Source organism: Microbacterium sp. CH12i (genome assembly GCF_000685355.1).
In the GTDB taxonomy this organism is placed as follows: domain Bacteria; phylum Actinomycetota; class Actinomycetes; order Actinomycetales; family Microbacteriaceae; genus Microbacterium.
In genome coordinates, this window is the sequence record NZ_JHET01000003.1 from 284,179 (window position 1) to 399,521 (window position 115,343).

At 63.0% G+C, this 115,343-nt stretch carries 93 protein-coding genes, 1 tRNA gene and 9 pseudogenes (2 of these 103 only partly in view); 58 read left to right on the forward strand and 45 right to left on the reverse strand.

Annotation, left to right across the window (positions count from 1 at the left end; translation table 11 throughout):
* Positions 1-101 carry the 3' portion of a PD-(D/E)XK nuclease family protein gene (locus tag DC31_RS19155; protein ID WP_235201336.1) on the forward strand. The gene continues 523 nt to the left of window position 1, outside the view, so the window shows 101 of its 624 coding nt (coding positions 524-624); the start codon falls outside the window, past its left edge; it ends in the stop codon at positions 99-101.
* On the opposite strand, the gene DC31_RS04490 is transcribed toward DC31_RS19155, so the two are convergent.
* Positions 47-1,306 carry a phosphotransferase gene (locus tag DC31_RS04490; protein WP_036277389.1) on the reverse strand — a complete coding sequence of 420 codons (1,260 nt, stop codon included), beginning with the start codon at positions 1,304-1,306 and terminating at the stop codon, positions 47-49. The two genes, DC31_RS19155 and DC31_RS04490, sit on opposite strands and share 55 nt — an antisense overlap.
* A gap of 64 nt (positions 1,307-1,370) precedes the next feature.
* On the opposite strand from DC31_RS04490, the pseudogene nudC reads away from it, so the two are divergent.
* Together nudC and DC31_RS04500 are read left to right on the forward strand one after the other, a co-directional pair.
* Positions 1,371-2,114, forward strand: a pseudogene (nudC, locus tag DC31_RS17460) (NAD(+) diphosphatase); the annotation flags it as partial.
* A 133-nt stretch (positions 2,115-2,247) separates the two neighbouring features.
* A complete protein-coding gene (locus tag DC31_RS04500; protein ID WP_036277394.1) occupies positions 2,248-3,969 on the forward strand; it encodes an ATP-dependent helicase in 1,722 nt (573 codons plus the stop codon).
* Between the two features lie 819 nt (positions 3,970-4,788).
* On the opposite strand, the gene DC31_RS04515 is transcribed toward DC31_RS04500, so the two are convergent.
* Complete coding sequence (locus tag DC31_RS04515) at positions 4,789-6,192, reverse strand: zinc-dependent metalloprotease (RefSeq protein ID WP_036277399.1); 1,404 nt, start codon at positions 6,190-6,192, stop codon at positions 4,789-4,791.
* Positions 6,193-6,309: 117 nt separating this feature from the next.
* Between DC31_RS04515 and DC31_RS04520 the strand changes: the two genes are divergently transcribed.
* A complete protein-coding gene (locus DC31_RS04520) occupies positions 6,310-7,395 on the forward strand; it encodes a YlbL family protein (protein ID WP_152545335.1) in 1,086 nt (361 codons plus the stop codon).
* A 79-nt stretch (positions 7,396-7,474) separates the two neighbouring features.
* Complete coding sequence (locus tag DC31_RS04525) at positions 7,475-10,402, forward strand: UPF0182 family membrane protein (protein ID WP_036277402.1); 2,928 nt, start codon at positions 7,475-7,477, stop codon at positions 10,400-10,402.
* Positions 10,403-10,464: 62 nt separating this feature from the next.
* Here the strand turns inward: DC31_RS04525 and DC31_RS04530 are convergent, their stop codons facing one another.
* Entirely contained in the window at positions 10,465-11,529 is a 1,065-nt protein-coding gene (locus DC31_RS04530) for a PIG-L family deacetylase (protein ID WP_036277405.1), read from the reverse strand.
* Between the two features lie 134 nt (positions 11,530-11,663).
* A tRNA-Met gene (locus DC31_RS04535) sits at positions 11,664-11,737 on the reverse strand.
* Positions 11,738-11,806: 69 nt separating this feature from the next.
* Between DC31_RS04535 and DC31_RS04540 the strand changes: the two genes are divergently transcribed.
* Complete coding sequence (locus DC31_RS04540; protein WP_036277677.1) at positions 11,807-12,610, forward strand: carbon-nitrogen hydrolase family protein; 804 nt, start codon at positions 11,807-11,809, stop codon at positions 12,608-12,610.
* 19 nt (positions 12,611-12,629) lie between these two features.
* On the opposite strand, the pseudogene DC31_RS04545 reads toward DC31_RS04540, so the two are convergent.
* Positions 12,630-13,830, reverse strand: a pseudogene (locus DC31_RS04545) (aminotransferase class I/II-fold pyridoxal phosphate-dependent enzyme).
* 537 nt (positions 13,831-14,367) lie between these two features.
* Between DC31_RS04545 and DC31_RS04550 the strand changes: the two are divergent.
* The 3 genes and pseudogenes from DC31_RS04550 to DC31_RS04560 all read left to right on the forward strand — a co-directional run bounded on the left by DC31_RS04550 (position 14,368) and on the right by DC31_RS04560 (position 18,107).
* Complete coding sequence (locus DC31_RS04550) at positions 14,368-15,351, forward strand: S1C family serine protease (RefSeq protein ID WP_442921856.1); 984 nt, start codon at positions 14,368-14,370, stop codon at positions 15,349-15,351.
* Positions 15,352-15,422: 71 nt separating this feature from the next.
* Positions 15,423-16,675 (forward strand): annotated as a pseudogene (locus tag DC31_RS04555) (CDP-glycerol glycerophosphotransferase family protein).
* A 391-nt stretch (positions 16,676-17,066) separates the two neighbouring features.
* Positions 17,067-18,107: a CDP-glycerol glycerophosphotransferase family protein gene (locus DC31_RS04560; protein WP_327036808.1), complete on the forward strand. Its 1,041-nt coding sequence runs from the start codon at positions 17,067-17,069 to the stop codon at positions 18,105-18,107.
* A gap of 10 nt (positions 18,108-18,117) precedes the next feature.
* On the opposite strand, the pseudogene DC31_RS04565 reads toward DC31_RS04560, so the two are convergent.
* Positions 18,118-19,144, reverse strand: a pseudogene (locus DC31_RS04565) (glycosyltransferase family 2 protein).
* A gap of 98 nt (positions 19,145-19,242) precedes the next feature.
* Between DC31_RS04565 and DC31_RS04570 the strand changes: the two are divergent.
* The 6 genes from DC31_RS04570 to DC31_RS04595 all read left to right on the forward strand — a co-directional run bounded on the left by DC31_RS04570 (position 19,243) and on the right by DC31_RS04595 (position 25,158).
* A complete protein-coding gene (locus DC31_RS04570; RefSeq protein ID WP_036277408.1) occupies positions 19,243-20,532 on the forward strand; it encodes a CDP-glycerol glycerophosphotransferase family protein in 1,290 nt (429 codons plus the stop codon).
* A complete protein-coding gene (locus tag DC31_RS04575; protein ID WP_036277412.1) occupies positions 20,529-21,305 on the forward strand; it encodes a biotin--[acetyl-CoA-carboxylase] ligase in 777 nt (258 codons plus the stop codon). Before DC31_RS04570 ends, DC31_RS04575 begins: the two co-directional genes overlap by 4 nt.
* 65 nt (positions 21,306-21,370) lie before the next feature.
* A complete protein-coding gene (locus tag DC31_RS04580; RefSeq protein ID WP_081813728.1) occupies positions 21,371-21,889 on the forward strand; it encodes a PH domain-containing protein in 519 nt (172 codons plus the stop codon).
* Positions 21,890-22,000: 111 nt separating this feature from the next.
* Positions 22,001-23,119: a 5-(carboxyamino)imidazole ribonucleotide synthase gene (locus DC31_RS04585; RefSeq protein WP_036277419.1), complete on the forward strand. Its 1,119-nt coding sequence runs from the start codon at positions 22,001-22,003 to the stop codon at positions 23,117-23,119.
* Between the two features lie 123 nt (positions 23,120-23,242).
* A complete protein-coding gene (gene purE, locus DC31_RS04590; protein WP_036277680.1) occupies positions 23,243-23,710 on the forward strand; it encodes a 5-(carboxyamino)imidazole ribonucleotide mutase in 468 nt (155 codons plus the stop codon).
* On the forward strand, positions 23,707-25,158 hold the full coding sequence (locus DC31_RS04595; RefSeq protein WP_051606405.1) for an LCP family protein: 1,452 nt from the start codon (positions 23,707-23,709) through the stop codon (positions 25,156-25,158). Before purE ends, DC31_RS04595 begins: the two co-directional genes overlap by 4 nt.
* Positions 25,159-25,315: 157 nt before the next feature.
* On the opposite strand, the gene DC31_RS04600 is transcribed toward DC31_RS04595, so the two are convergent.
* Together DC31_RS04600 and DC31_RS04605 are read right to left on the reverse strand one after the other, a co-directional pair.
* Positions 25,316-25,885: a hypothetical protein gene (locus DC31_RS04600; protein ID WP_036277422.1), complete on the reverse strand. Its 570-nt coding sequence runs from the start codon at positions 25,883-25,885 to the stop codon at positions 25,316-25,318.
* Positions 25,886-26,033: 148 nt separating this feature from the next.
* Positions 26,034-27,794, reverse strand: coding sequence for a DUF4012 domain-containing protein (locus DC31_RS04605; protein WP_036277686.1), 1,761 nt, complete (start codon positions 27,792-27,794; stop codon positions 26,034-26,036).
* A 104-nt stretch (positions 27,795-27,898) separates the two neighbouring features.
* Between DC31_RS04605 and DC31_RS04610 the strand changes: the two genes are divergently transcribed.
* From DC31_RS04610 to DC31_RS04630, 6 genes are all read left to right on the forward strand, one after another.
* The gene (locus DC31_RS04610) at positions 27,899-29,959 is read left to right on the forward strand and encodes a bifunctional lysylphosphatidylglycerol flippase/synthetase MprF (protein WP_036277426.1); all 2,061 of its coding nucleotides are present in this window, start codon (positions 27,899-27,901) and stop codon (positions 29,957-29,959) included.
* 35 nt (positions 29,960-29,994) lie between these two features.
* A complete protein-coding gene (locus DC31_RS04615; RefSeq protein ID WP_036277689.1) occupies positions 29,995-31,404 on the forward strand; it encodes a glycosyltransferase in 1,410 nt (469 codons plus the stop codon).
* 54 nt (positions 31,405-31,458) lie between these two features.
* Positions 31,459-31,731: a hypothetical protein gene (locus DC31_RS19160; protein ID WP_235201337.1), complete on the forward strand. Its 273-nt coding sequence runs from the start codon at positions 31,459-31,461 to the stop codon at positions 31,729-31,731.
* A gap of 11 nt (positions 31,732-31,742) precedes the next feature.
* Positions 31,743-32,531, forward strand: coding sequence for a glycosyltransferase (locus DC31_RS04620; RefSeq protein WP_235201338.1), 789 nt, complete (start codon positions 31,743-31,745; stop codon positions 32,529-32,531).
* 169 nt (positions 32,532-32,700) lie between these two features.
* On the forward strand, positions 32,701-33,870 hold the full coding sequence (locus DC31_RS04625; protein ID WP_051606406.1) for a hypothetical protein: 1,170 nt from the start codon (positions 32,701-32,703) through the stop codon (positions 33,868-33,870).
* Positions 33,867-34,838: a hypothetical protein gene (locus DC31_RS04630; protein ID WP_152545336.1), complete on the forward strand. Its 972-nt coding sequence runs from the start codon at positions 33,867-33,869 to the stop codon at positions 34,836-34,838. The genes DC31_RS04625 and DC31_RS04630 overlap by 4 nt, the downstream gene beginning before the upstream one ends.
* A gap of 36 nt (positions 34,839-34,874) precedes the next feature.
* Here the strand turns inward: DC31_RS04630 and DC31_RS04635 are convergent.
* Positions 34,875-36,280: pseudogene (locus DC31_RS04635) on the reverse strand (sugar nucleotide-binding protein).
* The gene (gene rfbB / locus DC31_RS04640; RefSeq protein ID WP_036277430.1) at positions 36,280-37,278 is read right to left on the reverse strand and encodes a dTDP-glucose 4,6-dehydratase; all 999 of its coding nucleotides are present in this window, start codon (positions 37,276-37,278) and stop codon (positions 36,280-36,282) included. The pseudogene DC31_RS04635 and the gene rfbB overlap by 1 nt, the downstream one beginning before the upstream one ends.
* Before the next feature lie 78 nt (positions 37,279-37,356).
* Between rfbB and rfbA the strand changes: the two genes are divergently transcribed.
* The 6 genes from rfbA to DC31_RS04670 all read left to right on the forward strand — a co-directional run bounded on the left by rfbA (position 37,357) and on the right by DC31_RS04670 (position 45,251).
* Complete coding sequence (rfbA, locus tag DC31_RS04645; RefSeq protein ID WP_036277434.1) at positions 37,357-38,229, forward strand: glucose-1-phosphate thymidylyltransferase RfbA; 873 nt, start codon at positions 37,357-37,359, stop codon at positions 38,227-38,229.
* A gap of 132 nt (positions 38,230-38,361) precedes the next feature.
* Positions 38,362-40,146, forward strand: a complete 1,785-nt coding sequence (locus DC31_RS04650; RefSeq protein WP_036277437.1) for a rhamnan synthesis F family protein — start codon at positions 38,362-38,364, stop codon at positions 40,144-40,146.
* On the forward strand, positions 40,146-42,113 hold the full coding sequence (locus tag DC31_RS04655) for a rhamnan synthesis F family protein (RefSeq protein ID WP_051606407.1): 1,968 nt from the start codon (positions 40,146-40,148) through the stop codon (positions 42,111-42,113). The genes DC31_RS04650 and DC31_RS04655 overlap by 1 nt, the downstream gene beginning before the upstream one ends.
* Positions 42,113-43,033, forward strand: a complete 921-nt coding sequence (locus tag DC31_RS04660; RefSeq protein WP_036277441.1) for an ABC transporter permease — start codon at positions 42,113-42,115, stop codon at positions 43,031-43,033. Before DC31_RS04655 ends, DC31_RS04660 begins: the two co-directional genes overlap by 1 nt.
* Positions 43,034-43,035: 2 nt before the next feature.
* Positions 43,036-44,241: an ABC transporter ATP-binding protein gene (locus tag DC31_RS04665; RefSeq protein WP_152545337.1), complete on the forward strand. Its 1,206-nt coding sequence runs from the start codon at positions 43,036-43,038 to the stop codon at positions 44,239-44,241.
* Entirely contained in the window at positions 44,238-45,251 is a 1,014-nt protein-coding gene (locus tag DC31_RS04670; protein WP_036277443.1) for a glycosyltransferase family 2 protein, read from the forward strand. The genes DC31_RS04665 and DC31_RS04670 overlap by 4 nt, the downstream gene beginning before the upstream one ends.
* On the opposite strand, the gene DC31_RS04675 is transcribed toward DC31_RS04670, so the two are convergent.
* A complete protein-coding gene (locus DC31_RS04675) occupies positions 45,248-45,481 on the reverse strand; it encodes a hypothetical protein (RefSeq protein ID WP_152545338.1) in 234 nt (77 codons plus the stop codon). The two genes, DC31_RS04670 and DC31_RS04675, sit on opposite strands and share 4 nt — an antisense overlap.
* 38 nt (positions 45,482-45,519) lie before the next feature.
* Complete coding sequence (locus DC31_RS04680) at positions 45,520-46,479, reverse strand: DUF2142 domain-containing protein (protein WP_152545339.1); 960 nt, start codon at positions 46,477-46,479, stop codon at positions 45,520-45,522.
* A gap of 408 nt (positions 46,480-46,887) precedes the next feature.
* Here DC31_RS04680 and DC31_RS04685 point away from each other — a divergent pair, with 408 nt between their 5' ends.
* From DC31_RS04685 to DC31_RS17465, 4 genes are all read left to right on the forward strand, one after another.
* Complete coding sequence (locus tag DC31_RS04685; RefSeq protein WP_036277451.1) at positions 46,888-47,778, forward strand: glycosyltransferase; 891 nt, start codon at positions 46,888-46,890, stop codon at positions 47,776-47,778.
* Positions 47,779-47,828: 50 nt separating this feature from the next.
* On the forward strand, positions 47,829-48,965 hold the full coding sequence (locus DC31_RS04690; protein ID WP_036277456.1) for an NAD-dependent epimerase/dehydratase family protein: 1,137 nt from the start codon (positions 47,829-47,831) through the stop codon (positions 48,963-48,965).
* On the forward strand, positions 48,962-50,050 hold the full coding sequence (locus tag DC31_RS04695; protein WP_051606409.1) for an acyltransferase family protein: 1,089 nt from the start codon (positions 48,962-48,964) through the stop codon (positions 50,048-50,050). Before DC31_RS04690 ends, DC31_RS04695 begins: the two co-directional genes overlap by 4 nt.
* Positions 50,051-50,470: 420 nt before the next feature.
* A complete protein-coding gene (locus tag DC31_RS17465; RefSeq protein ID WP_081813716.1) occupies positions 50,471-51,181 on the forward strand; it encodes a glycosyltransferase family 4 protein in 711 nt (236 codons plus the stop codon).
* 85 nt (positions 51,182-51,266) lie between these two features.
* On the opposite strand, the gene DC31_RS04710 is transcribed toward DC31_RS17465, so the two are convergent.
* The 6 genes from DC31_RS04710 to DC31_RS04735 all read right to left on the reverse strand — a co-directional run bounded on the left by DC31_RS04710 (position 51,267) and on the right by DC31_RS04735 (position 56,763).
* Positions 51,267-52,283: a DegT/DnrJ/EryC1/StrS family aminotransferase gene (locus DC31_RS04710; protein ID WP_235201340.1), complete on the reverse strand. Its 1,017-nt coding sequence runs from the start codon at positions 52,281-52,283 to the stop codon at positions 51,267-51,269.
* 81 nt (positions 52,284-52,364) lie between these two features.
* Positions 52,365-53,303 carry an NAD-dependent epimerase/dehydratase family protein gene (locus DC31_RS04715; protein ID WP_036277460.1) on the reverse strand — a complete coding sequence of 313 codons (939 nt, stop codon included), beginning with the start codon at positions 53,301-53,303 and terminating at the stop codon, positions 52,365-52,367.
* A gap of 6 nt (positions 53,304-53,309) precedes the next feature.
* The gene (gene gmd, locus DC31_RS04720; protein ID WP_036277463.1) at positions 53,310-54,338 is read right to left on the reverse strand and encodes a GDP-mannose 4,6-dehydratase; all 1,029 of its coding nucleotides are present in this window, start codon (positions 54,336-54,338) and stop codon (positions 53,310-53,312) included.
* 43 nt (positions 54,339-54,381) lie between these two features.
* A complete protein-coding gene (locus DC31_RS04725; RefSeq protein ID WP_036277465.1) occupies positions 54,382-55,653 on the reverse strand; it encodes a hypothetical protein in 1,272 nt (423 codons plus the stop codon).
* Entirely contained in the window at positions 55,640-56,038 is a 399-nt protein-coding gene (locus tag DC31_RS04730; RefSeq protein ID WP_051606412.1) for a DUF2304 domain-containing protein, read from the reverse strand. Before DC31_RS04730 ends, DC31_RS04725 begins: the two co-directional genes overlap by 14 nt.
* Positions 56,035-56,763, reverse strand: a complete 729-nt coding sequence (locus DC31_RS04735) for a glycosyltransferase family 2 protein (RefSeq protein ID WP_036277466.1) — start codon at positions 56,761-56,763, stop codon at positions 56,035-56,037. Before DC31_RS04735 ends, DC31_RS04730 begins: the two co-directional genes overlap by 4 nt.
* Before the next feature lie 113 nt (positions 56,764-56,876).
* Here DC31_RS04735 and glf point away from each other — a divergent pair, with 113 nt between their 5' ends.
* From glf to DC31_RS04750, 3 genes are all read left to right on the forward strand, one after another.
* Positions 56,877-58,013: a UDP-galactopyranose mutase gene (gene glf / locus DC31_RS04740; protein ID WP_036277467.1), complete on the forward strand. Its 1,137-nt coding sequence runs from the start codon at positions 56,877-56,879 to the stop codon at positions 58,011-58,013.
* A gap of 72 nt (positions 58,014-58,085) precedes the next feature.
* Positions 58,086-58,841, forward strand: coding sequence for an ABC transporter permease (locus DC31_RS04745; RefSeq protein WP_327036814.1), 756 nt, complete (start codon positions 58,086-58,088; stop codon positions 58,839-58,841).
* A complete protein-coding gene (locus DC31_RS04750; protein ID WP_036277468.1) occupies positions 58,841-59,578 on the forward strand; it encodes an ABC transporter ATP-binding protein in 738 nt (245 codons plus the stop codon). The genes DC31_RS04745 and DC31_RS04750 overlap by 1 nt, the downstream gene beginning before the upstream one ends.
* Positions 59,579-59,758: 180 nt before the next feature.
* Here DC31_RS04750 and DC31_RS04755 read toward each other — a convergent pair whose 3' ends face one another.
* The 5 genes from DC31_RS04755 to DC31_RS04775 all read right to left on the reverse strand — a co-directional run bounded on the left by DC31_RS04755 (position 59,759) and on the right by DC31_RS04775 (position 65,530).
* Positions 59,759-61,129, reverse strand: coding sequence for a hypothetical protein (locus tag DC31_RS04755; protein WP_036277469.1), 1,371 nt, complete (start codon positions 61,127-61,129; stop codon positions 59,759-59,761).
* A gap of 1 nt (position 61,130) precedes the next feature.
* A complete protein-coding gene (locus DC31_RS04760; protein ID WP_235201341.1) occupies positions 61,131-61,730 on the reverse strand; it encodes a hypothetical protein in 600 nt (199 codons plus the stop codon).
* 2 nt (positions 61,731-61,732) lie between these two features.
* Positions 61,733-62,698 carry a glycosyltransferase gene (locus DC31_RS04765; RefSeq protein WP_036277710.1) on the reverse strand — a complete coding sequence of 322 codons (966 nt, stop codon included), beginning with the start codon at positions 62,696-62,698 and terminating at the stop codon, positions 61,733-61,735.
* 113 nt (positions 62,699-62,811) lie between these two features.
* A complete protein-coding gene (locus tag DC31_RS04770) occupies positions 62,812-64,038 on the reverse strand; it encodes an O-antigen ligase family protein (protein ID WP_235201342.1) in 1,227 nt (408 codons plus the stop codon).
* Positions 64,039-64,108: 70 nt separating this feature from the next.
* Complete coding sequence (locus tag DC31_RS04775; protein WP_036277473.1) at positions 64,109-65,530, reverse strand: O-antigen ligase family protein; 1,422 nt, start codon at positions 65,528-65,530, stop codon at positions 64,109-64,111.
* 169 nt (positions 65,531-65,699) lie between these two features.
* Here DC31_RS04775 and manA point away from each other — a divergent pair, with 169 nt between their 5' ends.
* The 6 genes from manA (at position 65,700) to DC31_RS04800 (ending at position 73,342) form a co-directional block, all read left to right on the forward strand.
* A complete protein-coding gene (gene manA, locus DC31_RS04780) occupies positions 65,700-66,827 on the forward strand; it encodes a mannose-6-phosphate isomerase, class I (protein WP_036277476.1) in 1,128 nt (375 codons plus the stop codon).
* Positions 66,828-66,902: 75 nt separating this feature from the next.
* On the forward strand, positions 66,903-67,715 hold the full coding sequence (locus DC31_RS16850; protein ID WP_081813717.1) for a DUF222 domain-containing protein: 813 nt from the start codon (positions 66,903-66,905) through the stop codon (positions 67,713-67,715).
* The gene (locus DC31_RS16855; protein ID WP_051606415.1) at positions 67,712-68,260 is read left to right on the forward strand and encodes an HNH endonuclease signature motif containing protein; all 549 of its coding nucleotides are present in this window, start codon (positions 67,712-67,714) and stop codon (positions 68,258-68,260) included. The genes DC31_RS16850 and DC31_RS16855 overlap by 4 nt, the downstream gene beginning before the upstream one ends.
* A gap of 200 nt (positions 68,261-68,460) precedes the next feature.
* Positions 68,461-68,778, forward strand: coding sequence for a WhiB family transcriptional regulator (locus DC31_RS04790; RefSeq protein ID WP_081813718.1), 318 nt, complete (start codon positions 68,461-68,463; stop codon positions 68,776-68,778).
* 74 nt (positions 68,779-68,852) lie between these two features.
* Complete coding sequence (locus DC31_RS04795) at positions 68,853-71,963, forward strand: glycosyltransferase (protein ID WP_200872863.1); 3,111 nt, start codon at positions 68,853-68,855, stop codon at positions 71,961-71,963.
* Positions 71,960-73,342 (forward strand): DUF5719 family protein, encoded by a 1,383-nt coding sequence (locus DC31_RS04800; RefSeq protein WP_036277479.1) that lies wholly within the window; start codon positions 71,960-71,962, stop codon positions 73,340-73,342. Before DC31_RS04795 ends, DC31_RS04800 begins: the two co-directional genes overlap by 4 nt.
* 8 nt (positions 73,343-73,350) lie before the next feature.
* On the opposite strand, the gene DC31_RS04805 is transcribed toward DC31_RS04800, so the two are convergent.
* Positions 73,351-73,782, reverse strand: coding sequence for a hypothetical protein (locus DC31_RS04805; RefSeq protein ID WP_235201343.1), 432 nt, complete (start codon positions 73,780-73,782; stop codon positions 73,351-73,353).
* A 67-nt stretch (positions 73,783-73,849) separates the two neighbouring features.
* Between DC31_RS04805 and DC31_RS04810 the strand changes: the two genes are divergently transcribed.
* A complete protein-coding gene (locus DC31_RS04810) occupies positions 73,850-74,056 on the forward strand; it encodes a DUF3499 family protein (RefSeq protein WP_036277482.1) in 207 nt (68 codons plus the stop codon).
* A 27-nt stretch (positions 74,057-74,083) separates the two neighbouring features.
* Here DC31_RS04810 and DC31_RS04815 read toward each other — a convergent pair whose 3' ends face one another.
* On the reverse strand, positions 74,084-74,893 hold the full coding sequence (locus DC31_RS04815; RefSeq protein WP_036277487.1) for an RDD family protein: 810 nt from the start codon (positions 74,891-74,893) through the stop codon (positions 74,084-74,086).
* 16 nt (positions 74,894-74,909) lie between these two features.
* Between DC31_RS04815 and DC31_RS04820 the strand changes: the two genes are divergently transcribed.
* Complete coding sequence (locus DC31_RS04820) at positions 74,910-75,902, forward strand: stage II sporulation protein M (RefSeq protein ID WP_036277489.1); 993 nt, start codon at positions 74,910-74,912, stop codon at positions 75,900-75,902.
* A gap of 73 nt (positions 75,903-75,975) precedes the next feature.
* On the opposite strand, the gene aqpZ is transcribed toward DC31_RS04820, so the two are convergent.
* The 9 genes and pseudogenes from aqpZ to DC31_RS18395 all read right to left on the reverse strand — a co-directional run bounded on the left by aqpZ (position 75,976) and on the right by DC31_RS18395 (position 85,644).
* A complete protein-coding gene (gene aqpZ / locus DC31_RS04825; RefSeq protein WP_036277491.1) occupies positions 75,976-76,728 on the reverse strand; it encodes an aquaporin Z in 753 nt (250 codons plus the stop codon).
* A gap of 143 nt (positions 76,729-76,871) precedes the next feature.
* A pseudogene (locus DC31_RS04830) lies at positions 76,872-78,367 on the reverse strand (catalase).
* Positions 78,368-78,805, reverse strand: coding sequence for a Fur family transcriptional regulator (locus DC31_RS04835; RefSeq protein ID WP_235201344.1), 438 nt, complete (start codon positions 78,803-78,805; stop codon positions 78,368-78,370). It abuts the pseudogene before it with no gap.
* 198 nt (positions 78,806-79,003) lie between these two features.
* A complete protein-coding gene (locus tag DC31_RS18390) occupies positions 79,004-79,972 on the reverse strand; it encodes a DUF559 domain-containing protein (protein ID WP_160173202.1) in 969 nt (322 codons plus the stop codon).
* Between the two features lie 193 nt (positions 79,973-80,165).
* Complete coding sequence (locus tag DC31_RS04845; protein ID WP_036277499.1) at positions 80,166-81,473, reverse strand: DUF58 domain-containing protein; 1,308 nt, start codon at positions 81,471-81,473, stop codon at positions 80,166-80,168.
* Position 81,474: 1 nt separating this feature from the next.
* Positions 81,475-82,482: an AAA family ATPase gene (locus DC31_RS04850; protein ID WP_081813719.1), complete on the reverse strand. Its 1,008-nt coding sequence runs from the start codon at positions 82,480-82,482 to the stop codon at positions 81,475-81,477.
* Positions 82,479-83,687, reverse strand: a complete 1,209-nt coding sequence (locus tag DC31_RS04855) for a DUF4350 domain-containing protein (protein ID WP_051606416.1) — start codon at positions 83,685-83,687, stop codon at positions 82,479-82,481. Before DC31_RS04855 ends, DC31_RS04850 begins: the two co-directional genes overlap by 4 nt.
* Positions 83,687-84,358 (reverse strand): DUF4129 domain-containing protein, encoded by a 672-nt coding sequence (locus DC31_RS04860; RefSeq protein ID WP_036277502.1) that lies wholly within the window; start codon positions 84,356-84,358, stop codon positions 83,687-83,689. The genes DC31_RS04855 and DC31_RS04860 overlap by 1 nt, the downstream gene beginning before the upstream one ends.
* A complete protein-coding gene (locus tag DC31_RS18395) occupies positions 84,355-85,644 on the reverse strand; it encodes a hypothetical protein (protein ID WP_160173203.1) in 1,290 nt (429 codons plus the stop codon). The genes DC31_RS04860 and DC31_RS18395 overlap by 4 nt, the downstream gene beginning before the upstream one ends.
* Before the next feature lie 174 nt (positions 85,645-85,818).
* On the opposite strand from DC31_RS18395, the gene mtrA reads away from it, so the two are divergent.
* The 5 genes from mtrA (at position 85,819) to hpf (ending at position 91,430) form a co-directional block, all read left to right on the forward strand.
* Positions 85,819-86,499, forward strand: coding sequence for an MtrAB system response regulator MtrA (gene mtrA / locus DC31_RS04870; RefSeq protein ID WP_036277505.1), 681 nt, complete (start codon positions 85,819-85,821; stop codon positions 86,497-86,499).
* 10 nt (positions 86,500-86,509) lie between these two features.
* Positions 86,510-88,213 carry an MtrAB system histidine kinase MtrB gene (mtrB, locus tag DC31_RS04875; RefSeq protein WP_051606418.1) on the forward strand — a complete coding sequence of 568 codons (1,704 nt, stop codon included), beginning with the start codon at positions 86,510-86,512 and terminating at the stop codon, positions 88,211-88,213.
* Complete coding sequence (locus DC31_RS04880) at positions 88,210-89,922, forward strand: LpqB family beta-propeller domain-containing protein (protein WP_036277508.1); 1,713 nt, start codon at positions 88,210-88,212, stop codon at positions 89,920-89,922. Before mtrB ends, DC31_RS04880 begins: the two co-directional genes overlap by 4 nt.
* Before the next feature lie 87 nt (positions 89,923-90,009).
* Entirely contained in the window at positions 90,010-90,675 is a 666-nt protein-coding gene (locus tag DC31_RS04885; RefSeq protein WP_036277510.1) for a ComF family protein, read from the forward strand.
* Between the two features lie 98 nt (positions 90,676-90,773).
* Entirely contained in the window at positions 90,774-91,430 is a 657-nt protein-coding gene (gene hpf / locus DC31_RS04890; protein WP_036277513.1) for a ribosome hibernation-promoting factor, HPF/YfiA family, read from the forward strand.
* A gap of 69 nt (positions 91,431-91,499) precedes the next feature.
* Here the strand turns inward: hpf and DC31_RS04895 are convergent, their stop codons facing one another.
* A complete protein-coding gene (locus tag DC31_RS04895) occupies positions 91,500-92,819 on the reverse strand; it encodes a hypothetical protein (RefSeq protein WP_036277515.1) in 1,320 nt (439 codons plus the stop codon).
* Positions 92,800-93,447, reverse strand: coding sequence for a PadR family transcriptional regulator (locus DC31_RS04900; RefSeq protein ID WP_051606419.1), 648 nt, complete (start codon positions 93,445-93,447; stop codon positions 92,800-92,802). The genes DC31_RS04895 and DC31_RS04900 overlap by 20 nt, the downstream gene beginning before the upstream one ends.
* Before the next feature lie 169 nt (positions 93,448-93,616).
* On the opposite strand from DC31_RS04900, the gene secA reads away from it, so the two are divergent.
* Positions 93,617-96,454 carry a preprotein translocase subunit SecA gene (gene secA / locus DC31_RS04905; protein WP_036277518.1) on the forward strand — a complete coding sequence of 946 codons (2,838 nt, stop codon included), beginning with the start codon at positions 93,617-93,619 and terminating at the stop codon, positions 96,452-96,454.
* A 51-nt stretch (positions 96,455-96,505) separates the two neighbouring features.
* The gene (locus tag DC31_RS04910) at positions 96,506-97,732 is read left to right on the forward strand and encodes a pyridoxal phosphate-dependent aminotransferase (RefSeq protein WP_036277519.1); all 1,227 of its coding nucleotides are present in this window, start codon (positions 96,506-96,508) and stop codon (positions 97,730-97,732) included.
* On the opposite strand, the gene DC31_RS04915 is transcribed toward DC31_RS04910, so the two are convergent.
* From DC31_RS04915 to DC31_RS04920, 3 genes are all read right to left on the reverse strand, one after another.
* On the reverse strand, positions 97,623-98,774 hold the full coding sequence (locus tag DC31_RS04915; protein ID WP_051606420.1) for an AAA family ATPase: 1,152 nt from the start codon (positions 98,772-98,774) through the stop codon (positions 97,623-97,625). The two genes, DC31_RS04910 and DC31_RS04915, sit on opposite strands and share 110 nt — an antisense overlap.
* A complete protein-coding gene (locus DC31_RS18400; protein ID WP_160173204.1) occupies positions 98,771-98,911 on the reverse strand; it encodes a hypothetical protein in 141 nt (46 codons plus the stop codon). The genes DC31_RS04915 and DC31_RS18400 overlap by 4 nt, the downstream gene beginning before the upstream one ends.
* 82 nt (positions 98,912-98,993) lie before the next feature.
* On the reverse strand, positions 98,994-99,527 hold the full coding sequence (locus DC31_RS04920; protein ID WP_235201345.1) for an SAF domain-containing protein: 534 nt from the start codon (positions 99,525-99,527) through the stop codon (positions 98,994-98,996).
* Positions 99,528-99,625: 98 nt separating this feature from the next.
* Between DC31_RS04920 and DC31_RS04925 the strand changes: the two genes are divergently transcribed.
* Positions 99,626-99,901 (forward strand): helix-turn-helix domain-containing protein, encoded by a 276-nt coding sequence (locus tag DC31_RS04925; protein WP_036277520.1) that lies wholly within the window; start codon positions 99,626-99,628, stop codon positions 99,899-99,901.
* Positions 99,902-99,914: 13 nt separating this feature from the next.
* Here the strand turns inward: DC31_RS04925 and DC31_RS04930 are convergent, their stop codons facing one another.
* Entirely contained in the window at positions 99,915-100,505 is a 591-nt protein-coding gene (locus DC31_RS04930) for a hypothetical protein (protein WP_036277521.1), read from the reverse strand.
* 122 nt (positions 100,506-100,627) lie between these two features.
* On the opposite strand from DC31_RS04930, the gene DC31_RS04935 reads away from it, so the two are divergent.
* Together DC31_RS04935 and DC31_RS04940 are read left to right on the forward strand one after the other, a co-directional pair.
* The gene (locus DC31_RS04935) at positions 100,628-101,014 is read left to right on the forward strand and encodes an Rv3235 family protein (RefSeq protein WP_200872865.1); all 387 of its coding nucleotides are present in this window, start codon (positions 100,628-100,630) and stop codon (positions 101,012-101,014) included.
* Positions 101,015-101,067: 53 nt separating this feature from the next.
* Positions 101,068-102,551 (forward strand): annotated as a pseudogene (locus tag DC31_RS04940) (sensor histidine kinase).
* Between the two features lie 50 nt (positions 102,552-102,601).
* Here DC31_RS04940 and DC31_RS04945 read toward each other — a convergent pair.
* Positions 102,602-102,850, reverse strand: coding sequence for a WhiB family transcriptional regulator (locus DC31_RS04945; protein WP_036277523.1), 249 nt, complete (start codon positions 102,848-102,850; stop codon positions 102,602-102,604).
* Between the two features lie 206 nt (positions 102,851-103,056).
* On the opposite strand from DC31_RS04945, the gene DC31_RS04950 reads away from it, so the two are divergent.
* Positions 103,057-103,461, forward strand: coding sequence for a hypothetical protein (locus DC31_RS04950; RefSeq protein ID WP_036277524.1), 405 nt, complete (start codon positions 103,057-103,059; stop codon positions 103,459-103,461).
* A gap of 55 nt (positions 103,462-103,516) precedes the next feature.
* Here the strand turns inward: DC31_RS04950 and bcp are convergent, their stop codons facing one another.
* From bcp to aroA, 3 genes are read right to left on the reverse strand one after another with little or no spacing between them, the layout of a single operon-like run.
* Positions 103,517-103,990: a thioredoxin-dependent thiol peroxidase gene (gene bcp / locus DC31_RS04955; protein ID WP_036277528.1), complete on the reverse strand. Its 474-nt coding sequence runs from the start codon at positions 103,988-103,990 to the stop codon at positions 103,517-103,519.
* A 9-nt stretch (positions 103,991-103,999) separates the two neighbouring features.
* Complete coding sequence (gene rsgA, locus DC31_RS04960; protein ID WP_036277755.1) at positions 104,000-105,082, reverse strand: ribosome small subunit-dependent GTPase A; 1,083 nt, start codon at positions 105,080-105,082, stop codon at positions 104,000-104,002.
* Positions 105,079-106,404, reverse strand: a complete 1,326-nt coding sequence (aroA, locus tag DC31_RS04965; RefSeq protein WP_036277529.1) for a 3-phosphoshikimate 1-carboxyvinyltransferase — start codon at positions 106,402-106,404, stop codon at positions 105,079-105,081. Before aroA ends, rsgA begins: the two co-directional genes overlap by 4 nt.
* A 49-nt stretch (positions 106,405-106,453) precedes the next feature.
* Here aroA and DC31_RS04970 point away from each other — a divergent pair, with 49 nt between their 5' ends.
* From DC31_RS04970 to DC31_RS04980, 3 genes are read left to right on the forward strand one after another with little or no spacing between them, the layout of a single operon-like run.
* Positions 106,454-107,116 (forward strand): sigma-70 family RNA polymerase sigma factor, encoded by a 663-nt coding sequence (locus DC31_RS04970; RefSeq protein WP_036277531.1) that lies wholly within the window; start codon positions 106,454-106,456, stop codon positions 107,114-107,116.
* Entirely contained in the window at positions 107,113-107,358 is a 246-nt protein-coding gene (locus tag DC31_RS04975) for a zf-HC2 domain-containing protein (RefSeq protein ID WP_036277534.1), read from the forward strand. Before DC31_RS04970 ends, DC31_RS04975 begins: the two co-directional genes overlap by 4 nt.
* Positions 107,359-107,404: 46 nt before the next feature.
* Positions 107,405-108,697, forward strand: coding sequence for a GNAT family N-acetyltransferase (locus DC31_RS04980; protein WP_036277536.1), 1,293 nt, complete (start codon positions 107,405-107,407; stop codon positions 108,695-108,697).
* A gap of 66 nt (positions 108,698-108,763) precedes the next feature.
* Here DC31_RS04980 and DC31_RS04985 read toward each other — a convergent pair.
* Positions 108,764-112,466 (reverse strand): annotated as a pseudogene (locus tag DC31_RS04985) (multifunctional oxoglutarate decarboxylase/oxoglutarate dehydrogenase thiamine pyrophosphate-binding subunit/dihydrolipoyllysine-residue succinyltransferase subunit).
* Between the two features lie 160 nt (positions 112,467-112,626).
* On the opposite strand from DC31_RS04985, the pseudogene DC31_RS04990 reads away from it, so the two are divergent.
* Positions 112,627-114,086, forward strand: a pseudogene (locus tag DC31_RS04990) (GuaB1 family IMP dehydrogenase-related protein).
* Positions 114,087-114,229: 143 nt separating this feature from the next.
* Positions 114,230-115,343, forward strand: the 5' portion of a protein-coding gene (locus DC31_RS04995; protein ID WP_036277538.1) for a hemolysin family protein. Its footprint extends 206 nt past the window's final position; only the first 1,114 of its 1,320 coding nucleotides appear in the window; the start codon lies at positions 114,230-114,232; the stop codon falls past the right edge of the window.

Genomic DNA, 115,343 nt, shown 5'->3' on the forward strand with positions numbered 1-115,343 from the left:
CGCTGTACTACGTCGCCGACGACCTTGTCATTCGCGGCGACCGGGTCTACTCGGAGGAGGAGCTCGTCCAGCGCTGGAGTGCGGCTCGCGCCGCGCGCTGAGCTTCGTCTGCAGAGTCAGTGCCGTCCCCGAAGTCCGATTTCGGCCCGTCGACCGAGTCAATGTCCCTGGGCAGGAGGTCTGACTCGGCGATTTCGCGCAGATCTTCCGTTGCATCCCCGATGTTCTCGTCGGGGAGATCCTCGCCCGGCAACAGATCGGCGGGGTTGTACGCGTCAGTCTGCATGGAAGTGTTGACGCGCGCGGCGGCCGTCGCGGGGACGCGATCCAGTGCGTCCAGCGCCGAATCGACGCCCTCACCACGAGCCTGAATCACGGATAGATCGTTTTCGCGCAGCCCCTCAGCCAGCGACTCGAGCAGGGCGGCCGCGTCATCCATGATGTCGGTGCGGTGCAGCGAGTCCCCGTGTACGAGCCAGCGGGCGAAGTCGAGTTCGGCCAGCAACCGTCCGCGCACAGCGAGTGCGGCATCCGGCGCACGGTCAGATGCCTGTGCGTATGACGCGTGCACAGCCCCCGCGGCGTCCGGAGCGGACGAGAGCCACGCGAGATCGACGGCAGGGTCACCCAGAGACAAGCCGTGCCAGTGCAGCACTCCGACGACCTCAGGTCCCTGATCGGGGTCATCGTCGAAGAGGAAAGATGTCGACTGGACGCCGCCGAGAGTCACTGCGGATTCGAAACGCCACAGGTCATCGTCTTCGACTGCTTCGCGCCAGCGCACCGTCAGCCGGGCGGGAACCCGACCGGTGGCAGCTGCGCGGTCGACGAGTTGTCGGACTTCTTCGCGTACCTCTTCAGCACCGCGCGCGGTGAGACCCGCATTGCGTACGACGGATGCGGGCAACGCATGCACTGCGGCGATGGACGCTCCCATCGACTCCGCGGCGCCTCGTCCGCCAGGTACATGTGAAGCTTCGATCTGGAATCCGGGGAGAAGCTCGGTCACGAGCGCCCGGCCATCGCCAAGCCGCGTCTCACCGATGTACTCCGGCACGCGGAAGGGCAGCATGGCGCGAGCCCCTGCGGTCAGCGCGCGCAGCGCCAGAGACTCGCTCGCGAGCTCGCGCGCTGTTTCATCGTCGTCACCTACGCGGATCGTGAGCTCGCGACCGTCAGCGAGCGTCGCGACCGCGGAGTCGTAACGACCGTCGCCGCCAGCGGTCAGAGTTCGCGCGCCGACGACCTCAGCACCGGGCAGTGCAGCCGTTACCGCCGCCGCTAGAGTAAAGGGAGACCGTGCCATGCCCCCAGGGTAGGTCGGCACAGGTGCGGTTCCGCCTACGCCACGCCTGTGAGAGAGGGAGTCGATGACTGTGCGACGTGCTTTGTTGGATCGCGCAGGACACCTCCGCGATGAACCCGGGATCATTGAGGCACTGCGATCATCCGCCGATGCTCGTGTGATTGTCGTCCGTGAAGGACGTGTTCGCATTGAGAACGCCGCCCTGGTCACCGCGAAACCTTCCGAGGTCGGGGACGCAGAGTGGGCACTGCTCGGGCGGCACAGCGACGGCAGTACGCTGCTGCTCGCAGCAGTAGGGCCCCTGCTCGATACCATCGATGCGGCCCCCGCCGAGACCTGGCTCGGGCTACGCGATACCGGTGGCCTCCTCGATGTGGAGAACACTGAGCTGCTCGTAGAGGCGATCGCGCTTGCGTCCTGGTTGCGAAGTGGGCGCTTCTGTCAGAACTGCGGGGCTGAGGCTGAATTGCGCCAGGCCGGTTGGTCACGGCATTGCCCGTCATGCGGCGCGGACATCTTTCCGCGCACAGATCCCGCGGTGATTGTCGCCGTCGAGAGTGATGATGGCGAACGACTGCTGCTGGGCGCGAACGCGAACTGGCACGGCCGGATGTACTCGTGCTTTGCCGGATTCGTCGAAGCTGGCGAATCGCTGGAGTTCACGGTGCACCGTGAGATCGAGGAAGAGGCCGGAGTGCGCCTGGACTCGGTCCGCTACATCAGCTCGCAGGCGTGGCCGTACCCCCGCTCGCTCATGCTGGGCTTCCGTGCGACCGCATCCAATGAACGTCGTGCTCGTCCGGACGGCGAGGAGATCATCGATGTTCGCTGGTTCACTCGTGAAGAGATCGGCAGTGCTCTGAAGGCAATGGTCCCGTGGGGTTGCCGGGACCGGCATCCATCGCCAGAGTCCTCATCGAGGGCTGGTACGAGGAACGGGCGTGAGCGCACTCGACGCTCTCGACGAACGGCAACGGGAAGCGGCATCTGTGCTGCGCGGCCCCGTCGCTGTCCTCGCGGGCGCGGGCACGGGAAAGACCCGGGTCATCACGCATCGCATCGCGCATGGCGTCGACACGGGGGCCTACTCTCCAGGTCGGGTGATGGCGGTGACTTTCACCGCGAAAGCTGCTGGCGAGTTGCGTGGACGCCTGCGCGCATTGGGCGTTGTGGGAGTCGCTGCCCGAACGTTCCATGCCACAGCTCTTGCCCAACTGAACTTCTTCTGGCCGACACTTGCCGGGTCCCCTGCCCCCTCGATCGTCGACAATAAAGTGCGGTTGCTCGGCCAGGCAGCCGAACAGCTGCGGTTGCGTCTTGATACTCCGACGCTGCGTGACATCGCCAGCCAGATCGAGTGGCGGAAAGTCTCGATGCTTTCGATCGAGCAACATGCCACGCTCGGTCGTTCGGTGGGGCGGGTGAACACCGATCAGCTCGCCGAGGTGCAGCAGGCCTACGAGATGTTGAAAGACGATCGTCGCCAGCTCGATTTCGAAGACGTGCTGCTGGCATGTGCGGGGATGCTGGAGGCTGAGCCGCGGGTGGCGGCATCCGTTCACGAGCAGTACCGGCACTTCACTGTGGATGAGTTCCAGGACGTATCGCCGTTGCAGAACCGGCTGCTGGAGCTTTGGTTGGGCGATCGACGTGACATTTGCGTCGTCGGAGACGCGAGTCAGACGATTTACTCCTTCGCGGGGGCGGAACAGAAGTACCTGCTCGAGTTCGGGCGGACCTACCCGGATGCGACAGTCGTCCGGCTGGAAACGAACTATCGCTCACAGCCTCCGATTCTCGCCGCCGCCAACGCGCTCATGAAGGGGCGCCCCGGTGCTCTCCAGCTCGTCGCTGCGCGCGAGGCACCGACCGCCGAGCCGCCTACCGTGAGCGCGTATGACAGCGAGACTGAAGAGGCAGCGGGCATCGCTGCCGCCATCCGTGCCCAGATCGCTGCCGGAGCATCGGCATCCGAGATTGCGGTTTTGTACCGCGCGCACTCGCAGTCCGCTGCCATCCAGCAGGCTTTGGGGGAGGCGGGGATTGCCTCAACCGTGCTCGGCGGTAAACGCTTCTTCGACATGCCGGAGGTGCGCCAGGCCGTTCTCGCGCTGCGCGGCGCGTCGGTGGCGCCGACCGAGCGTGGCTTCCTCGCGAACGTGCAGAAGGTGATGCGCGAACTCGGTCTGAGCGATGAGCCGCCCGCGGCCGGGGGAGCGCAACGTGATGGCTGGGAAGCGCGACGTGCGATCCTGCGGCTGGCGGAGGAAGCTCCGAACGACACCACGCTGCGATCTTTCAGCGAGACGCTGATGGCCCGTGCGAAGGATCAGCATGAGCCGACCATGCACACGGTGACGCTGTCGACGCTCCACGCGGCGAAGGGACTGGAATGGCCGCACGTGCATCTGGCGGGCTGGACAGAGGGCGGTCTACCGATTTCCTATGCGACGGGCTTCGACGCGATCGATGAGGAACGGCGACTGGCGTACGTCGGCATCACGCGCGCAGCGCGGACGCTGACTCTGTCGTGGGCACGCGCCGCGGGACGAGGGGAACGGCAGCCTTCCCGTTTTCTTGCGGAGATCGGAACGACTGCTCGCGGCACTGGCATTCTGCGTGAAACCGCACCGATCGCCAGACGCGGCGGCCGTCGGGGCTGATCCGCACCGTTTTCGTGCTCTTGGGCTTGCCGGGTTCGGCGAGCACGCGCGCAACCAGGGCTGCAGCCTCGGCTGTGCGCGCCGCGGTGATGCGGCCAGACGTTGCGCCTACCAATTGGGCATGCAAGATCGGCCACGCCGCATCTCGGTCACGTTCATGCCCGTCGCGGCAGGACAGACACGGTGTGCGGCCAGGGATGACAAGGGGACCGATCGTGGTCCCACCCGGTTCGAATGCGATCGGCAGGTGCGCGAGGTCGTCTCGCAGATAGCGGGCGAGTTGCTGAGCGGATGCTGCGCCGTGGACGAGCACGATTCCCACGGCGTTCGGGTCGGAGCGATCCGCCGTCACGAACCCTTCATCACACAGGGCGATCTCCGTCCTGGTTTCGACGCGTGAATCGGCCAGGTTGAGACTTTCGATCCACACCCCGGGCAGCGGTGGCGCATCGGTGCGCAGCACAGGCCGCAGCGTCGCGAGCAGCTCGCGGGCAGCATCGCGTGGAGCGCCGGCTCCGTGCGCGATCACATCGAACGCGGTAGAACGAAAGCCGTTTCGCAGCGACTGCAGGAGACGCTCGACCCACGGTTCTGTGGCCGACACCTGCACGATTCCGTCCAAGCCGAACTGCACCGTATCTGCGTCGCGCCACAGCAGCGGATAGGCCGGATCGAGACGGGTCAGCATCGGTGGGGTGATCGGGGACATGTTCCGATTCTGGTCACGGCACGCCTGCGATGGGGCGCCGCGACCAGATCGGTGGACAAATCCTTCCGATCAGCGACCGTGCAGAACGACCGTGCAGAACGACCGTGGACTCAGACCGGAGTCTCGCCGCCCTGATTGGTGCCGGGGTTCTCGCCCTCGTCGCCGGTATCGTCCTTGTCGTCGTCCGAGAAGTCGTCCCCATCGAGCAGCCGCGCGAGAGCTTCATCGAATTCGTCAGCGGCGGGAGCCTCGCCGCGAGCGCGTGCCTGCAGGCGCTCGATCAGCGCCGTCGGGTCGTCGATGTCCTCTGCGGTGGGCTGCAGATCCGGGTAGTCCCAGAGCGAGTCGCGCGCGGTGATGCCGACGGCGTCCGTCACCTTCTGCCACATTGCTGCTGCCTCGCGCATCCGACGCGGACGCAGCTTGAGCCCGACGAGTGCACCGAGGGCATCCTCGGCAGGACCCCCCACTGCGCGACGTCGTCGAGCGGCCTCTGCCAGCCGCACACCTTCGGGAAGACGCGATGTCGCCTCGGCGGTGACGACGTCGACCCATCCGTCGACGATCGCGATGATGTTCTCAAGCCGAGCGAGCGCCTCGCGCTGAGCCTCGGTCTGGGCAGGCAATAGCGCTCCGCCCTCGATCGCGGCCCGCAACTCTTCGGGGTTTGAGGGGTCGAGTCGGCTGGCGACGTCTTCAAGCGCCTCGACGTCGACGGTGACACCACGGGCGAAATCGGTGATCTGCGACATCACGTGCAGGTGCAGCCACTTGGCGTGACGGTACAGCCGCGCATACGCCAACTCGCGGGTCGCGAGGTAGAGCGCGATCTGATCCTCAGGGATCTCGAGGCCCTCTCCGAACGCAGTGATGTTCTGCGGGATGACGGCCGCGGTACCGGCGGGCAGAACCGGGATGCCCACATCGCCACCGGAGACGACCTCGAGCGCAAGGTTGCCGAGCACCTGGCCGAACTGCGCGGCGAACACGGAAGAGCCAAGTCCTCGCATGAGCTTGCCCGCGCCCTGGATCGCTTCGCGCATGTCGTCCGGCACCTGGGTGTCGAGAGCGCTGGTGAGCGCATCTGCGATGCTCGTAGAGACGGGGCCAGCGATCTCTTTCCACACGGGGAGTGTCTTTTCGACCCACTCGCCGCGGGTCATTGCCTGCGGTGCTTCTGCGAGCTCCGAGATTGTGGTCGCTTCGCCCAACCACAGATTCGCCAGCGTGAACGCGTCAGTGAGCGCGGAGCGCGAGCTATCGGTGATGCTCTGACCTTCGCGGTTCGCGATGTGCAGCGCCTGCCGCAGAGTGTTTTCCCATGGGTCGCCTCCGAAGGCACCCTGCAACTGCTGCATGAGCCCGGCCATCATCGCCGGATCGAGTTGGAGGCCGTCCTCGCCGCCGAGGGCGTTCTGGAGCGCGCTCAGGTCGAAGTCACCGCCGCCCGCGCCGGACATCATCCGCCGGATGAACTCCTGGAAGTCTTCAGGGTTTGGTTCGTTGTCTGCCATGTCGCTCGCCTCTCAGCACGTCGCTAGCTGTGGCATCTACGCTAGTTGCAGGTTTCTGCGCGCGACCCCGGTGCGAGCAGATCGCTGTACGCCGGTCGCGAACGACGGAGGATCCACGTGTCACATTCCCGCACCCCCAGGGTCGGGCTCGGTGTTTGGGCGCTGATTGTCGCCCTCATCGCTCTCGTCGTGCTCACGTTCTTGCCAACTCCCTACGTTATCCAGCGGCCGGGGCCGGTATATGACACTCTCGGCACCGCGGCCAGCGCCGACGGCGAGCAGGTTCCGCTGATCGCGATCGACGGCGCCAAGACATTCCAGACCTCCGGCAGCTTGAACCTGACGACCGTGCAGGTCGTCGGCAACCGCGAACGCACGCCATCCTGGTTCGAGCTGGCCCTGGCGTGGACGGACTCCTCGAAAGCGGTCGTACCGATCGACTCGGTGTTTCCCGAGGGTGTGACCAGCGAGCAGCGCGATGAGCAGAACACTGTGCTGATGGTGGATTCGCAGCACGAGGCCACGGCCGCGGCGCTTGACGAGCTCGGCTACGACACCGGCGCGGCCGTCAAAGTCGTCTCTGCCGTGAAGGACTCGCCAGCGGACGGGCTTCTGAAGGCGGATGACGTCGTCGAGGCCATCGACGGCGTCAAGGTGACGAGCGCCAGCGACCTGCGCGCAGCCATCCAAGACGGCAAGGGAAAAGCCGTAGAACTGACCGTGCTCCGCGGTACTGACGAGCAGCAGGTGGCGATCACGCCTGAGCTCAGCACGACAAACGGCACAGACGCCTGGCTCATCGGCATCACATTGACCACCGAGTACGACTTCCCGATCGATGTGAAGATTCAGCTCGACAACGTCGGCGGTCCGAGCGCCGGCATGATGTTCGCGCTCGGGATCGTCGACGAGCTGACACCGGGCAAACTCACCGGCGGCAACGATATCGCCGGCACCGGAACGATTGACGCCACCGGTGCCGTCGGGCCCATCGGTGGCATCCGGCAGAAGCTGTACGGCGCGCGTGATGCGGGCGCGACGTTCTTCCTTGCTCCGGCATCCAACTGCGACGAAGTCGTGGGGCATATCCCTGACGGACTGCGGGTGATTCCCACATCGACGCTCGAGGAATCACTGGACGCTCTCAACGTGATCGCGAAGGACGGCGACGTGGCTGCACTCCCGAAGTGCGCGGCATCTTGAGGTTGCGCTGACAGCGGAAGCCGCTCGCCTTGCCTGGGCACACAGCCAGCACGCATCGATGCGAGCTTAGGATGGACGGGTGACCACGACCTCGGCGCCGACTCCGGCCACGCCCCACACATCGCGAAGAATCCTCACGATCTCGTTGGCGATCATCGCCGCGATCATCGCAGCCTTCTTCGTCTTCGCCTCGCTGTACACAGACTTTCTGTGGTTCGACCAGCTGAACTTCGCGAACGTTCTCACCACGCAATGGCTTGCCGTTGCAGTGATGTTCGTCATCGGATTCCTCGGGATGGCGGTGCCGCTGTTCGTTGTGATTCAGCTGGCCTACCGACTTCGCCCGGTGTACGTGCGGCTGAGCTCGCAGCTCGATCGATACCAGGAGGTCATTGAGCCGCTGCGTCGCCTTGCCATGTGGGGTATGCCGATCTTCTTCGGCGTTTTTGCTGGCTTCGCTGCCGCAGGCAACTGGCAGACCGTGGTGCTGTGGCTCAACGGTGGCGCCACGGGCGTTGCTGACCCGGAGTTCGGTATGGACACCGGCTTCTACCTCTTCGCGATGCCGTTCTACTCGATTCTGCTCGCGTTCGTCTCGGCCGTCATTCTGCTGTCGCTGATCGTGACCGCCCTGGTGTCGTACCTGTACGGCTCGGTGCGCATCGGTCAGGGTGAGCTTCGTATCTCGAAGCCGGCTCGCATCCAGCTGGCAGTCCTCGCCGGCCTCTACCTGCTCGTGCAGGCCGCCAGCCTGTGGCTTGACCGCTACAAAACACTTGTCGCTGAGGAAGACCGCATCACCGGCGCCGCGTACACCGGCGTCAATGCCGTCATCCCCGGCATGGCAATCCTCGCGATTCTCGCCGCTCTCGTCGCAATCCTCTTCTTCGTCACCGCAATCATCGGCCGCTGGCGCTTCCCCCTGATTGCAACCGCCCTGCTGATCGTGGCGTCCCTTGTCGTCGGCCTCGGCTACCCGTGGGTCGTCGACACGTTCCAGGTGGCTCCGAACCAGAACAGCTACCAGGCGAAGTACTACCAGCGAAACATCGACGGCACCAAAGAGGCCTACAACATCGCTGATCTTGAGGTCACGCCGTTCAAGGCCGTCACCGACGCCGCAGCCGGTCAGCTTCGTGCGGATGCCGAGACCACGGCGTCGATCCGCATCCTCGACCCGAGCATCATCGGCCCGACGGTTCAGCAGCTTGAGCAGTTCCGTAACTACTACCAGTTCCAAGACACGCTCGACGTCGACCGCTACCAGATCGATGGCGCAAGCCAAGACACCGTGGTTGCGGTCCGCGAGCTTGATGTCGACCGTCTCGGCGACAGCAACAACTGGAACAACCGCACCGCGGTGTACACGCACGGCTACGGGCTCGTGGTCGCGGCAGGAAACCAGCGCACCAGCGAGGGCGAGCCGGTGTTCCTCGAGCGCGGCATCCCGTCGTCGGGCTTCCTGACCGATGGCGAGAACTTCGAGCCGAGGGTGTACTTCGGCGAGGACTCGCCGCTGTACTCCATCGTCGGCGGGCCGAAGGGCACCGACCCGGTCGAGATCGACTACCCGCGCGGCAAGGACGGCTCCACCGAGACGAAGACGACCTTCGTCGGCGACGGAGGGCCGAAGATCGGCAACACGTTCGAGAAGCTTCTGTTCGCGTTGAAGTTCCAGGAGGCAGAGATCATGTTCTCCGACCTGGTCAACTCTGACTCGCAGATCCTCTACGACCGCGACCCGATTTCCCGAGTGGAGAAGGTCGCTCCGTACCTCGAGCTCGACAGCGACCCGTACCCGAGCGTCGTGGACGGACGCATTGTCTGGATCGTGGATGGTTACACGACCAGTTCGACGTACCCGTACTCGACGAGCGTGAGCCTGTCCGACGCAATTGCCGACTCGAACACGGCAGCGCCGAGCTTCGCGATCGACGACATCAACTACATCCGCAACTCGGTGAAGGCCACGGTTGACGCCTACGACGGCTCAGTGACGCTGTACGCGTGGGATGACACCGACCCGATCCTCAAGGCATGGCAGAACGTCTACCCGTCGACGGTCGAGCCGATCAGCAAGATGTCAGCCGATCTGGTGAGCCACGTGCGCTACCCGACCGACATGTTCAAGGTGCAGCGCAAGATTCTCGGTGTGTATCACGTTGACACGGCAGGATCCTTCGCACAGCAGGACAACCGTTGGCAGACGCCGAACGATCCTCGTAACGACACCCAGCTGCAGCCGCCGTACTACCTGTCGATGCAGATGCCCGGCCAGGATTCACCGCGCTTCTCGATGTTCTCGACGTTCATTCCCGCGTCTGCGCAGGGAACGACCAGTCGTAACGTACTGATGGGGTATCTCGCGGTCGATTCGGATGCCGGTTCCACAGCGGGCCAGAAGGCCGAGGGTTACGGCCAGCTGAGACTTCTTGAGATCGACGCGGACACGACTGTGCCCGGCCCGGGTCAGGTGCAGAACACGTTCGACTCTGACACGACGATCGCAGACAAACTCAACGTGCTGACCCTTGGAAAATCTGAGGTGAAGTACGGCAACCTACTGACGCTGCCTGTCGGTGGTGGCCTGCTTTATGTGCAGCCTGTCTACGTGCAGTCGTCTGAGGGCACCCAGCTTCCGCTGCTGCAGAAGGTGCTGGTCACGTTCGGTGACAGCGTCGCCTTCGAAGACACGCTGACCGAGGCGCTCGATGTGATCTTCGGCGGAGACGCTGGGGCCGGCGGTGGCGATGAAGCGGTTCAGCCCACCGATCCCGCTGAGGGCGCGACTACGCCGCCCGCTGATGGTGGGACGACTCCTGGCGCCACAGATCCGGGTACCTCAACCGACGCGCGTGCAACTGCGCTCGCGTCGGCACAGAAGGCACTGGCAGATCGGGATGCCGCACTCAAGTCGGGCGACCTCACAGCATTCGCCGAGGCCGACGGTCGACTTACGGATGCGGTCACCCAGTTGCTTGCACTGGAAGCCGAAGCTGCGAAGTAGCCTCAGCTTTGAAACGTGAATGGGCGCCCCCGCGGGGGCGCCCATTCACGTTTGTTTCCCGATCACTGGAAGAGTTCGGTCTCCGTCAGCAGGTACTCGCGCGCCAGGGAAGGGCCGAACATGTGAAGGCCGAGGCATTTAGCGCGAGTGTCGCAGAACGACACCGGATCCTGTTGGGCGTAAACCATGAAAGCGTCGATCTTGATGTCAAGGTCGGGGGAGAAGACGTTTTCTGGCTTGTGGGCGGTGTCATAGCCAACCGCATACAAGACGGCCGCCGGATCAAAGCCCATGCCCTGCCACGCACTGCGCACGATGCTGCCGGTCGTTGAGTGGTCGCTGTGATCATGTCCTGACCATCCCGATTCGCCGGGCACCAGCGTGATCAGGGTGTTGGTGCCGTAAGCGGTGATGAGTTCCTGGATCGTGGCGGTGAGTGATGCCAGGGTGACGGATCCGCCGGTGTCGATCTGCGTCATCTCTGAGATCGAGCCGTTGTATAGCTTCGCGAGGGACTGCCATCCGGTTGCGGGAAATCCGCTGGAATTGAGGTTTCCGTCGGGAAGTCGCAGCAGTGTCACGGTCAGGTTGGGGTTGTCCTCGGGAGAGAGCTCGGTGACGTGCACGCCGGTGAGAAGAGTGAGATCTCGGGCGGTCCAGTTCGCGCCTTGCCCTCCGCGCATCACGTTGTAGGCCCGGAAGATACCCGTCTCGCGACCCTTTGCATAACTCAGGCCCCGGCCAGAATCGCCGGCCGTGAGGTAGACAGTGTGCACGCAGTCGCCCTGTGCCAACGCTTGAATGATCGCGGGATTTGCGAACAGAAGATCATCGTCATAGTGCGCGACGAAGACCGTCGTCGCGTGTGTCTCGCAGCTCGTTAGCGCAGGAGAGGCGGGTGGCGGGGATGGCGGGGGAGCGGTGGGAGTGAGCGAGAGCGTCGGTACCGGCTTGGTCGTCGCAGTGGGTGTGGGCGACGGGGTGTCGGCGAAAGCGAAGGGCAGGACTCCTGCGGACGCGGCGATGCCGATCCCAACGCCGGCAAGGGCGACGACGACCACGATGCTGACCAGCCACCAGACGGTTCTGCGTACCCGCTTTCGACGTAGCCTGCTCCGCGTCGTCACTTCTCGTCCCCTCGTAGCTGTCGGCAGTGTGTGCCGCAGCTGCTCTGGAAGTCAGACTAGTGGATGCCTCGAAACGAAAAAGACCCCCTGATCAGATTTCCCTGATCAGGGGGTCTTTCTGTGTCGCATTCTCGTTGCGGGGACAGGATTTGAACCTGCGACCTCCGGGTTATGAGCCCGGCGAGCTACCGAACTGCTCCACCCCGCGGCACGATTTATAGCCTAGCACGGGATTTGAGGCCCGTCACATCGAGGCCGAATGAGCGAAGATGGACAGATGCCTGAATCGTCTGCAACGACCGTCGCCGTCTGCCAATTCAGCCCGACCTCTTCGCGCGCTGACAACCGCGCACGCATCGCCGAACTGACGGCGGAGGCTGCGGGCCGGGGCGCACGTCTGGTGGTGTTCCCGGAGTACTCGAGTTACTTCGTCGATCCGATGGATGCCACGTTCGCTGCGAACTCCGAGACGCTCGACGGTGAGTTCGTGCAGGCGCTGCGGGAGGCGGCATCCGCTCACGGCGTCACGATCATCGCAGGACTCGTTGAAGACGCGGGGGAGCGCGTACGCAACACGCTCGTCGCGGTGGATGCCACGGGCCTGCGAGCCACGTATCGCAAGCAGCATCTCTACGACGCGTTCGGGCAGACCGAGTCCGACTGGATAGAGGCGGGCGCGCTTGACACTCCACAGACACTCAATATCGACGGCCTGCGCATCGCGATGATGACCTGCTACGACTTGCGCTTTCCCGAGGTCGCCCGCACTCTTGTAGACGCCGGTGCCGATGTCATCGTCGTGCCGGCCGAGTGGGTGCGCGGTGCGCTCAAGGAGCACCACTGGACGACGCTGCTTGCCGCACGTGCGATCGAGAACACGGTCTATGTGGTCGCCGCCGACCACCCCACCCCGATCGGAGTGGGCCACTCGCAGATCATCGACCCGCAGGGCGTGGTGATCGCCGGTGTCGGGACAGCAGCCGGTATTGCAATGGCGCAACTGTCGAAGGATGCCCTCACGCGCGTCCGCGAACTGAATCCCGTGCTGCGGCTGCGCCGCTACGCGGTCGTTCCGCGCTGAGTCTGACTCACCGGGATCCTCAGAACTCGGCCGCAGCCAACCGTCGTGAGGCCTCTTCGAGCACGTCTACGCGCTTGCACGCAGCGAACCGCACGAGTCCGGCGTAGTCGCCTGGTGCTCGGGGCTGACGAACGCGCTCAGCGGGATCGCGGCGACTCCGGCAACCTCCGGCAGCGCTCGGCAGAAGGCCGAGGCGTCCGCCCCGCCGAGGGCGGTGGCGTCGGCGACGGTGAAGTAGCCGCCCTGCGGCGCGATCACATCGAACCCGGCGGCATTGAGCCCTGCGCCAAGAATGTCGTGCTTGCGAGCGAGGGTCGCCGCGGCATCCGTGAAGAAAGAATCCGGCATCCGCAGCCCCACGGCGATCGCCGGCTGAAAGGCCGAGCCGTTGACGTACGTGAGGTACTGCTTCACGGTGAGGACCGCGGTGATGAGGTCGGCAGGACCGTGGATCCAGCCGATCTTCCAACCGGTCGTCGAGAACGTTTTGCCGGCCGACGAGATCGTCAGCGTGCGTTCGGCGGCGCCCGGCAGCGTCGCGATCGGAACATGCGGCTGAGTGAACGTGAGGTGTTCGTACACCTCGTCCGTGACGATGATCGCGTCGTGCTCGTGCGCGAGCCGGACGAGCACTGCTTGCACCTCTGGTGTGAAGACCACACCGGTCGGGTTGTGCGGGTCGTTCACGAGGATGATGCGGGTGCGATCGGTGACGGATGCCGCGAGCACCTCAAGATCAGGCTGAAAACCTGGGCGGCGCAGCGGGACGGTGCGAAGGCGCGCACCCGCCAGCGCCACCGCAGCCGCATACGAGTCGTAGTAGGGCTCGAAGACGACGACCTCGTCGTCGGGGGAGTCAATAAGTGCCAGTAGCGTCGCGGTCAGCGCTTCGGTTGCTCCGGCGGTCACGATCACCTCGGTGGCCGGGTCGACATCGAGACCGTAAAACCTCTGCTGGTGCTCGCTGATCGCCAGGAGCAGGTCAGGCACCCCGCGCCCTGGCGGGTACTGATTCATGCCTTGCGAAATCGCTTCGCGAGCCGCCTCGAGCACTTCGATGGGACCATCCTCATCGGGGAAACCCTGACCGAGGTTGATCGCTCCAGTTCTTATCGCAGCCGCAGACATCTCTGCGAAGATGGTGGGCGCGACAGCGCCGTCGGCAGACAGGAGGCCGGCTCCAGCCGCGGTGCGCCGCCAGCGCCGGGAATAGCACTCATGCAAACCAGGCTAAGGCCATAGCAGACACTCACCTTCACCATATTGAACGCACAGCTACGACGGGCACTCTGAAGGAACGTTGTTGAAGGAGCGGACCATGAACGAAGACAACATCCCCAACGGGTCGACCTCGCCCGAGCAGCCTGCACCGCAGCGCCCGCTGGCGCCGGCCACGACATGCCTGCGTCGTTCGCGTCGCATGCTGCCAGCCCACTCACCCCCGCGGCGCCGAGCGGTCAGCCGCAGCACCCGCCGTACGTGCCTCAGGGCGCGGCATTCGGCGTGACGCCAGCTCCGATCGAGACGAAGACCAAAGAGAAGAAGCCGTTTGGGGCCGGTAAGGTCGCAGCCCTCATCGTCGCCGCCTCGCTCGTTGGTGGCGCCGCCGGTCTCGGCACCAGCTACCTCGGCAACACCCTCTGGGCGCAGCCACCAGCTCCACAGCCTCGGGTCCTGAGGCCATCACGGTCAACAACCCAGGCTCGGTCAATGAGACGACGGCTATCGCTACGGCGGTACTTCCTTCGGTCGTCACGATCGAAGTTGCGGGCGACACCGAGTCCGGCAGCGGATCGGGCGTCGTCCTCAGCAAGGACGGCTACGTCCTCACCAACACGCATGTCGTCACGCTGGGCGGTGCCGCAGCGGATCCGAAGATCCGGGTCACGTCGTCTGACGGCCACATCTACGACGCCACCATCGTCGGCACCGACCCGATCTACGACCTTGCAGTCATCAAGCTCGATGGTGCAAAAGATTTGACGCCGATTGACTTCGCAGATTCGTCCAAGCTCAACGTCGGTTCCACGGCGGTGGCTGTGGGGGCCCCGCTGGGGCTGTCGAACTCGGTGACCACAGGCATCGTCAGTGCGCTGAACCGCAGTATCCAGATTGCCTCCTCTGCGCTACCGGATTCGTCGGCACAGGACGCTCCTCCGCAGGATCAGAGCACACCTGGCCAGGAGAGCAGCCCGTTCCAGTTCGACCTCCCGGGAACGCAGACGCAGAGCGCAACGAAGTCGATCTCGATCGCGGTGATCCAGACGGATGCTGCGATCAACCCCGGAAACTCGGGTGGCGCACTGGTAGACAGCGAGGGCAAGCTCATCGGTATCAACGTCGCCATCGCGACGGCGGGTAGTACGGGCGAGTCCGGGTCGATTGGCGTGGGTTTCGCCATTCCGTCGAACATCGCCGAGCGCGTCTCGAAGGAGATCATCGCCGACGGTACGGCCACCCATGGTCTTCTCGGCGCATCCGTGCAGGATGCCTCGAGCGTGGCCGGCGCTCAGGTATCTGGCGCGTACATCGCTGAGGCAACCGCAGGCGGCGGTGCCGAGAAGGCGGGCCTCAAGAACGGCGATGTCGTTACCGAGTTCAACGGCGCGCCGATCTCGAGTGCGAGCGACCTCACCGCGCAGGTGCGTGCGGCCGCGGCCGGCAGCGACGCAAAGCTGACGTATGTTCGCGATGGCAAGTCTCAGAGCGTTGATGTGACGCTCGGTGAGCTCAGCCTCTGATCAGCCGATTCTGCTCGATCTGAAGCATCGGATTCTCAGAGAAGGACGCCACCCCGCGATAGGCTCGCGGGGTGGCGTCCTTCTCGTTCGGCTCCGGCAATGCGGCCAAGTTACTGCGCATTCCGTTGTATGCCGTCGGGCGCATAGGTACCCTTCTCCTGCCGCGCGGGCAGCGATGGGTATTCGGCTGCGGCGCCGGGATCGGCGATGGCGCACTCGCACTCTGGCGCGTCGCGACCCGCGAGGGGCATGACGCCGTCTGGCTCACGTCATCGGACCGCGAGCGAGCGGATGCTGCGGCGCTCGGCATCCCCACAATCGTGAAGTCATCACTGCGAGGCTGGTGGGCGACTGCGCGCGCGGGAGTGCTGGTTGTCACCCACGGGCTCGGAGACGTCAACCGCTACGCGGTCTCTGACGGCTTCGTCGTGCAGCTGTGGCACGGGATTCCCCTCAAGCGGATCGGCCTTGACTCGCCGGCAACCACCCAGGTGCCGAACGTGCCGGGTGCCGCCGCGTTGCGACGTATCGTCGGACTGCTGTACCGAGGCGCCGCGCAGCGCATTCGCGTGCTGCCGGCGGCATCGGATCGCTCACGTGGACGGCTGGAGTCAGCCTTCGCCCTCGGCGACGCACGCGTCGTCGTGACCGGCGAGCCTCGCGCAGACGTGCTGTCGAGCGGTACCAGCGAAGGGCGGCGGCAGGCAGCATCCGCTCTGCTGACTGACATCGTCGGCGCGCTGCCTGAGGGCGCCCGCACGCTGTTGTACGCGCCTACCTGGCGTGACGGTGCGGCGGATCCCTCGGTGCCGACGGCATCCGAATGGGTGCGTCTGATCGCACTGCTCGAATCGCACAACACCGTGCTGCTCGTGCGCTCGCACCCGCTGGGCGCCGGCGAATATCAACCACCGCTGCGAAGCAGACGAGTGCGGATGCTGGGATCCGACGTCCTTGCGGACGTCACACCGGCGCTCCCGGCGATCGACGCGCTGATCACTGACTACTCGTCGCTGGCCTACGACGTCGGGCTGCTGGCCATGCCGGTGCTCTATCTCGCCGCCGATGCCGAGGAATACGCTCGACGCGCGGCTTTTACGGCCGATACGAGGATGTCGCTGGCGATGATGTCGCAGCGGACTGGACGGCGCTTCTCGATCAGCTCGAGTCGACGCTCACCGACGAGCGCGTGTTCACCGATCGGGCCGTGCGTTCCAGTACGCTCAGCGCACAGATGCATGCATATCGGGATGGGCAGAACACCCGCCGTGTGTACCAAGTAATCCGCGCGCGGGGGATCCTCGCGCCGAAGGGAGCACGATGACGACCGTCCGCATCGATGAGCAGGCGGAGACGCTGATCATTGCAGGTACGGGCACGAAGCCCGCCACCGGATCGCTTGCGGGGCCCAGGCGCGCGTCGACGCGACGATCACCGGCGGTGGCAAGACCTGGAAGGCAGCATTTCCACTGCGCGCGCCGCGTTGGGGTGGCGAGGCTCTGCCGCTTCCTTCCGGCGACTATGAGCTTCAACTGGATGGCGTCGAACTCGACGAGCTGGAAATCGGTCCGCAACTGCTTCCCACGCTGCGGATCACTCAGCATGGTGCGCACGTCGACATCGCACCGCCGCTCGCTCCCATCTACGAGACGGCTGAGGGTCAGGCGACCCTTGAGGGGCGCTACGTCGCTCGGGCAGGTGGCACCGAGAACGCCGTGTTCTTCGAGAGCTTCTACGGCCAGAGCGTCGGCTGCAACCCCCGCGCGATCGATCGGGAGCTTGCTCTGCGCGCACCGAACGTGACGCGGTACTGGAGCGTGGTGGATCTGTCCGTCGCGGTGCCTGAGGGAGCAATCGCCGTGGTCGAAGACAGCCCGGAGTGGTGGCGCGCACGAGGCGCCGCACGGCTGCTTGTCGTGAACGACTGGTTGCGCAGGCGCTTCGTCCGAAAATCGGGTCAGAAGGTGCTGCAGACGTGGCACGGGACGCCGCTCAAGCGTCTCGCCCTGCATCGTCCAGGATTCGCGCCGAGGCGGATGGCCGCCGTCATCAAAGAGTCGCGCCGCTGGGACGTGCTGCTTGCGCAGAACACCTACTCCGAGCGGGTGCTGCGGAAGGCTTATGCATTCTTCGGCAAGCCGATCTGGACCGACGGCTACCCGCGCAATGACGTCCTCTCCACCGAAGACGGCTCAGCAACGCGCAAGGCGCTGGGCATCGGGGTGGACGAGCGGGTGCTCCTTTACGCTCCGACATGGCGCGACGACCGCAGTGAGATCGTCGACTTTGTCGACCCGCAGCGACTCGCGGAGCAGACCGACTCTGTGGTGCTGGTTCGTGGGCACTCGCGAACCCTGCGCCCAGGACGCGATCACTCAGGCGCGCGCGTCATTGATGTGACGGGCTACGCCGAGACCGCACAACTGTTGCTCGCCGCTGACGCGCTGATTACGGACTACTCGTCGGTGATGTTCGACTTCAGTGTGACCGGCAAGCCGATGTACTTCTTGGTGCCCGACCTTGACCACTACCGTGGTGAGCTGCGCGGCTTCTACTTCGACCTTGCCGAGCGGGCGCCGGGGCCTTTGCTCACGTCGCAGGACGAACTGGCGGACGCGCTGATGGATGACAGGCTGCCCGGTGCCTTCGCCGAGCGCTATGCCGCTTGGCAGAAGCAGTTCAACACCCGTGATGATGGCCATGCCGCCGAACGGGTGGTCTCCCGGCTGCTGGACCTCGGCTTCGTGAAGGCGTAGACGGACCCCGCTACGGCAGCGGCGTGTTCTGCGTGCCGAGGCGGGACGCGTCGACCGTGTCGCGCGCGCCACGCAGGACGCCGCCGATGAATCCGAGCCCCCACGCGACGTGCATGGTCGGCAGTACGGCGAGAGTCCAGAGCCGCTCGCGCGGAGTTCTTCCGCCACCGGGACGAAGCCCCATCATCACGACAAGCAGTGCGTAGGCCACTAATGGCAGGTAGACGACGGATGCCACGAGCGAAGCGATTCCGGTGAGGACGCGCGTGAGCTGCAGCACCGCGACGACGAGTGCGAGCACGAGGTTCAGCACCAGCGCCGGCGGGGCGAAGAACCGCAGACCGTTGCTTCGTCCGTAACGTCGCACGAGCTCGCCGCGCCAGGCTCCTGTCGCACGGAACTGTCGCGCCAGGCGCCACCAACTCTCGCGCGGCCAGTACGTCACCGACAGCTGCGGGTCCAGCCAGACCTTGTGTCCGGCCTGGCGGATGCGCAGATTCAGTTCCCAGTCTTCGCCGCGACGGATCGACTCGTCAAACAGTCCGACCTCTTCGAGCACGGAACGACGCATGACGCCCAGATAGGCCGACTCTGCCTCACCCTCGTGCGTGGTGCCGTGATAAGCCCCTCCGCCGAGACCAACGGGGGGAGTTATATGCGCGGGCAACTGACTTCTGGAAGGGTGTGCGGCCGTCGGCGCGCATCACACCTCCGACGTTCGCAGCCCCGGTACGCGCCAGCGTCGCGAGCGCACGCTGCGCGTAGCCAGGGGAGAGCTCGGAGTGCGCGTCGACTCGGACTATCGTCTGGTAGCGGCTGGCGCGGATGGCGGCGTTGAGGCCGACCGGGATATGCGCCGCCGGATTGTCGACGAGACGAATGCGGGGATCATCCGAAGCGAGCCGCTGCGCGAGCTCGGTGGTCCCGTCGGTCGATGGCCCCAGGGCGAGCACGAGCTCCGCCGGACCCTCCACTTCCTGGTCCAACACCGAGGCGACGGCGTGCTCAAGGTATCCGCGCTCGTTCAGAACAGGCATGACGAACGAGACTCCGCCGGACGGTGTTGTCGAATCGTTCTCTTGCACCCTCCGATCATGGCATGGGGAGGGGGCCCCTGCCTGGGTAGTCTTGACACGTGGGTGCTGCGTCGGATGTGAAGAAGGCTTATCGGCTTCTGCAGCGCGCCCTGCGCTCGCGCAAGGCGGTGCAGAGCGTCCGACGCACGATCGCTTCGACGCCCCCGCATCCGGAGAACCACTACAAGGTCGCCGTGTACTTCGCCGATGGTGCGGTGAACATGTACCAGATGCGCCAGTGGTATCGTCCGCTCGCCGAGCTCGCGAAGCGGTGGCCGGTCGTGGTCCTCGCGCGCAACGCGGTCGGAGCGCAGACCCTACTCGCCGAGGATGCTCCACCGGTGGCATTCGTGCCGACTGTGCGCGACCTCGAGCACTTCATCCGCACGCAAGACATCCGAGTCGTGCTGTACGTGAACCAGAACACACGCAATTTTCAGATGTTCCGTTACGGGCGTCGCTGGCACGTGTTCATCAACCACGGCGAGTCCGACAAGATGTACATGACAACTAACCAGTACAAGGCGTATGACTACGCGCTCGTGGCTGGCCAAGCTGCCCGTGACCGGCTTGGCCGCACGCTCTGGGACTACGACGTAGATCAACGCACCATCGAGATCGGGCGTCCTCAGGCAGATCACTATTCCGGTGTACTGCCGTACACGCCTGATGAGCGCATCGTCGTGCTGTACGCGCCGACGTGGGAGGGCGATCGCCCCAGCGCCCACTACGGCTCGATTGCGACTCACGGCGAGACGCTCGTCAACGCGCTGTTGGCCACTGGCACGCATCGGGTGATTTATCGCCCGCATCCGCGCAGCGGCGTCGTCGATGATGAGTACGGTGCCGCGCATCGACGGATCATCGCCGCCATCTCAGCGGCCAATGGCGCCGATTGTGGCGCACAGCACATCTATGACAACGGCCCCGAGTTGGGCTGGCAGCTGGTCGCCGCAGACGTTGCCATCGTCGACATCTCGGCCATGGTCTATGACCGGCTCGCCGCCGGGAAGCCTCTCATGATCACGTATCCCGTCGACGAGCAGGCCGCGATCGATGAGGGCGGGTATCTGTCGGACTGCGAATGGCTGACGGAGGATGCTGCGGCCGACATCGTCCGGGAAGTCGAGCGCGTCCACGCCGACGATGACGCCGTCTTGAAGCTGCGCATGTGGGTGCAGCACTACTTCGGCGACACAACGCCAGGGGTTGCGACCGCGAAGTTCCACGCCGCGATTGAACACCTCATGGATCACTGGGAAGAGTGGCGCATGCGCGAGGTCGGCGCCGCCGCCTCGGACGAGGATGACGACGACGAAGAAGAGAAGGACGAGGAGCTGGGCGGATGACCCGCAGTACGAGCGACTACCCCCGGGCTGCAGCCCGAGCCTCCCGTTTTGAACCCGTCGCCGAATCGGCTTCGACGAATGCGGCCTTGCGGGCGCTCGCCGCAGATGCTGAGGCCTGGCCGCACCTTTCGGTGCTGCTGACTGACAATCAGACGGCCGGACGTGGTCGCCTCGATCGCTCATGGGTCGCGCCGGCGGGTGCCGCGCTCGCGATATCCGTGCTGCTGCGCGAGCTTCCGACCATCGAGTCCCGCGGCTGGATCTCGCTCGCCGCGGGCGTCGCGATGGCGGATGCCGTGGCCGCACAGTTACCCGAGCATGAGGTCGGCGTGAAGTGGCCGAACGACGTGTTGGTCGACGGGCGCAAGATCTGCGGCATCCTCGCGGAATCGACTGGCGAGGCCGTCGTCGTGGGCGCGGGCGTGAATACGGCGATGACCGCCGAGCAACTGCCCGTGCCCACCGCCACGTCGTTTGCCGTCCTTGGTGCGGATGTCGACCACGATCGACTCATCGCCGACTACCTCGATCGTCTCGACGCATTGCTCACCGCGCTCTTGGCTGCGGGGGATGCTGAGGCGAGTGGTCTGCGTCACGCAACAACGACGCGCTGTTTGAGCATCGGTCGTCTTGTCGACGTCGCATTGCCAGACGGATCGACCCTCCACGGTCGCGCCACGCGGATCGGGGCTGACGGGCGCCTCGTCGTGGAAGCTGCCGGGAGCGAACACCTCATTGCCGCGGGCGACATCGTGCACGCGCGCCTCACTTGACATCGGTCATACCCAGGCACAATGGAGGGGTGACCCAGCCCGTGACCCTCGGAGGCCGGCCGGTGATGCCGCCACCGGGCGCACCCGCCGAAGAGCTTCTCATCGCGCGTTTCCGCGGCCACGCGCGCGCATTGTTCTGGTCTGCGCTGCTGCTGATCGTCGTTTTCGGCGGCACCGCTTACCTCTACGGCAATCTGCCGGACGGCTTCGAGAACTGGATGCTCCTCACCGCGGCATCCGCGCTCATCCTGTTTGGGGTGCTGATCCCTTACCTCGTCTGGGCATCGCGTAGCTATACGGTGACGACCAGGCGAGTGATCGCCCGCCACGGGCTCGGGTCTCGCCAGCGTCGCGAAATGTCGCACGTGCGCGGCTACACGATCGGCGTGCGTCGCGGCATCGTGCAGCGGATGTGGGGCGCGGGAACCATCAGCCTCTCCAACGGCGTCGACACGCCGCTGCGAATGGCGAACGTGCCGAACGTCACGCTCCTGCATGAAGCGCTGGCCGATCAGATCGAGGTCAACCAGATCCTCGCGCACCGCGACGCCCAGTCCATGTCAGGTTCAGACACCGCACAGTAAACCGTCCGTCGCGCATGCGGGACATTGTGTTTTGCTCCCGCACCTATGCGGGACATTGTGTTTTGCTCCCGCACCTATGCGGGAGAATGGTCAAGACGAACGGAGATCCCAATGGCGTTGCGTGTGGGCGTGATCGGCGGCGGACAGCTGGCCAGAATGATGATTGCTCCGGCGGTTGAGCTGGGGTTAGACATCCGCGTGCTCGCCGAAGCCGAAGGCATGTCGGCGCAGCTGGCGGCGACCGCCGTGGGGGACTACCGCGATTTCGAGACGGTGCGCGCGTTCGCAAAGGAAGTCGACGTCATCACGTTCGACCACGAGCATGTGCCACAGGAAGTGCTCCGCGCACTCGTCGCTGAAGGCGTCGCAGTGCACCCCGGCCCCGATGCCCTGCAGTACGCGCAGGACAAGCTCGTGATGCGCGCGCGACTCGCCGAACTCGGCGTGCCCCAGCCGGATTGGGCCGCCGTCACGAACGGCGACGAGCTACAGGCTTTCCTCGACGACCATGGTGGCAAGGCTGTCGTGAAGACCCCCCGCGGCGGTTACGACGGCAAGGGCGTGCGGGTCGTCCGCGATGCCAGCGACGCGGCTGACTGGTTCGCCGAAGACGGCGATGCGCTACTCGTCGAAGAACTTGTGTCTTTCGTGCGTGAGCTGGCACAGCAGGTCGCTCGGCGCCCGAGCGGTCAGATGGTTACTTACCCGGTAGTCGAAACCGTGCAACGTGATGGCGTGTGCGCCGAGGTCTTCGCGCCGGCACCGGGCACGAGTGAGCGCCTCGTTCAGGTTGCCGAGAGCATCGGCCGGCAGATTGCCGAAGGACTCGGCGTCACCGGGATGCTGGCGGTCGAGCTGTTCGAGACCGACGATGAGCGCATCCTGGTCAATGAACTTGCCATGCGCCCGCACAACAGCGGCCACTGGAGCCAGGACGGTGCCGTCACCGGCCAGTTCGAACAGCACCTCCGTGCGGTTACTGACCTTCCCCTGGGAGATGTGACAGCGCGCTCGCCGTGGTCGGTGATGGTGAACATCCTCGGCGGACCTGCGGAGGGCACCTTCGAGGACCGCTTCGACGCCGCGATGACAGAGCATCCGGAGGCGAAGATTCACACGTACGGCAAGGCGGCCCGCCCCGGCCGTAAGGTCGGCCACGTGAACGTCACCGGAGATACCCTCGACGACGTGGTCTACACGGCGCGTGCCGCGGCCGCACATTTCGCCTGAGACGCTATCTGTTCTGGATCGCGTTTTCGCGCGCCGTTCAGCGGATGCCGGGGGAGCAGACCGTACCCTGGGTGAGTGACTGAGCCTCTGCACTCCTCCGCTGTGCCCGTCGTCGGTGTCGTGATGGGTTCCGACTCTGACTGGCGCGTGATGAGCGACGCCTCTCAGGCGCTCACTGAGTTCGGCATCCCTCATGAAGTTGAGGTCGTTTCAGCACATCGCACGCCAGACAAGCTGATGCAGTACGCGCGCGAAGCGCGCGGCCGCGGCCTCCGCGTCATTATCGCCGGGGCTGGGGGCGCAGCACACCTTCCCGGCATGCTCGCCTCGATGACACCGTTGCCAGTGATTGGCGTACCGGTGCCGCTTGCGTACCTCGATGGGATGGACTCGCTCCTTTCGATCGTGCAGATGCCCGCCGGAATCCCGGTGGCGACTGTGTCGATCGGCGGCGCACGCAACGCGGGTATCCTTGCGGCCCGCATTCTTGGTGCCTCAGATGCCGCGATCGCAGACCGCATCGAGGACTATGCCAAGACTCTTGAGTCGCAGGTCGCGGAGAAGAACGAACGGCTGAAGGACTCGCTGTGACGATCGCCGCGCCGCGGGCGACGAGCCAGCCACGTCGTCCGCTGATCGAGACGCGACCGCTTCGTAATCCCGATGCCACTGACCCGTCGTTCATGGGCCGTCGTGGCTGGTGGCTGGTTGTGATGAACGTGCTCGTTCCCGGTTCCGCCCAGATCCTTGCCGGGCGAAACCGGAAGCTCGGTCGGATCGGGCTGGGCGCGACGTTGCTCAGCTGGGTGCTCGTCATTCTTGCTGTTGTCGCGGCGCTGTTCTGGCGGTCGATGCTCATCTCGATTGCCACGAACTGGTTTGCATTGACGGCGCTGCAGGTGCTCTTCGTTGCCTTCGCCCTGTTGTGGATCGTACTGACGTTCGACACCCTGCGCCTTGTGCGGCTGGTCAAAGTGCCGACTCCGTCGCGGTTCGCGATCCCGGTGGTGGCGCTGATCCTACTCGGTCTTCTCAGTGGCGGCGCCGGTTACGCGGCGACGGTTGCCGGCTCGAGCAGAGGGGTGATCGGTGACATCTTCGGGCAGAGCGGGCCGAGTGTGCCGCCCGACGACGGCTATTACAACATCCTCCTGCTGGGTGCAGACAGCGGCGATGGCCGCGACTCTATGCGCTTCGACAGCATCTCGGTGGTGTCGGTCAACGCCACTACGGGCGCGGTCACGATCACCGGCATCCCACGGGAACTCCCGCATGCGCCGTTCAGCGAGGGCAGCCCTATGCAGGCGCTGTATCCGGACGGCTTCGATGGGCATTCGTCGTCGTCGTGTGGCTGGAACCCCTGGATGAATCACATCCGCTACGCGGCCGAGGTCTGCCGCGACGATAAGGGTGCGGCACTGTATCCGGATGCTGTCGCTGCCGGATCTGCGCCAGGCATCGAGGCGACCAAAGACGCGGCGGAGGGAATCCTCGGGATCAAGATCCCGTACTACGTCTTCGTTGATATGAATGGCTTCGCTGCGATGATCGATGCCCTTGGCGGCGTCGACATCAACGTCACCGAGCGACTGCCGAAGGGTGGCCCGCCGGAGGGGTGGACCGGTTCGGACGTCAACGAGTGGGCGATCGGCTGGATTGAGCCGGGCCAGCAGCACATGGACGGCGATACCGCCCAGTGGTACGCGCGTTCGCGGTACACCACGAGCGACTGGGACCGGATGGAGCGCCAGCGCGAGTTGCAGGTAGCGATCCTCGACCAGTTCACGCCGCAGACCATTCTGACCCGCTTCAACGAGATCGCCGCGGCGGGAACGGTATTGATCGACACCGACCTGCCGAAGGACAAGCTGTCAGAGTTCTTTGACCTGATGCTGCTGGCGAAGGAGCAGCCAGTCACGCCGATCGAGCTCGTTCCGGAAAACGGCGTTGATGAGCACAACCCCGACTACGCCTATATCCAGGCGATGATTCAGCAGGCGCTGCATCCGCCGACGGCGACGCCGACACCCACCCCCTGAGCGCGCGAAAGGGCCCTCTGTCCACCACCACGACCGTGGTGATGAGCAGAGGGCCATCCGGTATGCACCGGACGACACCGAACGACGGCAAGTCGGAGGGGGAGGGACTGCCGCCGCTCGGCGAGTGATCACCGCGATGTGCGGTGACCGGACCCCGCTAGGCGCGCTTGCGACGCGTGATTCCTGCGGCGACGAGTACACCGCCGGCCACGAGAGCGGCAGCACCGCCTCCGAGTACCCACGGTGAGAATCCACCTCCCGTGAGCGCGAGCTCAAACCCGTCAGAACCGGCGGCTGCAACGGCCGGGTCGTGATCGCAACTAACCGTGGCGTCGTGCCCACGCGACACCGTGATCGTTGCAGTGTACGAAGCCGACCCCGTGAATGCGACCGCGTATGTGCCGCTGCCGTTGGCTGGCGGGCGGAACGAGAGCACCAGTCCGCCATCGGCATTTGCAACATTGCCCGAGTACGAAGCGTTCGCGGCGTTGTTGCCCGAGATGCCGACGGATACGTTCTCGCCCGGCAGGAAGAAGCCGGAGCCGAACACGATCGTCGACGCCTCGCAGAGATCCACAGTGGAATTCTCAACGGTCGCCTGCGGTGGTTTCGCGTACGAGTCGTCAGAGAACGACGCGAGGTCAGACGGCGCAGCAGACGCGACAGCAGGTGCAACGAGCACCAGTGCGCCAGCGGTCAGGCTGATGACAGCCAGTTTCTTCAGCATGATTCTCCCCCAGAGAGATACACGCGGAATCACACTCGAATACACCCCTGCATTCGACTGTGTGGATCCTTCCTGCCCCCACGGCAGAATGGTAGAACCCAATATTCCCCAGTGGTGATCACACTAGTCCACGCAACTGCGATTGTCACTAGTCGCAGACGAACTCGGCGCGTGTCGTTTCCGGGGTGTCGATCATCGGTGTGTGCTGCACACGGGTGAGACGATCGCCGGCACCGGTCCCTATGAATGAGACGGTGATCGTGGTCTTTTCGCCGGGTTCGAGCAGCACGTCGTGCTGTATGACGCTGCGGGTGCCGAGAATTGTGGTCTGTACGCCTTCTTTGCTGCCGTCACGGTCAAAAGTGCGAATCGTCGCGCCCTCCGGTCCGTAGATGGCGATCAGCGTGCGTACATTCCCCGCGACGACTCCGAAAATCCCATTGCCGGTCACATAGGCGGGGAGCGTGTCGGCGGCATCCGCTGGCGCGTTGTTCGTCCAGGTCACCTTCACCTGCGTCGTTGGTTCTCCGCGACAGGTGCCGATCGCGGTGCTGATGGCCGCCTCGGTGTAGAAGTTCATCTTGCCGCCGGTGGTGTCGTTGAAGAGCACCCCCACGTAAGCACCTCGTGCGCCATCCGTCGGCAGCGTGCCACCGAGAGTCGACGCGGCGAGGAGCGTCTCTTCCTCGGGGTGCGCACTCCAGATGCGGATCCGATCCTCATCCGCGGCAGCGGCGAATGCGCCGATCAGCTGCTGGGGTGACCCGCTGCTGAGCGCGGCAGCGAACAGGCCGTTGGCGGCCTGTGCGAACACGGCATCCTGTTGGACGGGGTCAGGGAAGGTCGCGTAGATCTCGGAAAGCAGGATCGACAGGATCGTCTTGGAATCCGCAGTGAACGGTCCGAACGCCAGTGGGCCGGTCGCTTCGATGAGATGTTGTGCCACGACGGCGTCGACCGCGATGACGCCGTCGACAGGCTGCCCGAAGCGCTGTTCCCAGCGCAGGGCAATCGTTGCTCCTGCTTCGGTGAAATCGGGGATGCTGGTGATGTTTTGGATGTGGCGTCCAGGCCCGTCCTCGAACAGGGCGACGGTCGAATCGCTCAGCGGGAGCGGCGTATCCAACGCGGGGAAGTCTGCGGTAGACGCCTGGCTCACGATGCTGAGCGAGCCGTGATCTGCGCGGATGAGGGCGAGCGAGCCGACGATACCTCCGTCAGAGCGCAGCTCGGCATTGTTCTGCATCGCGATGACGTAGGTGCGTGGCCCATCGGCGCCGAGCATTGGCGGGAGCAGAACCGACGCACCGTGCACTGCGCCGATAACTGTCGCAGCCTCAGTGACGACATCACGCATCTCCTCCACCGCATCGGCGAGCGGCGGAAGCGTGCTGTCGGTATTGATCCGCTGCGCTTGGGTTTCGGCTGCGGAGAGTACCGCGCTGGCATCGGCCAGCGGCGCCTCAACTTCCGCGAACGGCGCGAGGTCGATTGTTGAGCCGGTGAAGCCGAGGCTGGCGAGGTCGATGCCAGCTGCGACGTCGAGTACGGGGGTTACGGCATCCGCTGCAATGCTGTCGGCGACTTCGGCGACCTCACGCATCGCGGTGAAGTTCGCGCCGAGCCACGGGACGAACTCGAATCCGCGCCAGATCGGGTCAGATGTCAGGCTCCGAGCGGATGCTGCGTGCTCGGCGATACGAGATGCAATCTGCGGTGCCCGCTCGAGGTTGCCCTCGGCGATGGTGCTGCGCAGTTGAGAGGTGGTCTTCTGCACCTGCTTCAGCTCGTTGACGGCGCCGATCCCGCGGATCATCACCCATCCGATTGCGAGAATCAGTAGCGTCACAATGGTGCCGATGACCCACCTGGCCCACCGGCGTCGTACCGGGATTCGGCCATCGCTCACGACAGCATTCAAGCACGTTCCACCGCAGTTGTGCTCTTTCCTGCGGGAGTCGACATCACACCGATACGCTGTTCGGGATGCCGCGGCTTGAGAGGACTCCGACCATGACTGACGAGGGCACCCCGCGCCGCTCCGTCCTATCGATCGTCACCCGGATCCCGGCGACGCTGACGTTTGTCGCGTTGATTCTGATCGTCGGCGTCATCGGCCAGGGGCTGTGGCGTCCCACCGCAGACCAGGACTGGTTCGACGCGGTGGCGTATGGTTTGCCTTCTTTCGAGCAGGGTCGCTTCTGGACACCGATCACGGGAACATTCTTCGTCGTACAGCCGTGGGTCTACATACCGACGCTGCTGGGGTTCTGGGGAATGGCGTATTTGGAGTATCGACGCGGCTGGCGCGTGGCAGTCGCCTACTACTGGATCGGCCAGCTCTTCGCGATCTCGGGTTCGGCCCTGTTCCTGGTTCTCGCCCGCACGCTGCCATGGCCATGGGCGCATGATCTCGCAGCTACCGTCGATGTCGGCGCCTCCGGCGGCACTATGGCCTGCATTGCGGCGGCGATCGGCCTGTTCGCGGCGCCGTGGCGGCAGCGAGCCTGGATTCTGCTGTTCGGTTTCGCTGCCGTGAGTTTGCTCTACCTCGGGCAGCTGGCAGATGTCGAGCACGCTCTTGCCGTGCTTCTCGTTCTCTCTGTCGACCGCTCGTTCCGCGTTCAGCGCACGACGGTGCATGAGCAGCGACTGCTCGCGTTCGGAACGATCCTCGTCCTCGGGGTGGTGCAGATCATCGTGGCGCTCGCGCCGACGAATGGCCCCTTCGGACAGACGTCGCTCTCCGCGCAGACATCGGTTCCCGATGTGCTTTTCGACACAGTGGTGCTCATTATTGCCGCGGTGGGCCTGCGACGAGGTCGACGGTGGGCGTGGATTCTCGCGCTCGTGCTCGCCGCACTCAACGTCTTCATCGGCGCGCTGGCGCTGTTCGTGCACCTGGTGTTCCCCAGCGATGTCACAGATATCGCCGGTGACCTCGACGTGACCGTGTCTGCAGGGTTCCTCTGGCTCGCATTCGCTGTGCTGCTGCTTGTGGCGCGGCATGCGTTCCGCGTGTGGCGACAGGCACGCACCCTCACGACCGGCCCGGTGGCTGTCGATGAGGTGAAGGACCTCATTCGCGAGCAGGGTGCCGGAACGCTGTCGTGGATGACGACCTGGGACCGCATGGAGTTCTTTCGCACCTCGACCGGAATCGTGCCCTTCCAAGTGCACGCCGGCGTGGCGATCGTGCTCGCCGATCCGTTGGGAACCTCTGAGGGTCGCGCGACATCCGTGCGGGAGTTCATCGCGGCAGCCGAGGCGAAGGCACTGACGCCGTGCTTCTTCAGCTCCTCGAGTGCGACGAAGGAAGCTGTGCCCGCGGATTGGCAGTCGCTCACTGTTGCCGACGACACGATCGTCGACCTCGCCGACCTCTCGTTCCAGGGCAAAGCGTGGGCACGAGTGCGCCAGTCTTTCAGCCGGGCGGAGCGGGAAGACATCGCCTTCCGTCTCACGACGCTTGCCGATATCACGTGGGGGATACGCCAGCAGCTGCGGGCGATCTCCGAGTCGTGGGTTGACGACAAGGGGCTGCCAGAGATGCGCTTCACTCTGGGCACACTGCAAGAGGCCGAAGACCCCGAAGTCCGGTTGGCGCTCGCCATCTCGCCGGATGGCGATATCGACGGAATGCTCAGCTGGTTGCCGGTCTACGGCGGCGATGGTCGAGTGCGAGGCTGGACGCTCGATCTGATGCGGCGCCGCGACGGCGGTTTCGGGGCCGTGATGGAGTTTCTGATCGGTTCGTCCGCGAAGGCGTTCTCTGAGGAGGGCGCCGAGATCCTGTCGCTGTCAGGGGCTCCGCTCGCGCATGAGTCGACGCCTGATGAGGGCGTGATCGGCACGATGCTCGCGCGGATGGGCGGGATGCTGGAGCCGGTCTACGGGTTCCGCTCGCTGCACCAGTTCAAGAAGAAGTTCAATCCGCGCTATGAACCGATCTTCCTGCTCTATCGAGATGAGGGAGATCTTGCCCGCATCGGTACTGGTCTCACTCGCGCATTCCTGCCGGACGCCACGCTGAAGCAGTTCAGCGCTGCCGGGATGGAGCTGATCCGACGGTGAGCACGTTGCCTTCTCCAGACATGCCTTCTCCAGACATGCCTTCTCCAGACATGCCGTTTCCTGATGCCGACTACGTGATCCTGTCGAGCCGGCTCATCCCCGATCTCGACGGTGGTTACACGATTGCGGCGCTTGCTCGCGCTCGCCAAATGGCGACAGCCGGTGTTCACGCGGGGAGGGGGCCGCTGCTGCTCACCGTTGACCCTGGAACACCAGCCGCTCACGAGCAGCACCGAAAGACGCTCGACGAGCGGGGGCTGATTACCGCCAGGGAGCGGATGCGAAATCTGTTCGACGAAGCGGGTGATGTGGCGGGTGGTGCCGCAACGTGGCTTCGCGCCGCTGCCGAGGACGGCACTATCGACCCGAGCCTTGAGTATCGACGCGTTGCTGATGAGTCGGATGCTCCGATCGTCAGCTTGCCCGTCATCACGGGCGACCCGGATTGGCATCTCACCGAGGCTCCGATTGCTATTCACGGCGCGGATGGCGAGATTGTCGGTGTTATCCGTGGGTTCGGCCGGCTGTACCGCGTGTGGCTTGAGCACGTCGTCGAAGAGCTGCGAGCTGCCGGGGGAGCGCGCCCGATCGTGGTGATTTGCGAGTCACGTCAGCTGGGCGAGATGCTCGTCGATTGGGATGATCCTGATGTTCGACTCGTGCACGCGATCCATACCGTGCACGTCGAGCCGCCGTTCACGTCGGACGCACCGATGAACGCGCTGTGGACGCGGTGGTTCGCCGCTGCCGACCGGTTCGATGCGATCATGTGGCCCACACAGGCGCAGCGCGCCGACGTAGAGTCCCGCTTCGGACCCTCCGAGATCAACCGGGTGGTGTCGAACGCCGTCGAGGTGAGTGGCCGCGCGATCACCCCGACTGATCGGGTCGCTGGACGAGTGGTCATGCTGAACCGCCTGGCACCGGGCAAGCGGGTAGATCACGCCATCAATGCCTTCCTCGGTGTCGTGCGGCGCGCGCCAGAGGCGACCCTGGACATCTACGGCGACGGACCGGAGCTGGCGCAACTGCAGACGCTCATCGACGGCCTGGGACTCGGTGGGCACGTCTCTCTTCGCGGCTCGACCGATGATCCCGTGTGGGCAGTGAGCACGGCATCCGCTCTGCTCTCGACTTCGGCCTACGAGGGGCAGGGTCTGGCGATTCTCGAGGCACTCCTCGTGGGGCGTCCTGTCGTCTCTTATGACGTGCCGTACGGACCGCGCGAGCTGCTCAGCGGAGGTGGCGGACTTCTCGTTGCGGATGGCGACGTGCAGGGGCTGAGCGATGCGATCGTTCGGGTTTTGACTGAGCCGGACCTGTATGACCGCTTGAGCGCCGAGACGCAGCAGGCGTCACGTGCCGCTGATCCCGAGCATGCGATGGCTGCGCTGGCTGATGAGGTGCGCCGTGTGGTTGAGCGTCCGAGCAGGCGTCTCTCCTAGCCACAGCACGCGTCGCTCACGAGAATTCATGTTCGTCGTCAGTATCCTTACGAGATGGGTGTTCAGCTGCGTGTCGTTCTCGACCAGCTCGTGCGCGTCGTCGATCCTGATCAGGCTGCGGCATCGAAGGCTCTGACGGCCGGGCTCGTTGCGACCGCCCCGTCAGGGTGCGGGGTAGACGCGATTGTGCCCGCGGGCGCTGAAGTAGATATCCCCGGTGTTGGCGAGGTGCGCAGGTTAGGTCTTGCGCGCCGCGAGCTGGCCGGATCATGGCATTTGGGTTTGCGCCCGGTGTCGGCGGCGGGCTCATCCACGCGCCGACTCTGATGGCGCCCCTCGTGAAACACGACCGTCTGCACGATCACGACCAGGTCGCGGTCACCATCTGGGACTTGCTCGCCTGGGAGGCGCCAGAGACGCTTCCTAAGTCGACGGTCGCCTGGCAGCGCGGGATGCTGCGCAGGGCGGTCCGGTACGCAGATGCCGTCGTCGTTCCCTCGCACGCGATCGCTCATCGGCTTGGTGAGATCGCGAAGGTGGGTAACCGGGTGCGAGTGATCGCTGGGGCGGCTCCTGAGGGCTTCGCGGTGCCGACGGATGCTGCCGGGCGGCGTGCAGATCTTACGATTCCTGAGAAATACGTTGTTCTCGTCGGCACGCTGGCCTCCCTCGAGCATGGATTCCGTGCAGCCGCGGCCGCAGGGGTCGACGCTGTGGTGCTGGATGCTCCAGAAGGCTCGGAGCCACAACTGGCCGAAGTTGCGTCAGCGGCCGGCCTGCCGGAACGGCGTGCACACATCCGCGGCGCGCTGTCGGTAGAAGATCGCAGCGCCGTGCTCGCTGGGGCTTCGGCCTTCGTGGCGACCAGCAGCCTCGGGGCATGGCCGTGGCGCGCGATGGAGGCGATGACGCTCAGCGTTCCGATCGTCGCCGTCGACAGCGGGGTGCATCACGATGTGATCGCCGAAGGTGGTGCGCTGGTTTCCCCGGGGGAACTCGATGAGGCGCTGACGGATGCCGTCGGCACCGGCGCAAAGCGCCTCAGCGTACTCGCCGGAGACCGCTCGCGGGCGTTCTCATGGGCGAGTTCGGCCGAGCGGGTGTGGGCGTTGCACGCGGATCTTTGAGGTGTGCAGCTGCGAACAGGCGCTCGATATCGGTCGCAGAGCCTGACGAAGGACCGGGAATCCGCTCAAAATGCCGCGTGTCTATTCGATTTTATGAATCCCAGTGGCATCATTCCGTAACTTCCGCCACACTAGTCACATGACTCGAAGTGCCTCACGCTCTAGAAGTGTGTTCCGGATCGCCCGATTCGTTACTGTTCTTGTCGCCGTAACCGCTGTAGTGGTCGGGACCGTGGCGCCGGTGACGGCCGCTACGGCATCCGCGACCGTGAGCACGACGGCTGGTCTCGCGCGCACTTCGGTCGGCACCGCGCAGAGCGGCATAGTGAAGACAGCGGTCACGGGCTTTAACCCCGGAAACATCATCAGCGACGCTGTATTTTTCAATAAAAACACGATGTCTGCCGCGGATATTCAGGCGTTCTTCAACGGCAAGGTGGCGTCGTGTCAGTCTGGATATGTTTGCCTGAAGGACGCGAGACAGAACACGCCGAACAGGCCAGCTGACCAGTACTGCAGTGGTTACAGTGGTGCACCAAACGAATCTGCCGCCACGATTATCTACCGCGTTGCGCAATCCTGCGGGATAAATCCTCAGGTCCTAGTTGTGATGCTCCAGAAGGAGCAAGGACTGGTCACTCACACTTGGCCGAGCCAATGGCGATATGACATGGCTCTTGGGCAAGGTTGTCCCGACACCGCACCGTGCGATCCCGCGTTCGCAGGGTTCTTCTACCAGATCTACGGCGCTGCACGCCAGATGCAGATCTACGCGGAAGGCAGGTGGTTCCAGTGGTACGCACCAGGCAATACCTGGAACATTTTGTATCACCCGAATGCCAATTGCGGACGATCGCCGGTATATATCGAGAACAAGGCCACAGCGGCGCTCTACTATTACACTCCTTACCAGCCGAACGCAGCGGCTCTAGCGGCCGGATATGGCGAGGCGAACAACGCGTGCTCGAGCTACGGCAACCGCAACTTCTACAACTACTTCACTGACTGGTTTGGAGTAAACCACGCTGACGACCCGATTGGAAACGTAGAAGTTCTCGAAGCCAACCCTGGCGAGTTCCGTGTGGTCGGTTGGGCTGGCGACGTCAATTCACCGAACCCAATCCAGGTTCACGTTTACGTCGGCGGAGTTGGAATCCCCACGGTTGCGAACATCGAGCGTCCAGACGTCGCGTACACTATCCAGGGCTTGGGAGCGGGCGAGGTTTTTCTGTCACGATTCCCGCGTTTGGCGCAGGTTCATTCAACTTGTGCATCTATGCGATCAACGTCGGCGCGGGGGCTAATACCACGCTCTACTGCAAGCAGGTTGATGCGATGAGTGGACCGCCGAAAGGGGCAATCGATGAGATGAAACCCGTTGTGGGTGGAGTTGAATATCGAGGCTGGTCTATCGACCCAGACACGACGAGTTCGATCCCCGTTCATATGTATCTAGACGGTCAAGGCGTATCGATAACGGCAAACGTCAACCGCCCAGACCTGACCGCGCACTACCCCAAGTACGGAGCTGCGCATGGATTCTCTGGCATGATCCAGGCGACTCCAGGGGTACATACACTTTGCGCCTACGGTATAAATGTGGGCGCTGGCGATAACGCACTCCTTGGTTGCCGGACAGTACGAGTCCCTGGTGAGGTGGATCTTGGGCGTCCGCCGACCGGATATCTCGAGTCCGTAGAGGTTTCAGGGAACATCGCCACGATTAAGGGATGGGCTCTTGATCCTGACACCGACCAGTCGATCAAAGTTCATGTCTATGTCAATTCGGCTGGTGCGGCGTATACGGCAGACAAGACTCGGGCTGACGTCGGGAAGGCTTTTCCTGGATTTGGTGACCAGCACGGCTTTTCCGAACAGATTGCACTACCGACCGGTAGCTCAACGATCTGCGCATATGCAATCAATACCGGTAACGGCGGAAACAGCACCCTTGGGTGTCGCGTTGCAACTGTCGCTCAGATCGAACTGGACCATGGAAAAAGCCCGTTCGGTAACATCGAGTCGGTTGTTCCTCAGAGCGACAGCATCGCTTTGACCGGATGGGCGATCGACCCTGACACGGTTGAACCGATCTCAGTTCACGTGTATGTAGACGGTGTTGGATACGCCACAACAGCGAATGCTCAACGTCCTGATGTCGGGGCGGCGTATCCCGCCTCTGGTCCGTTCCATGGCTTCGCCACGACCGTCCCCGCAACGGCAGGAGCCCATCGTGTGTGCGTTTACATGATCGATTCCGGTGGCGGCAACAACCCGACGCTTGCTTGTTTCGACGTTACCGTCTGAGACCGGACGTGAGGCGCCGAAGCCCACGTCGCACTGTCAGGAGAGGTACCGTTCCAGCGACTCTGTCATCGGCGTCGGAGTGAATCCGGTTGCGCTGATTTTTGACGTGTTTAGGAGGCTGTTGCGTGGACGTGGCGCGACCGGCTCAGTTGCGTCACCAAAGTAGTCGAACGTGGATATCCCAGATACCCGCTTGGGGTCGTGGCCGGTCGACGTGAACACGAATCTGGCGATCTCAGCCCATGACTTCGCGGGGCCTTCGCCGGTGAGGTTGTAGGTGCCGAACTCGGGCCGTGTGGAGATAAGGTGTCGGATCCCCGCAGCGAGATCATCGGTGAAGGTCAGACGCCCGAACTGATCATCGACCACTTTTGGATCGATCCCACGCTCCGCGAGCGAAGCCATCGTGCGGACAAAGTTCTTTCCATCGCCGATGACCCAGGACGTACGCACGATGTAGTGGTGCGGCACGGTGCTGACGATCGCGTCACCCGCCGCCTTCGTCTGCCCATAGACGCCTAGCGGCTGTACAGCGTCGTCTTCGGTGTATGCCCCGGATTTAGTTCCGTCGAAGACGTAGTCACTGGAGACGTGCACGAGGGTGATCCCGTTCTCGGTAGCGATTTGTGCGAGAACCGCGACACCAGTGACGTTGGCGTCCAAGCATCGGTGCGCCCTTCGGCGGTCTCAGCGACGTCGACTGCCGTGTACGCCGCCGCATTGATGACGGTGTCGTACTCTTTCCACCGACGTGATGAAACAAAAGCAGGATCGGTGAGATCAAGCGAATCGCGGCCCGCGTACTCATACTGCGCGGAATCCCCCAGCAGCGCGCGTAGCGCCTTCCCAAGCTGGCCACCAGCGCCGATGATCAGGCTCTTCTTTGGAGGAATCGGTGTGACGTCAGCGAGCCGTGGGTGGGTCAGGTCCTTAGCGGAGACCTCTACCTCGGAGAGCGGAATCGGCCACTTGATCGCCACGGTCTCATCCGCGAGGTTTAAGAATGAATATTCTGCGTCGGCTGACCAGTGGTCGTTGACCAGGTAAGCGTAGGCAGTATCGGGTTCAAGAGTTTGATACGAGTTGCCGACTCCACGAGGAACGAATATCGCCCTTGAAGGATCGAGTTCTGTTGTGAAAACCGCACCGAAGGATGGACCCTCGCGAAGGTCAACCCATGCTCCGAAAATCCGACCGGTTGCGACGGAGACCCACTTGTCCCACGGCTCAGCATGGATGCCACGCGTAGTACCGATGGCATCGTTAAAGGAGATGTTGTTCTGCACCGGGCCGAAGTCGGGAATGCCCTGGGCAACCATCTTCTCACGCTGCCAGTTCTCCTTGAACCAGCCGCGGGAGTCGCCGTGTACCGGGAGTTCCACCACGACCAGACCGGGGATCACTGTTTCGGTCGCGCGCAACGACTTGCCGAACTCCGTCATTATTGTCCCTTTGATGCGTAGAAACTCTCGGTCGCGTCTTTGGATGACGCCCACCACGGCTCATTGGTTTGGTACCACGCGATGGTTGAAGCAAGGCCGGACTCGAAGTCTCCAAACGCGGGCAACCAGCCGAGTTCTGTGCGCAACTTCGTAGAGTCGATCGCATATCGAAGATCGTGGCCGGCGCGATCAGTCACGTGGTCGTATGCGTCAGACTCTTGACCCATCTGGGTCAAGATGAGCTCAACCACGGACCTATTGTCCTTCTCGCCATCGGCTCCGATCAGGTAGGTCTCCCCGATCACGCCCTTGCCAAGAATCGTGAGGACGGCCGAAGAGTGGTCGTCAGCGTGGATCCAGTCGCGAACGTTCTGTCCGGAGCCGTAGAGCTTCGGACGAATACCACGAATTACATTCGTGATCTGCCGTGGAATGAACTTCTCGACGTGCTGGTACGGGCCGTAGTTATTCGAGCAGTTCGAGATCGTAGCTTGGACGCCAAAGGAACGCACCCATGCGCGCACCAACAGGTCACTTCCAGCCTTGGTTGACGAGTACGGCGAAGACGGATTGTATGGGGTCGTTTCGGTGAACCGCTCCGGGTCGTCCAACTCAAGATCGCCGTAGACCTCATCCGTCGAGATGTGGTGAAAGCGACGATCGTAACGACGCGCCGCTTCGAGCAACGTATAGGTGCCAATGATGTTGGTGTCCACGAACGGTTTTGGGTCATGCAGGGAGTTGTCGTTGTGCGACTCGGCTGCATAATGGATGACGGCATCGACGTTCGCAGTCAGAGTATCTACGAGTTCAGCGTCGACGATGTCGCCCTTGACGAGACGGACGCGGTCAGCAGGAAGGCCGTCGAGTGACGCCGCATTTCCGGCATACGTCAACTTGTCTAGAACAGTCACGTGAGCGTCGGTGTTCTCAACGACGTGGTGCACAAAGTTTGAACCGATGAATCCGGCACCGCCGGTAACGAGCAATTTCTGCATGATGTCCAGCGTACCGGGCGTGGGGCGCCAGACTCGGGGCGTTTGTTCAGGTGCGTGAAATCAGAGAGACTATTACCTATGCGTGGCATCATTCTCGCTGGGGGCACAGGCTCCCGGCTACACCCGATTACCCTTGGCGTCTCAAAGCAGCTTGTTCCGGTGTACGACAAGCCGATGATCTACTACCCGTTGTCGACGTTGATCCTTGCTGGGATCCGGGACATCCTGATGATTACGACACCACACGACGCGGAGGCCTTCCAGCGGCTCCTTGGCGACGGATCGAAGTTTGGTGTCTCGATAACTTACAGAACCCAACCCTCACCGGACGGGCTTGCGCAGGCGTTCGTCCTTGGCGAGGAACACATCGGTTCAGAAACGGTCGCGCTTGTGCTCGGCGACAACATCTTCTACGGACAGGGCATGGGTACTCAGCTGCGCCAGTATTCGGACCTGGATGGCGGGGTGGTCTTCGGCTACTGGGTCGATGACGCGACTGCATACGGTGTTGTGGAGTTTGATCGGGACGGCAGAGTCGTTTCTCTCGAGGAAAAGCCGACGCAACCCAAGAGCAACTACGCCGTGCCCGGCCTCTACTTCTATGACAACGATGTGATCGAGATCGCTAAAGAACTCAAGCCCTCGCCGCGTGGCGAATTGGAAATTACTGATGTCAACAAGGTGTACCTTGAGCGCGACAAACTTAAAGTTCAGTTGCTGAGGCGCGGCACGGCCTGGCTTGACACGGGAACATTCGACTCGCTTGCGGAGGCCACAGATTTCATTCGGACGGTTGAGAAACGGCAGGGGCTCTCGATTGGTTGTCCTGAAGAAGTCGCATGGCGTATGGGATTCCTCTCCGACGACGAGTTGCGCGAGCGTGCTGAGCCACTCGTCAAGAGCGGTTATGGAACCTATCTGCTGAAAGCCCTACAGCATGGCGGGCACTGAGTGAATGCCAGCGGCGTTCTCTCACCCCCACGAAGAGCCATCGTTTACGCTCTTGCCGGGGACACGGGAACGATTTCGGCTAGTACAGTATCGGCACTCACGAGTTTGGCGTCCTACGCGACGCATCTACTGGTGACCGTACCGGACACGGCTCAGGCGTCCGTAGACGCGATTGCAGAGCTAGGTGCCCGATACGTCTCTGTCTCAACGTCCAGATTTTCTCCGGTCAACTATTGGGACGCATTTAAAATGCTTGCGCCGGACCTTGGTGAGATTGACGAAATCGTTCTGACTGGCGAGGGTTGGTTTGGCCCGTTCAACACGCTTGGCGGCATGATCGAGAGGATGGACGCTGTCTCAGCGGATGCGTGGCAAGTCGCGGAGTTCGCTGGCGAAGTCGACGCATCCTTTGACGCGCAGGAACATCCGGCGGTTGAGATGCCTTGGGCTTGGTTCGTGGCGCGTCGGCCTTTGTTTGAGACTGACGGGTGGCGTCGCTACTGGGATGGTCGTCATGGGCACGATGCGGTGAGTGAGCGTTTCGTGGCTAACGCACTTTCGCGTGCCGGATATCAAGTCGAGTACGCCTTCCGCGCATCGGACTATCCGACTGCGAATGCCGTGACGCATGTGCCGGATCTCCTGATAGACCAGGGATACCCTTTTCTCGATCGCGGTGTTTTTGGATGGTTCCCGCCGTATCTAGACCGCCACGGGATAATTGGGCACGACATCCTCGATGTGGCGGAGCAGCATGGTCTGGATCGAGACGAAACGCTGAGCGTGCTCGCGAGGACAGTACAGCCACGTACTCTCAACGCAAACGCGGGTCTCTTCGAAATCCTGCCCCAGCACAGTGTCGTTGGTTCGGCAGCAGCTGCGAAGAAGCTCCGGGTTGCTGCCGTCGTCTACGCGAGGGATCTCCCTGCATTCGAGCGGTTGTGCGGTCAACTTGCAAACATCCCGACGGGGTTCGACCTAGTAGTTACGACCACGGACGGCCGAAAGGCTGCACGCATCGAGCGGTTCGTTGAGGCGCACGATCTCGGCAACGCACATCTTGACGTACGCGTGACGCCGTCTGGTAAAGGCCGCGACATGGCTGACTTTTTCGTGGGTTGTCACGACTTGTTGTTGGGACGTAAATACGATGTTTTGATCAAAGTCCATGCACGCAAACACAGCAAGAAGACACTCAATGTTGTTCGATACTTCACTCGATATCAGACGGAAAACCTGCTTGCCTCACCGCAATACGTAGAGAATTTGCTCGACTTATTCGCGACGAAACCTCACCTAGGGCTCGTGTTTCCTCCAATGATGCACGTTGGTTACTCGATCCTCGGCAAAGGATGGGGAGGCGGCCGCTATCGTGTGGCAGCCTCCGCATTCCTGCGGAAGTTAGACGTTCGCGTGCCGCTCGAGAAAGTTTCCCCTCTGGCGCCATTCGGTGGCATGTGGATGTGTCGGCCCGAAGCGCTTGGTGCGCTCGCGGAGCAACGAGTTACATATCGGGACTACTCCACGGGTAGTTCAATGAAGGATCTTGCGAGGGTGCAGGAGCGTGTCCTTGCTCACGTCGCTGGAGAAGCCGGGTACTACGCGCAGACCGTTCTCACATCTGAGCATGCGTCGATCAGCCACACAATTCTTGACTATAAAGTCGATCAACTTTTTTCGACGATGCAAGGGTATCCGGTCGATGCGATCCAGTTGATGCAGCGCACTGGAAGGATTAGTGGGCGGGGCATATTCGGCCTTTCGCGAATGTACCTTAACCTCAATCATCCTGTGCTCGCGCGAATAGTGAGTCCGGCCTACAGGCTCGCATACACCGCAATTTGGGTTGCTAAGTTTGGGCGTCGTGCGATTAGGTCTCTCGATCGTCAAGGTCACAGCAGAAGCGGAGGCCTCTGATGCGTACCGCAGAATTGACTACATACCCCGCCCGCGCGGCAGCGCCGTTCCCTAAGCAAGGGTCGCGGTTGCTCATATACGTTGTTTACGATCGCCGCGGCGACGTTGAGGATTATGTGCCGTACGCGCTCACTGACCTCCGGAGATTCTGCGATCGAATCCTTGTAGTTTCGAATGGTCCGTTGACCGTCAACGGTCGAAGAAGGCTCGAGGAAGTAGCGGACGAAGTCGTTGAACGGGAGAACTCCGGCTTTGATATCTGGGGGTATAAGCATGGCATCGACCACGTAGGCGAAGACATCGCTAGATTTGACGAGGTGATTCTCGCGAATGACACGTGGTTTGGTCCGGTTCGGCCATTCGACCCAGTGTTCGAACGGATGGATCGACAAGAGCTTCATTTCTGGGGTATGACTGACCACCTTCGTGTCGAACCGAACCCATTTACGCGACGCGACTATCTCGCATATCACTTGCAGTCCTACTGGCTCGTTGCGAGGAAAGAGCTGGTGGCAAGTCGCGAATGGATTGACTATTGGGCAAGTCTGCCTGAGATGCATGGATATGAAGATGCGGTTGTCAAGCACGAGGCGGTCTTCACAGAACTCTTTACGTCCCACGGATTCATCGGCGAGGTGGCGTTCCCGACTATCACCGACAAGATTGAAAATCATGCGGTTCTGTACGCCGAGCATCTTTTGGATGCCGGATGCCCAACGCTGAAACGTCGGCCATTCTTTCAGTCGCCACCATATCTAGACCGGCTTGCGGTAGTCGGCAAGTGGACGCTGGATGCCGCCGCGCGGTACGGCTACCCAATGACGATTCTTATGCAAGATCTCGCCCGAAACGTCGGGCCCCGGGTGCTGAACGCGGATGCCGCTCTTCTTGACGTTGTCTCCGAATCGGACCAGCGATACGACAAAATGAAGCCCCTGCGCACGTTAGCAGTGGCGCACATCTATTACCCGGAACTCGCCACGCAGATGCTCGAAGCGCTCGACCGGCTTCCAGACGCTTATGACTTGATTATCACCACGGCGGACGTAAATCGGGCGGAACTCATTAGGGAAGCTCTTGCCGGGCGAGCCAGACGAGGCAAGGTGGACGTCCGCGTTGTGGAGTCGAACGACGGGCGTGACCAGAGCGCTTTCCTCGTCGGGTGTCGTGACGACATTCTCTCTGGCGAATACGAGTTGATTGTCAAGATTCACTCCAAGAAGACGCTGCAGGACGAGTTCAATCCGGGTCGGTTGTTCGCACGTCAGCAGTTCGATAATTTGCTTCCCAGTGCGGAGTACGCCGCGAACGTCATCGCGCTGTTCCAGCGCGAGCCTGGGCTGGGGCTTGCATATCCACCGATGGTTCACATCGGATATGGCACGATGGGGCACGCCTGGTGGGGAAACCGCCCTCGATTCGCTGACATCGCGATGAAGCTTGGTGTTCGCGTGCCGATCGATAAGCTGTCGCCATTGGCACCGTTCGGATCGATGTACTTTGCGCGACCAGAGGCGTTGCGACTGTTGTTTGAGGCTGGCTGGGACTACCGCGATTTCGGCGGCGAAGAGTCTTACAAAGACGGTGGTCTTGCTCATGTGCTCGAGCGTATGCCGTCGTATGCAGCGGGTGAACTCGGCTATCACACACGCACCATCGCTACTCCGGGCTATCTGGCCAGAAGTTACACTGCACTCGAATACAACTTGGATCAGATTACGAGCACGATGCCGGATACCACGATGGAGCAGATCGAACGAATGCAGGATGCGGGCGAGTTTGGTGCCGGGAGACTGGAAGACTTTGCTCGTATGTACGCGCGCATGAATCGCCCGAGCCTTGAGCCGGCGATCAGTCGCGTCTTCATCCGCGTGGCGGCCTGGCGGAGAAGAATTTCTCATCTACGGCCCTCATCGATAGGACGTCGCCTCATGGCCAAGAAGAGCACGAACAGGAGCAAGATCTGATGGCAGCGGCAACGCCTTCTGCGGCAAGCGAACGATTTGCGCGCATCGCTTTGTTGCCGATGCGAAGCATCGGATCAATCGGAGCAGGCGGGGCAACAAGCCTGCTTGGTCCGTTCCGAGAGCTGATCGATCATCGCGAGATGCTTTCGCTTCTCGTCAAACGAGACCTCAAGGCGCGATATAAAGACTCTGCGCTTGGCTTTTTGTGGGTGCTGGCGCGACCGCTGATGCAACTGGCGATCTATTTCGTCGTGCTCGGGCATTTTCTCGGAGCTGCGCGGGGTATTCCAGACTTCGCCATCTATGTATTTGCCGGGCTAACGGCAATGGGCCTATTTCAAGAGATCCTTGTCGGGGGCACTGGGTCAATACTTGCGAACGCCGGTTTGGTGAAGAAAGTGTATGTGCCCCGCGAGGTCTTCCCGTTGGCGAGCACTGGGGCAGCACTCTTCAACTTCGGTATTCAGCTACTAGTCCTGGTCATCGCGACGTTCGCGATCGGCAAGCCGCCTCTGCACATTGGCCTTATCTATTTTCTGCCAGCGCTCGCGCTGATTGTCGTGTACGGGCTTGCCCTCGCGCTTCTTTGTGGCGCGGTCAATGTGTACCTCCGTGATACGCAGTACTTGGTCGAAGTGCTTACGATGCTTCTTTTCTGGGCATCTCCTGTTGTCTATGCCTGGCAGATGGTGTCTCAGCTCGTGCAGAATTTTTGGTTGATAGAGGCGTATACAAACAATCCGCTGACGCTTGCGGTACTCGGTTTTCAGCGTGCATTTTGGGTCGCGGGCGACGAGGTTGCTTGGCCGGACCACCTAATGCTCCGAACTCTGATCGCACTCGTCATCGGGGTGGTCCTGCTCTTTGTGAGCCACCGTGTTTTCCTGCGCCTGCAGGGCAACTTCGCACAGGAGCTATAAGGATGACCGGGATGTCTATGTCTGGGAGCAACACATCGGCGCCTGAAGTGATCAGGGTCAAGCGCGTCTCGAAGCGGTTCACGATCCGCAAGGACTCTTCATTAAAGGAGCGGGTCGTAACGCTTGGGCGCGCGGGGAGACGCCACCGCCAAGATTTCTGGGGCCTCAGCGATGTGAGCCTTGGGATTAACGCGGGGATGACGATCGGACTAATCGGTCACAATGGGTCCGGAAAGAGCACTCTCCTTAAGGTGCTCGGGGGCATCATCCAGCCCACAGAGGGCACCGTTGAACAACGAGGGAGAGTCGCCGCTCTTCTTGAGCTTGGCGCTGGCTTTCACCCGGATCTGACAGGACGCGAGAACGTGTTTCTCAATGGCTCTGTGCTCGGGCTTAGTAATGAAGAAATTGAAGAACAGTTTGCCGCGATACACGAGTTCTCTGGCGTTGGCGAGTTCATCAACACTCAAGTGAAGTTTTACTCGTCAGGAATGTATGTCCGGCTCGCGTTTGCAATCGCGGTTCATACCGACCCCGATATTCTTCTCGTAGATGAAGTGCTGGCGGTAGGCGACGAACAGTTCCAGGAAAAGTGTCTTGCGAAAATTCGTGATTTCCAGGCCGAAGGCCGCACGATCATCATCGTGAGTCACGCATTGGACCAGATCTCATCGTTGTGTGACCGCGTGATTGTGATGGATAAAGGAAAGCTCGTCTACGACGGAATTCCTGTGACGGCAATTGAACGGTTTCGGGAGCTGCTCGTTGAGAATGCTGTTGGTCAGGCTCGTCCGGACCAGGTCTCTCGCGCGCTTGAAATTCGTTCGATCGAGATTCTTGACCGAAATGGGGCGCCCCTCGAAAAGGTTCGCGCGGGTGATGAAATCACTTTGCAGGTTGATGTCGAGATGTTGCGCCCGATTGAGCGCTGGGCGATTGGGTTCAGTGTCGATTCCGCGCTCGGGCAGATCGCGTTGGCCTCGAACACTGATCTGCTTGATATAACTCTTGAGCCTTTGCGAGCGTCGCGAACCGTAACTATCACATTTACGACAGACGGCCTGAACCCCGGCCGCTACTCAGTGAACGCGAATGCATCAGGCATCAGTGAGCCAACATCACATGGGCTCATGAATGGAGCGGAGTTCGAGATCCTTGGGCAGGCCCGGTCAGTTGGGCCGGTGGCCACCTCGGTGCGAATCACATGACGCCCAGCGATTCATCTACGAGTGCGCTCGTTTCAGTCATCGTTCCGGTATATAACGCAGCGGGTCATCTTAAGGCCTGTGTTCAATCGATCCTGAGTCAAACGTATTTGCATCTTGAGGTAGTTCTTATAAACGACGGTTCTTCGGATGGGTCTGCGGAACTCTGTGACGAACTGGCCGCAGCGGACCCGCGGGTCAAGGTCTGGCACCAAGACAATGGTGGAATCGCCTCTGCTCAAAACACCGGACTCAAGATCGCAACCGGTGAACTGATCACGTTTTGCGACAACGATGATCTTATGGCGCCTCGTTTGCTAGAGCGCCTCGCCGGCCTCATGGAAGCAACCGATGCCGATATGAGTTGCTGTCGCTGGCGCAACATCGGCGCAAGCCGAGGTGGCGAGGAGCTGCAAAACCATCGAGACACCCCGTTTGGCGAGTTCATCGTGATCGACGACCCAGCAAAGGCCTACCAAACCGTATTCTCACTCGCCGTTCGCCGTCTTCTTGGAGTTGAGCTGCGCTACTTTAGCGAGGCGAACTGGGGAAAGCTCTATCGAGCGAAAGTGTTTGAGGGCATACATTTCCCGGACGGGCATTATGCACAAGATGTCGCTATCGCGATGAGTTTGTATGCGCGAATGCGCAAGGTCACATCTTGTGATGATGCGCTCTACTACTGGCTGCAGAGGGGCGACAGCGTTTCGCATGGGCAGCGAAGCGTTGAGTATTTCTCGGATATCGTGCGTGCGCATGCGAAGTCATTTGACGTAGCACGATCCCTTAGAATACTTCCTGCACGTGCGTACACCGGGATGATGGCGCTCCGTCTTGAACGTAAGAGCGTCCGATCCGCGGCGGATGCTCTTCGCTACGAGCAGGATCGGTCCATGGTGCGGTCACGGCTACGAGGGCTGAGCTTTTGGCAGCGCGCCGCTTGCGGCGCGCTGCATCTTGAACGACTCCTTGAAGTAGTCGTCTATAACCTCACGGTGCACAGGCGACGCTAACTGGGCTGGGTACGTTCGGGGGAGACGTCGATGATGGCTGTCGCGGGGAAGCGACTACCGATCGAGGCAGAACGCGCGAGGAGCACGACGAGGATCCCAAAGCTGAGGGTTCCAACGATCCAGACGACAAGAGGGGCGGGCGCTCCCGGCCACCACCATTCTGCGTTCGCGCCAGGATCTGGGCTGATCGTGTCTAGCCCGGTCGTGTAACGACGAATGTTATAGAACAATGAGACTGACGCGCTAAAGGCAAGTGCAAAGGCAACCACTAGACCGCGCGGCCGGCCCAGAAGTTACTGTTTTTTGGTCGTAAAGCAGCGACTCCAGCGGTTATCACCATCAACGGGAGTATGTAGCGGGGCTGCACCAGGTCCCCCACGACTGTGTTTGACCTCGCGAGGAGCAGGAACGGTACGAACCACATCGCAACGATCGCGATGGCCAAGGCGATCGTTTGCCGTCTGAAAGCACGTCCGAAGCCGACGACCAGTACAGCGCCAAAAGTGACGACACCGACAAATGACACGAGCGCCGGAAGTGGTGTATCGAACCAACCGAGGGGCCACCCTCCTAACGCACCACGCCAGAGGTCGGGGATGTTCAGGAAGTTGCTGAGGTGTCCGCTTAGAGGAAGCCGTGAGTTAGAGCTGTCTAGGCCACCGACGACGGCACTACCCTGCCCGGCAGTGAGATAGAACGCAGCCGCGATCGCCGTGATTACTATAAATACCACTCCCGGGAAAAGCGCTCGTTTAGCACCGCGCATGCCCAGGAACAGGCCGAGCGCAGCACCGAGAACGGCGTACGCCGCTGCATCGGCGCGTGCGCCAGATCCGAGCACTGCTCCGAACACCGCGAACGCAGCCAACGCATTCCTGCGCCAGCCGGCAGTCTTGAAGGTTGCGTAAATACAGACCCAAACAGTGCTCGCAGACAGCATCGCCCATGACGACGGGTTCGTCGAGCCGTATACGAAGAGCCCGAGCGGGACAGCAGTGATAACAGCGGCTATCACGTATGCGCTTCGAAGCGCGCGGGGGAGGAGGAAAAATGTTGCGGAAAGTACCAACGTTGTGAAGAGCGAGTTGACGAGCCTGATGACGAGAGTTGAAGTCTGGACGTCTTCACTCGCGAATATTGAAAGCGCGCCGTAAAAAAGGCGTGGGTAGAGCCCATCGACGTTGGCGCGCTCGACAACCGTCATCGTTGTTGAGTCGGGATCCAACACCCCGCGCTCTTTGCCGGATCAAACGCGAAACACGTTGCTGTCGTTAGCGGTGTGGGGATAGATCGCGACGTCTCATTTGCGGCATCGGCGGTACCTTCGCTGGGGTTCTCACACAGGCCTGCTCTGTCACCAAGGCCGCACCAAATAGAGGCGAGGTGAAAGTCGTCGTCCGGACTTGCGGCTACCGCTGAACTGAAGGACCAGCTAGCGAAGGTAAGAAACAGCAATATTGGGGCGAGGATAGAAACGACTAGCTTGCGACGTCGTGGCTGGATCTTCATCAGGTTGATCCTACCTGTGACGTCAGACCCGCGTAGAATCCATATGAACTCGATATGATTTGCAGACACCTTAAGTATGAGTCGGGATCGCCTGTAGAGCGGGTGTCTCGCAGACGGAGCAAACCACATGACCCTAGAGATTTTTGTTCCATTCTGGGGGGACCCGGCTCTGTTACGTGAGACCGTCGAGTCCGTGCGCGCACAATCGCGCCATGACTGGACGATGACGATTCTGGACGACTGCTACCCCGATGAGTCTGTTGCCGATTACTTCAAAGCGTTGGGCGATCCGCGGGTCACCTATGTGCGTAACGAAGTGAACCTCGGGATCACTGAGAACTATCGTGAGGCGATCCGGCGTGCACGCGGCGAGTACATCACAATTTTGGGGTGTGATGACCTCATGCACGTCAACTATCTAGACGTGATTATGCGCACGATCGCCGCGGTGCCCGTTGCCGACGTGATTCAGCCCGGTGTTGATGTTATCGATGGGGCTGGTATTCCGGTTCGTCCGCTTGTGGATCGTGTGAAACAGCGTCTCCTCGCGCCGCGCGGCGGCGAGGGAATCGCGGTGCTTACGGGCGAGGCAATGGCGACAAGCCTCATCAGAGGCGATTGGCTCTACTGGCCGTCGCTGACGTTCAAGACGGAGACATTGCGCCTTATCGACTTTCGAGATGGTCTCCCTATAATTCAGGATCTTGCGCTCCTGATGGATATCGCATTTCAACACGGGACTCTCGCATTTAATCCGCAGCCCGCTTTCTCATATCGACGCCACGCGGAGAGCGCCTCTCAGAAGACTCTCCTCGACGGACGCCGATTCCGTGACGAACGGTCGTACTACCGCGAAGCGGCGAGGATTGCAGCCGGCCAAGGTTGGAGAAGGACTGCGGCGACGGCTCACATTCGTCTGATGTCTCGGCTGCATGGCATTGCGGAGCTGCCGACCGTCATCAGATACGGTTCACGCACCGGGATACAATCGACGTTGGCCCATATTTTCTCGCCCTGAAACGAGGTGCGCCATATCGAGCGCCCTCGTAAGACTGGAGACTCTTGTCCATGGCTGAACACGTTCTCATCACCGGCGGTGCCGGTTTTATCGGATCTCGGCTCGCTAAACGCATAGTCGATGATGGACACACCGTGACCGTGCTTGACGCGCTTATCTCGCAGGTCCACGGTGAAGATCCGGAGAACGACTCGCCCCTGTTTAAGTCACTCGACGGCGTCGCCACGGTCATTCACGGAACTGTGACGTCCACCGACGACCTTCGGCTAGCTCTGAGAGGCGTTACGGCCATCGTGCATCTTGCGGCGGAGACTGGCACCGGCCAGTCCATGTATGAGATCGACCGGTATGTGACCGCGAACGTTGGTGGCACAGCAAAGTTGTTGGATTTGCTCGCCAATGAGGCTCACACTGTTCGACGCATCGTCGTCGCATCGTCACGATCGATCTACGGTGAAGGTGCATATATCGATCGCGATGGTCAAGTTGTATATCCGCCGCACCGTGCGGACGAGGCGATGTCGCAGGGCGACTACCGTGTGCTCGGAGCGGATGGCGAAGCGCTCACGCTGATCCCGACAGACGAGGAAGCAAGACTGCATCCCTCGTCCGTGTATGGCATCACGAAGCAGATGCAGGAATCCCTGATTATGACCGTTGCGCCAACGCTCAGAATTCAACCGGTCGCGCTGCGATACCAAAACGTTTACGGCCCGGGCCAGTCCCTGAAGAACGCCTACACGGGAATTCTGTCAATTTTCTCCACCTTGATCCGTCAGGGAAAAGCGATCAATATTTTCGAGGATGGGCTCGAGAGCCGTGACTTCGTGTATATCGATGACGTCGTTGAGGCAACGTTCCTCGCTGTGACGCACCCAGACGCGGCTGGTGGCACCTTCAACGTTGGATCAGGTGTGGCCACAACGGTCAATGAGGTTGTCGGTGCGCTCTTCAAGGCATTCAGTGCCGACGTGCCGACTCATATCTCAGGCAACTATCGTCTCGGTGACATTCGCCACAACGTCGCTGACACCACGCGACTGCGGGAGGTATTGGGATTCACCCCCGCAACGCCGTTCGAGGATGGCGTTCAGCGCTTCGTTGAGTGGGTTTTGACCGAACCTGTGGAGGGGGACACGTACCAGCGGTCCCTCGATGAGATGGCTTCTAGAAACCTCCTCAAGTGACTGCACGTACTTTCTTCGAGGGAAAGTCGTATCCTTATCGGCTGAATAGCCTCAATCTCTTTCGCCTGGTCCTGGCCGCTATCGTGCTCTTCGCGCACAGCTGGTACATCGCCGGACGCGGTACGGGGCCGCAGCTACATGGTGAGAATCTCGGTGGCTGGGCTGTCGCGGGCTTTTTTGTTCTCAGCGGGTTCCTGATCACGCGGAGTCGCTTGCGAACCTCGGCAGGGGACTACCTGCTGCATCGTGTGGCGCGAATCTATCCGGCCTTTCTCGTGTGTCTGATTGCCACTGTTGCGCTGTTCGCTCCAATCGCTGCGCTTCTCGAGCACGGCACACTGGACGGGTACCTCAGCACGCCAGTGACACCACTGCAATACGTGTGGGGAAACCTCGGGCTTGCGATCTCGAGTTACGACATCGGTGCGACGCTCGACAGCGTCCCGTATCCGAACGCCTGGAATGGGTCACTCTGGACGCTCTATTACGAATTTCTTTGCTACCTGGTCGTCTGGGTAGCGGGTGCCTTTGCTATTTTCCGTCGAACTGTCTTCCCTGCAACCTTAATTTTTGTTTTCAGCGTCATCATATGGATGAACATCGATCTTGCGGGACGGCTCGGCCTAGACCCCAGCTTCGGTCTATTTTTCAAGCTGCTGCCATTTTTCATGGGCGGTGCATGCGCCTACTTCGTGATCGATCGGTTCGGTCTCAACCGATGGATCGGAATAGGATCGCTGCTGGTTGCGGCACTGCTCATCGCTTTCGTACCAGGGTGGGGCGGGCAGGCATCCTCGCCGTTCCTCGCCTATGGGCTGCTTTTTCTGGCAACGCTCATTCCGCAGCCGGAGTGGATCGCACACAACGACATCTCCTACGGCTTTTACATCTATGCCTGGCCTATGCAGCAACTCGTCGCGCTCGCTGGCGGATTGCAGTGGGGGATGCTGGTCTACATTCTGATTACGGTGGTTGGTACGATCATCCTCGCGGCGTTGAGCTGGTTCTTCGTGGAGCGACCGTGCATGCGGCGAGTCCGTGGCCGATCGGCCGCCTCCAAGCACGCAGTGAACGCCCGAACCTGAAGCAACTGGAGCAAAGTAACAAAATGGCCCGAATCTTCGTCGACCTCCTCTCTCTCACCGGAACGAAGGGCGGGATGGAGACCTACGCGCGCGAGCTTTACATGCAACTCGGACAGCTCGCCCCCGAACACGAGTACGTCGGGTACTTCAGCAAAGAGGGCTGGGACCTCGACCGAAGCTGGTTTCCCGGCGAGACTATCCAGTCAGGAATCAGCGGCGAGAACCGATTCGCCTGGGCGTGGGGAGAGCTTCGGTGCGGTGCCGCCGCGGCGCGAACAGGTGCCGACCTACTGCACTCTCCTATGACTCTCGGTCCCGCTCGCACACGGATGCCTGCTGTGATCTCGATGCACGACATGCTCTACTGGAGTCACCCCCAGTACATGTCGACGCCGCTGTACACGTGGCCAGTCAAAATTGATGGAGCGACTGGTCGCGCGCAACGCAACTCGGATCCTCACGATCAGCGAGGTCTCGAGAGAGGCGATAGTACGTTATTTGAAGGTTCCGTTCGAGCGGATCGATCTCGTTCCGCTCGCGGGCACACCGATGCAAGGTGTCGATCGATCACGTGCCTCGGAGAACGGGCCGATGATTTTGGCGACGGGTAACCGTCGCCCGCACAAGAACTGGCCCTCGCTCATTCGGGCGCTCCCCAAAATTGACCCTGCGGAGCGACCACGTGTCATCGTCACAGGTAGTCATGGTGACGACCCCTTGATTAAGGTCGTCGCGGAGACGGGGATGCAAGATTGGGTAACGCTGCGTAGCTGGGTCGACGCTGATGAGATGCGTGAGCTGTACTCAACTGCGACGGCATTGGCGATGCCGTCATTTGCAGACGGCTTCTCATTGCCTGCTTTGGAGGCGATGATGGCCGGACTTCCGGTGATGATCAGCGACATCCCGGTCTACCGCGAAGTCGTTGGAGATGTCGCACTGTTCATAGATCCGAACGATCTCGGGTCGATTGCTAATGCGATGCGAATTGCGGCGACAGATTCTGAACGTATGCAGGATCTGGCTCAGCGCGGCTACACCCGTGCTGAGCGCTTCTCCTGGGAGCGTACGGCGAAGGGCACGATCGAATCGTTCGAGCGTGCCCTTACGGAAGGAAAATCGCGGCGCTAGCCCCGTGCGACCCTTTCGACCGTCTCTGCGACCAGGTCGATGCCATCGGTTACTGGGTGGTGATGGTTCCCGACGAAAAGTCCGTCTACGTGGATCTTGTCAGCACCCGGGAGCTTATCGGGAACGATGGCGTCGAGGTGGGCCATAACCGGGTTCCTGGTGAAATTCCCGGCAACGATTGGGCGAGATTCGATACCGGCTTCGGCAAATGCCGTGACCAGGTCGCGCGGCGCCGACCTTCGAGCGCCTCTTCTAGCACGAGCGAGAACCCAAACCAGCTACTTTCGCCGGTCTCTCTTTGCAATCGAACGGATGGGATTCCAGCGAAGCGTTCTTGGAAGTGGCGTGCATTCGCGCGACGTCCGGCGATGAGTGCGGGAACCTTCTTCAGCTGCTCGAGTCCAAGAGCGCCCTCCATCTCCAGTGGACGCACGTTGTACCCCGGCAGGACAAAGCGAAACAGATCGTCCCAAGCATTCCCGGTCTTGTTGTGCACGTGATTCTCGTTGGGAAGGTCGCGTGTCCACCCGTGGGACCGCAGCGAGATCATCTCCTGATAGAGCTGCTCATCGTCAGTGAGGATGAGCCCGCCTTCCATCGTTGAAATGTGATGTGAAAAGAATGAGCTGAAGGTGCCGACGAGCCCAGCAGTGCCCGCAGCGATGCCATCACTCACTGCACCGAGAGATTCACAGTTGTCCTCGAGCAGGACCAGGCTGTGCTTCTCGGCAAGTGCACGCAATCGAGCGAAGTCGTTCGGGTTGCCGAGGAGGTTCACGGCAAACACGGCCTTCGTACGAGGCCCAATCGCTTCTTCCAGTAGGTCGAGATCCATATTCAATGTGTCGATGTCGATGTCAACGAAACGCGGTCGGAGTCCGTACTGCGTCAACGGGTAGTACGTTGTGGGCCACGACACAGCCGGGACAAGGACTTCGTCGCCACGAGAGAGGTCGATGCGCGGGTCGAGTACCGCGGCGGCGACGGCGATGAGGTTGGCTGAACTGCCAGAGTTAACCATGACGCCGAAGTCAGCACCGAAGTGCTCGGCGAACGCAGCCTCGAATTTTTTTGACCAGCGGCCCCATCGTGAAGCGACCACCTTCAGTCACGCGTTTGATCGCGGCGTACTCGGCGTCGTCCCAGGTGGTTGTGGCCAGGGGGTACGCAGGTTCGGCAGAAGTCATCGAATTTCTCCGTTCGCAATCTGTGTCAGGTAGGAGTTGTAGCAGGTGCGCATTCCTTCGGGCATCGAAGTCCGAGGCTTCCAGCCGTGTTCGCGCGCCAATGTGGAATCAATTAGGCGCTGGGGGACACCACTTGGTTTTGTGATGTCGAACTTCAGTGAACCCTCAAAACCCACGATTTCTGTTGCGATCTCGTAGAACTCTCGAATGCTGTGGTCCGCTCCAGCCCCAACGTTCATCGCCATCGGCCATGTGTCGATATTCTCGACCTCTTCGACTAGCCAGCGTGCGAGATCCGGAGCGTAGGTGAACTCCCGACGAGCGGTGCCATCTCCCCATACCTCGACAGCATCAAGCCCGTTGATCTGCGCCTCATGGGCCTTGCGAAGCGTCGAGGCGATGAGATGTGCTCGCGCGGGAGAAAAGGTGTCGCTCGGCCCGTACAAGTTCGAGGGAACGATGGCGCGAAACGCATTGCCAGTTTGCTGTGCGGCGTATCGCACGGCCGTTAAACCCGCGAGCTTCGCGAGTCCGTAGCCTTCATTCGCCGGCTCGAGAGCTCCTCCGAAGAGGTGAGATTCGGTGATCGGGTTAGGTGCATCCGCTGGGTAGGCCGCAGCACTCGCGACGTAGACGAATCGCGGTACCTCGGCTTCGACGGCTGCGCCGATCACGGCCCTGTCTATACCGAGGTTGTCCAGAAGATACGGCAATGGGCGTGCCAATTTGTCGCCGATCCCGCCGACGAAGGCCGCCGCATGGATGATGAGATCCGGGGCTATGTCTTGAATCACGCTAAGCGTGGCAACGGGATCACGAAGATCCACCTGTCGTCGGCCGATCGCAACCAGTTCGTCTTCGGGGCGGGTGGCACGCCACTGCGTGGCGACGCTGGAGCCGAGCATGCCAGCCGCTCCAGTGAGGAGTATCCGCACGTGGCGTCAGCTCTGAACCTGATCGACGAAGTGTCGACCCTCGACCTCGAGTGCGGCAGCGTCGGCATCGACCATGATCTGCGCCAGTCGAGGAGTCAAAACCTTCGGCTCCCAGCCGAGGAGATCCTTGGAGCGCCCGTAGTCGCCAATGAGTGCATCGACCTCGGTCGGGCGGAGGTAGCGCTCATCGAACTTGACGTACTTCTCCCAGTCCAGCCCGACGTGCTCGAACGAGAACTGCAGAAAATCCTTGACTGTGTATGCAGTGTTGGTCGCGAGCACATAGTCCGTCGGCTCGTCATGCTGCAGCATCCGCCACATGCCTTCCACGTACTCGGGTGCGTAACCCCAGTCGCGGACGGCGTCGAGATTGCCAAGGTACAACTCGCTTTGAAGGCCTGCTTTGATGCGGGCCGCCGCGCGGGTGATCTTGCGTGTTACGAAGGTTCCACCTCGACGAGGAGACTCGTGGTTGAACAGAATACCGTTGACAGCAAAGAGGCCGTACGCCTCGCGATAGTTCCGTGTGATCCAGTAGGAATAGAGTTTCGCCACGCCGTAAGGCGAGCGCGGGTAGAAAGGAGTCTCCTCATTCTGCGGAGGTGGCGTCGCTCCGAACATCTCGGAGCTTGATGCCTGGTAGAAACGGCAGTCGATGTGTGCGGCGCGGATTGCCTCGAGGAGACGGGTCGTGCCGAGGCCCGTGACATCGCCTGTGTATTCAGGCTCGTCGAAGCTGACACGAACGTGCGACTGCGCCGCTAGATTGTAGACCTCATCTGGCTGGATCTCGTTGAGGAGCGTTACGAGGCGAGAGCCTTCGGCAAGATCAGCGAAGTGGAGGAAAAGGCGATGATCATCCGCCTGAGCGGGCTGATATACGTGATCGATGCGTTGCGTGTTGAATGACGAAGAACGGCGGATCAAACCGTGGACCTCGTAGCCCTTTGCCAGGAGTAGCTCAGCGAGATAGCTGCCATCCTGTCCGGTGATGCCGGTTATGAGGGCGCGTTTGCTCGACTTGTTTTCAGTCATGAGGGAACTCCTGGATCGCGAGTGTTCGGGGCGAAGGCCGCAATTAGTCTAGCGGAGCCGGGTTCGCGACCCCGTGAGATGCCTGCACCCGTGCACCGGGCGCAGGGCGCAGAAGTGCGGCCAGATGCATGATCAGCCCGACGACTGGAGGGAGGATTAGTGCGATGTCAATTCGGGTGAGCAAATCCAGCGGAAGCATAAGAAAGAGGACAGTAAGAACGGCAGCGGCAGCCCAACCGACGATGTTCGCCGTGTGCTGTCTTTCCGTCACCAAAGCCGGGCCCGTAACGCACATCAAACCGACGACGCCTGCGCTCAGAACAATAATCGCCATGGTCCCGGGCTGGATCTCGTAGCGTCCGGCCGAGATGAAGTGGATCAGCGCTGGCCCGACCACGAATGCCAGCGCGGCGAGGAGTGCGATGATCCCCAGGGATGCGGCAAGGAGTGTGAGCACCCGTCTAGCGCTGGCCCGGGCGCGTCCACGGAAAACGGCCGAAATGAGGAAGCTTTGTAGTGCGAGGATCGGTACGACGATTGGAGCTCGTGAGAGCGTGATCGCAAGCATCACGGCTCCGAGTGCGGCGGTTGACTCATCGGCACTGGTGATGCCGATGAGGAGAGGGAGTCCGGAGATCATCGCGCCCGTGCAAGCGGCGGCGCCGACGGTGCTCAGAACATTGCGTATGAGGGTGCCGAGCGGGACATCCAGGGCGAAGTTTCCGATTACGCGCTTCCTCGCCGCCGCCCAGACCGTAAGAAACGCGAGCCCGAACGGGAATGCGATTCCACAGGCGAGCCAGATCACTGGTAGCTGCAGAGCGAAGGCGGCTGTGAGGACGGCAGTCCTCACAGCCGCATCGACGATCGTAAGGAGCGCCACGTGGCGCCAGAGATGAAGGCCATAGAGCACTCCGCTGAGAACCGCGGTCAGAAGGTAGCCCACAAGACCGATCGTCAGGACTCCAGAGAGAGCAAGACCGGGGACTGGGACGGAGGTGATTCCAAGGCTGAAACCTAGGACACAGCTGATGACGAGTACCGTTGCGCCCGCAATTATGGTGAACGTGCGAAGTATGGTATTCGGCTCATGATCGTGCGAGCTGTGCGTGGCGCGCGTCACCTCCTGCTGAACCCCGGCCATCGCCGAGACACAGAGGTAGATCGTCGACCAAACGACGGAGAAGGCGACATACCCGACGCCAGGTAGAAGCGCAGGGGCGAGCAGCTGAACGACGTACCCGAATGCACCAGCTACCGCAGTCGCCAGGAGGATCCAGCGAAAGCCCCGTGCAGCTCCATCAGCCCTCGTCATTTGGCCTTTGTGGTTCGTCTGTCGGCGGTGTCGTCACAGCTTTGTAATGGGTACGGAGATCCTCGACGTCAGCGCGCAACAGCGCCACTTCTTCAGCGACACGGCGGACTTCGTCTTCAGCCTGAGACAACTCCCAGGAAAGGTGAAGAGCGACGCCGACAAGGAGAACTAGCGCCAGAGCGAAAATCAGATTCGAGGGGACCTCGACGCCGAGTAGGTCGGAGAGGCCGACGAGAAGCCCAGGGAAAAGCGCGAGTATAAGGATCGCGAACCCGATGAGTAACCACATGATCGCGTACTTCTCGCGCAGTTGCCGGCGCAGAAGAAGAGTAAAGATCACTGCCAGGACGACGAGTGCGAAGAACACTCCAAGTAAGACAATCATTCAGCAACCTCCTGGCGGCGACGTCCTCTGAGCAGCGCAAGAGATAGGGCGAAGGTCGCGCGAAGCAGGTACCGTGCTGCGCTGAACGGGTTGTGGCTGGGCTTCCCGTAAGCCCGAGGACGCATCGCCACAGGCACCTGAGTCACGGTGAGTCCCGCGTGGACCGCGCCGACGAGCGAGTCGATTGTGTCGCCAAGATACTCTGCGGGATAGTAGCGGACGTACTGATCGATCGCACGATGATTCGCCGCCCGGAACCCCGACGTAACGTCGGTCAGGCGTACGCCGCTGATGCCTGAGATTACGCTTGCAAGCATCTTCATTGCCCATCGGCGGGGGCCGACGGCCTTGTAACCGCCGACTTCCGCGAATCGCGCGCCGATGGAGATGTCTGCATCGGAAAGCCCCGCCAGTACGGCGGCAATGTCCGTCGGATTATGTTGGCCGTCGGCGTCCACTTGAATTGCCCTACGGTAACCGTTGCGTTGAGCGTACGTGAAGCCGGTGCGCATTGCCCCGCCGACCCCCATGTTGAACGGCAGGTGCAGTACGCGTGCACCAGCAGCCTGTGCCTTGTGCGTCGTGTCATCGGTAGAACCGTCATCCACGACGAGGACGTCGTAGTTGGAATCGGCGGACAAGATCTCTCGTACCGTGTTGCCGACGTTCTGAGACTCGTTCCATGCAGGAACGATAATGAGGGCGCGTTCGGGGGATGAAGGCATGGTGTGCTGATTCTATCCGGTGATGACTGGTTGATCGTAGGGGCTGTCCTGGAACGCACGTCTAGGATGGATAGCTGAGTGTTCGGTGCAACTCTTGCGCGGAAAGGAATACCATGGACCTCCTCATCGTAGGCTCGGGTTTCTTCGGCCTCACCATCGCTGAACGCGCTGCCGAAGCCGGCCGCAAGGTCACGGTCATCGATCGTCGCCACCACATCGGTGGTAACGCATACAGCGAGGCCGAGCCGGAGACCGGCATAGAGGTGCATCGTTACGGCGCCCACCTATTCCACACTTCGAACCCCACCGTGTGGGAGTACGTGAACCGCTTCACAACCTTCACCAACTACGTGCACCGGGTTTACACGACTCACAAGGGCGTCGTCTTCCCGATGCCGGTGAACCTCGGAACCATCAACCAGTTCTTCCAGGCCGCGTATACGCCGGACGAGGCTCGTGCTCTCGTCAAGGGGCAGGCGGGCGAGTTCGACGCGAAGACGGCGCGCAACTTTGAGGAGAAGGGTATTGCCCTTGTGGGGCGCCCCCTCTTCGAGGCGTTCTTCCGCGACTACACCGCCAAGCAGTGGCAAACCGACCCGAAGGAGCTCTCGGGAGACATCATCAGCCGTCTTCCCGTGCGCTACAACTACGACAATCGCTACTTCAGTGACACGTGGGAGGGCCTACCTACTGACGGTTACACCGCCTGGATCGAGCGGATGGCAGATCACCCCAACATCGAGGTGAAGCTCAACGTCGACTTCTTCGATGAGACCCAACCGTTGAACAAGAAGGCAGTCGTGGGGCAGACACCCGTTGTCTACACGGGCCCTGTTGATCGGTACTTCGACTACACGGCCGGTTCGCTGAGCTGGCGCACCCTCGACTTCGAACAGGAAGTCTTGAACATCGGTGATTTCCAAGGCACGCCGGTGATGAACTACCCGGACATGGATGTGCCCTACACGCGCATCCATGAATTCAAGCACTTCCACCCGGAGCGCAAAGACGTCTACGCGTCGGACAAGACCGTCATCATGCGTGAGTTCTCGCGCTTCGCGAATCACGACGACGAGCCGTACTACCCGGTGAACACTGAGTCCGATCGAGAAGGACTGCTGGCGTACCGCAATCTGACCAAGGGGGAGAAGGACGTTCACTTCGGCGGACGCCTCGGCACCTACCAGTACCTCGACATGCACATGGCGATCGGCTCGGCGCTGTCGATGTGGAACAACACTCTCTCTTAGACTCAGAACTGTGAGTCACACTGAGGTCGGGGCGCCGGGAACTCCCGGCGGTATCTGCATTCGCTGTGGCTGCTGTCTGCCCGCGACCTGAAGGTTCGGTACGCGACAAGCTTCCTTGGCTATCTGTGGTCGGTGCTCGACCCACTCGTGATGAGCCTGATCTACTGGTTCGTCTTCACGCAGGTGTTCCACCGTGACGTTGGCGAAGACCCGTACATCGTCTTCCTCATCAGCGCACTGCTGCCGTGGGTGTGGTTCAACTCCTCGGTTTCTGACTTCACTAAAGCGTTCAAGCGTGACTCACGGCTGGTCCGTTCGACGAATATCCCTCGGTCGATCTGGGTGAATCGGATCGTCCTCAGCAAGGGGATGGAGTTTCTGTTCTCGCTCCCCGTGCTTGCTCTTTTCGTGATCGTCAACGCGATGGTCGAAACCGACCCGGAAAAGGTTGTTCAGGTCGGGTGGGGCATTCTATGGTTCCCGGTGGCCGTTCTCCTGCAAGTGATTCTGCTGGTGGGGCTCGGGATGCTCGTTGCCCCATTGTGTGCGCTCTACGCCGATCTCGAGCGTACCACCGGGCTCATCCTGCGCGCACTCTTCTACGCGACCCCGATCATCTACAGCGTCTCGAATCTTCCTGGTCCGTTCGAGATCATCGGCTCTTTCAACCCGCTCGCAGGAATTTTCACGCTCTATCGGATGGCGTTCTTCCCCGATCAGTGGCATCTGACCACTGTCCTCATCAGCGTTGTGATGACCCTTGCGATCTTCGTGCTCGGCTCGTGGGTATTCCGTTCGCTTGAGCGTCCAGTGCTGAAGGAGCTGTGATGGCAGCAGCGATTGAGGTTCAAGACCTCGGCGTGTACTTCCGCCGCAATCGGCGTGGTCGCCGCAGTTTCAAGGATCTGTTCGCCGGCGCCTCTCGGCGCAGCCGACCAGGAGAATTCTGGGCCCTGCGCAACGTCTCCTTTACCGTGCAGCAGGGCGAGTCGATCGGCGTCGTCGGCCGCAACGGACAGGGTAAGTCGACGCTGTTGCGACTCGTTGCCGGGGTTCTGCTGGCGGATGAAGGGTCAGTCGCGGTCAATGGCGGGGTCGCCCCGCTCATCGAGCTCACAGGCGGCTTCGTGGGCGACCTCACCGTGCGCGAGAACGTGCGTCTCACCGCGGGCCTGCACGGGATGCCGAAGGCAGAGATCGCGCGTCGTTACGATGAGATGATCGCCTTCGCCGAACTCGAGGAGTTCCAGGAAACCCCGTACAAGCATCTGTCCAACGGTATGAAGGTGCGCCTCGCGTTCTCAGTCGTATCGCAGCTCGACGAACCTATCCTTCTTGTCGATGAGGTGCTCGCCGTCGGCGACAAAGGCTTCCGCGACAAGTGCTACAAGCGCATCGACGAGCTTCTCGCTGACGGGCGCACGCTGTTCTTCGTCAGTCACAACGAACGCGACCTCCGGCGGTTCTGCACGCGAGGCCTGTACCTCGACAAGGGTGCGCTGGTGCTGGATGCGCCGATCAACGAGGTTCTCGATCGGTACAACGCCGACTCCACCGCTGGATAAACGTACCGCCGAATGCGTCAGGCGCGGACGAAATGGGATTCGAGTTCAATCGGCTGGGCTGGAGGCGCACGCGCTGCTGCGAAAGGAGCCTGGCAAGAGCTTGTTCAGCGCTCCACAGGACGACTGAGCGCCTATGACGGCGGTTCTTGCTGACGTGCGGGCGGATGCTGGTGTGACTGCTCACTTGCGTCCGAGGATCTCCCCGAACAGATAGTTCTGGATGGATTGCTCGGGTTCTTCGTTGAGAAAGTTCAGTACAGTCTGGCGGAGGTTCTTCTCGATGAGGATGGCGTGCTTGGCCTTCGTGGACAAACCGCGTTCGCGAAACGTCACCTGTTTGCGGCGTGCCATGAGAAGTTCCAAATCGCTCCGTGACATCGGCATACGGGTCACTGCAAAGAAATCAGGCTTCCCGCCACGTTCGATGAGGCGCACGAATCCGATGATCGTTGTATCGCACTTCGGAAGAGCGAAGCCGTCGAGCCCGAACTCTTCGACGAATTCGCGTTCGGCCGCAAATGCGAGCAGCATCGTCAAATTCGGCTGCTGCCCGCGGCGTCGCGCCTCGCGTCGCACGACTTTCCAATCCCGAAAGTCAACCGATCCGGACCCGGATGGAGCCCAACGGCCTGCGTTCACGTTGCTTCCCGTGCCTTGACGTTGAAAGTAGACGAAGTTGTCGCTGGTGACGACGAGAGTCGATACGCCGATGTAATTGGTCGCAGCCGTGAGATGCAGTGGCTTGAGCGCACCCTCTTCGTCGATGACGAGACGCCGCCCGTCTGTCGAGGGTTCGACATCGTGTATGTCCCAGAGCAGTCGGTCGATGATCTCGTCGGAACTCTGTGCCTCCAAGTAGCGCGAACGCTGGAGGGTGGCAGATGTCGAGGTCGGCGTGATCTCTGAGCGCAACCCGGCGAGCTTGCCATTGTGCACGATCGTCTTCGCGTACAGCAGCCTCCGCAGTAGTCCCGGCACGAAGGGACGGACGGACTCAGGCAATTCGTACTGCTCAGGAGTGAGGGACAACTCGATCGAGGCGCCGCTGCCGAGGTGGCGGTTCACTGCGTCCGACATGACATAGAACTCGTTTGGACCGTCGTCGCGGCGAAACTCGCCGACTGCGTAGCCGGCCTCGACGAGCGGGCGTGAAAGCGACAGTTCACTCCTGCGCCTCACCCGCTCCTCAGCCGGAATCACGATGTTGCGATACCGTTGCGCGCTGCGTCGATAGGACAGCAGCGAAGTGAGAATCCATGCCACGACAGTGGCGACGGCGATGATCACGATCACGAGCGGAAGATCGACCGCGAGCTTGAAACCGTTCCCGCGGAGGGATTCGTACGCGAGCGGCACCAGGCCGACCACGGAGAAGACGGTACCCAATGAGACCGCCCGAAGAACGAGGCGGTAGCGCAGCGTCAGCCAGCCGATCTGTGAGCGGACGTGAATACGGTTCAGAAGCTTGCGCCACCGTGGCACCGCATCGATCGACACCTGGGGAAGAGCAGTGGTCTCGGTACCCGCTGCATTCCGAAGCGCGTCGGCCATCTCACAAGCCGATGATCGACTTCAGATTCTGCGCCGCATTGCGAGCAGACTCCACACCGCCTGCGCTGTCGCCGTTCGCCTCTACCGTGGAGCGCAGGTCTGCGAGCGTCTGTGCATAGGCCGCAACGCCTTCTCGCCACTGCGAATCGATCGACGACGGGGGCTGGGCGTCCGAAATCCGCTGGGCATCCTGCTGCAGGCTGTCGACGATCGATACTGCTTCTTGGCCGCTCGAACTGGAAACGAATCCAAGTCCGGTCATCGCGTCGTCGAGCCAGGGACCCACCTGGCCGCGGAACACCTCGATGCTCGGATCAATGGCGGGAGGCGGCGTCACCATGGGCGTCGTCGGCTCAGGTGGCACTGGTGCCGGTGGCGTCGTCGTGCCGGGCGTGCTGGTCGGACTAGCCGACGGCGAACCCGACGAACTAGGGGAGGCGGTCGGGTTCGGCTCACCATCGCGTGGCAAGAACATAAACAGCAGAATGCCGACGATCGCTACAGCAGCGACCGACAAGCCCACGATGAGCCACACTCGTCGGCGATTCGTTGGCTTCGGGGGAATGGGGGCCCACCGGAGTTCAGGCTGTTCGTCGCTCATCTTCACGCCTCCAGAGGTGCCATCGGCTGCCAGGTACGGTCGCGACCGACATTGCCGCCGTCGCGAATGCCGCGGAACAGGTTGCTCGTGCCGCGCACGGTCCGCTCCACAAACACGAGGCGGATCAGCTCTTTGAAGAACGTGGCCGTGGTGCCGAGCCCGAACAGCACCGGGTTGTAGACGCCGTGCACGCGGTAGTACTGCTTGATGAAGCCGCGGTTGCGCATGATGTAGTAACGGTACGCGTTGCTCGAAGCGTTCATGTGGCGCACGCCCATGTCCCACTGCTTGATCTCGCGGGTGCGACGCAGCACGAACTCGTCCACGATGACGGCCGTCGTCAACCTCGAGGCGAGCCAGCCGTACATCTGGTCGTCCCAGTAGATGAAGAACCGGGGGTCGGGAAGGCCGATCTGCGTGACGATCGAGCGGTGAATGAACATTCCCTCGAAGCATCCGCTGTTCATCTCTTTGAAGCCGGAGGCGTCAAAACCCGCAGGCGCGAACGGAATCGGAATCCCCATCCGCTCCGCGATGCGGTACTGCCAGTAGAACTCGCTGCCGTCGTAGTCGTAGCGGCGTCCCTGGATGCTCTTGAACCGCGGCGCCCAAGCGCCCATTCGCGCGAGACCGTTCGGCACGACCTCGACGTCGTCATCCATCATCCAGATCCACTCGGATCCGATTTCGAAGGCGGTGCGCATGCCCTCGCTGAAACCACCGGATCCGCCGGTGTTCGTCTCGAGCTTGCGGTACACGATCTCTGTGCCGATGCTTTCGCGGTACGACTCCACGACCTCGGTGGTGTCATCCACCGACGCGTTGTCGATGATGACGACGTGACCGGGCTTGGGATCCATTGCCGTGATGCTCGTCAGCAACCTCGTCAGCAAGTGTGACCGGTTGTACGTGACGATGACGATCGTCGCCGATGCGGGATCGAACGGGGGCTGACGATCAGTGGTCACGTGTGAGTCTCCGGGTTGGTGCGCACGCATGGTCATGCGGGGGCTCAGACATCGATGAGCCGGATATCAGCCTACCTTCCACACCGTTGCGCACCGGTGAAGACGCTGAGTCGCTACCCGTGCCCACGCAGCGTCGGAATAACGCCCGTGTTCGCAGCGTCGATGTTCTCGCGCCATGAACGCGACTGTCCGGCCCGCAACGCGCACAGCACGAGCATGAACCAGCCTGCGCCGGCCAGCGTGAAGCTCTCGAACATTGAGTCCACCGCAAGGGTTATGAGCACGAGCGGCGTCCAGGCGTAGACGACTGAGCGTCGCACGCTCGCCACCAGCCACGAGCGCACCACAGCGATCCCACCGAGCAGGACGAACAGCAGGAAACCGATGACGCCCAACTGCAGAGTCACGTCGAAGTACGCGTTCAGCGCGGTCTGATGGTTGTTGTCCAACAAAAAATTGATGTACGTAAACGGGTATTCGCCGCGCTGCCAAGGGCCAAACCAGCCCCATCCCTGGATCGGCCTCACTGCAATGAAGTCAAGGACTTTGTTCCACAGATCCGCTCGCATCGAGAAATCCGACCCGCCACCCATCCACGCGATGATGGGATGCCGCAGCGCGAAGGCCACTGCGAGCGCGAGAGCGACCAAGGCACCCAGCATCCATTGCACAAAAGAGCGACGCGATTGCGGTGTGATCCGCACGATGGTGAGCGCCCCGGTGACCACGCCGACTGCGACAGCGAGCACGAGGACGGTGGGTGAGGCAGAAAGCAGCGCGAGGAATCCGGCAAGCGCCACCGAGGGGATCGCGATCGGCGCCACCACCGACTGCGTTCGCCATTCGATGACAAACGTGATTAACGCGATGACGGCCACGAACCCAAGCATGTTGCGGGTGCCGAAAAGTCCCTGAATGGGGCCGCCGATGGCGAGATTGCCCTCTATGTCGAGGAACAGGATCGGAACATCGAGCAGGATGCCGGAAAGAATCTCGACCGCGAGCGAGGCAGCCAGCAGTACCCGAAGAGTGTCGCCGATCGCCCGCACCGTCTGCAGCGTGTCGCGGATGTGTCCGATCGTGATCGCCAGGATCGCGAACCCGAGTAGTGAAACCCATCCGAACAATGTGTCCGAACGGTCGGTGCTCCAGAAGGTGCTGATGAGCGCCCAAGCGAGGAAGGCGATCAGCGACGACGGTGCAAGCCGCAGCACCGAAAGCTCCTCACGCCGGACGACCAGGATTGCCAGACCCAACACGCTCAGAACGATGATGATCGTCGCCAGTGTGGCAGCCGACGTCATCCGCTCGATCGCGAACGACCCGAACGTCGCCGTCAACGCCGCAAGGGTATAGCGCGCGCCAACTCGACCGATCCGAGCAGCCGGACCCAGCCGACCCGCGCGGGCGTCACGGCACCCGCCTCGGCTCGCGGCCACGCTCGGTGACGTGGGACTGCTCGCTGAGCCCCACCCCGACCAGCGGCACCGACTTGACCTTGAACGACAAGAGCACGAGCAACAACCAGCCCCACAGCATGATCGGCGTCGACTCGGCCAGACCCTGAACGAGCAGGATGACGGTGAACAGCAGCGGCAGCATCGTCAGCGGCGAGTACGGGCGATCGGCCCGCAAATCCCAGCGGGGCCGGTCGGCCGCGAAGAACCAGGCGCGCCACAGCAAGCCGAAGTAGGCGGCCGCCATCAGTAGCACCCCGACGACGCCCAGCTGCATCAGTACATCGAGCCACATGTTGTGTGCGTGAAAGACCGTGATGCCGTGGTCGACGATCCAGCCGTCGAATGCCGGGTCAGTGGGAATCCAGGGGCTGGAGAACCCATTGCCGAACACCGGGTGCGTCGCCGCGCGCTCGAGAACCTTGCCCCAGATGAGGTCTGTGCGTCCGGTGAGGTCTGCGCTGCGCCCGAGAGCCTCGAGCAGCGGCTTGTGGAACGCGATGACAGCGGCGACTACGACAACGACGATTCCGCCGAAGGTGAGGTAGATGCGGACCCGAGCGCGGGGCGTCCTGGAGCGGCGAATGAGCATGGCGATCAGCAGCACGATGACCGCCGCGATCGCGCAGACATATGCGGTCGCAGACGATGCTCGCACCATCAGGTATGCCGCGAGCAGCATCCACAGCACGAGAGTCGTGCGCCACCGCGCCCGCGCCGCGAAGCTGACGCCGAACGTGACGATCGCGAACAGGCTGATGATGGCGAGCAGGTTCGAATTGCCGACGAGGCCCTGAATGCGGCCGCCGTCGAGGAGATTGTCACGCACCCAGTACCAGTGCGGATCGATGTCGCCATCCGGCAGCGTCAGGAAGTTCGGCAGCAGCGGGCCGTGCAACACCAGCGACACCCACAGTTCAAGTGCGACAGACAGCCCGAGAATCCACTTGAAAGCGGATGCAAGGGAGCGCACAATCTCCTGCCAGCTGAGCGCATAGGCGATCAGTAGAGCGTTCACCGTGACGGCAGCGAGGAGTAGCCAGGTGATGATCGTCGGCAGGCGCCACTGCGACCACGTCACCGACAGCAGCGCGAAAGTGACATACCCGAGGACTGACCAGGGGAGTCTCCGCCACCCAAATGCGTGCGGCTCGGCGCGCGCGATCATCGGAATCCCGATTGCGAGGGCGGCGAGCATCAGCACGATCATCACGATGCCAGCGCCGATCTCGCCGACGAGGTTGTAGACCGCAGCGTGAGCGAAAGCGACGACGAAGACGACGATCGCGTAGGCGCGCAACAACAGATGCCCCGTCGACTCGCGCTCCGGCGCGGTGGGCGGGGCCGTCGCGGGATACTTCGTGTACTGCGCCATCGGGTTCAGGTTACCGTGACGCGGCGCGTAGATTGCTGTGCCACGGCATCCTGTACCGCGTCTTGTTGGCCCAGTGTCGGGGGTGCACTCTCGCGCTCTGTCTCAGTCCCTGTCTCAGTCGCTGTCTCAGTCGCTGTCTCGTCACTGTCGAGATCGATACGCTGGGGCCATGCTGCTGAGCCTGTCGAACGTGCCACGTGACTACGCCTGGGGGTCATCTTCGCTCCTCGCCAATTTGGAGGGCCGCGAGCCCACCGGCGCGCCGGAGGCGGAGGTGTGGTTCGGAGATCACCCTGGCGATCCCGCCGACCTCGCAGGCGGCTCGACTCTGGATACTGTCACCGGAGGCAAGCTGCCCTACCTGCTGAAGCTGCTCGCTGCGGCCGATCCGCTTTCGATTCAGGTGCATCCCACCATTGATCAGGCACGTGACGGATGGGCTCGTGAAACCGCGCTCGCCGCCGATGACCCGACCCGCAACTACCGCGACGACAACCACAAGCCTGAGCTCATCGTCGCCCTGAGTGACCGTTTCGAGGCTCTGAGCGGGCTGCGACCGGTCGCGGATACTGTGCGGCTGTTGGCGTCGCTAGGTTCATCGGCGGGAGTTGAAGCGTTGCGGGTGCGGCTGAGTGGTTCGGAGGCGGATGGCGATCTGCTTAGGGATGCCGTGGGCTGGCTACTGTCGGGATCAGCGCAGTCTGAGGTCGATGACATCATTGCCGCCCTCCCGGGCGCGACGTCTTCGGAATTTGATGCCGAACTCAGCGCTGTGCGGGCGATTGCCGCGCGGAATCCCGGGGATCCTGGTGTGGTTGTGGCGCTGCTGATGAACTACATCGTGCTCGGACGCGGCGAGGGCATCTTTCTCCGAGCCGGCCTGCTGCATGCCTATGTGTCCGGTCTCGGCGTTGAGATCATGGCGGCCAGTGATAACGTGCTGCGCGGCGGGCTTACGCCGAAGCACATCGATGTCGCCGAGTTGCTCTCGGTTCTCGACACGAATCCTTCGATCGTGCCGGTGCTGCGGCCCGCGGCATCCGGAGCAGTCACCACATACGAGGTCGACGTACCTGACTTCGCTCTTCGTCGCGTCGCGCTCGCGGGGGAGCCGGTTTCGATCGACGTGGCAGGGCCGGCGATGCTGCTCGCGACCGGGGGAGAGGTGTCGGTCGCGGGCGCGGATGCTGAGGTCCTCAGCATCCCGGTCGGATCAGCGGCATTCGCGACCGAAGACGAGCAGACGCTGCGACTCACCGGCAGCGGCGAGGTGTTCGTTGCGCAGCCCGGGCGATAGAACGGGTGAAACTTCATCGAATAAACTTTCGAAAATCGGTTGATTAAACTCGAATATCTGTTCTATACTGGATGCATGCCAACGTTGACCGCTCCCACTCCGCCGGACACGGCGACGGAACGTATGTCCGTGTGGCGTGAGATCCAGGCGGAGAAGTCGCGAAGTCATGCCCGCGAGGCGAGCGTGCTCAACGAAGCGTTCACTGAGGCGCTCGATGAGTGCGAGCACCGGACCGGCACCAATGACATGCGCGAGATTCCGATTCGTTCGCTGATCGCCGAGTTCAGTGCTGCTGGCCGCATCTCTTCGCGGACCATGGAATCGATGATGTGGAATGCCTACACGCTGGTGACGAAGTTTCCGCTGACCTTCCAAGCGCTAGAGAATGCGCAGATCAGCCCCACGCATGCGCGCATCATCGCTGATGCCGGTGCGCAGATATCCGATCAGGCAGACCGTTTCGCCTATGAGCTCGCGGCCGTCGACTATGCATCCGGAGAGAGCCCGAACCGCGTGCGGTCCGTGGCGCGGATGCTGGCGGCCAAGCACGGTGGTGTGACCGCAGACGATCGCAGAAAGCACGCCCACGATTCGCGCAAGGTGTGGGTGGATGACTTCGATGACGGCACATCCGAACTGCACATCTTGACGTCCTCAGTTCTCGCTCACGCGGCGCTGGATCGGGCAAGTCAGCTCGCCCGACTTGCTCGGGATCCGAACTCTTCTGAAGCACGTGAGGTTCTCGGTGAGGTCGAGAAGATGCCAGTGACCGGCGAGGACGACACGCTGCTCGCCGAAGACGACATTCAGTCCGCAGGCGGCGAGCACGGCATCTCCGCACCCATCGACGATCCCCGAACGATGGACCAGGCGCGCGCGACGTCATGATCGACCTGCTGCTGGCCGCGCTCGCCGAGACCGTGACGGCCGCGGGCGCCGAAGCGATTCGCGGACACATCCAGGTGACGCTTCCTGCGGCTCTCGCTGGCATCTCCGTCGGTCCGGCAGATTTGTTCGGATGCGGGGCAGTCGATGCTGATCTCGCGCGTGAACTCGCAGCACTTGCCCCGGGGTGGGACCGACTCTACGTGGATGAGTGCTCCGGAATCGTCACGGCCACCGATCGATATCGACCCACCTCCGAGATGCGTCGATACCTGCGCGCACGAGACGGCAGATGCCGATTCCCAGGCTGCGCTGCATCAACGTGGCGATGCGATCTGGATCACAACGATGAGTACAGCCGGGGCGGCGCGACCGCCTGCGACAATCTCAGCCATCTGTGCCGCCGGCACCATTCGCTGAAGCATCCCGATATTGATTCGAAATATCGATGGAACGCCCGGCAATTGCCCGGTGGTCGAATCGAGTGGACCAGTCCGCACGGCCAGGTGTTCATCGATCATCCGCAGCTGCGTGTGCACTTCTCCTGAAACCTTCGCTATTCCACCTGTTGCTATTCGACACCTGTTGCTGTCCGACACTCCGTGCGCGACACGCCGTAAACGCTCGATAAACCTTCAATGCACGATTGAGGGTTTACCATCCGCGACTTGACCGGAGCGAATGACACGGGTGTAATTAGTCGAAAGCAAGGCCCGGTGGGGGGCATCTGAAGGGCAAGGAGAGCGACATGACGGGTTACCGTTCCGACGTTCCCGAGAACTGGTTTATTGATCCGGTAAATCTCGGGGTACCCGGGGTCAGGCGAGTAGAGCCTGACGACGACAGCACACTCGCGTGGCAGACCGACGCACTGTGTTCGCAAACCGACCCAGAAGCCTTCTTCCCGGAGAAGGGCGGCTCGACTCGCGACGCGAAGCGAATCTGTTCCACATGTGACGTGCGAGGCGAATGCCTCGAGTACGCATTGAACAACGACGAGCGCTTCGGCATCTGGGGCGGTCTCAGTGAGCGCGAGCGTCGCAAGCTCAAGCGCCAAGCCAGCTGATTGCGTACAGCTTCGTAGGCGCGCCGAGCGCACTCACTCAGACCGGTGGAGCCAGCGCATAGGCTGACGAGGCCATGCCAATCCGAGTCCATGCCATCATCGTTGCGCGCCCCGGTTCTACATCCAGTGCGCAGCTTCTGCGCACGATTGATGCGCTGACGCTGCAGAGCCGTCCGGCTGACGCCGTCACCCTTGTCGTCTGCGGTGACGCCACGTCAGCGCGTGCGAGCGAAGCCGTCGGCAGCCTCGTCGAAGGAATCATCGAAGCACGCGGCAGCACCTCTTTCGCAGATGCGGTAGAGCTTGCCCTCCCTCGCGTCACGGGCGGTGCTGCTGTCTGGCTGCTTGCTCACGACACGGCGCCGCACCCGCAGGCGCTCGCCCAGCTCGCCGGTGCGTTGGAGCGCTCGCCATCCGCCGCCATCGCCGCTCCAAAGCTCGTCCACGCCGACAACGAGCGTGAACTCGTCTCGCTCGGCGTCACGATGACCACGTTCGGTCGCTCGGTCGAGCTCGCCGCTGGCGAACTCGACCAGGGCCAGCACGACGGCAGCGAAGACGCCTTGGGCTCAGACATTCGCGGCATCCTCATCCGTGCGGAGGTGCATGACCGACTGCGTCCTGACCCCGCTCTGGCTGGCGCAGACGAAGGCCTCGACCTCGGTGTTCGTGCCCGTCTCGGCGGTGGGCGCGTCGTTCTCGCTCCGAACGCTCGTGTCTCGGTGCATCCAGACGGCCCAGCCGCCCTTCCGCAGCACGAAGCGCAACGTGCATACGTCACACGGCTCGCGCAGCTACACCGTCGGCTCTCGTATGCGCCGGCCGTCGCTGTGGTTCTGCACTGGCTGTCGCTGCTTCCCCTCGCACTCTGGCGCACCATCACACACCTGATCGGCAAACGTCCGGCATCGGTATTTCCCGAGTGGGGTGCGGCGCTCACAGCGATGGCGCGCATCAGCGCTGTCGCGCGCTCCCGGCGCAATATCCGGGCGTTCCGCACTTCGACATGGTCGAGCATCACGCCCCTCCGCATCACACGCGGGCAATTACACCGCAGCCTTGACGACGGGCACGGCAGTGAGCACGGCGCGGTCAGTGAGCTGAACTTCTTTTCCGGCGGCGGAGCATGGGTTGTGCTCGGCGCGCTCGCCGTCAGCCTCGCCGCATTCACGACCTTGCTGGCCTGGCCCGCGATCGGCGGCGGCGGGCTGCTCCCGCTGCGCGACACGGTTGCCGGGCTATGGAGCGATGCGGCGTGGGGAATCAGAGGCATTGGTCTCGACGTCGTCGGTCCGGCTGACCCCTTCGCCGGAGTGGTCGCAGCGCTCGGCAGCCTGTGGGCCGGCACACCGTCATTCGCGATGGTGCTGCTCTGGCTGTTCGCGCTGCCACTCGCCGTGCTTGGCGGATGGTTCGCGGCCACGCGGATTACCGACCGCGGCGGAATGCGCATCTTCGGCGGCGTCGCCTGGGCGCTCGCACCGACCTTCCTCACAGCTCTCATCGAGGGACGCCCCGCAGCAGTGCTGGCGCATCTGCTACTGCCGTGGCTCTTCCACACTGCTGTCGTTGCCCATCGTTCCTGGGGAGCAGCGGGTGCGGCATCCATCGTTCTGGCGGCAACCGTCGCCTGTGCGCCCGTTCTCGCACCAGGACTCGGGTTGCTCTGGCTCGTCGCACTCGTGATTGTGCTCGCCCGCGGTTGGTTCCACGGCGCGGTTCGTCTGCTCTGGCTGCTCGTGCCGACCGCGGCTGTCTTCGCACCGCTGGTTATCTGGCAGCTGCGACACGGCAGCCTGTGGGCGATTTTTGCGGACCCCGGACTCGCATGGGCGGGGCCGCAGGTCGCCGCAGACAGTGCCGGGCGGATGCTGTTGGCCACCGGATTCCCGACCGCCGACCTCGCGGGTTGGACGGAGATTCTCGACCCCGCTGTCGCGGCGTGGGCACCGCTGCTTATCGCACCGCTCGCCCTGCTCGCACTCGCCGCCGCCGTCGCGCCGCGGTGGGGCGCAGGCATCACTCTGCTGGTCGTGACCGTTACCGGGCTTGCGACCGCCTTCGTCTCAGTCGGAGTGACCGTCAGCTTTGCGCAGGGCGTTCCAGTCGAGATCTGGCCCGGCACAGGGCTGAGCCTCGCCTGGGCCGGGGCCCTCGGTGCCGCCCTTGTCACGCTCGACACCGCAATCACCCTTCCACGACTGCGGGTGGTGGCCGTCACAGTTGCAGGTCTTGCCCTCGCGATCTGCGCGGTGCCCGCGTTGACAGCGCTGCACACCGACCGCACCGTGCTCACTAACGGGCCCGAAAGCACTTTGCCCGCGTTCGTTGCCGCCGAAGCACGTGGAGACCGAGAGATCGGCACACTCATTCTCACTCCGCAGAACAACGGTGGCCTCGCTGCCGAAGTCATCTGGGGAGCCAGCGAAACGCTCGGGGCGCAGACCACCCTCCTCAACACGGCAACCTCGCCGCAGGGAACCGACATCAGCGCGCTCGCGGTTGACCTGCTGTCGACACGCACGTTCGACGCCCCGGGTGAACTCGCCGAGCACGGCGTCAACTTCGTACTGCTCGATCAGATCGAAGGCGAAGAATCGGATGCCGCCCGCGCCTTCCGTGTCGCCGCGATCAACGCTTTGGACCAGCGCGCCGGATTCGTGAAGGTCGGCGCGACCGACAAGGGCGTGCTGTGGCGACTCGAGGCTGCGCCCGCAGCGCGAGCTGACCTCACGAACAGCCAGCACGCTACGGCGACTACAGCAACCACTTTGCAGCTGATCCTGCTGTTCGCCGCGCTCTTGCTGGCGATTCCGACGCGCGCCTCACGACGCGCAGCCCGCGCCCAGTCGCGGATCGTCGGACGCTCGGCCGAGGAACCGATGGTGCTACCGAGACGCGCGCACGATGGTCACCGGCATGACGGTGATGAGTATGACGTTGACGAGCATGACGTTGGTGAGCATGGCGTAGTTGATGCAGAGGCCGACCACACCGATGACCCTGAACCTGATGTTGAACGTGAATCCGACGTTGAGTCCGCACGCGAACCCGAACGCGAACCAGAACCTGAACCTGAACCAGAACCAGAGCCAGAACCCGAACCCGAGCCCGACGCAGAGCCCAGCGCAGAGCCACATATGACCGACAACAACCAGGCGACCGATCCGGAGGAGGAGCGATGACTCAGAAGCGTGCGATCCGCATCGTTGCGACCGGTACCCGGCTCCTGGTCGGAGTTGTCGTCGCTGTCGCGTGCGTGGCAGGCGTCACCGCCGCTGTTGCTCTGCCGTGGCCGGAAATTGCGACCACACCCGCCCAGGTGGCAGTGACACCGGCAGCTGGCGACACCACGCTCGTCTGCAACGGCCAGTTCCGGGCGATCGGTCGCGATCCCCAGAACGTCACGCAGATGTTCTCGGCCGGTGTTCCAGACCTCACCGTTGACAGCAACGGCCCGCGCGAAGACTCAGAGATCACAGCATCCGATCTGACGGCGGCCACCTCAGGGCCGCAGCGATTCGTCGGCAGTGCCGAGCAAGGGGGCGCAGCCCTCATTGGTGCCGCTGAATCGATCTCACTCGCTGCAGAAGATCTCTCCGGCTACGCCGCAGCGCCCTGTCGCGAACCGAGCACCGAGTCTTGGTTGGTCGGTGGCACAGTGGAGACCGGCACCAACGACCTCATCATCCTGTCAAACCCCGGCGATGTCACCTCGACCGCAACCATTACGGCGTTTGGCGCGGGGCAGTCCTCGACTTCGACGATCGTTCCGGCCGGCACTCAGCTCGCCGTGCCGCTCGCGTCGATCGCCGCCGGGCTGCAGCAGCCTGTGGTTCGAGTGACCGCCGCCGGAGCACCGCTGCGCGCCGTGCTCCAATCGTCGCTCATTCGCACTCTTGACCCTTCCGGCATCGACCTCCAAGACACCGCCGGCGCCCCCCGCACCGAGCTTTCTTTCGCCGGTGTGCAGGTCATTGTGCCGAGTGGGGACTCACCTCTCACGGTGTTGCGGCTGATGGCAACCGATCAAGCCGCCGGCTCGACAGTTGCGACTGTCACGGTGCGCGCAAACGGCGAAGATGCTCGCGAACTGACGGCTCCGCTCGACCCCGCGATTCCGACTGAACTGAGTTTGGAAGGTCTCGACCCTGGTGTGTACAGCGTCGATGTGACCGCTCAGACGCCGGTCGTCGGCGCGATTTGGCAGGCCACGCGCATCGGCGCCGGTAGCGACTTTTCGTGGATGACCCCCGCTCCAGAATTCTCTGGAGAAGTGCTCGTCGCCGTGCCAGTGGGTCCGACGCCGCGACTGCACCTCGTCAACTCGCAGGACACCGATGCGAGCGTCACGCTCACCCCGACCGCCGGGGGAGCCAGTGAGCAGCTCACAGTTCCCGCTGGCAGTGCATTGGTCGTCGATGTCACAGCCGACACAAGCTATTCCCTGTCGACGGACACCCGGCTGAAGGGCGCGGTCATAGTCGCCGGAAAAGATGCTCTTGCAGGATGGCCGATCTGGCCGAGCGCTGCTGCGCAAGACCCGATCACCGTCTACCCCTGACCCACCGCTTACCCCTGATCCGGGCCGAACTCCCAAGGGTCCTTGCCGACATATTCGGCTGCGGCTCGGAAAACCGCGCTTTCAATCGCAATGCGCCGGTGCATCCCGTCGTCATGTCCTGGTGGCAGCAGACGCTCAATCGGAATGCGGAACAGCACGATTCTGCCCTCGTCACGATCGATCCGCCATCGAGGGATGCCGGTGGTGTCGGCGTGCAGCGGGAGTGCGCCGATCTCGAATCGCACCTCCTGCAACTCGGGCCAGGTGCCGCGCAGAAATTCGACGGCCGCGCCGATCGTCGTATCGAACCGGTCCATGCGCCCTTCTAGAGGCGGGAGCGGGGGCTTCACGACCTCGCTGCGGCCGAGGCGTCCATGGCGGCCGTGACGGGCGCCGCGGCGCGGAGCTGTGGCGCTGCGTTCAGAGCGGCGACGGGGCATGATCAAAGTCTATGGCGTCCCGCGCGGCATCCGGCCTGTGGCCCGAGCGCGCCATACTCTGGCATAGATGAACGGACGACTCTGCTCGAAGGTCACCTGCGCCCGCGAGGCCGTGGCGACGATCACGTACGACTATGGCGATCAGATGGCCGCGCTCGGACCGCTGGGCGGTACCGGCCACCCGCACGCGCACGATCTGTGTGCACAGCACGCTGAGCGGCTCTCCGTTCCCACTGGCTGGATCGTCGTGCGTCACGAGGCGCTGCGGGCCTGAGTCGGGCTTTGCCGACCTGAAACGGGCTTACACCCCGACGTGCCGCCCGGTGAGCTTCTCGGCGCGTGCGTCGGCGATACTCAGTGCTCGACGCTCGCGTTCGCGGCGCAACACTGTAATCGCGATCAGTAGCTGTTCAGGGTGTGCCGCAGGCTGAGGTGAAACGTACTCGGCGGTGGCTACGACGAGTTCGTGGGCGATCCGTGCGCGCGCAGACGGGGTCATCCGTTCGGCGTGTTGCAAGAACTGCGAGATCCGTCGGGCGAGGCGATCCGGCATCCGTGCCACGTCCGCAATCTGCGCCCAGCCCGCCAATGCGGGCGGCATCACGGGGACGAGCGAGATGAGCTTCGGCGTACGCACTCGCTGGCTGTAGGTGCCCGCCACCATGTCGCCCAGGCGCTGCGAGCGGGCGGTGAAAGCACCGGCGAGCATCGCGACTGCGCCGAACGTCATGTAGACCTCGAGCACGCCGATCAGCGCGCGGATGAATGCGTGCCGGAACCCGGCGGCACCGCCGTCCAGGCGCACGATACGCCCGCCGACAGCGAGCTTGCCGAGGCTGCGCCCGCGCATCGCGGTCTCGATCACGATGGGCACGATGACGAAGCACACGACGAGCATGACGACGGCGAGGATGCTGTCGATTGAACCGTCGATGACCCCGAGGCCCATGAGCCACATGCGCAGCCACAGGAACAGCAGGAAAAGCACCCAGCCGAGGGCCATGTCGATCAGTGCACCGAGCGCGCGCATGAAGAACCCCAGAGGCTGCACATCAATTGCGACGGCCTCGCCGGAGAGTATTTCGTCGGAGGTGTCGATCGGCGTAGACATGAGTACAGTAAATCAGGTGGATGCCGACGCTCTGAGTGATGCACGCCGCGCCGAGTGGGAACGACTGGACGAACTCAGTCGCCAGCGGCTCGACGGAGCCGGAGTCGACGAGCTGATCGTGCGCTATCGGGCGGCATCCGCAGATCTTGCCGAGTTGAAGACGACGGTGGGGGACTCGCCACAGGGTGCATACGTGTCATCCATTCTCGCGAAGGCGCGCATGCGCCTCACCGGGACATCCGACAATATCCTGGCGCAGACCGGTCGTTTCTTCGCCAGCCAACTGCCCGCCGCACTTTACCGATTGCGATGGACGACCCTTGCCGTCGCAGTGATATTCATTGCGATTACGGTCGGAGTTGCCGCCTGGATCTCGAGCGATCCGGCACTCGTTGCATCCCTGGGCCCGGCAGATTTCCTCAAGCAGTATGCGGATGAGAGCTTCACCGAGTACTACACCGAGAATCCCGCGGCTGTGTTCGCCGGCATGGTCTGGACGAACAACGCGTGGATCGCGGCGCAGTGCGTGCTGTTCGGCGTCACCGGCATCTGGCCGCTCTATGTGATCGCGCAGAACGCATTTGGTCTCGGAGTCTCTGGGGCGGTCATGGCCGCACATGATCGGCTCGACGTGATGGTGTTGTACATCCTCCCGCACGGGATGCTGGAGATGACGAGCATCTTCGTCGCAGCGGCCGCGGGGCTGCACATCTTCTGGGCGTGGGTTGCCCCCGGCCATCGCAGTCGCCCCGCCGCTCTCGCTCAGGAAGGGCGTGCATTGGCCACAGTCGCGATCGGACTGGTCTTCGCGCTCGCGCTCTCGGGCCTGGTGGAGGGCTTCGTAACTGGTTGGTCGCTGCCGTGGCCGATCAAGATCGGCATCGGCGCGGCGGCGCTTGGTGTCTTCCTGATCTACATGCTTCTGGTCGGACGCCATGCCTATCAGCGTGGCGAACGCGGCGACCTGCTCGAGTATGAGGCGGGTACGCCCCAGCTCGTCGCAGGCTGAAAGAAGAAAAGTGTCTGCCTGAATCAATCCAGACAGACACTTTTCTCCTTTGACGGCTTAGAGCCGCCTGACGTTAGATCTTGTTGGGGCTGTCGAACAGCGCCTTGTACGCGAAACCGGCAATGAGAGCGCCGACGATCGGGAACACCAGGAAGACCCACAGTTGCGACAGCGGCCCGACGCCGCCGTAGATTGCCGCGGCGATCGATCGTGCCGGGTTCACCGAGGTGTTGTCGACCGGGATGCTGATCAGGTGGATCAGCGTGAGCGTCAGACCGATCGCAAGACCGGCGAACGGCGTGCCGCGGTGTGAATGCGTCGTGCCGAGAATCACGAGCAGGAAGACCGCGGCGAGGATGACCTCGATGATGATCGCTGAGAACATGCCGAAGCCGCCCGGGGAGTATTCGCCCCATCCGTTGCTCGCGAAGCCTGCATCCTGCGCGCCTGCGAGCCAGCCCTCAGGGCCGAACAGGCCGATGAGGACGAGCATCGAACTCGCGATCACGCCGCCCACGATCTGCGCGACGATGTAGGGTCCAGTGTCTTTCCAGCTGATCCGGCCCGCGGCGGCGGCGCCGAGAGTGACGGCAGGGTTGAAGTGACCGCCCGAGATCGGTCCGAAGGCGTAGGCGCCGACGACGACGGTCAAACCGAATGCGAGTGCGACGGCGACGTAGACGGCGGAGTTCGCACCGGGGTCGGTGAAGTGGTTGGAAGCGAAAAGGGCAGTTCCGACGCCGCCGAAAACCAGCAGGAATGTTCCGATTCCCTCGGCGACCAATTTGGCGCCGAGAGAAGGAGCCGAGGGCGTGGTGTCGCTCATCTCATTCAGTCCTTTCGAATAGACGAGTCACTCGACCCGCACCCCACATGATCCCGTGGACTCAGAGAACTCACAGAAAGGCGCGCCGGTACGAGAAGGGGGTCGGATGCCGAAGCACCCGACCCCCTTCAGGAGTATTGCGACTATTCGCCGATACCCACGGGGTCGGCGGAATCGACGTGCTGGTTTACGAGCGCGCGAACCTTGTCGGCCGTAGCCTGGTCCACCTGACCCCAGTACCAGAAGAAGCGCTCCTGGATGGCGGGGACGGTCAGCGCCTGGTACTGCCCGGCGAGGGTCTCGACGAAGCGTGCGTGCTCCTCGTCGTTGAAGACCTGGGTGACAAGCGTGCGGGCCTGGCCGAAGTCGTCATCCTCGGAGTGCAGGGTCGCAGCAGTGCGGATGAGTGCACCGTCTGATTCCCAGCTCGCCTCAACGCCACGGGCAGGGTCAGCCACGGGGCCGCCGGCTGCGCCGTACGAGTTCGGCGTGTAGACGCGGTGCTCGGCAGTGTTGAAGTGGTACTGCATGTTGCCCTCGTGCATGTAGTTGCTCGTGTGGGCAGCGTGCGGCTGGTTCACCGGCAGTTGGTTGTAGTTGGTGCCGATGCGGTAGCGCTGTGCGTCCGGGTAGGAGAAGACGCGAGCCATGAGCATCTTGTCCGGCGAAATGCCGGTGCCAGGAACCTGGTTTCCCGGTGAGAACGCTGCCTGCTCGATCTCGGCGAAGAAGTTCTTCGGGTTACGGTTCAGCGTGAACGTGCCGACCTTGATGCGCGGGTAGTCCTTCTTCGACCAGATCTTGGTGAGGTCGAACGGGTTGAAGCGGTAGGTCTTGGCCTCTTCGTAGGGCATGACCTGCACGTAGACATCCCAGGACGGGAACTCTTCGCGATCGATCGCCTCGTAGAGGTCGCGACGGTAGTAGTCGGAGTCCTGTCCAGCGATGCGCTCAGCCTCATCGGCGAACATCGGCTCGACGCCCTGCTTGGTCATGAAGTGGTACTGCACCCAGAAGCGCTCGCCCTCGGCGTTGACCCACTGGTACGTGTGCGATCCGTAGCCGTTCATGTGGCGCCATGAGCGCGGCAGGCCGCGGTCACCCATGACGTAGCTGACCTGGTGGGCCGACTCCGGCGAAAGAGTCCAGAAGTCCCACTGCATGTCGGCGTCACGCAGGGCGGAGCCGGTGAGGCGCTTCTGCGAGTGAATGAAGTCCGGGAACTTGATGCCATCACGCAGGAAGAACGTCGGGGTGTTGTTGCCGACGTGTCGAGGTTGCCCTCGGTCGTATAGAAGCGCAGCGAGAAGCCGCGCACATCGCGCCAGGTGTCGGGGGAGCCCTGCTCACCCGCGACAGACGAGAAGCGAATCAGCGTCTCGCTCTTCGCGCCGGGCTGGAAGACGGCCGCGCGGGTGTACTGCGAGACGTCTTCGGTGACGACGAACTCGCCGAAGGCGCCGCCGCCCTTGGCGTGCGGGTTGCGCTCCGGCACGCGCTCGCGGTTGAACGATGCGAGTTTCTCGACCAGGTAGCGGTCGTGCAGCGCAGTGGTGCCGTCGGCGCCGTTAGTCAGCGAGTGGGCGTCGCTGGCGACGGGTGTGCCGGTTTGGGTAGTGGTGAAAGTCTTGTCAGTCATTCACTTATTCCTTTCGCAATCAGAACAGATGGCTCGGTAGGTCACAGAGGCTTCGAGGATGCGCATCCCGTGGTCGTGGGATGGATGCAGACATGGGGCTTCACCCACAGCGCAGGCGACGTCTTCGACGCGACCGCACTCGACGCACTGCAGGTGGTGATGATTGTCGCGCTCGTGCTGCACTTCATAAAGAGCGCTGGCCGCGTCGGGAAGACTCACGCGTCGGACGATGCCCGCGCCGGTGAGATCGTTCAGGATGCCGTGGACTGTGGGCAATGCGACGCCGCTGAGGCGTCCACGCAGAGCGGAGTAGACCGCCTCGGCAGAGGCGTGCGGATGGGCGCTCAGTTCTTCCAACACGGCAACGCGCTGCACCGTCACACGCAGCCCCGCTCCACGCAAGCGCTCGGGCGCTGCGAGGGGGTTGGCTGCGGTCATCTCCATAGCTCCATTGTGTCATTGTTCTGAATGATTCTCAAAAGAAAATGGTTCAGAACAATGCCTTCGAATCTGCCGCTATTCAGGCTCCAGGTCGCACTTACGGTCGCTAGCGGAGGTTCAGGTCGCACTTACTGCCGTTTGGTCGCCTGCATACAGGCGTTATTTGCGACCTGGATGCCGTGCGGCGATGCCGCGTCACACACCGAGGGCGCGGCGGATGCGGGCGAGCAACTCGCCGCGTCGTGCAAAGAGGGAACTAGTGACCTCGATAACCGTCCAGCCGGCGGCGCGCAGCGCCGCGATCCGTTCTACATCTGCGGCATACCTCGATGCGTGCATGAGCCCGTGGTATTCGATCACGACCTTCTTGTCCGGGTATACCAGGTCGAAGCATCCGAGGAACATGCCGTGGTCGTCGTAAATGTCGTGGTTGAGACGAGGCTCTGGAAGCCCCGCGCTTACGATCAGGTACCGCAGCTTCGACTCACGGGGTGACCAGGAGTCTTCGCGAATAATTTCCACGGCTTCGCGCAGGCGGAGGATGCCCTTGCGCCGCACCCCCTCGATCCGTGCCCGCAGTTCGCCAAGACTCGTGAACGGGGGTCTGCCCGCATCCGGACGCCCCGGACCGGCACGCCACACCCGGCAGAAATAGTCGCCGAGCGCCACGAGGTCAGGCACGCTCCACGCTCCTAGTTGGGCCCAGGTCGTGGCAGCATCGGCGACGGGGTAGCCCTGTACTTCCAGCATCCGGGTCGTTCTCGGATCTGCCCGGTGGGCCCGCACTCCGGACGCGCGGACAAGCGGTCCAACGCCGAGAGTGCTGACGTGAACCGGCAGTGTTTTACCATCCACCGGGACGTTCTTGACCGTCACTAGTGGGAGCGGCCCGCCGAGCACAGCAACAGCAGTCTCATGACTGAGGAACTGTTCCGGTTTCAAACGCGGCGCGTACCGACGCGCTTGTACTTGCCGTTCGAAAGCTTGGCGTTCAAACACGTCACGTTCGGTGCTATCAGCCTTGAAGCGTTTCGTTCGGACGCCGTGAAACGGCGCATCGAGATCTCCGCGGCGCAGCCGGCCATCGTTCAGGCCGGCATCCCGGGCGTCTTGCACGGTGAACGACGGACCGAGCTGGCGCGGGAGCGATCGTGGTCTTCTCATCGCACCACCGTGCCACCTGCGGCATTCTGCCGCGCGAGTTGTCCACAGGCCGGCGCCCGCGGCGACGAAGCACGCCGTGCCCAGACCGCGACTCTGGATCAAGCCCGTTGCGGCCAGGTCGCGAATCTGGCCGGTAACACGCGTCCAGAGCGGCAGGATTTGCGACCTGAACGGTGGATGCGCGGATGCTGCCTCAGAGCCGCCCGGCGGCCTTGAGTTCGAGGTACCGGTCCGCGATGCGCGGCGGGAGTGCCTCCGGATCTGCGGTGATGGCCTCACCACCAGCACGACGGATTGCGTCCGCCACGTTCTCTGCGTCACGAAGGGTGCGTTCCGCGGCGGCGGCGAGATAGATGTCCTCGCGCGAGCCGCGGCGCTTTGCGAGTTCCCCGATGGCGTCGTCCGTCACGGATCCGACCAGCACAGTGGTGGATCTGGACGGGTTCGGGAAAGCACCGAGGAAGCTGCGCGCTGATTCTGCGGCATCCTGCGCGGTGAGCACGACTACCAGAGACGGACGCGTGGTGAGCGTGCGGATCGCTGCGAAGGCTCCCGCCCAGTCGGTGTCGACGAGCCGGGCATGCACGGGCGCCATCGCATCGGTCATTGCGGGCAGCAGGGCCGCGCCATCGACACCGGTAACCCGAGCGCGCACGACTCGGTCGTAGAGCAGTAGATGCACATGGTCTCCGGCTCGCGCCGCGAGCGCTGCGAGAAGGAGTGCGGCTTCGAGCGCAGCATCCAATCGGGTGCCGTCGCCGACGCGCGCGGCGGCGGTGCGTCCGGTGTCGATCAAAATAACGACATGCCGATCGCGCTCAGGGCGCCATGTGCGCAGCATCGTCGTGCCAGCGCGCGCTGTCGCCCGCCAGTCGATCGAGCGCACATCGTCGCCGCGCACGTACTCACGCAGCGAGTCGAATTCGGTGCCTTGTCCGCGCACCTGGATGCTGGTGTTGCCATCCAGCTCGCGCAGTCGTGCCAGTCGCGACGGGAGGTGCTTGCGGGAAGCGAATGCGGGCAGCACGCGAAGCGCGCCGCGAACCTGGTGACGCGCTTGCCTGCCGCCGAGACCGAGCGGGCCACGGGAGCGGATGAACACGAAAGCGCTCACGAGCTCACCGCGGCGGCGGGGGAGCAGCGGAACCGTCACGCGACGTCGCTCACCCGGCGGAATCGTGGCGGCGAGTCGTGCGGAGCTTGCCCCTGCGGTCGGCTGCCACGCGTCGCGGATCAGCGCATTCAGGGTGCGCGTGCCGTGGTTGTGCACAGCGACGCTTGCCTCGATCTGCTCGTCCATCCGCGCGCGAGCGGGCACACGTCGGGTCACAGTCACCGTTCGCGCGCTTGCTGCCAACGTGATGTCGATGCCGAGCAAGACGACACACAGCAGCAGCCACGCGCCGAGCACCACCCACACCGGTACGCCCGCCGCGGTGAACGCGACGAGCGGAATGACCCCGATTCCGAGGGCCAGAGCGAGACGGCCGGAGACGAACACTTTAGATCGGCACGCGCGTCTGCTGGATCACGGAGGCGAGCACGGCATCCGCGGACACGCCTTCCATCTCCGCATCCGGGCGCAACTGCAGACGGTGGCGCCACACCGGCACGAGCATGGTCTGCACGTGGTCAGGCGTTACCGCGCTTGAACCGTTCAGCCAGGCCCAGGCCTTCGCCGCAGCGAGCAACCCGGTCGAGGCGCGCGGGCTCGCCCCGAGCAGCACGGACGGCGAATCACGAGTAGCGCGGGCCAGGTCAACGACATAGCCGAGCACTTCGTCGGTCACCTCGACTCGGGCCGCGGCATCCTGCGCGGCGCGGATCTCTTCGGCCGTCACCGTCGCTTCGACGCCCGTGAGCTCGCGGGGTGAGAAGCCGCTTGCGTGCAGACGCAACACGGTGACCTCGGCGTCGCGCTCCGGCATCCCCACGACGAGCTTCATGAGGAAGCGGTCCAGCTGCGCCTCCGGCAGCGAGTAGGTGCCTTCGTGTTCGATGGGGTTCTGCGTCGCCGCGACCAGGAACGGGTCGGGCAGATCCCGACTGACGCCGTCGGCAGAGACCTGACGCTCTTCCATCGCTTCCAGGAGCGCCGCCTGCGTCTTCGGAGGCGTGCGGTTGATCTCATCAGCCAGCAGGATGTTGGTGAATACCGGGCCCTGACGGAACTCGAACTCGCCGGTACGCGCGTCGTAGACGAGCGATCCGGTCACATCTCCCGGCATCAGGTCGGGCGTGAACTGCACACGTTTCGTGTCGAGGCCGAGCGCGCGGGCGAACGAGCGCACGACCAGCGTCTTGGCAACCCCGGGCACGCCCTCAAGCAGCACGTGCCCTCGGGAAAGCAGGCACACCAGAAGCCCGGTGACGGTGCCGGCCTGCCCGATGACGGCCTTGTCGACCTCAGTGCGCACCCGGTGCATCGCCTGTCGCAGTTGTGCCTCGTCAAATGGAGCTTCGTCCGGTGGGGCCTCATTGAACGCAGGCGGTGGGGCAGTGTCGGTCATGGATTCTTCCTTTCCACGTGTACGGCGGTCTCGACCGCCGCTTCGAGTTCAGCGAGTCTGCGTGCGGTGTCAATCAGGTCGGAGTCTGTCGCAGGCAGTGCACCTGCGAGCAGTTCGTGGAGCGATCCGCGTTGGATGCGCAAGCGGTCGGCGGCCGCATCGGCGATGTCAGCGGGCGTTGACCGCGCGGCAAGTCCGAGGCGCTTTGCCAGACGACGCAGCGTGCCGTCGCGCAGTGCCTCGGCGGCGTGCGCAGCGTCGGCGGCCTTCGCGGTGAGCCGTGCGCGACCGTGCATAGTTTCGGATGCTCGCACGGTCACCGGCAACGTCTCGGAGACGAGCGGGCCGAAGCGCTGTCCGCGTGCGATGCCTGCAACGATCCCCGCCAAAAGCAGCAGCAGGATCGCGGGAGTCACCCACGGCGGCGTCAGCGTCGCGAGGGTGTCGGGGCTCTGCGCTTCGAGGTCGCTGTCCTCGAAGGAGGGGACGTACCAGACGACGTGATCGCTCTGACCGAGCAGCGCGAGGCCGAGCGCTGCGTTTCCGTTTTCAGCGAGGTGCTCGTTGCTGAACAGTGTGTCGCCGTCGACGAGCACCGTGCGGTTGTCCCCGCGATCGTCGATCAGCACGCCCGCTCCGCTGCCCGCGTCGTCTGGGTAGCACCCGGTGACGCCGTCTGCCGGTGTGAAGAATCGGTCGGGCCGCACCGTGCCGACGTTCGCGAGCTCGGGCAGGTTGCACCTCGCCGTGAGCGCCTCATCGGCCGCGGCAGGTGCATTTTCGCCGAGGTCGAGCACTCTCAGGAGGCGACTCGCACTGGACACGAAGACGGTGTGACTTGCCGGTTTGATCAGCTGCTCGACGGCCTCGTCGGACAGCGTGAAGGGATCAGCCATCACGAGGGTGGTGTCGGCGCTGATCGCAGACACCGCAGCCGCACGCGTGCGGACGACGGTAACGTCGACGCCCTGATCGCGAAGCAGCTCGGCCAGGGCGAGCGAGCCCGAATCCTTGGCACTCTCCGGGTCGAGCGAACCACGTGAGCCAGGTGCGCTCGTGCCGATGCTGCCGACGAAAAGCGCGAACACGATGACGAGCACGGCGATCGACAGCCAACCCAGCATCGAGCGCAGTCGTCCCGGTTGGCGATAGGCAGTGCTGGGTGCGTCGATGGATGCCGCGGCATCCGTCTGTGCGGTGGACATCACGCCGGCACCACGTCCCGTTCTGCGGTATGCGAAAGAGGGGGTGCAGGAAGCGCACGGGCAAGCCGGTCGTCGGTCGCAGCGAGCGCCAGATAGCTCGCTTCGGATGCCGGATGCCGGAGGTAGCGCACGTCGTCGAAAGACCCGGCGGCGGCGGTCAGCTCGACGCTGTCTGTACCGAGCGCGCGGGCGGACTCACGGGCGATCGCTTGAGCGGTTGCGCCGGGTGCGGGGTCGATGATGTCGCGTTCGAGCAGACTGCGCGCGAGTGCACGGAAGCGGAGGACGGTTGCGGTATCCCAGTCACCCTCGCGCGCACTGCGCTCGGCATCCGCGCGTAGCTGAGCGGCCGTGCGGTCATCGTTCGCGCCGAGCAGGCCTGTGCTACGCCGCTTCACTCGCTGTGACATCCGGGGCTTTCCCCAGAGGATCAGCACGGTAATCAGCGCCGCCACGATCACGACGGTGACGATGATGAGCGCGGTGCTGCCTGCTTGGCGGCCAGCGTCTGGCGAGAACAGATTGCTGATGAAATCCGCAACGTCCTCGGCCAGATAGTCGAACCACGTGGGCTTCGCATCGGCGTAGCGCTGGTTGCTGAGTTCTTCCTCCGCCCAGCGTCGCGCCTCGTCACCGTCGGGAGCGAGAGGATCGGCTCCAAAGAAAATCATGCAGCGCCCGACCCGGGCGGCGGCGGCGGGGTGTACGGCTGCTGCTGAGGTGGGGACTGGTATTGCTGGGGTGGGGACTGGTACTGCTGGGGTGGGTACTGGTACTGCTGGGGCGGATACGGCTGGGGTCCCCATCCGACCGGAGCGCTGGCATAGTCAGGTATTGGCTTCGGTGGCGGAGTGCTGCTCACAGCTGTGGCGGGATCGACAGCGAAGGGATCGCCGAGCTGATCCTCGCTTTCGCCAAGGTCGCGACGCTCCAGATAATTGATGAGGCTGTGATCGAGACCCTCATACCGCATCCGGCAGTCCAGGTAGATGAAGGCGGCGGCGGCGCATTGCACCACGATGGCGACGGCCTGCAGAACATAGACCAGCAATTGTGGTGCGATAGCCGTGATCACGTAGATCGCGATCGCCGATGTGTCATTGGGGCCGGAAGGCGCGATCACAGAGCCGAAGAGGGAACCCAACAGCGACAGCGGCATGCTCACCACACCCACGGCCGTGCTCATGATCAGGCTCACGAGGAACATGACGCCGAAGGCCACCCAGAATCGTCCGCGAGTGAGTCTCCACGAGCGCACAAGCGCCGCTCGGATGCCGGCGTGCTCAAGCACCAGGACGGACGGCACCAGCATGAGTTTCGTGCTGAGCCACACCCACAGCGGGATCATGCCGAGCACGAGCAATATGCCGATAACCACGGTGATGGCGACGCCCTCACCGGAGCCGCCGACGCCGGCCATGACGCCGAGTGCGACGATGCCGCCGATGACAGCCATCAGCACGATGGCAGCCAGAGCCTGCAGCACGCTCCAACCAACCAACCGCCAGAATGCTGGCTTCATGAGCCGCCAGAGGCGCCCGAGCGAGGCCTTCTCTCCGAGCGCGGCGCAGCCGATGTCGGCCGCCACCACGCCCTGCATGACTGCCGTGAACGCCAGACTCACGAAGCTCATCGCGAGCACGACCAGAGCGTTGATCGCGATCGAGCCCCACAGCACAGGGTAGAAATCCGGGTTGCTGGGGGAGAGCGACTCCATACGTGTGAACGTCGCGAAGACGACAGCGCCAACAACGACGACGGTGATCACCGCGACGACGAGTTGAATGACGATCGCGAACCCGAATAGCACCTTGGGGTTGTGGCGAAGAGCCGCGAACGGCTTCCCCAGAAGTGCGCCGAACGTCAGCGGGTGCAAGGGGATGAGTCCTGGTTTAAGGGCGGGCGTCCAACCCAATGCACTATTCGAACCCTGTGCGTTCCAACCCTGTGCGCTCACAGTGCTCCCTCCGTCGATGCGTAACCATCGTGTCACATCCCTCACTTCTCGCGCCGGAGCGTCTCGGAGCGCTACCGTGATCAAAACGTTGTCATGAAGTACGCTGAGAAAAGTTGCGTCCACCCGCCGCCCGCGAAGGGGCGCACATGCGTAGAAAGATGAGGCTGGGACCAGATGACCTCACGGATTCTCGTGGTCGACGATGACACCGCGCTCGCCGAGATGATCGGGATCGTGTTGCGCACCGAGGGCTTCGAGCCGGTGTTCTGTGCAGATGGAGCGAAGGCAGTAGAAGCATGGCGCGAACAGCGCCCCGACCTCGTGCTGCTTGACCTCATGCTGCCGGGGATGGACGGGATTGAGATTTGTACGCGCATTCGCGCTGAATCCGGCATCCCGATCATCATGCTCACCGCACGCAGCGACACTGCTGACGTCGTGCGAGGGCTTGAAGTCGGTGCGGATGACTACATGGTCAAGCCGTTCAATCCGAAAGAACTCGTCGCGCGCATTCGCACGCGGCTGCGCCCGATCACATCGGAGAACAGCGAAGTGCTGCGCATCGGCGACCTCGTCGTAGACGTTGATGCCCACGAGGTGCGACGCGGCACGACACCGATCCCGCTCACTCCGCTCGAGTTCCAACTACTCGTCGCTCTCGCAGCCAAACCGCAGCAGGTCTTTTCTCGAGAGATGCTGCTGGAGCAGGTATGGGGCTACCACTACAAGGCAGACACCCGACTGGTCAACGTGCACGTCCAGAGGCTCCGCGCCAAAGTCGAACTCGATCCCGATGCGCCGAAGATCGTCATGACGGTCCGTGGTGTCGGCTACCGGGCCGGAAGCGTTGGCTAGGAGCCCCGGGTTGACCGCGGCGAGCCCGACTCCCACCACGGTCGCGCTCTGGCGTGACTGGCGGGGGTGGCCGGAGACTCTAGCGAACCTGTGGCGGCGATCATTGCGATTTCGCACGATCACGATAACGCTGGTTCTGACCTCTCTTGCCATCTTTATCACCAGCCTGACGATGGCACTTGTGATCCAAAACAACCTGTTCGAATCGCGCCGTGACGAGGTGCTCTACGACGCGCTGAGCGCCGTAGACCAGGCACAGAAGACGCTCGATTCCGCGGAGGTGTCTGATGACCCGTCGGCGTTGCGTGCGCTGTGGGGCGATGTGCAGGATGCCATTCCGAGAGCTGCCTCATCGTCGTTGATCGCGGCGTTCCCGATCGACGAGCCACCAGTCGGCACCGGTGTGCGCGGGTTCACAACCGGGGGGCTCAGCGGAGATCTTCTCAGCGCCGGGCTTCGCGGCCGCGTTGTCGCGCTTCCTGACCGGCAGGCGTGGCAGTCTGTCGCACTCCCGATGGAAGACGGTTCGGTGTCTCCTGGGATCATCGTCGGTCAGCAGTTGATCGTCCCAGAGGTCGGCGCGTTCGAGGTCTACATCGCATACGATCTTGCCGATTCTGAGCGCACACTGCAGTTCGTGCAGAGCACTCTGTGGACTGCCGGGCTCATTCTCATCGCGATTATCGCGGGGATCTCCTGGATCGTGCTGCGGCTGGTGTCTAAGCCGATCATCGAGGCCGCAGAGACCAGCGCGCGCCTTGCCGCTGGTGACCTGGCGGTGCGTCTTCCCGTGCACGGCGAAGACGAGCTTGCAACACTTGCGCGATCCTTCAACGCCATGGCAGACAGCATCGAATCGCAGATCAAGGAGCTGGGTGAGCTTTCGCTTGTGCAGCAGCGTTTCGTCTCCGATGTGTCGCATGAATTGCGGACGCCGCTGACGACCATCCGTCTTGCCGCCGACATGCTCAATGATCAGCGCGAGCACTTCGATACGACAACGAATCGCACCACTGAGCTGCTGCACACCCAGGTGCAGCGATTCGAGACGCTGCTTTCCGACCTGCTCGAGATCAGCCGCTACGACGCCGGCTCCGTGCAGTTGGAGCTCGAGGCGACGAGTCTCACCGATCTTGCCGAAGACATCGTCGATCAGATGCGCCCGCTGGCAGATGGGCACGGCTCGGAGCTGCGGCTGGTCGCACCCGGGGGATATTCCCCGGTGGACATGGATCCGCGCCGGGTACGCCGGGTCTTGCGCAACCTCATCGGCAACGCCATCGAGCACGGTGAGGGTCGGCCCGTAGTGGTGACCGTCGACAGCAATCAGCACGCGGTCGCGGTCGGTGTACGCGACTTCGGGCTCGGTATGACTCCCACCCACGCCGAACGCGTATTCGATCGCTTTTGGCGCGCCGATCCGTCGCGCCAACGCACGATCGGCGGCACCGGTCTCGGGCTCTCGATCGCCCTGGGGGATGCCAGGCTGCACGGTGGCACACTCGCGGTGTGGTCTGAGCTCGCCGTCGGCACGAATTTCGTTCTTACCGTCCCACGGCATCCCGGAGAGCTCAATGGGTCCTCTCCGGTGCCGCTGGAACCGCAGGAGACGCTGGCCGACGTCAGCCGCGCTACGCAGCCGATCCAGCTCACCGAACTGCGGCAGCTCTATTTCACAGAATCGATTCCCCCCGGTGAGGAGGACCACTCATGAGTCGTAGTCGCCGAGGGCTTCTGATCGGGATAGTTGCGATGTGTGCGGCCGCGCTCACCGCCTGCGCCGGGCTGCCGACGTCTGGCGATGTGAAGGTGGGTCTGGCGTTGGATGACGTCGGTCTGCCGCCGGATATCAGCCAGATCGCCGCCGAACCACTGGATGGTGCCAGCCCCGCGGAGATCGTCGAGGGATTTCTGGATGCCGCCGTGACACCGAGCGACGGGTGGAAGATCGCTCGAGAGTTTCTGAGCCCTGACCTTGCTGCCACCTGGCGCCCAAGCGTCGGTGTGACGATAGATTCCGGCGCTGCCGCTCGAGTATTCACCAGCGCCATCGATGGCGAAGCGGATACCGCCAAAACCGGTGACGTGCGCGTGCGGCTGGACCAGATCGCTCGCGTCGATGAATTCGGCGCCTACACCGAGGTCTCGGGCGACGCCTCGGTGGCATCTTTCGAGGTCGCGCGTAACAGCGACGGAGAGTGGCGAATCACCGCGGCTGCCGACGGCATCGTCCTTGATGCCGAGGCCTTCACTCAGGTCTACCGACGGTATTCACTGCAGTACTACGACCAGAGCTGGACACACCTGGTGCCTGACGTGCGCTGGTATCCGCGACGCGTGCAGATCGCGACAACACTCACGCAGGCGCTACTGACCGGTGCACCCAGCGAGTGGTTGGCTCCTGCCGTGCGCAGCGCGTTCCCGAATGATGTTTCACTGGCCCGCGACGCTGTGCCGTTGAATTCAGAGAAGGTGGCCACAGTCGAACTCACCTCGACGGCGCTAGCACTCGATGCGACTCAGCTGGCGAGGATGCGAACGCAGCTTGAGGAGACTCTGCGTCTCGCGGGTGTGAGCCAGGTCCAGCTGACAGTCAATGGTCGCGACTTGAACGCGGGGAGAGCGACCGTGGAAGCCGCGAGCGCAGAGCCCGGAGCAGTGTTGTTGACCGAGACGGAGTTCGGTGCATATCTGGGCAACGAGATCACTCCGTACGATGCCATCTCGCCAGAAATCATCGATCTCGCGCCCACAGTGGTGGCGGTCGACATGGCGGCGGACGATTCACGCGCGGCCGTCCAACTCGACACCGGCGGTGTCTACACGGTCGCCGACGGTCGGGTCGATCAGCTGGATTCCCGCGCCGGTCTGATTAAGCCGTCTCTGGATCCCTTCGGATACACCTGGACAGTGCAGGCAGCGGCTCCTCAGGCACTGATCGCCTGGCAACCGGATGTGACTCCGCTCAATATTTCGAACGCCTTCCCCGATGCGTCAGCGATTTCGCAACTGCGCGTCGGGCCCGACGGCGTTCGCATCGCCGCCGTGGTCACTCTCGGCGGGCAGCACTGGATCGTGCTGGCCGCGATTATTCGGGATCAGAATCAAATTCCCGTTGAGCTCGGGCCTTTGCACCTGGTCGCGCAGCTGGATGGCGCAGGTCTAGGACTGTCCTGGATCGGTGTGGACCACCTCGGTGTCTTGGTCGATGCAGAGGACAGCCGCGAAGTGCTGAATCAAGACATCGGCGGGCCAGGGGTCATTGCCGCGGCCCCGGAAGGCGCGGTGTCGCTGTCGGGAGGCCGTACGGCGAGTGCCGTGCGCATTCTCAACGGTGACGGTGTGCTTTTCGCCCAACGCGGTACAACCTGGCAGATGGGCCGCACAGACGTGTTGGTGCTGGGAACACACGCAGGACGGTAGTCCTGCACCGGACTCACATTTGGTGAGCTTTCCGCCGATCGTGCGCCCCGTCGCCAGCGAGGGCGCACTCCAGATCAGAATCGGGTCATGTGGAACGGCATTCGATGGGCGGCTCTCGGCGACGAGCTCGCAGCCTTCCTCCTTTCCGGATGCTGCGCCGGATGTGACCTGCCTGGCACCTTGCTCTGCAAGCGCTGTGGCGAAGCGCTGAGCGCGGTGCCGGTGCGCCGAGAGACACCGTCAGGGATGACGGTGGTGGCCGCTCTGACCTACGAAGGCGTGCCAGCACGATGCATCCGCCGGTTGAAAGAGGAGGGAGAGACGATGCTTGCCCGCCCGCTGGGAGCCGCGCTCGGCACCGCAATTGGCGACTTCTGGACCGGCGAGAAGCAGCCGTTGGTTGTTCCTGTTCCGACCAGTCGTGCGGCATTCCGACGACGCGGATACCGGGTGCCGGATCTGCTGATCGGTCGTGCGGCGTTTCCGGTCTGTCGGGTGCTGACGATGGCGCGGACGACCGCCGATCAGCGCGGCCTTGATATCGCCGATCGAAAGAGCAATGTGTCACGAAGCATGCGCGCGCGACACGCCCGGGAAGGCTGCGAGGCAGTTCTTGTTGATGATGTCATCACCACCGGTGTCACGCTCGACGAGGCGGCGCGCGCGCTGAATGATGTGGGAATTCAAGTGCTGGGCGCGGTCACGCTCGCTGCGACTCCACGTCATCGGCCATTCTCGGTAAATGCATCATGAATGAATCGTGACATCCGAGGAAACGGGGACTACGGTGGGGGATCACAAGGCGACCACGGTCCGCCCTTGGCCGGGAGGACCGGGACAAGGAGGCAGCAATGGAAACTAGCATCGTTGGCGTTGGGGTAGGGATTACCGATCGCTTCCGAGACGTTGTCGAGGAGAAGCTCGCCAGGGTTCAACCGCTTGCTGCGAAGGCGCAGCGGCTGGACGTCAAGGTGACGCACCGCGCATATCGCGGCGGACGCGTTCCCGACGAGACAGTTGAGCTCACGCTTATCGGCAAGGGTCCCGTCGTTCGGGCCGAGGCCGTAGATGGCGACAAATTCGTCGCACTCGACCTCGCAGTAGACAAGCTCTCCGAGCAGTTGCGTCGCGCGAAGGAGAAGCGCGTCGACGGACGCCAGCATCCTCGCGGAGCACACTTCGAGAAGGGGAGCGGCGCCATCGAAGGGATCGACGTCGAGCCCGCCTCCGTCGAAATTCTGCAGGCCGTCGCAACCGGCACAGTTCCAGTCCAGAACGATGAGGAAGAGGTCTACTCGCCCGTCGTCATCCGCACCAAGAGCTTCGATGCGGAATGGATGTCAGTAGAAGAGGCGGTCGATCGTATGGAGCTCGTCGGCCACGACTTCTTCCTCTTCGTCGACGTCCGCACCGACCACCCCAGCGTCGTGTACCGCCGCAAGGGCTGGGACTACGGTGTGATCGCGCTCGAAACGCAGGCGCCGCCAGAGCAGGCGCTGGCGTCCTGACGTGAAAGTGGTCCGGCCCTTCGGGGCCGGGCCACTTTTCTGTGTGGTTGCCGCACCCCGCTGGTCGTGTCAGTCGAAGATGCCGTCCAGGATGCTGCCAATGACGAGCCCGCCCATGATGCCGCCCATGATGTCGCCACCGCCGCTGCCGCGGCGTCCGCCACCCCATCCGTCGCCGCCCCAGCCTTGCTGCTGAGGACGTGCGGAGTCGATGTCTCGCTGCGCAAGCTGCAGCGCTTCGGCTGCGAGCTGTGCGACGCGGCGGGCACCAGTCAGCGCCTGCTCTCTGGTCGCTTCTGCGGCAATGAGCTCTGGGATGTCGATGCGAAGGCGCTCTGCCTCCGCGAGGCGCGTACGGGCGTCTGCGCCGATCCAGCCGCGGTGCCCCGAGATGAGTCCGCGTGCCACGCCGAGCTGACGGTCGGCGTCATCGAGGGAGTGCTGCACCTGGGCGACGCTCGGCAACGGATGCTGAGCACGGTACTCGGCCTTCATGATCGCATCGTCAAGCGCGCTGTTCGCGGTGCGCAGCTGATTCAGCTCGGCGAAGGGGTCGCCCCGAACGCCCGAGGGTGTCAGCGCTTCGAGGGCCTTCTCTAGCTCGGTGGTAGCGCTGGTGACAGCGGGCACCTTCGGTGCGGTGCGCGCCGCGATGATGTCTCCTCGCGAATCTGCGACAACCTCGGCGAGTGTCGATTCGGCACGCAGCGCTTCGATCTCAAAATCTTCGACCGCGTCGAGGAGAGCACCGACACGACGAATCGCCTCGGTCGCAGTCTCGAGTGCGAGATTCGCTTCTTCGTTCTGACGGGCAGCACGACGACGCTCTGAGACATCGGCACCGTGCACCGCGAACGAGATGAGCTGTTCGGCTTCGTCGGCGGATGCCGAGATCTGGTGCATCGCCGAGTCGGCATAGCGTGCGGCGAGCCGTTCAATTGCTGCGCGGGTCTGGGGGAGCTGGGCGCTCAGCGCCTCGGCATCCGTCCGCACCTTCGCGATGACCTGCGGCGCCTGGCGGACGCGCGCAACCGACTCGGCAAGGCTGGCGGTCTTCTCATCGAGCAGGTCTTCCGCCCACTCGCACAGCTGCACGATCCGGGCGTTGCGAGTGCGCAGCTCTTCGTCGGTGTCGGGGATCTCGTCGTGGTTGAGCTGATGCAACTGGAAGGCCTCGCGAAGATGCGTGCGCACGGCATCGAGAGCGGTCTTCAGATCTTTGGTAAGCGATACACCCAACTCTGCTTCGGCGAACGAGAGCTCGTCGGTAGCAGTGCGGATCCGCTCATCTGCTGCGACAAGCGATGTTTCAGCCTGGCGGGCGAGGCTGGCGTCCTGTACTGCTCGCTCTTCTTGTTCGCGCTTGCGCTTACCCCAGAATCCGGCCATGAACCGATCCTACTTTCTCGTGCTGATCATCGGGCTGAGCATCCGCCCCTTTCGCCGGGCGGCCGCGCTTGGGCCGTTCAGTGGCGAGTTCGAGAGCCATCGCATGACGAGGATGCGAGGCGAGACGCTGTTCGGTGTGCTCTAACCAGTGGAGCTCGGCTTCGGCGGCGAAGATCATCGAGTCGAGGACCAGGGAGCGGGCAAGCGCTTCCGGTGTCTGGATCGAGTCGTCGGGAGAGGCATCTTTGAGAGCCTGCAGTTGACGTCGCGATTCATCACGCTGGGTCTGGATCACGGCTGCCACATCAACTCCGGGAAGTGTGGCTGCGACGGCCAGCTTGATCGCGACCTCATCGCGTGTTCCGCTGACCCGGTGCACGGGAGAGGTTAGCCAGGCGGCTGCGGCGATCGAGCCGGCATCCGTAATTTGCCAATAGACGTGCCCCTGCTGATCAGCGGCGCCGCGCGCCACCAGTCCGTCACGTTCGAGACGCTCGAGGGTGTTGTAGATCTGACCGACGTTCAGCGGCCATGTCGACCCGGTACGTCGGTCAAACTCATGGCGCAGCTGATATCCGTAGCACGGCCCCTGATCGAGGATGGCAAGCAGACTCTGACGAACGGACACGGCGACCTCCTGAAGTGCTTTCCCAGCATATGCATACTCGGAAACTCCCACGAAGCGAGCGTATGGAGGCGACGCGCAGGTCACGGGCCGGTAACATAGCGAGGTATGCCCGGCACCGAAGCCCGATCTGGGTGGCTGGGAAATAACCCACAACAGGGAGATGACTTAAGTGGCGAATCCTCTTGAGAAGCTGCTGCGCGCAGGTGAAGGCCGCATCCTTCGCCGTCTGAATCAGGTCGTAAAGGCCGTCAACGCGCTCGAGGAGGACTTCGAGAAGCTCACTGATGAAGAGCTTGCGAACGAAACCATTGAGCTGCGTGCGCGGTTTGAAAAAGGCGAGACGCTCGACCAACTGATGCCAGAGGCATTCGCCGCCGTTCGCGCAGCAGCCAAGCGCACGCTAGGCATGCGCGCATACGACGTGCAGCTGATGGGCGGCGCGGCATTGCATTTCGGCAACATCGCCGAGATGAAGACCGGTGAGGGCAAGACCCTCGTGGCAACGTTCCCCGCATACCTCAATGCCATCGCAGGCAAGGGCGTGCACGTCATCACGGTCAACGACTTCCTGGCGTCGTATCAGGCTGAGCTCATGGGCCGCGTGTTCCGTGCACTCGGCATGACCACCGGAATCATCGTCTCCGGGCAGACCCCGGCGGTGCGGCGCGAACAATATGGCGCCGACATCACTTACGGAACGAACAATGAGTTCGGCTTCGACTACCTTCGCGACAACATGGCTTGGCGCGAAGAAGACCTCGTACAGCGGGAGCACTTCTATGCGATCGTCGACGAGGTTGACTCCATCCTCATCGATGAGGCGCGCACACCGCTGATCATCTCCGGTCCGTCGTCGGGCGAAGCCAACCGCTGGTTCACTGAGTTCGCGAAGATCGCACGCACTCTTGAGCCCGAGGTCGACTACGAGGTCGACGAGAAGAAGCGCACCATCGGTGTGCTTGAGCCCGGCATCGAAAAGGTCGAAGATTACCTCGGTATCGACAACCTCTACGAGTCGGTCAACACCCCGCTGATCTCGTTCCTCAACAACTCGATCAAGGCGCTCGCGCTGTTCAAGAAGAACACCGACTACGTCGTCATGAACGACGAGGTCATGATCGTCGATGAGCACACCGGCCGAATTCTGGTCGGACGCCGATACAACGAAGGCATCCACCAGGCCATCGAGGCCAAAGAAGCAGTGCCGGTCAAAGCTGAGAACCAGACTCTCGCCACGGTCACCCTGCAGAACTACTTCCGTCTCTACGAAAAGCTCGCCGGCATGACCGGTACGGCCGAGACCGAGGCCGCTGAGTTCATGTCGACCTACAAGCTCGGCGTTGTGCAGATCCCCACGAACAAGCCGATGATCCGCAAGGACAAGGCCGACCTCGTCTACAAGAACGAGACTGTGAAGTTCGAGCAGGTCGTGGAAGACATCGCTAAGCGCCACGAATCCGGACAGCCTGTTCTCGTTGGAACGGTCAGCGTCGAAAAGAGCGAGTACCTCTCGCGTCTGCTCGCGAAGAAGGGCGTCAAGCACGAGGTCCTCAACGCGAAGAACCACGCGCGTGAGGCGGAGATCGTCGCGCGTGCAGGGCGTCTTGGCGCTGTCACCGTTGCCACCAACATGGCCGGTCGAGGCACCGACATCATGCTCGGTGGGAACGCCGAATTCCTCGCAGTGCAAGAGCTGAAGTCCAAGGGGCTTGACCCGGCAGAGACTCCAGAAGAGTACGAGTTGGCCTGGGACGAGTCGTACGAGGCCATGAAGGCTGTCGTCGCCGAAGAGAGCACCAAGGTCATCGAAGCCGGTGGGCTCTACGTCCTCGGCACCGAGCGCCACGAGTCTCGCCGTATCGACAACCAGCTGCGTGGTCGATCCGGACGTCAGGGCGACCCGGGAGAGAGTCGCTTCTACCTCAGCCTCACCGACGACCTGATGCGTCTGTTCCAGTCGGGTGCGGCCGAAGCGATCCTCGCGCGGACAAACTTCCCGGACGACGTGCCGATCGAGTCTGGTCTGGTGTCCCGCGCCATCCGCAGTGCGCAGTCACAGGTTGAGTCGCGAAACGCCGAGATGCGCAAGAACGTCCTCAAGTACGACGATGTTCTGAACCGTCAGCGGGAAGCGATTTACGCCGACCGCCGTCACATTCTGCAGGGTGATGACATCGCTGACCGCGTGCAGCATTTCATCGAGGATGCCATCACCGACGTTGTCGCTGATCACACCGGCTCTGGGCACAACGAGAGCTGGGACTTCGACGCACTCTGGACCGAGCTGAAGACGCTGTACCCGGTGGGTGTCACGATCGACGAGGTCGTTGCCGAAGCAGGCGGACGCAAGGGCGGGATCGACGCTGACGGGCTGAGTCGTGAGTTGCTCTCCGATGCGAAGATCGCCTACGAGACCCGCGAAGAGGCACTCGGCGAAACCGCGACTCGTGAGTTGGAGCGCCGCGTGGTGCTGCAGGTGCTCGACCGTCGCTGGCGTGACCACCTCTACGAGATGGACTATCTGAAGGACGGCATTGGTCTTCGTGCCATGGCGCAGCGCGATCCGCTGATCGAGTATCAGCGTGAGGGTTTCGCGATGTTCCAGTCGATGATGGGTCAGATCAAGGAAGAGTCGGTCGGCTACCTCTACAACCTCGAGGTCGAGGTGCGCCGGGCAGGTGACTCCGAGGTTACTGAAGTCGAAGCCAAGGGACTCGCCAGCGGTGCAGGCGACCAGCGCTTGGAGTACTCCGCTCCGAACGACTCTGGCGATGTTGAAGTGCGCAACGATCGAGGCCAGGTACAGCAGTCGGCGACCGATCGTCTTCAGGCTGCAGCCGCAGCTGCCGCGGCATCAGAGCCTGAAGCGCCTGCTGCGCCTGTTTCGCCACAGGGCGGGGGAGCGCGGGGCGCGTTCGGTCAGCGTACCGACGGTGCCACTGGCGGAGCGCAGCCGCCGCAGAACCGCGAGGAGCGACGGGCCGCAGGCAAGAAGAAGAAAAAGTGACAGCGGTCTGAGGCGATCCGAGTACCCGACGCGAGCCGGTAGGCTTCCTCAATGACCCCTTCGCGCCACTTCGACCAGTCGTCGAAGCTTAAGAACGTCCTGTACGAGATTCGCGGCAAAGCGCTCGTTGAGGCGGCGCGGCTCGAGGCCGAGGGTCACAACATCCTCAAGCTCAACACCGGCAACCCGGCGATCTTCGGTTTCGAGGCTCCGCATCAGATCGTGCACGACATGCTCGCTGCCCTCCCCACAGCGCACGGCTACAGCGACAGCCGGGGGATAATCTCCGCGCGCCGTGCTGTGGTGAGCCGATATGAGCAGATTGATGGATTCCCCAAGTTCGGTCCAGACGACGTCTACCTTGGCAACGGTGTCTCTGAGCTGATCACGATGACGATGCAGGCTCTCCTCGACGAAGGAGACGAGGTGCTGATTCCTGCGCCTGACTACCCGTTGTGGACGGCGATGACCAGCCTCGCTGGAGGCACTCCGGTGCACTACCTGTGCGACGAACAGAACGGGTGGGAACCCGATCTGGAAGACATCCGAGCCAAGGTCACGCCGAAAACCAAGGCGATCGTCATCATCAACCCGAATAACCCAACCGGTGCGGTCTATTCGCGTGAGGTGCTGCAAGGTCTCGTGCAGATTGCGCGCGAGAACGAACTGCTGATCCTCTCCGACGAGATCTACGACCGGATTCTCTTCGATGACGCCGTGCACATCCCTACGGCTACTCTCGCGCCCGATCTGCTGTGTCTGACCTTCAACGGTCTCTCCAAGACCTACCGGGTGGCGGGCTTCCGCTCTGGTTGGCTGGTCATCACGGGGCCGCAGAAGCACGCGACGGGTTTCCTTGAGGGCATCACTTTGCTCGCATCGACGCGGCTCTGCCCCAACGTCCCCGCTCAGCACGCTGTTCAGGCAGCACTCGGGGGCGTGCAGTCCATCGGCAGCTTGATCGCGCCGACGGGTCGCCTGCATCAGCAACGCGACGTCGCTTGGGAAGGACTAGAGTCGATTCCAGGAGTCTCATGCGTCAAGCCGCAGGGCGCGCTCTATGCGTTCCCCCGTCTGGACCCGAACGTCCACGAGATTCATGATGATGCGAAGTTCGTCTACGACCTGCTTGTCAGCGAGCACATATTGCTCGTGCAGGGCACCGGTTTCAACTGGCCCACTCCGGATCACTTCCGCGTGGTGACGCTGCCGGAACCGCGCGTGCTCGGCGAGGCCATCGAACGACTCGGGAACTTCCTCGCCGACTACCGGCAGTGATCGCGGACCCGTGCGACTTCGCCGGCTCGAGGTGCTCGGAGAGTCGGCGCACGGCTGCGACCAGCGCGGAACGCGGGGTGACATCGGCCATCGGGCGGGCGTGCAGCAGCGCGGCATCCGCCGCCCGCTGATCGAAGGGTAAGAAGGTGACGTCGGTGATGCCAGCGAAGCGTTCCAGGGCTCGTCGCACCTGTCCGCGCGCGTCGATTCCCAACGGGCCAGGTCGCAGCTGATTCGCGACCACAGCGATGTGTGCAGTCGGTCCGATCAGTCCGCGCAGTTCCGCATGGTCCCGGAGGAATCGCGAGATCGATAGGGGATCGGCCGCAGTGACAGCCACCACGATGTCGGCTTCCCTCAGCACAGTGGTCGTTGCGGCATGGCGTCTAGGACCTGCCAGATCGTCGGAGACCTCCTCATCGGCATCGAACGCCGCCGAGACGTCGACGATGGTGTCCTGCACCCAATCTCGGCAGAGCCGTAGGGTGGCACCCAGTCGTGCCGCAGAGAGTTCCGCCCAGCGGGACGGGCGGTTGAGGCCCCCGAGTACCTCGAGGCTGCCCGCGCTCGTCTCCACTCGGGTGGCGAGACGGCTGAGTTCTGCGGCATCTAAGCCACCGAGGTCGGCACGTCGACAGGCGGCAGCGATTCCGGGGGCGTCGTCGCCGAGCCCGAGCAGCAGGGCAAGCGCAGGTGCGACGGTATCGGCATCAACCAGTGCGCAGCTCTGACCGGAGCGCGTGAGTTCGACGGCGAGTTGGATCGCGACTGTAGACCGGCCCGGAGCGCCGTGCGGACCCCACACCGCAATGATCCGACGTCGCGTCGGGACGTCAACCGGTGCGGCAGTGCGCGGCGTCTCGTCGCTGAGTGCATCGGCGATGCGCCAGGATTCGGTGTCCTCTGGGAGTGCCTCTGGCAAGCCATAGCGACCGAGCAATCGAGAATCACCGCTGCCGAGTGTGACGATTCGTACGCCCGCCCGGTCACATGCGGCCACCAGATCGCTCGAGAGTGCCGCTCTCGTGGCCGGAAGGATCACGCATCCGCGTTGATGAGAACGTCATCGGTGAGTGCCGAAGGCGCCACAATGCCGACGATTCTGATACCGTCGCGCTCGAGTGAGGTGCGGAGCATCGATGCCCTGGGCTCGGCGAGGGCGATCAGCGCTGATGTCATGAACCCGCCCCGGTTGGCACGACGGACAGTGCAGCGCCGCTGGTGATTGCGGCGAGAACGTCGGCGACGTCGGCTCTGTCGATCACCAGTCTAACGCTGCGCTGCGCTGCGCGAGAACTCCGTCGACCTCGGGAATCGAGGCGACAACCACGTCGGCCGCGAGGATCCGCGGGGCGTCGAATCCGTCCCCGTCAGCAAGCGGCGGTGAGAACCAGAGCTCGACCGCCGTTCCCACGGCGACGCTCGCTGGGATGCCGACACTGCTCTCGACCACGATGCTGGTGGTGCGGCTGCTCTGTGCGTCCGCGGTGGCGGCAACCGGAATCAGCTCGCCGTCTGCGAGAGTGCGCGCGGCGATCATTCCGGGCGCTAAGTCTTGTGGGGCAAGATACCCATCGACGACGGTGCCGAGGCTCACCTCGACGACGCGGAAGTCGTCCGACACCAGCGCCTCACCCTGCGCGATCGTGCGATCTGCCTGCAGCACGGGTGTCGTCTGACGTGCGGAGGACACGATGAGCCAGACCCCGACGATCGAGAGGATCACCAGAGCAACGCCGATCAGGAACCGGATGTCGCCCCAGAAAGCACGCCGGGCACGAGGTGGGTTCGTCATGCTCACATCGTCACAGACTCACCGGATTCGAGTCGAAAGTTATCCACAGGCTGCGTCAGGAGTGCGCATATATGCCCCGGGCAGGGGAGAATGAGGGTATGGCCGATTCGCCCTCATCTGCTCCTCGCTTCCTCGCGCCAGCGCAGGTTGCCGAGCTGCTCAGCATCGAGGTAGACGAGGTGATCGCTCTCGTCACGGCCGGTCGCCTGCGCGGCGCCCAGCTCGGCACGCCCGCGCGGTGGCGCGTGGCTGAAGACAGCATTTCCGAGTACCTCGCCGAGCAGACAGAAGAGGCGCGGCGGATGGCGCTGTGGCGCCAGGCGGATGCGGCGAGCTTCCCCGAAGTGTGGGGAACGCAGCGCCCGACTCGCTAGATCACCGCATCTCCTAGATCACCGCGTCGCGGGGATGCGCCCAGACGAGGGCGTCGAACGGCACCATTCGAAATGCCCGAACGGCAGCCGCACGTCTGGCGTCGCCCGCATCGTGCACAGCCAGATCGAGGTGGTCGGCCCCCGCCCTGTCCACCGTTCCATGCAGAATCTCGCCATCGCGCAGCGCAACGCGCAGTGCGAGGCGGCGGCGCGCGAGGTCGCGGAAGAGAAATCCTAGGGTCATCCGCTCACGCAGCGTATCCGGCAGAAGCGTCGCATAGTCGAGCGTTGCCAGAAGCGAGCCATGATCTGTCTCGAGGCTCGTCACCGCGGTCAGTGGGACGATCAGTGTGCCGTTGGCATCTGTGCTCTCGGTTGCGATCCAGTCGGCGCCAATGGCACGCAGTGTGACGGCACGACGTTCACCATCGGATAGCCGAAGTACGACGATACTGTCGCGCTGTTCCAGCACGCGTAGCCGCGTACGAAGACTGAGCTTCGCGATGCGCAGGCGCTCGGATTCGGCGTCGAGGACCGCCCTCTCAGCCTCCCATTCGGCGGCGAGCTGCCCCTCGAGGTCTTCGAATACGCGATCCCAATGCACGGGTTTGAGCGTAGGGGACGGCGGACCGCGTGTACGAGTTATCCACAATTTGCGTCTTTGGACCCCCGCGCGGGGGTCGTCAGATGATCTACTGGCACGAATTCAGACTGAAAGTGATGACGATGATGCTTCATGAGTACTTCGCACCGCAGCCAACGCCAGCGGTCGACCTGCCGGATCCCACACCGCTGCTCGGGAGCCTCACGCAGGGGGTCCTGGAGGTGTTTGCGGGAGTCCGCGAGCTTGATCAGCTCGCGCGCTGGTTCAGTGAGGAGGCGTATCGAAAGCTCGGTGCCCGTTCGAACCTCGCTGGGCGAGCGCGCAGTGCCAGGGGTGTTCCGCCGGTGCGTCCCGTCTTCGAGGTGCTCTCGATGAGACAGACTTCGCCCGCTGACGGTGTCGTCGAAGCCGTCGTGATCGTTGCCGGTCCAGGGCGCACGCGAGCCGTCGCCATCCGGCTGGAGGGTCTGGACCGGCGCTGGCGTGCCACGTCTTTCGCCGTGTTGTGAGCGGGGCGTGAGTGTGAGCGGGTCGTGGCAGGGGCGGCCAGTAGGCTTGTGATGTGTCAACCCTCAGTGATCTTGTCCACGCCCAGGGGCGCCTGACCGACAACGATGTCGAATGGCTCCATCGTCTCTCCGGCGACGGGCAGCTGCTCGCCGATCTTGCCTCGGCAGACATTGTGCTGTGGATCGGAACGACAGACGGCTCGTTCGTCGCGGTGGCGCATACGCGCCCGAGCGGTGCCGCGACGCTGTTTTATCGTGACATCGTCGGCGAGCGGGTTCGTCCGCAGTGGCGCACGCAGGTGCACGGTGCGTTCGATTCCGGTGAGATCGTCGATTCTTCGTCTCCAGACTGGTTCGAGGAGACCCCGACCAGAGTGCGTGCCGTACCTATCGTGCGTGAGCGTGGAAAGGACGGCAACCGGCCGCCTGTCATCGGTGTCGTCACTCGTCACACCAATCTCGGCGAGGCGCGCGCGCCGTCACGACAGCAGATTACATTCGACGAATGCGCCGACGACCTGTTCCGGATGATCGCCTCCGGCGAGTTCCCAGATCTGACAGCTCCCACGTCGCCACGCCGCGGTGCTCCGCGTGCGTCCGACGGACTCATTCGCATCGACGTGGATGGCATCAGCACTTTTGCCAGCCCGAACGCTCTCTCTGCCTTCAATCGGATGGGCTTCGATGACGAGCTAGAGGGGCAGTCACTTGCCGAAGTGACCACCGGCATCCTCCCATCAAGCCGTCAAATTGACGAGTCGCTTCCCGTTGTCGTCACTGGACGAGCGCCATGGCGCACTGACATCGAGGCGCGCGGTGTGACCGTGTCGCTGCGCGCGATCCCGCTGAAGGATCACGGTACCCGCATCGGCGCGATCATCCTGTGCCGCGATGTGAGCGAGCTTCGCCATCAAGAGCAAGAGCTGATCACCAAGGATGCGACGATCCGTGAGATTCACCATCGGGTGAAGAACAATCTGCAGACAGTGGCCTCGCTGCTGCGCATCCAGGCTCGACGCACCCACTCAGACGAGGCTCGGGATGCTCTCACCCAGGCGATGCGACGTGTCGACGCGATCGCCGTTGTGCACGACACGCTGGCCCAGGGCTGACTCAGACCGTCGACTTCGATGAGGTCTTTCACCGCGTGCTCAAACTGGTCGCAGAAGTGGCATCGGCCCCCAATACTCGAGCCCGAACCCACTCGACGGGTCATTTCGGTGTGCTGCCGAGCGAGTATGCGACTCCGTTGGCACTCGCGCTCACCGAAGTCGTCACAAATGCTGTCGAGCACGGGCTCGCCGGCACTGACGGAACAGTCACGATCGATGCGGTGCGAACCGACGAGAAATTGCACGTCTCGGTCCGCGATACCGGCCACGGACTCAAGGACGGTCGAATCGGTCAGGGCCTCGGCACTCAGATTATCCGTACGCTCATCCAGGGCGAACTGGGTGGTTCGATCGACTGGCAGGGTAGCGAGGGCAAGGGCACCGAGGTGACCATTGACATCCCGATGCGCTGGCTTAAGAAGTGAGAGAGGGCCCTCGTGGAGGGCCCTCTCTCACTTCTGTGCGTAATCGATGCTTAGGAAGCGCGGCGCGCGCGAGCGGCGCGGCGCTTGAGTGCGCGGCGCTCGTCCTCAGAGAGACCGCCCCACACTCCAGAGTCCTGGCTGCTCTCCAGTGCGTACTGCAGGCAGACCTCAGTTACCGTGCACGTGGCGCAAACAGTTTTCGCCTTCTCGATCTGATCGACTGCTGGACCCGTGTTCCCCACTGGGAAGAACAGCTCAGGGTCGACAGTCAGGCAGGCGGCTTTGTCGCGCCAGTCCATGGGGCTCCTCGTGTGGATTCTTGTGAGCTATCGCAGTGCGATGGCTCGGTGACGGGCGACAGATCGGGTTGACGTCGCCCTTAGGTGATGCGAGCTAATGCCCGCCCCACGCCGCTGTGGGAGCACATGACTGTTAACATTGTGTTACAGCTTGGGCGTGAAATCAAGGATTTTATGCTTACAAATCTGATTTCTCAGGAGAAACATTGCGTTCACCCGGTCTTGCAGCATCTGCAGCCGCAGTTCTCGCGCTTGAGGGCGCAGGTCTGTTTATTCTCGCACTCATTGAGCTGTTCGGGCTCGGATCGGGGGATGCGGCGTCTCTTCCGACGGCAATTGCGTTGATTGTGCTGACGCTCATTGGTGCTGCAGCGCTGTTCGCATTCGCCGCTGGCACGCGCCGCGGGCACACCTGGGCGCGCTCGGGGGGCGTCGTGCTGCAAGTGCTTGCCGTTGCGCTCGCACTTACATCTCTCACGGTTCAGCCAGTGGTGTGGCCTTTCGTCCTCGGTGTCGGGCTGCCCGGCCTTGTTGGGTTCATCCTGCTGATTGCCAGCTCGCGTCGCGAGAGCATCGAGAACGCACCGAACGCAGCTGACGAACCCAGCTGACGAACCCAGCTGACGAATCCAGTGACATGCCCAGCTGAGAAGTGCTGCTCGTGCGTCAGCCGACGCCGAGAGTCTTGCGCAACCGGGCAACGTGACCGGTTGCTTTGACGTTGTAAAGCGCGTGCGTGATTATGCCGCTCTCATCGAGCACGAAGGTCGAGCGGATGACACCCTCAACGACCTTGCCGTAGTTCATCTTCTCGCCCCAGACGCCATACGCGGTGTGCACCGCGTGGTCGGGGTCACTGAGCAACGTGAAGGTGAGACCGTCGCGTTCGCGGAACTGGGCGAGCCGTGCCGGTTCGTCACGCGAGATCCCGATGACCCGGTACCCGGCACCCTGCAGTGAGGAGATGCTGTCGCGGAAATCGCAGGCTTGCGTGGTGCAGCCGGGGGTCATCGCCGCAGGGTAGAAGTACAGGATCGTCTTCTGGCCGTGCAGGTCAGCAAGGCTCACCTGAGTGCCATCTTGATCACGCAGAGTGAAGTCGGGGGCAGTCGTTCCGGGGTCTAGGCGCAAGTTCGTCACGCAGCCAGCCTATCGACTGGACGATGATCCCGGATTGGCGTCGGCTTTGTCTGCGAACGTCTGCAACAACCGCTGCAGAGAGTCGAGGCGGGCGAGCTCGGCATCGTTCAGTTCGCCGGCCTGGGACGCTTCGATCAGCGCGCAGTCCGGTGCATCCAGCAGATGCGTGCAGCCACGCGGGCACCTCTCTGCGATCGCCGCGAGTTCGGTGAACGAGGCGAGGATGTTCGCAGGATCGACATGTCCGAGACCGAACGAGCGCACACCGGGGGTGTCGATCACCCAGCCCGTGCCGTCCGGGCTCACATAGCGCAACGACACTGTCGAGGATGACGTGTGGCGGCCCCGTCCGGTGACGAGGTTGACATGACCCGTTGCGCGCATTGCGGACGGCACAAGGGCGTTCACGAGTGTGGACTTGCCGACGCCAGAGTGCCCGACGAACACTGTCGAGTGTCCGATGAGCGCGGCGCCGATCTCGTCGAGGGGCATTTCCTGCTGCGCACTGGTGAAAACCCGCAAATCAAGGCCGTCAAAGTGTGAGAGAAAAGCCGTGGGGTCTGCGATGTCAGTCTTTGTAACGACCAGGAGCGGGCGGACGCCGGCATCCAGCGCCGCAACGAGATAGCGATCAACCAGCCGGGCGCGCGGTTCAGGATCAGCCGCGGCGACGACAATCAGCATCTGATCGGCATTCGCCACGATCACGCGCTCCACCTCGTCGGTGTCATCGGCACTGCGGCGCAGCAGCGAGGTGCGCTCGACGACGCCGATGATACGGGCGAGCGTGCCATCGTCACCTGTGGTGTCGCCGACGACACGCGCCTGATCGCCGGTGACGATCGGGAACCGGCGCAATTCTCTGGCACGCGTGGTGGTGATCGTGCGTTCCTCAGTAGTGCCCTCGTCGAGCATCACGCTGTAGCGGCCGCGGTCGACGCCCAGCACCCGCCCGATCTGCGCGTCATCATGCGCGGGGCGACGCTTTGTTCGAGGCCGGTTGCCCTTCGGGTTGGGGCGTACCCGGATGCTGCTCTCATCGAAGTCCTCGAAGTCGCCATCGAGGTCATCGTCAGGATCGAGCCAGCTCACGCGGAGGTGCCCCCCAGCATGCGCTCCCACAGCACCGTGAACTCGGGCAGAGTCTTTGCCGTTGTGCCGATGTCGTCAATCTCGACTCCGGGCACGCGAGTGCCGATGAGTGCGCCCGTTGTGGCGATGCGGTGGTCGTGGTGCGCAGCCCAGCGACCGCCATGCAGAGCACGCGGGATGATCCGCAGGCCATCAGGCAACTCCTCGATTTCGCCGCCGAGTGCAGTGAGGTTGTCGATGAGAGCGGCGATCCGATCCGTTTCGTGCATGCGGATGTGTCCGATGCCGCGGATTGTTGTCGGGCTATTGGCGAACGCAGCGAGTCCGACGATCGTGGGGGAGAGTTCACTGGCCGCTGAGAGGTCTAGATCAACACCGCGGATGGCGTCACCCGCGCGCACGGTCATGGTGCCGCTGTGGCGGCTGACGTGAGCGCCCATCGTCTGCAGAATGTCGGGCAGTAGCGAGCCAGGCTGGGTGGAGTGCAGTGGCCAGCCCGTGATCGAAACCTCGCCGCCGGTCACCATCGCCGCAGCGAGGAACGGGGCAGCGTTAGAGAGGTCGGGCTCGATCGCGACTTCTTTCGCCCGCGGAACGCCAGCCTCGACGAGCCATTCGCCGACGGCCGGGCGTTCGATGCGGATGCCGCGACGGCTGAGTGACTCGATCGTCATGTCGATGTGAGGCAGGCTCGGCAGGTGGTCTCCGATGTGGACCAGGTGCAGCCCGACGTCGAAGCGCGGAGCTGCCAGCAGAAGCCCTGAGACGAACTGGCTGGACGCTGAAGCATCGATCTCGATGCGACCACCGCGAATACGGCCGTGGCCGCGGATCGTGAACGGAAGCGACCAGGTGCCCTCATCGTCGATGTCGACGCCAAGGTCGCGCATCGCAGTGATGATCGCGCCCATGGGGCGATGCAGCGCCGTCTCATGGGCGGTGATGTGGACATCCTGCGCGGCAAGGCCCGCAAGCGGTGCGATGAAGCGCATGACAGTACCGGCTTGGCCGCAGTCGACGGTGCCGCCACCGCGGAGGGGAGCGGGCGTCACGATGAGGTCAGGACCGAACTGTCCATCGCCAGGAACCTCTTCGATTCCGACGCCAAGAACGCGCAACGCGTCGACCATCCGACGGGAGTCATCCGAGTGCAACGGGGCGAGCAGACGGCCGGGGCCGTCTGCTATCGCTGCAATAATCAGCTCCCGGTTGGTCAACGACTTCGACCCCGGAATGGTCAGCGTCGAGTGCACAGCGCCGGTCGCCGCGGGCGCAACGTAGGCGCCCCGGGCGGGGGAAGGGGAATACCGAGTGTCGCTCATCGGTTTCCACCTTAGTGAACGTCGGCGAAAGCGCCGAGAAGGAGTCGTGATGGTTGCAATACTGCAAAGCGAGCATGAAGTGCTCTCCGGCTTAGACTGGCCGGTGATGGATGACATGGCACCCGCTGATACGGTCGGCGACGCTCGGCGTGAGTTCGAGGAACAGGCGATCCCCTTCATGGATCAGCTTTACGCTGCGGCGATGCGGATGACGCGCAACCCCGCAGACGCGGCAGACCTCGTGCAGGAAACCTTCGTCAAGGCTTTTGGGTCGTGGGCGTCGTTCACGCAGGGCACCAACCTGAAGGCGTGGCTCTACCGCATCCTCACGAACACCTACATCAACATCTATCGCAAGAAGCAGCGCGAACCGTTCCAAGGCACCCTCGATGAACTCGAGGACTGGCAGATGGGCGGAGCGGAGTCGACGACAGCAACGCACAGTCGCTCGGCTGAAGCAGAAGCGATCGATCGGATGCCCGCGTCCGCTGTGAAGGACGCGCTCCAGGAAGTCCCAGAAGACTTCCGACTCGCGGTGTACTTGGCTGACGTGGAGGGATTCGCGTACCAGGAGATCGCCGACATCATGAAGACCCCCATCGGCACAGTGATGAGCCGCCTGCATCGTGGCAGGCGGATGTTACGAGAGCTGTTGGCAGATTATGCCGCTGAGCGAGGAATCGCCACGGCCGCTACAAGGAGCAAGAAATGAGCGATTGCGGCTGCAGCAAGGCCCGTCAAGACCTGGAGGAATACCTCCGCAACGAGGTGTGCAAGACCGAGCACTCTGAGATTCGCGAGCACATCGAGAACTGCCCGTCGTGCCAGGGCGAGGCGCTTGTCGCCACGACTCTGACCGAGGTTGTCTCGCGAGCGTGCAAGGAGACTGCCCCGGAAGAGTTGCGCGATCAGGTGCTCGCGAAGCTGCGTGCGGCGCAGACCGCCGCGCACTGACGCACGAGACTGACGCCACGTCGGAGCCTGCCTTTAGGCTGGAGAGATGACCGACGCACGCACTGTCCCCGTCGACCCCACATCCGTCGAGCGACTGGCGGGTCAGAATCTGACCTACCGGATGATTGACACCGCATCGGATGCTGATTCCGAAGCGTTCTTCCGCGCGGACATGCGCGGCTTCCTTGATCCGGATCCGACTGCGGAGGTCGTCACCGCGACGACAGACGCGCTTAAGGACCGACGTAACATTGGTGTGTTCGAGGCTGGGGTCGCCGTCGGCACATTGCCCGTCGCCACGGTGAACTCCTGGATCACACCGCTCACCGTTCCCGGCGGCGAAGTCGACATGTGGGCGATCAGCTCGGTGACTGTTTCAGGCACCCATCGACGTCGTGGGATCGCCCGCGCTCTGCTCGAGGGTGAACTGCGCGCCGCGGCATCCGCTGGTGTCGCGATTGCCGGACTTACTGTCTCTGAGGCCACGATCTACGGTCGCTACGGTTTCGCCTCGGCGGTCCCAGTGGCGAAGATCACCGTCGACACCCGTCGAGCGGGATGGGCTGCACCCGCGCCCGCAGGGCGAGTGGAGTACATCGACAAGGAGACACTCAAGGAGCACCTGTCGACCCTGCATGAGGTGGCACGCACGCAGCGTTCCGGGCAGATCGCTGGCTGGGACATGCGGTGGGATCGCGTCGCAGGGCTCACTCCTGATCATCCGGCCCCCGCCGCAGTGCGCGGAATCCGTTACCTGGATGAGCACGGTGCTGTACGCGGGGTGATGGCCTACAAACTCAGCGAGATCCCGGATGCCTTCCGCTTCGAGATGTCGATCTTCCACATCTCAGCAGTGACTCCTGACGCGCTCACGGCGCTCTGGGGTTTCGCGCTCCAACATGACCTGGTCGACAAGATCAGCGTCGATCTTCGCCCTATTGACGACCCGCTGCCCTGGCTCGTGAACGACCGGCGAGGCGTTGAGGTCACGGTGCATGACCACGGGTGGCTGCGCATCCTTGATGTGCCAGCGGCATTGTCTGCGCGCACATACCGTGCGCCGCTCGATCTGGTGCTGCGTGTGGGCGACGCACAGGGCTTCGCAGCGGGCGCATGGCGGCTCACGGTCACTGATGGGCGTGCGACGATTACTCCGGTCGCCGAGGACACCGTAGACATCACGCTCGACGTCTCCACTCTGTCGGCGTTGTACGCCGGGGGAGTGAGTGCGGTGCAGTTGCGTGCGTGCGGCCGGTTGGATGCCACGGCAGAAGCCGCGGCATCCCTCGACGATGCCTTCCGAGCGGTAGAGGCCCCGCTGCTCGGAATCTGGTACTAGAACGAATCGGGTATTAGAGCGATGTCTCTGGTACCCGAACGAATGTGTCGCGCGGTGCGGTGAAGATCAGTTCAGCGTGAGGGCGCGCTTGAGCAGGTCGGCCTGCTCAGCGGCGTGCACCTTCGACGAACCTGTTGAGGGGGAAGCAGACGCCGTGCGTGCGATCGTGCGGAAGCCCCGACCGCCGGTGACCTTTGCGAACGCGAGAGCGAGGAACGGCCAGGCACCCTGGTTTTCCGGCTCTTCCTGAACCCACACCAGCTCGGCGTCGGGTAGGAGTCGGTCATCGCCTTGAGCGCGTCGATCGGCGTCGGATACAGCTGCTCCAGCCGTACAAGTGCGATCTCCGGGTTGGGGTTCTTGTCCAATTCGCTGCGCAGATCCCAGTGCACCTTGCCTGAGTGAACGAGTACGCGCTTGACTGCATCGCGGTTGAGGCCACGGTCGTCGTCCAGCAACGGCTCGAAGCGGCCCTGCGTGAAGTCCTCGACCTGGCTGGTTGCTCCGCGAAGTCGCAGCATTGCCTTCGGCGTGAAGACGATGAGCGGACGGCGAGGTCGCATGTACGCCTGGCGACGCAGCAGGTGGAAGTACGATGCCGGCGTTGAGGGGCGTGCGACGGTCATGTTGTCCTGAGCACACAGCTGCAGGAAGCGCTCGATGCGAGCCGAAGAGTGGTCGGGTCCCTGGCCTTCGTAGCCGTGGGGGAGAAGAAGTGTGACGCTGGACTGCTGACCCCACTTCTGCTCGGCAGCCGAAATGTACTCGTCGATAACAGCCTGTGCGGTGTTCGCGAAGTCGCCGAACTGAGCCTCCCAGAGCACAAGGGCTTCTGGCGCCTCGACGGAGTAGCCGTACTCATAGCCCAGTGCCGCGTACTCGCTCAGCAGCGAGTCGTAGACGAAGAAGCGTCCCTGTGTCTCAGAGAGGTTCGCCAGCGGCAACCATTCCTGGCCGTTCGCGCGATCGTGCATGACGGCGTGACGCTGCACGAAGGTCCCGCGGCGGGAGTCCTGGCCGGCAAGACGCACCGGGGTGCCCTCAGCCAGCAACGATCCGAACGCGAGCAGCTCGCCGAAGCCCCAGTCGATGTTGCCGCTGCGGGTCATTTCGACGCGCTTGTCGAGCAACTGCTGGATCTTCGGGTGAACGGTGAAGCCCTCTGGCTTGTTCGCGAAGGCCTCGCCGATGAGGTTGATGACCTCGGTGGAGATCCCGGTCACCTCGGGCTCACCGACGACCGGGTCCACCTGAATGAGGTCAGGAGCAATCGGAGTTGCACCGGTCTCGGCCGCGTGGGTCTCCGCAAAAGCGACCTCGAGGCGGCTCTGGAAGTCGTCCTTGTTCTGCTCGTACTCTTCTTCGGTGATGTCGCCGCGTCCAACGAGCGCCTCGGTGTAGAGCTTGCGGACTGAGCGCTTGGCCTGGATGAGGTCGGTCATCAGCGGCTGCGTCATCGACGGGTCATCGCCCTCGTTGTGGCCACGGCGGCGGTAACAGACGAGATCGATCACGACGTCGCGGTGGAAGCGCTCGCGGTATTCGAAGGCGAGGTGTGCCACACGGATGACTGACTCTGGGTCATCGCCATTCACGTGGAAGATCGGCGCCTGAGTGGTCTTGGCGACGTCTGTCGCGTAGACGGACGTACGGGCATCCGTCGGTGTCGTGGTGAAACCAACTTGGTTGTTGACAACCACGTGGATCGTGCCGCCGGTGCGGTAGCCGCGCAACTGCGCCATCTGCAGAGTCTCAACGACGATGCCCTGTCCCGCGAAGGCCGCATCACCGTGAACGAGGATCGGCAGCCACGAGAACGTTCCGATGGGCTTGCGGTCCTGCTTTGCGCGGACGATGCCCTCGAGCACGCCATCGACGGTCTCAAGGTGTGAGGGGTTCGCAGCGAGGTGGATCGGCAACTCGGAGCGGTCATCGGCGATGAAGGTGCCCTCGGTGCCGAGATGGTACTTGACGTCACCCGAACCGCGCTGGTTGCCGGGAGTCTGGATGCCTTCGAACTCGCGGAATACCTGGCCGTAGGTCTTGCCGGCGATGTTGGTGAGCACGTTGAGCCGGCCGCGGTGGGCCATGCCGATCGCAGCCCCGTCGAGGCCCGAGGTCGCCGCGCCCTGAAGGATCTCGTCGAGCAACGGGATCAGCGACTCGCCGCCCTCGAGCGAGAAGCGCTTCTGGCCGACGAACTTCGTCTGCAGGAAGGTCTCGAACGCCTCGGCTTCGTTGAGCTTGCGGAGAACCCGCAGCTGCTCATCGTGGCCGGGCTTCTGGTATTTGACCTCGACCTGCTCCTGGAACCAGCGACGCTGCTCTGGGTCTTGGATGTGCATGTACTCGATGCCGAGCGTGCGGCAGTACGAGTCACGGAGGACACCGAGGACGTCGCGAAGCTTCATCACGCGCTTGCCACCGAAGCCGCCGGTGACAAACTCGCGGTCGAGGTCCCAGAAAGTCAGTCCGTGACTTTCGATCTCGAGGTCGGGGTGCGAGCGCTGCACATATTCGAGTGGGTCGATGTCGGCCATGAGGTGACCGCGCACACGGTAGGAGTTGATGAGCTCCTGTACGCGAGCCTGCTTGTCGACGCGTTCTGCGAGGTCGACGGCGATGTCTGAGTTCCAGCGGATCGGTGCGTAGGGGATGCGCATGGCCGCGAAGATGTCGTCGTAGAACCCGCGCTGACCGATCAGCACCTCGTGCACCTTCTTCAGGAACTCGCCGGAGCCGGCGCCCTGGATGACGCGGTGGTCATAGGTGCTGGTGAGGGTGATCGTCTTGCCGATACCCAGTTCTGCGAGTGTCCTGTCGCTGGAGCCCTGGAACTCCGCGGGGTACTCGAGGCGCCGGCGCCGATGATGCAGCCCTGGCCCTTCATCAGACGCGGCACGGAGTGCACCGTGCCGATGCCACCCGGGTTGGTCAGCGAGACCGTGGTGCCCTGGAAGTCGGCTGCGGTCAGCTTGTTGGCACGCGCGCGGGTGACGAGGTCTTCGTACGCTGAGAGGTACTCGGTGAACGTCAGCGTGTCGGCACGCTTGATAGACGGCACCATGAGCGCACGAGTGCCGTCGGGCTTGGGCAGATCGATGGCAATGCCGAAGTTGACGTGCGCGGGTGCGATGACGGAGGGCTTGCCGTCGATCTCGGCGTAGAACACGTTCTGGCTCGGGAACTCCTTCAGTGTCTGGATGAGCGCCCAGCCGATGAGGTGCGTGAAGCTGACCTTGCCGCCGCGTGAGCGCGACATGTGGTTGTTGATGACGATGCGGTTGTCGATCAGCAGCTTCGCTGGGATCGTGCGGACGCTCGTCGCGGTCGGAACAGTCAGCGACTGATCCATATTTGCCGCAAGAGTTTTGGTCATCCCGCGCAGCGGAGTGACGGTGTCTTCGTCGGCTGGGTGATCGGCGGGCTTCGCTTTCGGCTCAGGCTTAGGTGCCTGTGCAGGGATCGGTGCGCGAGTCGCCGGCTTGGCCGTCGTACGGGCGACCGGCTGCGAGCCAATCACCGGGATCGGAGCAGTTACGGGGTGCTCGTTCGACCCGTTCTGCACGGGAGCCTGCGCAGGTGTCGAGGAGGTCGAAGTGGAGGGGGTCGAAGCATCCGATCGGTAGTTCTCCAGGATCGGCCACCACTCCTTATCAACGGAGTTACGATCTACCTTGAACTGCTCGTAGAGCTCGTCGACGAGCCACGAGTTGGCTCCGAACCCTCCGTCGTCTGTACCTTCGACGCCGGTCACCTGGTTCGACACGCGCTATCGCCCTCTTTCATCGCTGAAGCTGTTCTGTATTTCACGCGATTTCGGGAGGCCCCCTGGTTCGCGCATCCTGTCTTCTAGCCTAACGTGTTCCCGCCGGTGAATAGGCGCGTGCGACCACCCGATTCACGTCGAGGAAAGCTACCGTGGAGGTATGGAATTTGTCAGCGAGCAGCCGACCGTAGATCTGACTTACTCGGATGTCTTCCTGGTGCCGCGACGATCGGGTATCACCAGCAGACTCGAGGTCGATCTCGCACCGCGGGACGGCACGCCAGCGACTATCCCGCTGGTCGCGTCGAATATGAACTCGGTCACGGGGCCCGACTTGCAGCGGTGCTCGCCCGCCGCGGAGGCCTCGGCATCCTTCCGCAGGACATGCCACTGCAGGACCTGGATGCCGCGATCCGCGAGGTGAAACGCCAGCCCGTCGAATGGGACACCCCGCTGATTCTGGCGCCGAGTGCGTCCGTCGCCGATGCGCTGCGACTGCTCCCTGCGACACCGGGACACGGCATCGTTGTCGCTGAGCGAGGCGGCGGAGAAGCGCTCAAGGCGTCAGACGTTCGCGGCATCGTGCCCGCCACTCGACTGGCCACCGCACTTCCGGATGCGCAGTTGGGCGATCTCGTGCACGCTGGCAGTCCCGCGCTGGATGCTGAGGACATCACGAGCGGCCGCGCTGCCTTCGACGTCATCACCGAGGCAGGTGCCGAGCTCGTGACCATCGTTCGTCACGGTCACGTCGTCGGCACTCTCAGCGCCCGCAGCGCTCTGCGCTCGACGCTATACAAGCCGGCCGTCGATGCGAATGGCCGGCTGGCGGTGGGAGCGGCGGTCGGAATCAATGGAGACGTCGCAGCCAAGGCCAAGGCGCTCGCCTCAGCCGGAGTGGACGTGCTCGTCATTGACACCGCGCACGGCCACCAGGAGGGGATGCTGCGCGCGCTCGCCGCAGTGTCGGCACTGAACCTCGGCATCCCCCTGGTCGCGGGCAACGTCGTCACCGCAGACGGAGCGAACGACCTCGTTGACGCGGGAGCATCGATCCTCAAGGTCGGTGTCGGCCCTGGCGCGATGTGCACCACTCGCATGATGACCGCTGTAGGGCGTCCACAGTTCTCGGCCGTGCTGGAGACCGCGCAGGCCGCGCATGAGCTCGGTGCGCACGTCTGGGCAGACGGGGGAGTGCGCTACCCACGCGACGTTGCGCTCGCGCTCGCCGCAGGCGCAGCATCCGTCATGATCGGCTCCTGGTTCGCTGGCACGATTGAGGCTCCCGGCCAGTTGCAGTCAGATGCCGACGGTCGGATCTACAAGGAATCGTGGGGGATGGCGTCGACCAAGGCGGTGCAAGCCCGCTTCGGGCGACTGGACGCCTACGAGCGTGCCCGCAAAGAACTCTTCGCCGAGGGCATCTCGTCATCGAAGATCTACCTTGACCCGATGCGGCCGGGAGTTGAGGACCTGCTCGACATGATCACGTCGGGCGTGCGGTCCTCGTTCACCTACGCAGGTGCCTCTTCGGTGCCGGAGTTCCACGAACGCGCACTGGTCGGACGCCAGTCTGCGGCCGGGTACGAAGAGGGCAAGGCGCTGCCAGTCAGCTGGTAAGGGTCCGCGGCGCGAAGCGGATGCTGAACCAGCGGCGAACGCGCCGCGGGACACGGTAGAATAGTCACCACAATGGACGACCCTCCCAGTTGCAGAACTTCGCCCCACTGCCCGCCCTTCCTCTCTGAGGAGGGGAACGACTGATGGACTACGTCATGTTGGGAGTGGGGCTCCTTCTCACAGTAGGCACTGGCCTCTTCGTTGCAAGTGAGTTCGCGCTCGTCAATCTCGACCGCGCCGAACTCGAAGCGCGCCAGGCGCGCGGCGAGACGCGACTCGCTCTCACGATTAGCGCGCTGAGGCACACGTCGACGCACCTTTCATCGGCACAGCTCGGAATCACGCTGACTACGCTGCTCACCGGTTTCACTATGGAGCCAGCGCTGTCGAATCTGCTGTCGCCCGTGTTCACGTCGTGGGGCATCTCTGAAGCCGCGGTGCGGCCGATCTCGACCGTGATTGCCATGCTCGTGGCGACGACGTTGTCGATGATCCTCGGTGAGCTAGTTCCGAAGAACTTCGCGCTCGCCCTCCCGGTCGCGACCGCGAAGCTTGTCATCCCGTTCCAGGTGGCATTTACGACAATCTTCAAGCCCGCTGTCGTCGTCCTCAACGACAGCGCGAACGCCATGTTGCGAGCGATGGGCATTGAACCGAAAGAAGAACTGTCGGGCGCACGCACCGCCGAGGAACTCTCCTCGCTCGTGCGCCGCTCTGCGATGGCCGGCTTGCTCGAAGCCGATACCGCGACTCTGCTGGATCGTAGCCTCACCTTTGCCCGGCTTTCGGCTGCCGATGTGATGACCCCGCGCCCGAGCATGCACGCGATTGCGGCCGGCGACTCAGCGGAAGATGTCATCCAGCTCGCCCGCCGCACCGGCCACAGCCGCTTCCCGGTTTATGACGACGACATGGATGACATCACCGGCGTCGTGCATTTGAAAGCAGCTGTCTCTGTCCCCCGTGAGCGGCGAGCCGACGTTCCGGTCGGCGCGCTCGCCACCGAGCCCTTGCGCGTTCCTGAAACGCAGCACCTTGACGTGCTGATGTCTGAGCTGCGAGCCAAGGGCTACCAGCTCGCGATCGTCGTCGACGAATACGGCGGAACCGCAGGCATCGTCACGCTAGAGGATCTGGTCGAAGAGATCGTCGGCGAGGTGTCCGATGAGCACGACCGAAGCCGCGCGGGCATCGTCCTTGGCCGCGATTCCATCACTTTCCCTGGCGAATTGCGCCCAGATGAACTTCAGAACCGCG

Excerpts from the sequence above, each read along its gene's own strand:
- DC31_RS04490 (WP_036277389.1), bottom strand. The coding sequence starts at position 1,306 with ATGGCACGGTCTCCCTTTACTCTAGCGGCGGCGGTAACGGCTGCACTG.
- DC31_RS04515 (WP_036277399.1), bottom strand. The coding sequence starts at position 6,192 with ATGGCAGACAACGAACCAAACCCTGAAGACTTCCAGGAGTTCATCCGG.
- DC31_RS04540 (WP_036277677.1), top strand. The coding sequence starts at position 11,807 with ATGCCTGAATCGTCTGCAACGACCGTCGCCGTCTGCCAATTCAGCCCG.
- DC31_RS04575 (WP_036277412.1), top strand. The coding sequence starts at position 20,529 with ATGACCCGCAGTACGAGCGACTACCCCCGGGCTGCAGCCCGAGCCTCC.
- DC31_RS04580 (WP_081813728.1), top strand. The coding sequence starts at position 21,371 with ATGCCGCCACCGGGCGCACCCGCCGAAGAGCTTCTCATCGCGCGTTTC.
- DC31_RS04585 (WP_036277419.1), top strand. The coding sequence starts at position 22,001 with ATGGCGTTGCGTGTGGGCGTGATCGGCGGCGGACAGCTGGCCAGAATG.
- purE (WP_036277680.1), top strand. The coding sequence starts at position 23,243 with ATGGGTTCCGACTCTGACTGGCGCGTGATGAGCGACGCCTCTCAGGCG.
- DC31_RS04600 (WP_036277422.1), bottom strand. The coding sequence starts at position 25,885 with ATGCTGAAGAAACTGGCTGTCATCAGCCTGACCGCTGGCGCACTGGTG.
- DC31_RS04610 (WP_036277426.1), top strand. The coding sequence starts at position 27,899 with ATGACTGACGAGGGCACCCCGCGCCGCTCCGTCCTATCGATCGTCACC.
- DC31_RS04615 (WP_036277689.1), top strand. The coding sequence starts at position 29,995 with ATGCCTTCTCCAGACATGCCGTTTCCTGATGCCGACTACGTGATCCTG.
- DC31_RS19160 (WP_235201337.1), top strand. The coding sequence starts at position 31,459 with ATGGGTGTTCAGCTGCGTGTCGTTCTCGACCAGCTCGTGCGCGTCGTC.
- DC31_RS04630 (WP_152545336.1), top strand. The coding sequence starts at position 33,867 with ATGAGTGGACCGCCGAAAGGGGCAATCGATGAGATGAAACCCGTTGTG.
- rfbB (WP_036277430.1), bottom strand. The coding sequence starts at position 37,278 with ATGCAGAAATTGCTCGTTACCGGCGGTGCCGGATTCATCGGTTCAAAC.
- rfbA (WP_036277434.1), top strand. The coding sequence starts at position 37,357 with ATGCGTGGCATCATTCTCGCTGGGGGCACAGGCTCCCGGCTACACCCG.
- DC31_RS04655 (WP_051606407.1), top strand. The coding sequence starts at position 40,146 with ATGCGTACCGCAGAATTGACTACATACCCCGCCCGCGCGGCAGCGCCG.
- DC31_RS04660 (WP_036277441.1), top strand. The coding sequence starts at position 42,113 with ATGGCAGCGGCAACGCCTTCTGCGGCAAGCGAACGATTTGCGCGCATC.
- DC31_RS04665 (WP_152545337.1), top strand. The coding sequence starts at position 43,036 with ATGACCGGGATGTCTATGTCTGGGAGCAACACATCGGCGCCTGAAGTG.
- DC31_RS04670 (WP_036277443.1), top strand. The coding sequence starts at position 44,238 with ATGACGCCCAGCGATTCATCTACGAGTGCGCTCGTTTCAGTCATCGTT.
- DC31_RS04685 (WP_036277451.1), top strand. The coding sequence starts at position 46,888 with ATGACCCTAGAGATTTTTGTTCCATTCTGGGGGGACCCGGCTCTGTTA.
- DC31_RS04690 (WP_036277456.1), top strand. The coding sequence starts at position 47,829 with ATGGCTGAACACGTTCTCATCACCGGCGGTGCCGGTTTTATCGGATCT.
- DC31_RS17465 (WP_081813716.1), top strand. The coding sequence starts at position 50,471 with ATGGAGCGACTGGTCGCGCGCAACGCAACTCGGATCCTCACGATCAGC.
- gmd (WP_036277463.1), bottom strand. The coding sequence starts at position 54,338 with ATGACTGAAAACAAGTCGAGCAAACGCGCCCTCATAACCGGCATCACC.
- DC31_RS04725 (WP_036277465.1), bottom strand. The coding sequence starts at position 55,653 with ATGACGAGGGCTGATGGAGCTGCACGGGGCTTTCGCTGGATCCTCCTG.
- DC31_RS04730 (WP_051606412.1), bottom strand. The coding sequence starts at position 56,038 with ATGATTGTCTTACTTGGAGTGTTCTTCGCACTCGTCGTCCTGGCAGTG.
- DC31_RS04735 (WP_036277466.1), bottom strand. The coding sequence starts at position 56,763 with ATGCCTTCATCCCCCGAACGCGCCCTCATTATCGTTCCTGCATGGAAC.
- glf (WP_036277467.1), top strand. The coding sequence starts at position 56,877 with ATGGACCTCCTCATCGTAGGCTCGGGTTTCTTCGGCCTCACCATCGCT.
- DC31_RS04750 (WP_036277468.1), top strand. The coding sequence starts at position 58,841 with ATGGCAGCAGCGATTGAGGTTCAAGACCTCGGCGTGTACTTCCGCCGC.
- DC31_RS04755 (WP_036277469.1), bottom strand. The coding sequence starts at position 61,129 with ATGGCCGACGCGCTTCGGAATGCAGCGGGTACCGAGACCACTGCTCTT.
- DC31_RS04760 (WP_235201341.1), bottom strand. The coding sequence starts at position 61,730 with ATGAGCGACGAACAGCCTGAACTCCGGTGGGCCCCCATTCCCCCGAAG.
- DC31_RS04775 (WP_036277473.1), bottom strand. The coding sequence starts at position 65,530 with ATGGCGCAGTACACGAAGTATCCCGCGACGGCCCCGCCCACCGCGCCG.
- manA (WP_036277476.1), top strand. The coding sequence starts at position 65,700 with ATGCTGCTGAGCCTGTCGAACGTGCCACGTGACTACGCCTGGGGGTCA.
- DC31_RS16850 (WP_081813717.1), top strand. The coding sequence starts at position 66,903 with ATGCCAACGTTGACCGCTCCCACTCCGCCGGACACGGCGACGGAACGT.
- DC31_RS16855 (WP_051606415.1), top strand. The coding sequence starts at position 67,712 with ATGATCGACCTGCTGCTGGCCGCGCTCGCCGAGACCGTGACGGCCGCG.
- DC31_RS04790 (WP_081813718.1), top strand. The coding sequence starts at position 68,461 with ATGACGGGTTACCGTTCCGACGTTCCCGAGAACTGGTTTATTGATCCG.
- DC31_RS04795 (WP_200872863.1), top strand. The coding sequence starts at position 68,853 with ATGCCAATCCGAGTCCATGCCATCATCGTTGCGCGCCCCGGTTCTACA.
- DC31_RS04800 (WP_036277479.1), top strand. The coding sequence starts at position 71,960 with ATGACTCAGAAGCGTGCGATCCGCATCGTTGCGACCGGTACCCGGCTC.
- DC31_RS04805 (WP_235201343.1), bottom strand. The coding sequence starts at position 73,782 with ATGCCCCGTCGCCGCTCTGAACGCAGCGCCACAGCTCCGCGCCGCGGC.
- DC31_RS04810 (WP_036277482.1), top strand. The coding sequence starts at position 73,850 with ATGAACGGACGACTCTGCTCGAAGGTCACCTGCGCCCGCGAGGCCGTG.
- DC31_RS04815 (WP_036277487.1), bottom strand. The coding sequence starts at position 74,893 with ATGTCTACGCCGATCGACACCTCCGACGAAATACTCTCCGGCGAGGCC.
- aqpZ (WP_036277491.1), bottom strand. The coding sequence starts at position 76,728 with ATGAGCGACACCACGCCCTCGGCTCCTTCTCTCGGCGCCAAATTGGTC.
- DC31_RS04835 (WP_235201344.1), bottom strand. The coding sequence starts at position 78,805 with ATGACCGCAGCCAACCCCCTCGCAGCGCCCGAGCGCTTGCGTGGAGCG.
- DC31_RS18390 (WP_160173202.1), bottom strand. The coding sequence starts at position 79,972 with ATGAGAAGACCACGATCGCTCCCGCGCCAGCTCGGTCCGTCGTTCACC.
- DC31_RS04850 (WP_081813719.1), bottom strand. The coding sequence starts at position 82,482 with ATGACCGACACTGCCCCACCGCCTGCGTTCAATGAGGCCCCACCGGAC.
- DC31_RS04855 (WP_051606416.1), bottom strand. The coding sequence starts at position 83,687 with ATGTCCACCGCACAGACGGATGCCGCGGCATCCATCGACGCACCCAGC.
- DC31_RS04860 (WP_036277502.1), bottom strand. The coding sequence starts at position 84,358 with ATGATTTTCTTTGGAGCCGATCCTCTCGCTCCCGACGGTGACGAGGCG.
- mtrA (WP_036277505.1), top strand. The coding sequence starts at position 85,819 with ATGACCTCACGGATTCTCGTGGTCGACGATGACACCGCGCTCGCCGAG.
- DC31_RS04880 (WP_036277508.1), top strand. The coding sequence starts at position 88,210 with ATGAGTCGTAGTCGCCGAGGGCTTCTGATCGGGATAGTTGCGATGTGT.
- DC31_RS04885 (WP_036277510.1), top strand. The coding sequence starts at position 90,010 with ATGTGGAACGGCATTCGATGGGCGGCTCTCGGCGACGAGCTCGCAGCC.
- hpf (WP_036277513.1), top strand. The coding sequence starts at position 90,774 with ATGGAAACTAGCATCGTTGGCGTTGGGGTAGGGATTACCGATCGCTTC.
- DC31_RS04895 (WP_036277515.1), bottom strand. The coding sequence starts at position 92,819 with ATGGCCGGATTCTGGGGTAAGCGCAAGCGCGAACAAGAAGAGCGAGCA.
- DC31_RS04910 (WP_036277519.1), top strand. The coding sequence starts at position 96,506 with ATGACCCCTTCGCGCCACTTCGACCAGTCGTCGAAGCTTAAGAACGTC.
- DC31_RS18400 (WP_160173204.1), bottom strand. The coding sequence starts at position 98,911 with ATGACATCAGCGCTGATCGCCCTCGCCGAGCCCAGGGCATCGATGCTC.
- DC31_RS04920 (WP_235201345.1), bottom strand. The coding sequence starts at position 99,527 with ATGACGAACCCACCTCGTGCCCGGCGTGCTTTCTGGGGCGACATCCGG.
- DC31_RS04925 (WP_036277520.1), top strand. The coding sequence starts at position 99,626 with ATGGCCGATTCGCCCTCATCTGCTCCTCGCTTCCTCGCGCCAGCGCAG.
- DC31_RS04935 (WP_200872865.1), top strand. The coding sequence starts at position 100,628 with ATGATGCTTCATGAGTACTTCGCACCGCAGCCAACGCCAGCGGTCGAC.
- DC31_RS04945 (WP_036277523.1), bottom strand. The coding sequence starts at position 102,850 with ATGGACTGGCGCGACAAAGCCGCCTGCCTGACTGTCGACCCTGAGCTG.
- aroA (WP_036277529.1), bottom strand. The coding sequence starts at position 106,404 with ATGAGCGACACTCGGTATTCCCCTTCCCCCGCCCGGGGCGCCTACGTT.
- DC31_RS04970 (WP_036277531.1), top strand. The coding sequence starts at position 106,454 with ATGGTTGCAATACTGCAAAGCGAGCATGAAGTGCTCTCCGGCTTAGAC.
- DC31_RS04975 (WP_036277534.1), top strand. The coding sequence starts at position 107,113 with ATGAGCGATTGCGGCTGCAGCAAGGCCCGTCAAGACCTGGAGGAATAC.
- DC31_RS04980 (WP_036277536.1), top strand. The coding sequence starts at position 107,405 with ATGACCGACGCACGCACTGTCCCCGTCGACCCCACATCCGTCGAGCGA.